This is a genomic window from Psychrobacillus sp. FSL H8-0487 (genome assembly GCF_038008385.1).
Lineage (GTDB): Bacteria > Bacillota > Bacilli > Bacillales_A > Planococcaceae > Psychrobacillus > Psychrobacillus psychrotolerans.
Map to the genome: position 1 here is coordinate 634,386 of NZ_JBBOZA010000001.1, position 115,343 is coordinate 749,728.

102 protein-coding genes and 2 pseudogenes (2 of these 104 cut by a window edge) are annotated in these 115,343 nt (G+C 36.6%); 82 read left to right on the forward strand and 22 right to left on the reverse strand.

The features are described from left to right. The 29 genes from MHI47_RS03135 to MHI47_RS03275 all read left to right on the forward strand — a co-directional run. Positions 1 to 58 carry the end of a low molecular weight protein arginine phosphatase gene (locus MHI47_RS03135; protein ID WP_340829434.1) on the forward strand. It extends 389 nt beyond the left edge of the window, so only the last 58 of its 447 coding nucleotides appear in the window; its start codon lies off the left edge, out of view; the stop codon is at positions 56 to 58. Next, a complete protein-coding gene (locus tag MHI47_RS03140; protein ID WP_340829436.1) occupies positions 55 to 1,359 on the forward strand; it encodes a methyl-accepting chemotaxis protein in 1,305 nt (434 codons plus the stop codon). The genes MHI47_RS03135 and MHI47_RS03140 overlap by 4 nt, the downstream gene beginning before the upstream one ends. 225 nt (positions 1,360 to 1,584) lie before the next feature. Next, positions 1,585 to 2,025, forward strand: coding sequence for a ribose 5-phosphate isomerase B (gene rpiB / locus MHI47_RS03145; protein ID WP_093538720.1), 441 nt, complete (start codon positions 1,585 to 1,587; stop codon positions 2,023 to 2,025). A 15-nt stretch (positions 2,026 to 2,040) separates the two neighbouring features. Continuing rightward, positions 2,041 to 2,586 (forward strand): TIGR01440 family protein, encoded by a 546-nt coding sequence (locus MHI47_RS03150; RefSeq protein WP_340761479.1) that lies wholly within the window; start codon positions 2,041 to 2,043, stop codon positions 2,584 to 2,586. Further along, positions 2,583 to 3,842, forward strand: a complete 1,260-nt coding sequence (gene glyA / locus MHI47_RS03155; RefSeq protein ID WP_281249768.1) for a serine hydroxymethyltransferase — start codon at positions 2,583 to 2,585, stop codon at positions 3,840 to 3,842. The genes MHI47_RS03150 and glyA overlap by 4 nt, the downstream gene beginning before the upstream one ends. Positions 3,843 to 4,294: 452 nt before the next feature. Beyond that, positions 4,295 to 4,924: a uracil phosphoribosyltransferase gene (gene upp, locus MHI47_RS03160; RefSeq protein ID WP_093538717.1), complete on the forward strand. Its 630-nt coding sequence runs from the start codon at positions 4,295 to 4,297 to the stop codon at positions 4,922 to 4,924. 18 nt (positions 4,925 to 4,942) lie between these two features. After that, a complete protein-coding gene (gene wecB, locus MHI47_RS03165; protein WP_340829439.1) occupies positions 4,943 to 6,064 on the forward strand; it encodes a non-hydrolyzing UDP-N-acetylglucosamine 2-epimerase in 1,122 nt (373 codons plus the stop codon). A gap of 407 nt (positions 6,065 to 6,471) precedes the next feature. Next, entirely contained in the window at positions 6,472 to 6,846 is a 375-nt protein-coding gene (locus MHI47_RS03170) for an ATP synthase subunit I (protein ID WP_093538716.1), read from the forward strand. A gap of 26 nt (positions 6,847 to 6,872) precedes the next feature. Continuing rightward, entirely contained in the window at positions 6,873 to 7,586 is a 714-nt protein-coding gene (gene atpB, locus MHI47_RS03175; protein WP_093538715.1) for a F0F1 ATP synthase subunit A, read from the forward strand. A 62-nt stretch (positions 7,587 to 7,648) separates the two neighbouring features. Beyond that, positions 7,649 to 7,873 (forward strand): F0F1 ATP synthase subunit C, encoded by a 225-nt coding sequence (gene atpE, locus MHI47_RS03180; protein ID WP_093538714.1) that lies wholly within the window; start codon positions 7,649 to 7,651, stop codon positions 7,871 to 7,873. A 144-nt stretch (positions 7,874 to 8,017) separates the two neighbouring features. Continuing rightward, entirely contained in the window at positions 8,018 to 8,542 is a 525-nt protein-coding gene (gene atpF, locus MHI47_RS03185; protein WP_093538713.1) for a F0F1 ATP synthase subunit B, read from the forward strand. Next, on the forward strand, positions 8,539 to 9,075 hold the full coding sequence (locus tag MHI47_RS03190; protein ID WP_093538712.1) for a F0F1 ATP synthase subunit delta: 537 nt from the start codon (positions 8,539 to 8,541) through the stop codon (positions 9,073 to 9,075). Before atpF ends, MHI47_RS03190 begins: the two co-directional genes overlap by 4 nt. Positions 9,076 to 9,102: 27 nt before the next feature. Beyond that, a complete protein-coding gene (atpA, locus tag MHI47_RS03195) occupies positions 9,103 to 10,611 on the forward strand; it encodes a F0F1 ATP synthase subunit alpha (protein ID WP_093538711.1) in 1,509 nt (502 codons plus the stop codon). 44 nt (positions 10,612 to 10,655) lie between these two features. After that, a complete protein-coding gene (locus MHI47_RS03200; RefSeq protein WP_093538710.1) occupies positions 10,656 to 11,516 on the forward strand; it encodes a F0F1 ATP synthase subunit gamma in 861 nt (286 codons plus the stop codon). A 34-nt stretch (positions 11,517 to 11,550) separates the two neighbouring features. Further along, complete coding sequence (gene atpD, locus MHI47_RS03205; protein ID WP_093538709.1) at positions 11,551 to 12,966, forward strand: F0F1 ATP synthase subunit beta; 1,416 nt, start codon at positions 11,551 to 11,553, stop codon at positions 12,964 to 12,966. Between the two features lie 24 nt (positions 12,967 to 12,990). After that, positions 12,991 to 13,395: a F0F1 ATP synthase subunit epsilon gene (locus MHI47_RS03210; protein ID WP_093538708.1), complete on the forward strand. Its 405-nt coding sequence runs from the start codon at positions 12,991 to 12,993 to the stop codon at positions 13,393 to 13,395. Positions 13,396 to 13,618: 223 nt separating this feature from the next. Further along, positions 13,619 to 13,855: a DUF1146 family protein gene (locus MHI47_RS03215; RefSeq protein WP_093538707.1), complete on the forward strand. Its 237-nt coding sequence runs from the start codon at positions 13,619 to 13,621 to the stop codon at positions 13,853 to 13,855. Between the two features lie 320 nt (positions 13,856 to 14,175). Continuing rightward, positions 14,176 to 15,471, forward strand: a complete 1,296-nt coding sequence (gene murA, locus MHI47_RS03220) for a UDP-N-acetylglucosamine 1-carboxyvinyltransferase (RefSeq protein WP_340768245.1) — start codon at positions 14,176 to 14,178, stop codon at positions 15,469 to 15,471. Positions 15,472 to 15,817: 346 nt separating this feature from the next. Continuing rightward, positions 15,818 to 16,711: a stage II sporulation protein D gene (spoIID, locus tag MHI47_RS03225; protein WP_340829441.1), complete on the forward strand. Its 894-nt coding sequence runs from the start codon at positions 15,818 to 15,820 to the stop codon at positions 16,709 to 16,711. A 31-nt stretch (positions 16,712 to 16,742) separates the two neighbouring features. Beyond that, entirely contained in the window at positions 16,743 to 17,408 is a 666-nt protein-coding gene (locus MHI47_RS03230; protein ID WP_093538705.1) for a M23 family metallopeptidase, read from the forward strand. A 68-nt stretch (positions 17,409 to 17,476) separates the two neighbouring features. Further along, positions 17,477 to 17,749 (forward strand): sporulation transcriptional regulator SpoIIID, encoded by a 273-nt coding sequence (locus MHI47_RS03235; RefSeq protein ID WP_093538704.1) that lies wholly within the window; start codon positions 17,477 to 17,479, stop codon positions 17,747 to 17,749. 397 nt (positions 17,750 to 18,146) lie between these two features. Then, positions 18,147 to 19,139 (forward strand): rod shape-determining protein, encoded by a 993-nt coding sequence (locus MHI47_RS03240; RefSeq protein ID WP_340829443.1) that lies wholly within the window; start codon positions 18,147 to 18,149, stop codon positions 19,137 to 19,139. A 67-nt stretch (positions 19,140 to 19,206) separates the two neighbouring features. Beyond that, positions 19,207 to 20,046 carry a flagellar hook-basal body protein gene (locus tag MHI47_RS03245; RefSeq protein WP_340829445.1) on the forward strand — a complete coding sequence of 280 codons (840 nt, stop codon included), beginning with the start codon at positions 19,207 to 19,209 and terminating at the stop codon, positions 20,044 to 20,046. A 43-nt stretch (positions 20,047 to 20,089) separates the two neighbouring features. Then, entirely contained in the window at positions 20,090 to 20,929 is an 840-nt protein-coding gene (locus tag MHI47_RS03250; protein WP_340768248.1) for a flagellar hook-basal body protein, read from the forward strand. 24 nt (positions 20,930 to 20,953) lie between these two features. Next, entirely contained in the window at positions 20,954 to 21,229 is a 276-nt protein-coding gene (locus MHI47_RS03255) for a DNA-directed RNA polymerase subunit beta (protein WP_340768250.1), read from the forward strand. A 28-nt stretch (positions 21,230 to 21,257) separates the two neighbouring features. Beyond that, positions 21,258 to 21,698, forward strand: a complete 441-nt coding sequence (fabZ, locus tag MHI47_RS03260) for a 3-hydroxyacyl-ACP dehydratase FabZ (protein ID WP_340768251.1) — start codon at positions 21,258 to 21,260, stop codon at positions 21,696 to 21,698. A gap of 63 nt (positions 21,699 to 21,761) precedes the next feature. Further along, complete coding sequence (locus tag MHI47_RS03265) at positions 21,762 to 22,151, forward strand: hypothetical protein (RefSeq protein ID WP_340768252.1); 390 nt, start codon at positions 21,762 to 21,764, stop codon at positions 22,149 to 22,151. Positions 22,152 to 22,240: 89 nt separating this feature from the next. Next, the gene (locus tag MHI47_RS03270; RefSeq protein WP_340829446.1) at positions 22,241 to 22,489 is read left to right on the forward strand and encodes a hypothetical protein; all 249 of its coding nucleotides are present in this window, start codon (positions 22,241 to 22,243) and stop codon (positions 22,487 to 22,489) included. Next, positions 22,486 to 22,632 (forward strand): hypothetical protein, encoded by a 147-nt coding sequence (locus MHI47_RS03275; protein ID WP_340829448.1) that lies wholly within the window; start codon positions 22,486 to 22,488, stop codon positions 22,630 to 22,632. The genes MHI47_RS03270 and MHI47_RS03275 overlap by 4 nt, the downstream gene beginning before the upstream one ends. A gap of 250 nt (positions 22,633 to 22,882) precedes the next feature. Here the strand turns inward: MHI47_RS03275 and MHI47_RS03280 are convergent, their stop codons facing one another. Next, positions 22,883 to 23,308, reverse strand: coding sequence for a YwpF family protein (locus MHI47_RS03280; protein WP_093538697.1), 426 nt, complete (start codon positions 23,306 to 23,308; stop codon positions 22,883 to 22,885). A gap of 253 nt (positions 23,309 to 23,561) precedes the next feature. On the opposite strand from MHI47_RS03280, the gene MHI47_RS03285 reads away from it, so the two are divergent. Continuing rightward, positions 23,562 to 23,957 carry a single-stranded DNA-binding protein gene (locus tag MHI47_RS03285; protein WP_340768255.1) on the forward strand — a complete coding sequence of 132 codons (396 nt, stop codon included), beginning with the start codon at positions 23,562 to 23,564 and terminating at the stop codon, positions 23,955 to 23,957. Positions 23,958 to 24,049: 92 nt separating this feature from the next. Here MHI47_RS03285 and MHI47_RS03290 read toward each other — a convergent pair whose 3' ends face one another. The 3 genes from MHI47_RS03290 to MHI47_RS03300 form a co-directional block, all read right to left on the reverse strand. Continuing rightward, entirely contained in the window at positions 24,050 to 26,761 is a 2,712-nt protein-coding gene (locus MHI47_RS03290; RefSeq protein ID WP_093538695.1) for a DEAD/DEAH box helicase, read from the reverse strand. Further along, positions 26,758 to 28,338, reverse strand: coding sequence for a hypothetical protein (locus tag MHI47_RS03295; protein WP_340829449.1), 1,581 nt, complete (start codon positions 28,336 to 28,338; stop codon positions 26,758 to 26,760). Before MHI47_RS03295 ends, MHI47_RS03290 begins: the two co-directional genes overlap by 4 nt. Before the next feature lie 141 nt (positions 28,339 to 28,479). Next, on the reverse strand, positions 28,480 to 28,878 hold the full coding sequence (locus tag MHI47_RS03300) for a helix-turn-helix domain-containing protein (protein WP_340829452.1): 399 nt from the start codon (positions 28,876 to 28,878) through the stop codon (positions 28,480 to 28,482). A 312-nt stretch (positions 28,879 to 29,190) separates the two neighbouring features. Between MHI47_RS03300 and MHI47_RS03305 the strand changes: the two genes are divergently transcribed. The 18 genes from MHI47_RS03305 (at position 29,191) to MHI47_RS03390 (ending at position 46,590) form a co-directional block, all read left to right on the forward strand. After that, complete coding sequence (locus MHI47_RS03305; protein WP_340829453.1) at positions 29,191 to 29,418, forward strand: hypothetical protein; 228 nt, start codon at positions 29,191 to 29,193, stop codon at positions 29,416 to 29,418. Positions 29,419 to 29,609: 191 nt separating this feature from the next. Continuing rightward, positions 29,610 to 30,050: a transcriptional regulator gene (locus MHI47_RS03310; protein ID WP_093538691.1), complete on the forward strand. Its 441-nt coding sequence runs from the start codon at positions 29,610 to 29,612 to the stop codon at positions 30,048 to 30,050. A gap of 414 nt (positions 30,051 to 30,464) precedes the next feature. Next, a complete protein-coding gene (locus tag MHI47_RS03315) occupies positions 30,465 to 31,277 on the forward strand; it encodes a flagellin N-terminal helical domain-containing protein (RefSeq protein WP_340829457.1) in 813 nt (270 codons plus the stop codon). A 50-nt stretch (positions 31,278 to 31,327) separates the two neighbouring features. Beyond that, positions 31,328 to 32,701, forward strand: a complete 1,374-nt coding sequence (locus MHI47_RS03320) for a S41 family peptidase (RefSeq protein ID WP_340829459.1) — start codon at positions 31,328 to 31,330, stop codon at positions 32,699 to 32,701. 16 nt (positions 32,702 to 32,717) lie between these two features. Then, on the forward strand, positions 32,718 to 33,398 hold the full coding sequence (locus MHI47_RS03325; protein ID WP_340829461.1) for a hypothetical protein: 681 nt from the start codon (positions 32,718 to 32,720) through the stop codon (positions 33,396 to 33,398). Further along, positions 33,395 to 34,654, forward strand: coding sequence for an efflux RND transporter periplasmic adaptor subunit (locus MHI47_RS03330; RefSeq protein WP_340829463.1), 1,260 nt, complete (start codon positions 33,395 to 33,397; stop codon positions 34,652 to 34,654). The genes MHI47_RS03325 and MHI47_RS03330 overlap by 4 nt, the downstream gene beginning before the upstream one ends. A gap of 378 nt (positions 34,655 to 35,032) precedes the next feature. Next, positions 35,033 to 35,299 (forward strand): YhdT family protein, encoded by a 267-nt coding sequence (locus tag MHI47_RS03335; RefSeq protein ID WP_093538686.1) that lies wholly within the window; start codon positions 35,033 to 35,035, stop codon positions 35,297 to 35,299. Then, entirely contained in the window at positions 35,296 to 36,744 is a 1,449-nt protein-coding gene (gene panF, locus MHI47_RS03340; protein WP_340829465.1) for a sodium/pantothenate symporter, read from the forward strand. The genes MHI47_RS03335 and panF overlap by 4 nt, the downstream gene beginning before the upstream one ends. A 15-nt stretch (positions 36,745 to 36,759) precedes the next feature. Continuing rightward, entirely contained in the window at positions 36,760 to 37,671 is a 912-nt protein-coding gene (locus tag MHI47_RS03345) for a DMT family transporter (protein ID WP_340768266.1), read from the forward strand. A 176-nt stretch (positions 37,672 to 37,847) separates the two neighbouring features. Continuing rightward, the gene (locus MHI47_RS03350) at positions 37,848 to 38,225 is read left to right on the forward strand and encodes a hypothetical protein (protein ID WP_340768268.1); all 378 of its coding nucleotides are present in this window, start codon (positions 37,848 to 37,850) and stop codon (positions 38,223 to 38,225) included. 225 nt (positions 38,226 to 38,450) lie between these two features. Beyond that, complete coding sequence (locus tag MHI47_RS03355; protein WP_340829467.1) at positions 38,451 to 39,155, forward strand: hypothetical protein; 705 nt, start codon at positions 38,451 to 38,453, stop codon at positions 39,153 to 39,155. Positions 39,156 to 39,310: 155 nt separating this feature from the next. Then, positions 39,311 to 40,060 (forward strand): RNA polymerase sigma-I factor, encoded by a 750-nt coding sequence (sigI, locus tag MHI47_RS03360; RefSeq protein ID WP_340829469.1) that lies wholly within the window; start codon positions 39,311 to 39,313, stop codon positions 40,058 to 40,060. Next, complete coding sequence (locus MHI47_RS03365; RefSeq protein ID WP_340829471.1) at positions 40,057 to 40,911, forward strand: anti-sigma factor domain-containing protein; 855 nt, start codon at positions 40,057 to 40,059, stop codon at positions 40,909 to 40,911. Before sigI ends, MHI47_RS03365 begins: the two co-directional genes overlap by 4 nt. A gap of 135 nt (positions 40,912 to 41,046) precedes the next feature. Beyond that, entirely contained in the window at positions 41,047 to 42,081 is a 1,035-nt protein-coding gene (gene argC, locus MHI47_RS03370) for an N-acetyl-gamma-glutamyl-phosphate reductase (RefSeq protein ID WP_340829472.1), read from the forward strand. An 18-nt stretch (positions 42,082 to 42,099) separates the two neighbouring features. Continuing rightward, positions 42,100 to 43,326, forward strand: a complete 1,227-nt coding sequence (argJ, locus tag MHI47_RS03375) for a bifunctional ornithine acetyltransferase/N-acetylglutamate synthase (protein ID WP_340829473.1) — start codon at positions 42,100 to 42,102, stop codon at positions 43,324 to 43,326. Further along, positions 43,289 to 44,068: an acetylglutamate kinase gene (gene argB, locus MHI47_RS03380; protein ID WP_340829475.1), complete on the forward strand. Its 780-nt coding sequence runs from the start codon at positions 43,289 to 43,291 to the stop codon at positions 44,066 to 44,068. The genes argJ and argB overlap by 38 nt, the downstream gene beginning before the upstream one ends. Further along, entirely contained in the window at positions 44,065 to 45,189 is a 1,125-nt protein-coding gene (locus MHI47_RS03385) for an acetylornithine transaminase (protein ID WP_340829476.1), read from the forward strand. Before argB ends, MHI47_RS03385 begins: the two co-directional genes overlap by 4 nt. Before the next feature lie 438 nt (positions 45,190 to 45,627). After that, positions 45,628 to 46,590, forward strand: a complete 963-nt coding sequence (locus MHI47_RS03390) for a nuclease-related domain-containing protein (RefSeq protein ID WP_340829477.1) — start codon at positions 45,628 to 45,630, stop codon at positions 46,588 to 46,590. 264 nt (positions 46,591 to 46,854) lie between these two features. On the opposite strand, the gene MHI47_RS03395 is transcribed toward MHI47_RS03390, so the two are convergent. Both MHI47_RS03395 and MHI47_RS03400 read right to left on the reverse strand, forming a co-directional pair. Beyond that, the gene (locus MHI47_RS03395; protein WP_340831994.1) at positions 46,855 to 47,187 is read right to left on the reverse strand and encodes a cupin domain-containing protein; all 333 of its coding nucleotides are present in this window, start codon (positions 47,185 to 47,187) and stop codon (positions 46,855 to 46,857) included. 45 nt (positions 47,188 to 47,232) lie between these two features. Beyond that, positions 47,233 to 47,418: pseudogene (locus MHI47_RS03400) on the reverse strand (helix-turn-helix domain-containing protein); the annotation flags it as partial. Positions 47,419 to 47,678: 260 nt separating this feature from the next. Between MHI47_RS03400 and MHI47_RS03405 the strand changes: the two are divergent. The 5 genes from MHI47_RS03405 (at position 47,679) to MHI47_RS03425 (ending at position 52,540) form a co-directional block, all read left to right on the forward strand. Beyond that, a complete protein-coding gene (locus MHI47_RS03405; protein ID WP_340829480.1) occupies positions 47,679 to 48,506 on the forward strand; it encodes a transporter substrate-binding domain-containing protein in 828 nt (275 codons plus the stop codon). A gap of 22 nt (positions 48,507 to 48,528) precedes the next feature. Further along, positions 48,529 to 49,188 (forward strand): amino acid ABC transporter permease, encoded by a 660-nt coding sequence (locus MHI47_RS03410; protein WP_340768281.1) that lies wholly within the window; start codon positions 48,529 to 48,531, stop codon positions 49,186 to 49,188. A gap of 21 nt (positions 49,189 to 49,209) precedes the next feature. After that, complete coding sequence (locus MHI47_RS03415) at positions 49,210 to 49,938, forward strand: amino acid ABC transporter ATP-binding protein (RefSeq protein ID WP_340829481.1); 729 nt, start codon at positions 49,210 to 49,212, stop codon at positions 49,936 to 49,938. Between the two features lie 590 nt (positions 49,939 to 50,528). After that, the gene (locus MHI47_RS03420) at positions 50,529 to 51,836 is read left to right on the forward strand and encodes a nucleotide sugar dehydrogenase (protein ID WP_340829484.1); all 1,308 of its coding nucleotides are present in this window, start codon (positions 50,529 to 50,531) and stop codon (positions 51,834 to 51,836) included. After that, positions 51,833 to 52,540, forward strand: a complete 708-nt coding sequence (locus MHI47_RS03425; protein ID WP_340829486.1) for a WecB/TagA/CpsF family glycosyltransferase — start codon at positions 51,833 to 51,835, stop codon at positions 52,538 to 52,540. Before MHI47_RS03420 ends, MHI47_RS03425 begins: the two co-directional genes overlap by 4 nt. Before the next feature lie 179 nt (positions 52,541 to 52,719). Here the strand turns inward: MHI47_RS03425 and MHI47_RS03430 are convergent, their stop codons facing one another. Together MHI47_RS03430 and secA2 are read right to left on the reverse strand one after the other, a co-directional pair. Further along, on the reverse strand, positions 52,720 to 53,607 hold the full coding sequence (locus MHI47_RS03430; protein WP_340829488.1) for an accessory Sec system S-layer assembly protein: 888 nt from the start codon (positions 53,605 to 53,607) through the stop codon (positions 52,720 to 52,722). Continuing rightward, positions 53,604 to 55,982, reverse strand: a complete 2,379-nt coding sequence (gene secA2, locus MHI47_RS03435) for an accessory Sec system translocase SecA2 (RefSeq protein WP_340829490.1) — start codon at positions 55,980 to 55,982, stop codon at positions 53,604 to 53,606. Before secA2 ends, MHI47_RS03430 begins: the two co-directional genes overlap by 4 nt. 342 nt (positions 55,983 to 56,324) lie before the next feature. On the opposite strand from secA2, the gene MHI47_RS03440 reads away from it, so the two are divergent. Next, a complete protein-coding gene (locus MHI47_RS03440; protein ID WP_340829491.1) occupies positions 56,325 to 59,804 on the forward strand; it encodes an S-layer homology domain-containing protein in 3,480 nt (1,159 codons plus the stop codon). An 861-nt stretch (positions 59,805 to 60,665) separates the two neighbouring features. Then, complete coding sequence (locus MHI47_RS03445) at positions 60,666 to 61,019, forward strand: hypothetical protein (RefSeq protein WP_340829493.1); 354 nt, start codon at positions 60,666 to 60,668, stop codon at positions 61,017 to 61,019. 896 nt (positions 61,020 to 61,915) lie between these two features. Here the strand turns inward: MHI47_RS03445 and MHI47_RS03450 are convergent. From MHI47_RS03450 to MHI47_RS03470, 5 genes are all read right to left on the reverse strand, one after another. After that, positions 61,916 to 62,554 carry a CPBP family intramembrane glutamic endopeptidase gene (locus MHI47_RS03450; protein ID WP_340829494.1) on the reverse strand — a complete coding sequence of 213 codons (639 nt, stop codon included), beginning with the start codon at positions 62,552 to 62,554 and terminating at the stop codon, positions 61,916 to 61,918. A gap of 725 nt (positions 62,555 to 63,279) precedes the next feature. Next, the gene (locus tag MHI47_RS03455) at positions 63,280 to 63,963 is read right to left on the reverse strand and encodes a hypothetical protein (RefSeq protein WP_340829496.1); all 684 of its coding nucleotides are present in this window, start codon (positions 63,961 to 63,963) and stop codon (positions 63,280 to 63,282) included. 491 nt (positions 63,964 to 64,454) lie between these two features. After that, positions 64,455 to 64,679: a hypothetical protein gene (locus MHI47_RS03460; protein WP_340768312.1), complete on the reverse strand. Its 225-nt coding sequence runs from the start codon at positions 64,677 to 64,679 to the stop codon at positions 64,455 to 64,457. Between the two features lie 281 nt (positions 64,680 to 64,960). After that, positions 64,961 to 65,116, reverse strand: a complete 156-nt coding sequence (locus tag MHI47_RS03465) for a hypothetical protein (RefSeq protein WP_340829498.1) — start codon at positions 65,114 to 65,116, stop codon at positions 64,961 to 64,963. Positions 65,117 to 65,290: 174 nt separating this feature from the next. Next, on the reverse strand, positions 65,291 to 66,274 hold the full coding sequence (locus MHI47_RS03470; RefSeq protein WP_340829499.1) for a phosphotransferase: 984 nt from the start codon (positions 66,272 to 66,274) through the stop codon (positions 65,291 to 65,293). 222 nt (positions 66,275 to 66,496) lie between these two features. On the opposite strand from MHI47_RS03470, the gene xerA reads away from it, so the two are divergent. Continuing rightward, positions 66,497 to 67,336, forward strand: a complete 840-nt coding sequence (gene xerA, locus MHI47_RS03475) for a site-specific tyrosine recombinase/integron integrase (protein ID WP_340829501.1) — start codon at positions 66,497 to 66,499, stop codon at positions 67,334 to 67,336. A 127-nt stretch (positions 67,337 to 67,463) separates the two neighbouring features. Here the strand turns inward: xerA and MHI47_RS03480 are convergent, their stop codons facing one another. Further along, on the reverse strand, positions 67,464 to 68,150 hold the full coding sequence (locus MHI47_RS03480) for a hypothetical protein (RefSeq protein ID WP_340829503.1): 687 nt from the start codon (positions 68,148 to 68,150) through the stop codon (positions 67,464 to 67,466). A 769-nt stretch (positions 68,151 to 68,919) separates the two neighbouring features. On the opposite strand from MHI47_RS03480, the gene MHI47_RS03485 reads away from it, so the two are divergent. From MHI47_RS03485 to MHI47_RS03495, 3 genes and pseudogenes are all read left to right on the forward strand, one after another. Beyond that, positions 68,920 to 69,810 (forward strand): tyrosine-type recombinase/integrase, encoded by an 891-nt coding sequence (locus tag MHI47_RS03485; protein ID WP_340829506.1) that lies wholly within the window; start codon positions 68,920 to 68,922, stop codon positions 69,808 to 69,810. A gap of 78 nt (positions 69,811 to 69,888) precedes the next feature. After that, positions 69,889 to 70,425 carry a phage integrase N-terminal SAM-like domain-containing protein gene (locus MHI47_RS03490; RefSeq protein WP_340829509.1) on the forward strand — a complete coding sequence of 179 codons (537 nt, stop codon included), beginning with the start codon at positions 69,889 to 69,891 and terminating at the stop codon, positions 70,423 to 70,425. A gap of 204 nt (positions 70,426 to 70,629) precedes the next feature. Then, a pseudogene (locus MHI47_RS03495) lies at positions 70,630 to 70,725 on the forward strand (VOC family protein); the annotation flags it as partial. Between the two features lie 467 nt (positions 70,726 to 71,192). Here the strand turns inward: MHI47_RS03495 and MHI47_RS03500 are convergent. Then, the gene (locus MHI47_RS03500) at positions 71,193 to 71,795 is read right to left on the reverse strand and encodes a hypothetical protein (RefSeq protein ID WP_340829511.1); all 603 of its coding nucleotides are present in this window, start codon (positions 71,793 to 71,795) and stop codon (positions 71,193 to 71,195) included. A gap of 640 nt (positions 71,796 to 72,435) precedes the next feature. Here MHI47_RS03500 and MHI47_RS03505 point away from each other — a divergent pair. The 20 genes from MHI47_RS03505 to MHI47_RS03600 all read left to right on the forward strand — a co-directional run bounded on the left by MHI47_RS03505 (position 72,436) and on the right by MHI47_RS03600 (position 101,268). Continuing rightward, a complete protein-coding gene (locus MHI47_RS03505) occupies positions 72,436 to 73,281 on the forward strand; it encodes a GIY-YIG nuclease family protein (RefSeq protein WP_340829514.1) in 846 nt (281 codons plus the stop codon). Positions 73,282 to 73,888: 607 nt separating this feature from the next. Then, entirely contained in the window at positions 73,889 to 74,878 is a 990-nt protein-coding gene (locus MHI47_RS03510) for a hypothetical protein (protein WP_340829516.1), read from the forward strand. A 100-nt stretch (positions 74,879 to 74,978) separates the two neighbouring features. After that, complete coding sequence (locus MHI47_RS03515) at positions 74,979 to 75,209, forward strand: hypothetical protein (RefSeq protein WP_340829518.1); 231 nt, start codon at positions 74,979 to 74,981, stop codon at positions 75,207 to 75,209. A 498-nt stretch (positions 75,210 to 75,707) separates the two neighbouring features. Next, positions 75,708 to 76,955, forward strand: a complete 1,248-nt coding sequence (locus MHI47_RS03520; protein WP_340829520.1) for an Ig-like domain-containing protein — start codon at positions 75,708 to 75,710, stop codon at positions 76,953 to 76,955. Beyond that, positions 76,931 to 77,425 carry a hypothetical protein gene (locus tag MHI47_RS03525; RefSeq protein WP_340829523.1) on the forward strand — a complete coding sequence of 165 codons (495 nt, stop codon included), beginning with the start codon at positions 76,931 to 76,933 and terminating at the stop codon, positions 77,423 to 77,425. The genes MHI47_RS03520 and MHI47_RS03525 overlap by 25 nt, the downstream gene beginning before the upstream one ends. A 218-nt stretch (positions 77,426 to 77,643) precedes the next feature. After that, a complete protein-coding gene (locus tag MHI47_RS03530; protein ID WP_340829525.1) occupies positions 77,644 to 79,758 on the forward strand; it encodes a ribonuclease YeeF family protein in 2,115 nt (704 codons plus the stop codon). Positions 79,759 to 79,783: 25 nt separating this feature from the next. Then, positions 79,784 to 80,119, forward strand: coding sequence for a hypothetical protein (locus MHI47_RS03535; RefSeq protein ID WP_340829526.1), 336 nt, complete (start codon positions 79,784 to 79,786; stop codon positions 80,117 to 80,119). A gap of 657 nt (positions 80,120 to 80,776) precedes the next feature. Beyond that, on the forward strand, positions 80,777 to 81,538 hold the full coding sequence (locus tag MHI47_RS03540; RefSeq protein WP_340768329.1) for a hypothetical protein: 762 nt from the start codon (positions 80,777 to 80,779) through the stop codon (positions 81,536 to 81,538). Further along, on the forward strand, positions 81,535 to 82,761 hold the full coding sequence (locus MHI47_RS03545) for a glycosyltransferase (RefSeq protein WP_340768331.1): 1,227 nt from the start codon (positions 81,535 to 81,537) through the stop codon (positions 82,759 to 82,761). Before MHI47_RS03540 ends, MHI47_RS03545 begins: the two co-directional genes overlap by 4 nt. Positions 82,762 to 82,817: 56 nt before the next feature. Beyond that, positions 82,818 to 83,711, forward strand: coding sequence for a hypothetical protein (locus tag MHI47_RS03550; protein WP_340829529.1), 894 nt, complete (start codon positions 82,818 to 82,820; stop codon positions 83,709 to 83,711). Between the two features lie 939 nt (positions 83,712 to 84,650). Continuing rightward, positions 84,651 to 87,215, forward strand: a complete 2,565-nt coding sequence (locus MHI47_RS03555) for an S-layer homology domain-containing protein (protein WP_340829531.1) — start codon at positions 84,651 to 84,653, stop codon at positions 87,213 to 87,215. A 409-nt stretch (positions 87,216 to 87,624) separates the two neighbouring features. Further along, complete coding sequence (locus MHI47_RS03560; RefSeq protein ID WP_340829533.1) at positions 87,625 to 89,214, forward strand: S-layer homology domain-containing protein; 1,590 nt, start codon at positions 87,625 to 87,627, stop codon at positions 89,212 to 89,214. Further along, positions 89,214 to 89,474, forward strand: coding sequence for a DUF3006 domain-containing protein (locus tag MHI47_RS03565; RefSeq protein WP_340829535.1), 261 nt, complete (start codon positions 89,214 to 89,216; stop codon positions 89,472 to 89,474). Before MHI47_RS03560 ends, MHI47_RS03565 begins: the two co-directional genes overlap by 1 nt. Before the next feature lie 264 nt (positions 89,475 to 89,738). Continuing rightward, positions 89,739 to 92,648, forward strand: coding sequence for an S-layer homology domain-containing protein (locus MHI47_RS03570; RefSeq protein ID WP_340829538.1), 2,910 nt, complete (start codon positions 89,739 to 89,741; stop codon positions 92,646 to 92,648). Positions 92,649 to 93,460: 812 nt separating this feature from the next. Then, positions 93,461 to 94,060, forward strand: coding sequence for a TasA family protein (locus tag MHI47_RS03575; protein ID WP_340829539.1), 600 nt, complete (start codon positions 93,461 to 93,463; stop codon positions 94,058 to 94,060). Positions 94,061 to 94,219: 159 nt separating this feature from the next. Then, positions 94,220 to 95,005 (forward strand): SipW-dependent-type signal peptide-containing protein, encoded by a 786-nt coding sequence (locus MHI47_RS03580; RefSeq protein WP_340829542.1) that lies wholly within the window; start codon positions 94,220 to 94,222, stop codon positions 95,003 to 95,005. Then, a complete protein-coding gene (gene sipW / locus MHI47_RS03585; RefSeq protein ID WP_340829544.1) occupies positions 94,995 to 95,603 on the forward strand; it encodes a signal peptidase I SipW in 609 nt (202 codons plus the stop codon). The genes MHI47_RS03580 and sipW overlap by 11 nt, the downstream gene beginning before the upstream one ends. A 33-nt stretch (positions 95,604 to 95,636) precedes the next feature. After that, entirely contained in the window at positions 95,637 to 96,296 is a 660-nt protein-coding gene (locus tag MHI47_RS03590; RefSeq protein ID WP_340829546.1) for a hypothetical protein, read from the forward strand. A 169-nt stretch (positions 96,297 to 96,465) separates the two neighbouring features. Continuing rightward, a complete protein-coding gene (locus MHI47_RS03595; RefSeq protein ID WP_340829550.1) occupies positions 96,466 to 98,106 on the forward strand; it encodes an S-layer homology domain-containing protein in 1,641 nt (546 codons plus the stop codon). A gap of 207 nt (positions 98,107 to 98,313) precedes the next feature. Continuing rightward, the gene (locus MHI47_RS03600) at positions 98,314 to 101,268 is read left to right on the forward strand and encodes an S-layer homology domain-containing protein (RefSeq protein ID WP_340829552.1); all 2,955 of its coding nucleotides are present in this window, start codon (positions 98,314 to 98,316) and stop codon (positions 101,266 to 101,268) included. Between the two features lie 199 nt (positions 101,269 to 101,467). Here the strand turns inward: MHI47_RS03600 and MHI47_RS03605 are convergent, their stop codons facing one another. The 6 genes from MHI47_RS03605 to MHI47_RS03630 all read right to left on the reverse strand — a co-directional run bounded on the left by MHI47_RS03605 (position 101,468) and on the right by MHI47_RS03630 (position 106,692). Then, entirely contained in the window at positions 101,468 to 102,733 is a 1,266-nt protein-coding gene (locus tag MHI47_RS03605) for an ArnT family glycosyltransferase (RefSeq protein WP_340829554.1), read from the reverse strand. 19 nt (positions 102,734 to 102,752) lie between these two features. After that, positions 102,753 to 103,094 (reverse strand): EamA family transporter, encoded by a 342-nt coding sequence (locus MHI47_RS03610; protein ID WP_340768349.1) that lies wholly within the window; start codon positions 103,092 to 103,094, stop codon positions 102,753 to 102,755. Positions 103,095 to 103,097: 3 nt separating this feature from the next. Beyond that, positions 103,098 to 103,436, reverse strand: coding sequence for a DUF2304 domain-containing protein (locus tag MHI47_RS03615; RefSeq protein WP_340768350.1), 339 nt, complete (start codon positions 103,434 to 103,436; stop codon positions 103,098 to 103,100). 1 nt (position 103,437) lies between these two features. Continuing rightward, positions 103,438 to 104,166, reverse strand: a complete 729-nt coding sequence (locus MHI47_RS03620) for a glycosyltransferase family 2 protein (RefSeq protein ID WP_340768351.1) — start codon at positions 104,164 to 104,166, stop codon at positions 103,438 to 103,440. 110 nt (positions 104,167 to 104,276) lie between these two features. Then, positions 104,277 to 105,155: a UTP--glucose-1-phosphate uridylyltransferase GalU gene (gene galU / locus MHI47_RS03625; protein ID WP_340829557.1), complete on the reverse strand. Its 879-nt coding sequence runs from the start codon at positions 105,153 to 105,155 to the stop codon at positions 104,277 to 104,279. A 13-nt stretch (positions 105,156 to 105,168) separates the two neighbouring features. After that, positions 105,169 to 106,692 carry a glucosyltransferase domain-containing protein gene (locus MHI47_RS03630; RefSeq protein ID WP_340829559.1) on the reverse strand — a complete coding sequence of 508 codons (1,524 nt, stop codon included), beginning with the start codon at positions 106,690 to 106,692 and terminating at the stop codon, positions 105,169 to 105,171. A 168-nt stretch (positions 106,693 to 106,860) separates the two neighbouring features. Here MHI47_RS03630 and MHI47_RS03635 point away from each other — a divergent pair, with 168 nt between their 5' ends. After that, a complete protein-coding gene (locus MHI47_RS03635; protein WP_340829561.1) occupies positions 106,861 to 108,684 on the forward strand; it encodes an S-layer homology domain-containing protein in 1,824 nt (607 codons plus the stop codon). 221 nt (positions 108,685 to 108,905) lie between these two features. Here MHI47_RS03635 and MHI47_RS03640 read toward each other — a convergent pair whose 3' ends face one another. After that, a complete protein-coding gene (locus tag MHI47_RS03640; protein WP_340829563.1) occupies positions 108,906 to 109,949 on the reverse strand; it encodes a M23 family metallopeptidase in 1,044 nt (347 codons plus the stop codon). A 602-nt stretch (positions 109,950 to 110,551) separates the two neighbouring features. On the opposite strand from MHI47_RS03640, the gene MHI47_RS03645 reads away from it, so the two are divergent. Next, positions 110,552 to 113,617, forward strand: coding sequence for a 5'-nucleotidase C-terminal domain-containing protein (locus MHI47_RS03645; RefSeq protein ID WP_340829567.1), 3,066 nt, complete (start codon positions 110,552 to 110,554; stop codon positions 113,615 to 113,617). Positions 113,618 to 113,715: 98 nt separating this feature from the next. Continuing rightward, positions 113,716 to 115,343 carry the 5' end (the start) of an endonuclease gene (locus tag MHI47_RS03650; protein WP_340829568.1) on the forward strand. It continues 3,088 nt past the right edge of the window, so only the first 1,628 of its 4,716 coding nucleotides appear in the window; the start codon lies at positions 113,716 to 113,718; the stop codon falls past the right edge of the window.

Sequence of the window (115,343 nt, forward strand, 5' to 3'; positions counted from 1 at the left end):
CGAATTACAAGTATTAACAGATGGACTAGTGAACAAACTACAGGGGGAAATGAGATGAAAGAAAAAAAGAAAAAGCACAGTTTTGGACTACAAAAAAAGATTGTGTTATTTGTTACAATTTTAGCGCTAATTACATATACAACAAGTGCTCTGTTTATTCGCTTCGTACAACCAATATTGTTTGATGGAGCAACAAATTCTTGGGGGTTTGAGGTTGCCACCTATGCACTAGGAATATTCTGGTCCGGTGTTTTAGCCTATTTTTTCAGTGGGTTAATTATCAAGCCTTTATTCAACTTGGAAAAGGTAGCAATTTTAGCTTCAGAGGGAAAAATTGGGGTAAATGTAGAAGTGCCGAAATCGAAAGATGAGATCCAGTCGGTAGCGATCGCATTTCAGTCCATGCTAGTAAACTTAAGAGAAATGGTACAAAGTATTGAAGACAACTTTGATAAAACAAATAGAACGGTTCAACAGCTGTCGGTAGAATCATCTGCTGCTTCAGAACAAGCAGAAGCAATCGCTCATACAATAGCACAAATCTCACAAGGTGCTGAGCACTCTGCCATAGCGGTTCAAGAAACAGCGGAATCAGTAGAGGATGTACGAGTGCTAGCATCAGAAGTTAATCTACGTGCAGAAAAATCTTCCGAACAGTCAAATGAAATGATTATAGGTTTATCTCAAACTAGAGAGGTAATTCAATCGTTAGTAAACGGGATCCAAAAAATTGCTACAGGTAGTGAAGCAGCGCTTGGAAATGTTCATCAATTAGAAGAGAATGCAGGGAAAGTGGAAAGCATCATTCAATTGGTAGGAGACATTGCGGCACAAACGAATTTACTTGCGTTAAATGCATCTATTGAAGCAGCACGTGCTGGGGAGCATGGTAAAGGATTTGCTGTTGTAGCAGAAGAAGTTCGGAAACTAGCGGATGAAAGTGCTAAAGCCGTCCAAGGTATTTCTAAACTAATTTTAGCAATACAAACAGATGTGCAAACAGTTGTCCATCAGATGACGAACCAAGTCAGCTTTGCGGTTGGGGAGGCTAAAAGAGTTTCTGAAACAAATGAAGCAATTGAAGGAATGTCTACGAAAATTCATGAGATGGCCGAATCGGTAGTGGAAATTTCATCATTAGTGGAAAAACAGTTAACAAATATAGAAAGTACGGCTCGTCAGTCACAAGAAGTAGCTGCCATTGCTGAAGAAACATCTGCAGGAGCAGAAGAGGTGCGCAGTGCTACGGATGAACAAGCTCGTTCTATAGAACAAATAGAAGCAGTTTCATACGGGCTAAAAGAACAATCAGAAGAGCTATTTAAAGTGATCTCACAATTTGATCGAAAAACTATCTAATTCTGATATCGTCAAGTTTATAAAACGCGAACATTATGACGTTAAAATTAAAAATAGTTCGTTATTTTAGGGAAAATTTAATAAAAAAAGATTGATTAATTAAATGAATTTCAGAAATTAATAAAATTAAGCATAAAAAACACAACTCACTAGGCGTGAGTTGTGTTTTTTTATATAGAAAAATGGTATGATGATATGGAGTAAAAACAGAAAAGAGGGAACGAGTTGAAAATTGCAATTTCTTCCGATCATGGCGGAAATAATCTACGTCAGGAAATAATACAGCTACTTGAAGAATTAGGATTATCTTATGAAGATTTTGGACCGAAAAGTAACGATTCTGTTGACTTTCCGGACTTTGCTATGCCAGTAGCAGAGGGTGTGGCAAGTGGTAATTTCGATCGTGGTATTTTAATCTGTGGTACTGGTATAGGTATGTCAATTGCTGCAAACAAGGTAAAAGGTATTCGCTGTGCATTAGTTCATGATGTTTTTTCTGCGAAGGCTACTAGAAACCACAATGATTCCAACATTATCGCAATGGGGGAACGTGTTATTGGAGCCGGACTTGCAAGAGAAATAGTTTCGACTTGGCTTGCACAAGATTTTGAAGGCGGCCGTCATTTACGTCGTGTAGAAAAAATTACAGAAATAGAAAATGCATAGAAGAAGGGATTCCTGATGGAAGCAAAGAATTTGTGGGTAGAACAAATCGAACAGCTACTTTTAGAAGTGGAGCAGCAAATTGAGTTTCATGAAAATGATTTATTTGTCGTTGGATGTTCGACCTCAGAAATTATTGGTGAGAAAATTGGAACTGCAGGCGGATTAGAAGTAGCTGAGGTTTTATTCACCCCTTTACGAGCATTTGCAAATCGCAATAATATACATTTGGCTTTCCAAGGATGCGAACACATTAATCGTGCCATTACAATGGAAAGAGCAACACAATTACATTATAGATTGCCAGAAGTATCGGTAATTCCAGTAGTACGTGCAGGTGGTTCTATGTCTGCATATGCGTACACACATTTTAGTGACCCTGTTGTAGTCGAGCATGTTCAAGCACATGCAGGCATTGATATAGGACAAACCTTGATTGGTATGCAACTTCAACCTGTTGCAGTACCAATTCGCTTGTCCATTAAGAAAATTGGGGAAGCAATCGTTTTGATTGCGAAAACACGTCCTAAGCTAATAGGTGGAGAACGTGCATTTTACGGATGAATTTGGAGGAGGAACGAATAGTGGAGAAAATTTTATCACAAGATCCAGCAGTATATGAGGCGATGTTAGCAGAGAAAAAGCGTCAACAGTCGAATATTGAGTTAATCGCATCAGAGAACTTTGTATCAGAGGCGGTTATGGAAGCACAAGGCTCTGTCCTAACCAATAAATATGCAGAAGGTTACCCTGGTAAACGTTACTATGGTGGCTGTGAGCATGTAGATGTAGTAGAAAATATTGCACGTGATCGTTTGAAAGAAATTTTTGGTGCAGAACATGCCAATGTACAACCACATTCAGGTTCTCAAGCAAATATGGCAGTGTACATGACTGCATTGCAACCAGGTGACAAGATCTTAGGGATGAATTTATCCCATGGTGGGCATCTAACTCATGGTTCTCCTGTCAATTTTAGTGGTATTCAATATAATTTCATCGAGTACGGTGTTAACAAAGAAACGGAACTAATCGATTATGAAGAAGTTCGTGGAATTGCACTAGAGCACAAGCCGAAAATGATCGTTGCTGGAGCAAGTGCGTATTCACGTACTATTGACTTCGCTAAATTCCGTGAAATTGCAGATGAAGTGGGCGCATACTTATTTGTAGATATGGCACATATTGCAGGTTTAGTTGCTGCTGGCCTTCATCCAAACCCAGTACCCCATGCACATTTCGTAACATCTACAACACATAAAACATTACGTGGACCACGTGGTGGTTTAATCTTAACGACTGAAGAGTTTGCAAAGAAAATTGATAAAACAATTTTCCCAGGGATTCAAGGTGGCCCATTAATGCACGTAATCGCAGCAAAAGCTGTAGCATTTGGCGAAGCGCAAAAACCTGAATTTAAAGAGTATCAAGCACAAGTGATTGCCAATTCAAAAGCTTTGGCAGAAAGTTTAACAGAAGAAGGAATCCGTATTGTTTCTGGTGGTTCCGATAATCACGTCATGTTATTAGATGTATCTGCTCTTGGCCTAACGGGTAAAGTAGCGGAACATGTCCTTGATGAAGTTGGAATTACAGTCAACAAAAACACAATTCCATTTGATACGGCAAGTCCATTCATCACATCCGGTGTTCGCATTGGTACACCAGCTGTGACATCGCGTGGATTTAAAGAAGCAGAGATGAAAGAAATTGCATCTATCATTGCTAAACTATTAAAAAATAATGAGGATGCAGAAGTATTAAAAGAAGCAAAAGAAAGAGTTGCAACTTTAACGAGTAACTTCCCATTATACGAATAACCTAATAAGCATTAAAGCCAGCTACGTAATTATTAGTAGCTGGCTTTACTTTTGAACACAAAAACGCTAGTGTGTACTTCGTTTATCATCACTAATCCTTGTGAAGCAAAAATCCAATTTTATTTACTAATCCACAGTTTTAATCACTCTCTATAAGTTATTTACATAAGTTATCGATAGCTTAATGAAAACGGACAGAAGCTTTATCCAAGAGATTCAACTACTCGCTAAAAACCTAAACTTAATTGTGGTGCCGAAGGAATAGAGACTATAGAATAGGTGGAAATATTGAATGATTCAAATTGTCCGGTTGGCCAAGGATTCTATTTTTTCAAACCTATGCCCTTAAATCAAATAGACGCAATATTAAAAACGTAGGATTACTGTTTGTATCCCTTGTTTTTTGTTATAATTAGTAGAATTTAAATAAAATAAAAGGAGATGCTGCTAGTATGCCGAAAGTATTTGTATTTGACCACCCTCTTATTCAACACAAACTTACATATATTCGCGATGTAAAAACAGGCACAAAAGAGTTTCGTGAATTAGTGGATGAAGTAGCTACACTTATGGCGTTTGAAATTACTCGTGAAATGCCATTGGAGGAAACAGAAGTAGAAACTCCAGTTCAACTAACAAAATCTAAAATTCTTGCAGGAAAAAAATTAGGAATAGTTCCTATTTTACGTGCTGGAATTGGAATGGTTGATGGAATTCTAAAGTTAATACCTGCTGCAAAAGTAGGGCATATCGGACTTTACCGCGACCCACAAACATTGAAGCCGGTTGAATATTACGTAAAATTACCTGCAGATGTTGCAGAACGTGATTTTATATTAGTAGATCCTATGCTAGCTACAGGTGGTTCGGCGATTGAAGCGGTAAACTCACTGAAATCACGTGGAGCGACAAGCATTAAGTTCATGTGTTTAATCGCAGCACCTGAAGGAGTAGAGGCTCTTCAACAGGCACATCCAGACGTAGACATTTATATTGCTGCTTTGGATGAAAAGTTAAATGATCATGGATATATTGTTCCTGGATTAGGTGATGCTGGAGACCGGTTGTTTGGCACAAAATAAAAGGAGTGTTTGTATTTCATGCGTAAATATAAAGTAATGACGATTTTTGGTACGAGACCTGAGGCTATTAAAATGGCTCCACTTGTCTTGGAACTTCAAAAACACCCAGAAGAGATTGAATCACTTGTAACGGTGACCGCTCAACATCGTCAAATGCTTGACCAAGTATTGGATACATTTAACATAAAACCAGACTACGACTTGAATATGATGAAAGACCGTCAAACATTAGTAGATATTACGACTAGAGCGCTTGAAGGTTTAGATAAAGTCATGAAAGAAGCAAAACCTGATATTGTACTTGTTCATGGAGATACTTCCACTACTTTTGTGGCTAGTCTTGCAGCATTTTACAATCAAATCGCAATCGGACATGTAGAAGCAGGATTACGCACATGGAATAAGTTTTCACCTTTCCCAGAAGAAATGAACCGTCAGCTTACTGGAGTAATGGCAGATATCCATTTTGCTCCTACTATCAAATCTGAAAGAAATCTATTAGATGAGAATAAGCGTCAAGATACCATTTTTGTTACTGGTAATACTGCGATCGATGCTTTAAAAACAACAGTAAGAGAAGATTATACACATCCACTTTTGGAACAACTTAAGGGAAGTAGAATTATATTGTTGACTGCTCATCGCCGTGAGAACTTGGGTGAACCAATGCGTAATATGTTCCGTGCTATTAATAGATTGTTAAAGGAACACAAAGACGTACAAGTAATTTATCCAGTTCATATGAATCCCGCTGTAAGAGATATTGCCAACGAAATTTTAGGCGATAATGATCGAATTCATTTAATAGAACCTTTAGAAGTTCTAGATTTCCACAACTTTGCTGCACGTTCTCATATTATACTGACGGACTCAGGTGGTGTTCAAGAAGAGGCGCCTTCACTTGGGAAACCAGTTATAGTACTTCGAGATACTACTGAACGGCCAGAAGGTATTGAAGCGGGCACCTTGAAACTTGCAGGTACAGAAGAAGAAACTATTTACCAATTAACAAATGAGTTGCTAACAGACGAAGTTGCTTATAATGCGATGTCTAAAGCGAGTAACCCATACGGAGATGGTAAGGCTTCACAAAGGATAGTGGAAAATTTAATAAGTTTCCTTCAAAAAGATGAAAATTAAAATTTGTCAATAAAATGTCGGAAAGTATTACAGTCATAAGTTTTTCACTATAAGCAATTGACATCATTTTGCCCCTATTGTATGCTTACAAAGGATAATCATGATAGGGGTTTCATGCTTGAAACACTTGTCAGGTTAACTTTCTACTAGATTCACAGTTTTTACTTAATAAGGAAAAAATGTGAGGATTCTTTTTACGTCGTAACTGACGTCCTTTTAAAGGGGAAGCGTTATATTTCTGCGATTCTCTCACAGCTTAACGGTTCAACTCCTTCATAGGGATATGAATGGACGAAATATTAGAACCACTCCAGTATTATCAGTATTTACCCTTTTGTTAACTCTACATTAGCATGTTTGGGGTAATTACGACCATTCGAAAATATGATTCAGGAGATTAAAGATCAATGCTAGAAATGCAACGTATATTTACGCGGCAAAAAAAGTACATATATTTTTTGCTCGCAGCTTGTGCGCTAGGTTGGGGTTTTACACCTTATTCGACAATTTTTGCAGGCTTGGCACTTGGTTCTTTATTTGGTCTGTATAATTTCTGGATTCTAGTCCGTAGAATGGAGAAATTTGATCGTGTGCTTGAAAGTGGAAAAGGACGAGCAGGTTTAGGTACAACATTCAGATTTGCGTCCGGTGTTGCAGCTGTAGCAATTGCAATTGCTCTTCCAGAGTACTTCCATCTTATCGGTACAGTTATCGGATTAATGATTCCCTATGTTCTGCTAGTAGTAGAACGTATTATGTTTCATGTAAAAAATCAGCAATGAGAATGTGAAAGAGAGGTGAATTAATCGTGGAACATGCAAATCCCACATTTGAACTTTTTGGGATGTACGGTAACTGGTCAAACATTTTAATGCTTGCGGTTACAACACTCATCGTATTTTTAATCGCATTTATTGCGACAAGAAATCTAAAGATGAAGCCAACAGGTATGCAAAACTTCATGGAGTGGATAATGGACTTCGTGAAAGGGATCATTAAAAGTAACTTCGACTGGCAAACAGGCGGACGATTCCATGTTCTTGGAATAACTTTTCTTATGTTTATCGCAGTAGCTAACGTACTAGGTCTTCCATTCTCGATATCATATGATGGAGTTCTTTGGTGGAAATCCCCAACTGCGGATCCGACAATTACCATGACACTTGCAGTTATGGTTATCATTTTAACGCACTATTACGGAATAAAGGCAAAAGGTATGAAGGGTTATGCAGTAGATACATACTTAAAGCCAATGCCGTTCTTATTCCCATTAAAAATTATCGAGGAATTCGCAAATACGTTGACACTTGGTCTACGTCTTTACGGTAATATCTATGCAGGTGAGGTTCTTTTAGGACTAATCGCAGGTTTAGCAACGTCCTCAGTATTTGGCTTTGTTGGAGCAATTATTCCAGCAATGGCATGGCAAGGATTCTCCCTATTTATAGGTGGTATCCAAGCATTCATTTTCGTTATGTTAACAATGGTTTATATGTCACATAAAGTGTCAGCAGACCATTAATATAACTGTTTAGATTCTTAAACAGAAAAAATAAAAACAACATTCCAAGGAGGAAATAAACAATGACAGGTTCAGTAGGATTATTAGCAGCAGCTATAGCAATCGGTTTAGGTGCACTTGGTGCAGGTATTGGTAACGGATTAATCGTTTCAAAAACAGTAGAAGGTATCGCTCGTCAACCAGAAGCACGTGGAGCTTTACAAACAGTTATGTTCATCGGGGTAGCATTAGTTGAGGCGATTCCAATTATCGCAGCAGTTATCGCTTTCATCGTATTAAACCAATAGTATTAACTTAAAAATCTATGATGGCGGGTTTTACATCCGCCATTCTCTTTATGAATAACACAACATATGAACTAGAAAACAATGATTACTATTAAATAATAGAAGCAAGATCTCTTAATAGCGTTTGAAAGGAGTGAAACAATCGTGTCTTTTGATTACCTTGTACTTGGTGCTAGTGGCCATGATGGGTTGAATATTTGGGATATTTTAGCTACATTATTCTTCTTCATCTTACTTATGGCTCTATTGAAGAAAGTAGCTTGGGGTCCACTTATGGGGATTATGACTCAACGTGAAGAGTTAATCGCAAGTGAAATCGCAGCAGCTGAAAATAGCCGCGGGGAATCTCAGCGTTTACTTGAAGAACAACGTGACTTACTTAAAGAAGCACGTACGGAAGCATTAGCGATTGTAGAAAATGCGAAAAAGCAAGGCGATGCATCTCGTGAGGAAATTATCACAACTGCTCGTTCTGAAGCTATCCGTTTGAAAGAATCTGCTATCCGTGAAATTGATACAGAAAAAGAAAGAGCGATTGCAGCGGTACGAGAAGAAGTAGTTTCACTTTCAGTACTTGCAGCGTCGAAAGTTCTTGAAAAAGAAGTTTCGGAAGAAGATAATCGTGCGCTAATCGAGGCAACGATTGCGAAGGCAGGCGAAGTTAAGTGAGTAATTCAACTGTAGCTAAGCGTTATGCAATCTCTTTGTTCGAGCTAGCAACACAAAAAAATGTAGTACAAGCAGTCGAAAATGATTTACGTGAACTTAAAGTTGTTTGGAATGGCAACAAAGATGTGAAAACTTTATTTACGTCTCCAAAGTTATCTCTAGACAAGAAAAAAGAGTTAATTCGTCAAATCTTTACAAATGCGAACCCAATTGTTATTAATACACTTTTAGTGTTAATTGATAAGAAGAGATTAGCAGAAGTATCCGACATTATTTCTGAATTTATGATTCTTTCGAATGAAGCACAAGGTGTTGCGGAAGCGAAAGTATATACTACACGTGCACTTACAGAAGAAGAACGTGCAAACGTATCTACTGCATTTGCTAAAAACGTTGGTAAACAATCTTTAAATATTCAAAACATCGTAGATCCATCTATTATTGGTGGTATACGTGTTCAAATCGGAAACCGCATTTACGATAGCACTCTAAGCACAAAATTAGATCGCTTAAAACGTAACTTGATCGGTTAATATTATGAATTATGAGAGGTGACATACATGAGCATCAAAGCTGAAGAAATCAGTGTCTTGATTAAGCAGCAGATTGAGAATTACGAATCTGAGATGAAAGTTAGCGACGTCGGTACGGTTATCACGATTGGTGACGGTATCGCTCGTGCTCATGGCCTCGACAATGTCATGGCTGGAGAACTTTTAGAGTTCTCAACTGGTGTTTTAGGTATGGCACAAAACTTGGAAGCCAACAATGTTGGTATCGTTATCCTTGGACCATACACTGACATCAAAGAAGGCGATGAAGTACGTCGAACAGGCCGTATTATGGAAGTTCCAGTTGGTAAAGAATTGATTGGTCGCGTTGTAAATCCACTTGGCCAACCAGTTGATGGACTAGGTCCTATCGCAACTACAAAATCTCGTCCAATTGAAAGTCCTGCACAAGGGGTTATGGCACGTAAGTCTGTACATGAGCCACTTCAAACAGGTATCAAAGCGATCGATGCACTTGTACCAATCGGACGTGGACAACGTGAGTTAATCATTGGTGACCGTCAAACAGGTAAAACATCTGTTGCAATCGATGCAATCCTAAACCAAGCAGACCAAGATATGATTTGTATCTATGTGGCTATTGGACAAAAGGAATCGACTGTACGTAACGTAGTAGAAACACTTCGTAAAAACGGTGCTTTAGAATACACTATCGTTGTAACTGCATCTGCATCACAACCTTCACCATTACTATACTTAGCTCCTTATGCTGGTGTAACTATGGCAGAAGAATTTATGTTCGATGGTAAGCACGTATTAATCGTTTATGATGATTTATCTAAACAAGCTGCTGCATACCGTGAACTTTCATTACTTCTTCGTCGTCCTCCAGGCCGTGAAGCGTATCCAGGGGATGTATTCTACTTACACAGCCGTCTTTTAGAGCGTGCTGCGAAGTTAAATGAAACACTTGGTTCAGGTTCAATTACTGCATTACCATTCGTTGAAACACAAGCTGGAGATATCTCTGCTTATATTCCAACAAACGTAATTTCTATTACAGATGGTCAAATCTTCTTACAATCTGATTTATTCTTCTCGGGTGTACGTCCAGCGATTAATGCCGGATTATCTGTATCTCGTGTAGGTGGATCAGCACAAATTAAGGCAATGAAAAAAGTTGCGGGAACTCTACGTCTTGACTTAGCAGCATTCCGTGAGCTAGAAGCATTCTCTCAATTTGGATCAGATCTTGACTCTGCAACTCAAGCAAAACTTAACCGTGGTGTGCGTACAGTAGAAGTATTAAAACAAGACTTGAATAGCCCGATTAAAGTGGAAAAACAAGTTATGATTTTATATGCTCTAACACGTGGCCATTTAGATGATATTCCAGTAAAAGATATTACTCGTTTTGAAGCGGAACTTGGAACTTGGTTAGATTCAAACCACACAAACGTTTTAGATCATATTCGCACGACAAAAGACCTTCCATCAGATGAAGATATGAACAATGCAATTTCTGCATTCAAAAAAACTTTCGCTAAATCTGAATAATTTCTTTGTCTAAGTGAAAAAAACAAAAAGGTGGTGAAATACCAGTGGCATCATTACGCGACATAAAAAGTAAAATTACATCTACAAAGAAAACAAGTCAGATAACAAAAGCTATGCAAATGGTTTCTGCTTCTAAATTGAACCGTGCGGAGGAAAATGCGAAAGCATATGTTCCTTACATGTCGAAAATTCAAGAAGTAGTTGGAGCAATTGCATCAGGTACTAGTGATAGTGGACATCCAATGTTAACTTCCCGTCCTGTTAAAAAGACTGCATATCTTGTCATAACTGCTGATCGTGGATTAGCCGGAGCTTATAACAGTAATGTTATTCGTGCTGTAGCTAATGCCATAGCAGAAAGACATTCTTCGAGTGAAGAGTATGTAATCTTTGCAATTGGTCGTATGGGACGTGACTTCTTCCTAAAACGTGGTTCAAACGTAATTGGGGAAGTAGTCGGCTTACCAGACCAACCTGCTTTTGCTGATATTAAAGAAGTTGCTCGCAAAGCTGTTGGTATGTTCACGGATGGTACATATGATGAACTTTATATGTACTATAACCACTTTGTCAGTGCCATCTCTAGTGAAGTAACAGAGAAAAAGGTACTGCCACTTACGGATATTGCAGTAGAAACAGGCGCAACTGCTTCTTATGAATTTGAGCCTTCACCTGAAGCAATTCTAGAAGTATTACTTCCACAATATGCGGAAAGCCTGATTTTCGGTGCATTACTCGATGGTAAAGCCAGTGAGCATGCTTCTCGTATGTCTGCGATGAAATCCGCGACAGACAATGCAGCTGATATGATCAGCAGTTTAACATTAGTATATAACCGTGCACGTCAAGCAGCGATTACGCAAGAAATTACGGAAATCGTCGGCGGAGCTTCGGCTTTAGAATAGTTTAAGATAGAAAGTAAGACAGGAGGGAACAGTAGTGAACAAAGGACAAGTACTACAAGTAATGGGTCCAGTTGTCGACGTTAAGTTTGACAATGGCCATTTACCAGCTATCTATAATGCACTAACTGTAGCGATTGAACGTCCAAACCAAGCGCCTACAACTTTAACATTAGAAGTAGCGTTACACTTAGGAGATGACTCTGTTCGTACTATTGCAATGTCATCTACGGACGGCCTTAAGCGTGGTACAGAGGTATTCGATGCTGGTGCAGCAATTTCTGTTCCAGTTGGTAATATAACATTAGGACGTGTATTCAACGTGCTTGGTGAGGTTATTGACTTAGGAGAAGAAATTCCAGTGGAAGATCGTCGTGATCCAATCCACCGTCAAGCGCCAACATTTGAAAACCTTTCAACAGAAGTTGAGATTCTTGAAACAGGTATCAAAGTAGTAGATCTACTAGCTCCTTATATTAAAGGTGGTAAAATCGGTCTATTCGGTGGTGCCGGAGTAGGTAAAACTGTTCTTATTCAAGAACTTATTAATAATATTGCTCAAGAGCATGGCGGTATTTCTGTATTCGCTGGTGTTGGAGAGCGTACGCGTGAAGGAAATGACTTATTCCACGAGATGAGCGATTCAGGCGTTATTAAGAAAACAGCAATGGTATTCGGTCAAATGAATGAGCCACCTGGCGCACGTATGCGTGTTGCTTTAACTGGTCTTACAATGGCAGAATACTTCCGTGATGAACAAGGTGCAGACGTACTTCTTTTCATCGATAATATCTTCCGTTTCACTCAAGCAGGTTCTGAGGTTTCAGCACTATTAGGTCGTATGCCTTCTGCTGCTGGTTACCAACCAACACTTGCAACTGAAATGGGTCAATTACAAGAGCGTATCACGTCAACAAATACTGGTTCAGTTACATCTATCCAAGCGATTTATGTACCAGCCGATGACTATACGGATCCAGCTCCTGCAACAACTTTCGCTCACTTAGATGCGACTACAAACTTAGAACGTAAATTATCTGAGATGGGTATTTACCCAGCGGTAGATCCTTTAGCTTCTTCTTCACGTGCGCTTTCTCCGGAAGTCGTAGGTCCAGAGCATTATGAAGTAGCACGTCAAGTGCAATATACTTTACAACGCTATAGAGAGCTTCAAGACATTATCGCAATCTTAGGTATGGATGAATTAGGTGATGAAGACAAGCAAGTAGTTAACCGTGCTCGTCGTATTCAGTTCTACCTATCTCAAAACTTCCATGTTGCAGAACAATTTACAGGTCAAAAAGGTTCATACGTTCCAGTTAAAGAAACTGTTGAAGGATTCAAACAAATTCTTGAAGGAAAATATGATCATTTACCAGAAGATGCATTCCGTTTAGTTGGACGCATTGAAGAAGTTATAGAAAAAGCGAAAAGCATGGGCGTAGAAGTATAATAAATCGGACCAGGAGGTAAAAATATGAAGACACTTACAGTCAATATTGTCACTCCCGACGGCCCGGTATACGATTCTGAAGTAGACATGATTATCGCAAAAACAGCATCTGGTGAAATCGGTATTTTACCTGGCCATATTCCAATGGTTGCACCACTTGTAGTAGGTGCAATAAAATTGAAAAAAGAGGCAAAAACAGAGTACGTAGCAGTAAGCAGTGGATTTGTAGAAGTTCGACCTGAAAAGGTATCGATCTTAGCAACATCTGCTGAGGTTGCTTCAAGTATCGATTTAGCTCGTGCTAAAGAAGCGATGAAACGTGCAGAAGAACGTATTCAAAGTAAACAAGACTCGGTCGATCATAGCCGTGCTGAGCTTGCATTGAAACGTGCGATGAATCGTATCAACGTTCATGAGGGTAATTTTTAAGTTTATTTCTTTATGGAATAACTTTAAAGTCTCTGGCGGTAGCCACAGATTATATTTATCTTGCTAAAGTAGCTCGATGAAAGATTGTTAGCTTACACTTGTAGGCTAACAACTCTATATAATTGTGACCTAATAGCCTAGGCGTATTTGATTTAAAATAAAGCGGGCAGAATTCTTTCTGTCTGCTTTTTTTTTACTATTGCCTAAAATAGGAGGAATATAAATGGGATTATTAAGTAGTGAACAAGCACTAATCGCAATACTTGCTAATGTCTTTTTTATTGGAATATCTTTCTATGCGTTACAGGCATTAATGATGGACAAGATAATAAAGAAAAATCGGGTGTTTCAAGCCCAACTATTTTATATTTTAGCAAGTATTGTGATTGGCTCAATCGTCGCAAATTTTTTCTTGAATCTGACAAATTGGTCAAACCAGCTTCCATTTTTGTTTGACTAAACAGATCCTATATGCTCATGCAAATTATGGAAAAGTTTGTATGAGCATGTAGAATCTGCACGTATTTCCTGGGAAATTTTTTGTTGAGATAGGTTTACTAGCTTACACTATGGGTATTTTAAAATTATCTACACGAAATGGCTGGGTAATACGTATAATAGAACAAGAAAAATAATCGAAAAGCTCAAAAATAGTGTTTTAGATGCTTGTATGTAGTCGAATTACGTTGTATGATGAATATTGTTTTGAATACCTAAAAAATGACATCATACGTATTCTTTTATATAAAGCAAATGGATAATGAACGCGGAGGGAAAGTAGTGGACAAAATTGTTGTTAAAGGCGGCCAAACGTTAAACGGGAAGGTACGTGTAGAAGGTGCAAAGAATGCTGTACTACCAGTACTAGCTGCAGCTCTACTAGCTACTAAAGGCAAAAATGTTATTAAAGATGTACCGACACTTGCAGATGTTTTGACTATTAATGAAGTACTGAAAAGTTTAAATACAGAAGTAATTTATAATCCTGAAAAAAATGAAGTAATAATTGATTCTCAAGAAAAGTTATCTAGTGAAGCCCAATTCGAGTATGTACGTAAAATGCGCGCATCTATACTTGTTATGGGTCCAATTTTAGCGCGAAATGGTTTTGCTCGTGTAGCTCTTCCAGGAGGTTGTGCAATTGGATCACGTCCGATTGATCAGCATTTAAAAGGTTTTGAAGCAATGGGTGCGGTAATTTCCTTTGGACATGGTTTTGTTGAAGCAACTACTAAGGGACGCCTACAAGGTGCTAAAATTTATTTAGATGTTCCAAGCGTAGGTGCTACTGAAAATATTATGACCGCTGCAGCATTAGCAGAAGGTACAACAATTATCGAAAATGCTGCTAAAGAACCGGAAATTGTCGATTTAGCTAACTTCATCAATGAGATGGGCGGTTCGGTAAAAGGTGCAGGAACCGACACTATTCGAATTGAAGGAGTAGAAGAATTACACGGCACAGAGCACCATATTATTCCGGATCGAATTGAAGCTGGAACATTTATGGTAGCTGCAGCTATTACAAAAGGCAATGTCCTTATTGAAAATGCAGTACCTGAACATATGACAGCACTTATATCTAAAATGCAAGAAATGGGCATTGAAATTACCGAAGAGGACCATGGTCTTCGTGTAATTTCTGGAGGAGATCTTAAGTCAGTTGACATCAAAACGATGCCACATCCTGGTTTCCCAACAGATATGCAATCTCAAATGATGGCATTAATGATGACTGCTCACGGAACTGGCATCATTACAGAAACCGTATTCGAAAATCGTTTCATGCATGTGGAAGAGTTCCGCAGAATGAATGGTAACATGAAGATCGAAGGCCGTTCTGTCATAATGGAGTCCCCATCTGACCTACAAGGCGCAGAAGTTGCAGCAACCGACCTTAGAGCGGCAGCAGCACTTATTCTTGCAGGATTAGTGGCTGAAGGAATTACACGCGTTACAGAGCTGTATCACCTCGATAGAGGATATGTCGATTTTGATAAAAAATTAGCGGCATTAGGTGCAGATATCGAACGTATCGGTAGCGAATCGTCAGAGAAAGCCGTACAATTAGTATAATACTATATGAAAAGCACTTTACATCTATACATGTAAAGTGCTTTTTTAGTGAAAAAAACAGCGTGGATGAGTCCCACCAATGTCCGCGAGTAAGATAATAAATCTCCTATCCAAAGGACAGAGAGATTAAAACTAATCTCCGCATTGATAAATCCAGTTTTACTAAATGGAAGAATGATCGTTTCGCAAGTAAATGACCCATCAGAGCAAGTATATATTTATAAAACTGAACCTCCTCTTATATAGATTATCTTTTAATCTAATCATCAGTCTCTTAATATGTGCATATAGTAACTCTATGAAACAAAACATACTTTTTATAATCCTATGCATAGCCCTCCTGTTTTTGCCGTTTTTATTAATAAAAGAAAAACCACAAGAAGAAACGGTACCACCGCCAACATCGGAACTCGAAATTGCTTGTCCAATACTAATCGAAGTGAAAGGGGTTAAGGAGAAGATTCCTTTAGAAACTTATGTTCTTGGAGTAGTGGCAGCTGAAATGCCTGTTACGTTTCATGAAGAGGCATTAAAAGCGCAATCTATAGCAGCAAGGACATATGTATTAAGAGATACGAAATATGGTCAAAAACCAATAGACAAAACTGTATTAAAGCAAGTGTACGTTAGTGAGGAAGATCGGAAGAAAAAGTGGGGGGAGTCCTTCCAACAATATGAGGACAAACTTAAAAAGGTCATCGCTGCCACAGAGGGAGAAATTATTGTCTATAAAGACCAACTAATTACTGCGATGTTCTTCTCTTCTAGCAACGGTCAAACAGAAAGTGCAGAAAATTATAGTGGTAATTCTATTCCTTACTTAGTCTCTGTTCCGAGTGAATCGGAGGAACTATATGCTCTAAATAGAACAAAGCAATTTGAATTTACCCATGGAGAATGGTCAAAAGCTTTTAATATAAAATGGACGGCAAATATACCTAAAACTTTTAAAATAACAAAAACGGATACGGACCGGGTAGAATCTGTTCAGATGAATGGTAAGACATGGACAGGCCGTGAAGTTCGAACACTTTTAGGACTACCCTCTACTGACTTCACCGTAACTTTTCAGTCTGATAAAGTAATAGTTGACACGGTTGGATATGGACACGGCGTGGGGATGAGTCAGTACGGGGCGGAAGTGCTTGCTAACGATTCTGTATTGGCAGCCGACATTTTACTTCATTATTACAAAGGTACAGAAATAAAAAAATTCTCACCATGTTTAAAATCTCCTTGATTTGCAAACAATGCAAATAGAGGTGATGAAAATGAGAGAAGAACAAAAGAACAATACTTCTCAGAAGAAGAACAATAATACCCCGAAAAAGCCATGGTTTTGGCCACTGATTTATGCAGGTTTTTCGGTAGCTTTTGTAGGTATGATTTGGGGCTATAATGTGTACGTCAGCGATGATTCTGTAAAAGACTCAGAATGGACAGATGCAAGTAAGGACCCCAACTCAGTAACGATTGAAACAAATGCCCAAGCAGAATCGATGAAATACCCTTTTAAAGAGACTCTGCTAGATAACGTGGAAATCGTACAGCATTTTTACGATATGGAAGCGGATGAGTCGACTCGAGAAAAGTCGATACTCGTATTCGATCATAGTTATGTAATGAATACAGGCGTATCTCTAACTATGAATAGTGAACCGTTTGAAGTAGTTGCAGCAATGAGTGGAAAAGTAGAAGCAGTCAATTTAGATCCATTTGTTGGGGATGAAATCGTCTTGTCACATGCAAATGGTATGGTAACCAAATATCGCTCAGTCACTGGTATTCTAGTAAAAGTTGGAGACGTGGTAGAACAAGGAGACTCACTTGCAACGGCTACAGAGAATGAATGGAACCCAACAGCTGGAGTTCATTTACAATTTGAAGTACTGCAAGATGGTGTTTTAGTAAATCCAGAGACCTTGCTAGCATTTTAATTCATAATAACTAAAGCGTATGCATAAATTGATGGAAAGTGTTCCTTTACTAACGAAAGGAAGAGTTAGTGCACGAAACGATTCGTCATAGATGCATACGTTTAGGTGAGATGGTCATTGAGACTAAAAAAACTGTCCGTGCAATCGCAAGCACAACCGGTCATTCCAAAAGCACTGTGCACAAGGATTTGACGGAAAGACTCCACTTAGTAGATCCGCAATTGGCAAAAGAAGTAAAAGAAATTTTAGCGTATCATAAATCTGTCAGGCATTTACGAGGTGGAGAAGCGACGAAAAGAAAGTGGAAAACTAGAAAAGAAGATAGAAGATGTCGTGATTAGTAACTGATCACGGCTTTTTCTTATTATTTCTTAATAGATTCAATTAATAAAAGCTTGCTAAAAAACAAAATAAAAAGATTTAATTCCGTTTCAGTTGTGTGCTAACCACAGGCGGAAGTGATGTGCTTACAGGAGCCGCAACCCCTCGTCTACACCTCTCCAAAAAGTTGATTCTTTAAATCAATTCTGTCCAAGTCCTTATAATATTACCTCATCTGGAAATAAATCTATAGTTGCACATCATAGTAGTTATTTAGACACTATTTTCATGCCATTTTTTCACAGATTTTATTGTTAAATAACGTGTATTTCTAATAGAACTATGATAAAATTTAAAGTTAGAAACAGATCGACTAATATACATAATGGTTTTAGCAAGGAAGGAGAAACATCAGTAATGTTTGCAAAGGATATAGGAATAGATTTAGGTACAGCAAATGTTTTAATACATGTAAAAGGAAAAGGGATTGTTTTAAACGAACCCTCAGTCGTTGCTATAGATAGAAACACCAAAAAAGTACTTGCTGTTGGTGAAGAAGCAAGACAAATGGTCGGAAGAACCCCAGGGAATATTATAGCAATTCGACCATTACAAGATGGTGTAATTGCTGATTTTGACGTGACAGAAGCAATGCTTAAGCATTTTATCAATAAATTAAATGTAAAAGGATTCTTATCCAAACCTCGTATTTTAATCTGTTGCCCAACAAACATTACTAGTGTAGAACAAAAGGCGATACGTGAAGCAGCTGAGAAGTCTGGTGGCAAGAAAATCTATTTAGAAGAAGAGCCAAAAGTAGCCGCAATTGGAGCAGGAATGGATATTTTCCAACCGAGTGGTAATATGGTGGTAGATATCGGTGGAGGTACAACAGATGTTGCAGTACTTTCCATGGGTGATATCGTTACAAGTGAATCGATTAAAATTGCAGGAGATGTTTTTGATAATGACATTCTCCAATATATTAAAAAAGAGTATAAGCTTTTAATAGGGGAACGTACTGCAGAAAATATTAAAATTGCAATAGGTACTGTTTTCCCTGACAGTCGCCATGAAGAGATGGATATTCGTGGGCGGGACATGGTCACTGGACTCCCTAGAACGATAACAATTGGTTCGGAAGAAATAGAAAAAGCATTACGAGAATCGGTGTCGGGTATTGTCCAAGCTGCCAAAAATGTATTAGAAAAAACACCACCTGAGCTATCTGCGGATATTATTGATCGTGGAGTGATTATTACAGGAGGGGGAGCTCTTTTACACGGAATGGACCATTTGTTGATGGAAGAGTTAAAAGTACCGGTATTCATAGCTGAAAACCCAATGGATTGTGTCGCAATAGGAACTGGGATTATGTTAGATAATATTGACAAAATATCAAGAAGATAAATGCATAGTATCTGCGGAGCGAAAAAATGTCCGTATGCTTATTGCATTAGATAGAGGAGGCTTTTTTATGTTCCGTGGATTTACTACAGTTGCATCAGGAATGATTGCACAACAGCGTCGAACAGAATTATTAACAAATAATATGGCAAATGCAAATACACCAGGTTTTAAAGCTGATCAATCGACGATACGCTCATTCCCGGAAATGCTTATGTCTAGACTGGGACCAACTCAAATTCCAACTAAGGATCCTATTAGTGGTAAATATGATTCTCAAGTTGGGGCTTTAAGTACAGGTGTATATATGCAAGAAACAATGGCATTGATGTCTCAAGGCCAACTCCTGCAAACAGACTTAAATACAGATATAGCACTAATCAATGGTTCACTGCCAGTGGATGAAGAAACAGGACAAACAGGAGCCGTGTTTTATCGTTTGCAGCATCCTACTGAAGGAGAGGCATACACGCGAAATGCGAATTTCACACTAGATGGTGCAGGATACTTAACGAATCCCCAAGGTCTACATGTATTGGATTCAGAAGGTCAACGGATTCAGCTACAAAATGATGATTTCCAGGTAGATTCAAGTGGTCAGATTTTAGTCGATAATGTGGCAGTAGCCAGAATTGGTGTATCTTTTTCTAGTCAACCAAATACACTTGTAAAGCAAGATAATGGACTATACCGATCAGTTGATGGTACTGATCTCCCATCTGCTTATGACATAGATAATGTTACTTTTACGATGCAACAAGGTTATATTGAAGGTTCAAATGTGGACACTGCTAGAACAATGACTGATATGTTAACTGCGTATCGTGCATTTGAAGCAAACCAAAAAGTACTTCAAGCCTACGATAGAAGTATGGACAAAGCTGTTAATGAAGTAGGCCGTGTGAATTAATAAAGCTATTACAATCTTTAACAATGAAAAGAGGTAGGCTTAAATGCTACGCACGTTAATTACAGCGACGAACACAATGTCGCAACTGCAAAGCCAAATAGATATCATTGGGAATAACCTTTCCAATACCGGTACGCATGGCTACAAAGCAAAAGATGCTAAATTCCAAGAACTATTATATCAACAATACAATAATGATAAATTAGATAAAGTCGAACGAGATTCACCTACAGGAATTCGTTACGGTGTTGGTGCAGCACTTGCGCAGACGCAAATGAACTGGAAGCAAGGTAGTCTCCAATCTACCGACCGTAATTTAGATTTTGCTTTTCAAGAGCCAAAGCAATATTTTAATGTGCTTATGCCGGATGGAGAAAACGGACAACAGACAGCTTATACGCGTCAGGGTGCCTTTTATGTTTCGCCAATGGAAAATGGACAGCTTATGCTAGTGAACGGTGATGGTTACCCAGTCGCTAATGCAGGGGGACAAGCAATAACCATTCCGGATGGTGTTACGGATTTTAGTATAAATGAAACAGGAATTTTAACAGCAACATATCCAGACGGAACTACACAACAACGCGAATTAGCGGTTTCTGTACTACAAAAGCCAAATGCAATGGAGCAACTATCTGGAACGTATATTGCAATGCCAAATAACCTAGAAGAGTTAGGGTTAAACGCAGAGGAAATTATGACAGATTTACAAGGTGCAAACCGCGGAGAAATAGCTATGGCAAATGGTATGTTAGAGTTGTCTAATGTGGATACATCTAAAGAGATGACAGACCTAATGACAGCACAACGTTCTTATCAGTTCAATGCTCGTTCTATTACAATAGCGGATCAGATGATGGGACTTATTAATGGCATTAGATAATTATTCGTGTAAGGAGTTGTGTTTATGACAGAAGAAAGTAAAATTTCTGCTAGACAACAGCGTAGATTAGAAAAAGGGCAAAAAACAATAAAGCAAGCTGAAAAGACTGGGCCAACCAAATGGGTACAAATCCGCATGTTCCCCATATGGTTGCGTATACTATTCGTAATTCTACTCTTAGTTGGAACAGGGATGGCAGGGTTAATGGTAGGATATGGTCTTCTAGGCGAAGGCGAACCGAAAAATGCATTAAAATGGGAAACCTATCAGCATATGATTGATATTAAAGATGGCAAATAATAACGATGATTTATTGGAGGATGATTCTATGTTAACAACAGAGCAAGTTCAAGCAATTTTACCGCATCGCTATCCATTTCTTATGATAGATAAAATTCTAGAATTAGAAGAAGGTAAACGTGCGGTAGGGCTAAAAAATGTAACGATTAACGAAGAATTCTTCAATGGTCATTTTCCAGGATATCCAGTAATGCCTGGAGTACTAATCGTAGAAGCTCTTGCTCAAGTAGGAGCTGTCGCAGTTCTTCAAATCCCAGAAAATAAAGGAAGACTTGCGTTCTTTACTGGAATTGATAATTGTCGATTTAAGCGCCAAGTGAAACCTGGCGACCAGCTGAAATTAGAAGTTGAATTAACAAAACTTCGTGGACCAATGGGAAAAGGTCACGGAATCGCAACAGTAGATGGAGAATTAGTTTGTGAAACAGACATACTTTTTGCACTAGGACCTGTAGTAGAGAAAGAATAATTTGTTTAAATATAATTAGTTGGATTATATAGATTTGTGATAAAGTAGGAGGTTTTATGTTTCATGTATAATGAGTTATCAGCAGGGATTAAAAGTAGTATTACTAGATCAATTACAAAGGCATTTGAAATTTATATGACTAATATCAAATGGGATGAAGAACTTTTTAGTATAGAGGACTTTGTGAAAAGTTGGCAAGTATATATAGTTGAGTCTGCGACTTGGTTTCAGAAAGTTCCACAAGAGATTAAAGAGAGTCCGGAATTCCATGAAGAAATAGCACTAAAAATAAATACTATAATTGAGAAAATTTTGTCAGAGCCTATTAATGAAGAGTTAATTGCTTCGATTGAAATCATGCAAGAAAAATTAGATACTCATTTTAAATATGGCTGTAAAGCAGAAGCTTTATACGTAGAAGCACTTTTGAACGAAATGCAAAAACAGGTATAAATCCCATAGGATAGTTCCTTTTTTCTTGGATAACCTATCGTAAGTCACAAATAAGTGATGACGATATCTAAGAAAGGAGGAATTTTTTTATGTGGAAAAAAGTCATTCCTACTGTAGCGTTATGCTCTTTTCTATTAGTTGGGTGTAACAACAATGATGATGAGGTAATTCCTGACAACAACGAAACTCCAATGGAGGATGTTCGAGACGATATTAATACTCCATCGCCGAACACAAACAACGGAATGGATAACGGTGGGAATGGAACGGTAAACGATGGCAACATCAATGGTGGAACTAATAATGGAACAATGGACAATGGGACAATGGGACAATGAACGGCGAACCAGGTATCAATGATAATGTTGATGGTACTGGAACGGATAACGGAAATGTACCTAACGATGGCAAATGGATTAAAGAACCAAGCACAGACCACGATGATGACGAGTTAATTGATGATAAAGATGCTAATAAATAGTAAATGAATGAACAAAAAAGATGCTGACTCCTAAAAATTGGGATCAGCATCTTTTTTAATGGGAAAGAATCCCGTTTCGCTAGTAAAACGCAATGAAAGCAGCCGCTAAACATAGGAAGTAACCCAAATAAATTAAGCAAGTTAAAATCATTAGGACCGCAAGTAAACAACATACTACAAAAATGCTCAATAAATTTTCAACAAAAAAATCCCGGCAGTGTTTAACAGGGATTTCGCTATCTCAAAATTATTAATCATCCTTTAAGGCAGGTCGTGTTTTCATATCGCTTTCAAACTTAGAAAGTAAATCTTCACCTGTTAAGCCGTCTTCGATTAGTTCTGCTAGCAATGACTCAGCATACTTTCTTCTGACGCGTTTTAGCGTACCTCTAAGCAACACAGATAGATGATCGCCGATTTGTTTCACAGAGTAGGTTACCACTTCAAAATGAGCAGGCTCATTTTCTGGATAGGAGATAATCACTTTCACAACATATACCTTATTAGACATTTTTAATTCATTGAAATATGCTTCGTAATTTTGGTCCGTAAATAGTTCTAAAATCCATGAACGGCTAGAGTTTTCTTGGTTAATAACGATACCATCTTCAATGGCTATTGGAACTTCTTCATGATCTGAAATAATACTCACTGAAATCATCTTGAATGTTTTCATGCACAAATCCCCTTTGGAAAAGCATTAATTAGTTCTCATTATAACATAGGTAATTCAGTGGAAAAAAATAATTGTACAAACTACCAAAATAGCATTATTGAAAGTTCAAAACCATCTATAGGTGGAGTTATAAAAAAAGAATTTTTAAGAATGCTATTTTTAGCCTGAAAACGGGTTGGAAAATGAATTGTTAGCTTTTGCCAACAATTTACACTGACAGTATGATAGTGCTAACAGTAAAGGAGGTGACAGATTGAACACTGTTTCAATAATAGGACGTATGACGAAATCTCCACAATTAAAGCATTTATCTGAGGGGAGAATGCAAACGAATTTCATCGTCGCTGTAAATAAAAGCTATAAAAATGATGAAGCGGACTTTGTATTATGTACAATTTGGGGGAAGCTCGCGGAAACAACAGTTAAGTATTGTGGCAAAGGGTCGCTGGTGGGGATAACAGGCAGACTCAATACAAGGTCGTATGAGAAGGAAGCTGGAGCAAGGGTATTCGTTACAGAAATAGTTGTGGAGGACATCCGATTTTTAGCAACAAAGAAACGAGACGAGGAACAACCAGGACAATCAATAAAGACGAATAGTGAGAGTGATTTTGAATTTCCAGTAACACCAAACCAACTACCAGTTTAATGATTGATAAGACCGCAATCTTAGTCAATGATTATCAAAAGAGGAAAACCCCTGACCAAAATTTTAATGGTCAGGGGTTTTAATAAAAACGATTAAATTGACAATGTTAGTAATTCTTTAATATCATTATCCGACATTTCAGTGATCCACTGACTAGAATGGATTAACTCCTCTGATAAAGCTTGTTTCTCGACGAGTAATTTATCAATTTTCTCTTCAATTGTACCAATCGTGATGAACTTATGGACATGTACAAAGTTTGTCTGTCCAATACGATAAGCACGATCTGTCGCTTGATTTTCTACTGCAGGATTCCACCAACGATCGGCATGGAGTACATGGCTAGCAGCAGTCAGATTTAAGCCAGTTCCACCAGCCTTCAAGGATAATAGGAATACTGGGAACTCTTTAGCCTGGAATGCTTCTACCAAATGATCACGCTGATTTTTAGGCATACTACCAGTCAAAAATGGAGCATCTATTTCATATAGTTCCGTTAAACAATGTTGAAGCAAATGACCCATCCCAATATACTGAGTAAAGATTAGACATTGCTCTCCACGTGCTGCAATCTCACCAGCAAGTGTCACAATTTGAGCTAATTTTTCGGAGCGCTCAAGCATATCCTCCGCATCATCAAATGGCTCTTTTAAGTAAAGGGCAGGGTGATTACAAAGCTGTTTCAACTTACTTAACATTTTCAGAATGAGACCTTTTTTCTCAAATCCAGTCAGTGTGTCAAGCTTGCTGACAGTTTCTTGTATAAGCGATTCATACAATGCAGCTTGCTCGGTAGTGAGCGCACAGTACTCTCGTTGCTCCAACTTTTCAGGTAAGTTAAGCAGAAGCTCAGGATCTTGTTTCGTTCTTCTTAGTAAGAAAGGCTGAATTTTAAGACGCAATTTATGTTTCGTAGCGTCGGAATTATCCCGTTCAATAAGTGCTATATAATTTTCTTGGAACTTACGGAACGAGCCCAAATAACCTTTATGGATAAAGTCAAAGATCGACCATAGTTCGGATAATCTATTTTCCACGGGTGTCCCAGTTAAAGCGATATGATGACCACCTGTTAACTTGCGGATAGCACGAGATTGTTTTGTATGCATATTTTTAATGTTCTGTGCTTCATCTAAAGTAACACTGGTCCATGTGATTTCTGTAAGTGATTCAATATCCTGCATGGCAGTTCCAAATGTAGTAAGAACTACATCACTTGTTAAATCGATTTCTTTTGTTCGTGAAGAACCATAATGTGTCTGCACTTTAAGTGAAGGTGCAAACTTCGCAATTTCTTTTTGCCAGTTTCCTAACACAGAAGTTGGACAAATAATAAGCGAAGGGGTGGGCTGTTCTGTATTCTCATGGACATGCAGAAGGTAAGCTATCAACTGCACTGTTTTTCCAAGACCCATATCATCGGCAAGGCAGGCTCCGAATTTTTCATTTCGCATGAAGACAAGCCACTCTAACCCTTGCTGTTGATAAGGGCGTAAAGTAGTCAATAAGTTAGGAGAGATTTCCACTGCAGGAAATCCTTTTTTCTCTGATAGCTGTGTCATTATCGTTTGCAAGGACTTTTGCATTTCAAATGCAAACAACGGGTCCACATCCGTTTCCTCATCGTCATCAAGTGCAAGAGCAAGTTCTTCAGGAATTTCACGGAACAGCAACTCTTTTACTGTCCAATTCTCATCCTCTGATTTTCTTATAAGCTCTCGAACTTCATGCATCCATGCGGAATCAATACGGAACCATTCATTACCAGCTTGTATAAACGAGCGATTTTCAGTGACCATTTGTTGGAACTCATCAGCTGAAATCTCTTGTCCGTTCAAAGAAAAACTCCAGTTAAATTGCAGTATCTCATTTAAACCAGCAGTGGTTTTATAAGAATTGGCTGTCTTAGCAACTGTTTTTACACGCATTTTTGTATCCTTAACCGCTTTAAGCCAAGCTGGGAGAACTACCTCGAATCCTAATGCTTGTAGTTTTACTAAATCATCGCGAAGAAACATCCGCACTTCTTCATCTGTTAATGTAGAAGAATAGAATGTTTCTGTATTAATTCGATCAATCGAAGAGATAAGAGAAAATATCTTAGACTGTGTTTCCTCTATATAATCACTAAATTCACTCCATTTATCTGGAAGTGCTTCGCTAATAGCTAATGATTTTTTTCGATATGCAGGTGTCCAGTAAACACTGCTTTTTTTCCCACGGACTACTGTTTCTAGAAGCCATGTATCCTCCATTGCCTCTGGTTCTGACAATCTCAGTGCGACAAGTAAGCTTGGATGTGTAGTCTGAGACTTTATCGGCCATCCTCCACGTTGGAAAAATGGTATGAGTGCTTCTACATCCTCCATGGATAAACCAGCTTGGAACAGTTTTTGTTTCACAGCGTTCACAAGGAGTGTTTGCCCTTTGTCAGTAATTGGAGCAGTAACATTAAGTTCGTTTTCTTCTATATTTATGAAATTCCATAAGTCAGGAGTTGCCCAAACCTTTGCAGTTTCTTTAAAGATATCCAGCCAATTATTTGAATCATCATTGACACCATCAAACACTGTGAATGGATGCATTTTTCTAGAAAAAAGCTCGACTAATTCAACTGGTGATGCAATTAGTGCATTATCTTCTATTTGAGCGTTTAGACCGAAAAAACTTTCTCGGTGATTCAAATATAAGGACGGTACCCATTTTTCAGCAGGTACAGTGATCGAGGCTAAGCGAAAGTGTCCGTTTTCTAAAGGATGAACATTTAAAGGGAATTCTTTTGTAATAGATAAAGGCTGAGTCATAGTGGCAGGTTTCCTTTCTCTATTTCTTGTTGCAAAGCACGAAGACGACGATACTTCTCGCGAACATTTTCTACGTAATCATTCCAATAGTCAATGTTATTCGATTTTTTAGCAACTTGTTTCATCTTTTTCCAAATTCGGACAGCTTGTTTGTAGCTATAACGGTTTTTCTCCTGGATGAAACGCATTGCATAGTCATGGTAAAGTGGAAGTAATACATCTGGAGCTTCTTCCTTAATAATCGAAAGTCCACAGGCTTCTGCATACTCCAATGAAGAATTAGCCGATTGATGAAGTGCCATCCAATCATAGTAACGCTTTTCCTTAATGAGTAAATTCGAATAAGACTGCAAACCATACAGTCCAAATGATTGATATAATTTTTCTAACTCTGCAGGGTGCAACTGAACCGTATCAAATAAAAGTTCTAATCGACGGATGAGTACAACTCGGGATGGATTTTGTATAACTTCGTTTAAATAATAAGAGACGTGAGGCAGTAGCTGTCGTGCCAAGTTTGTACCTAACTCTTTTTTACCCGTTTGAAGTGCTTTTTCACATACTTCCACCCACTCAAGTAACTGGTTTCCTTCCATTTTCTCAGCAGCTAATAATAGTTCATCAGTCATGGATAAAGTTAAGTAAAAGTATGGAAGTACCATATTTAAATGAATACCATCTTCTATAGTTTCTAAGGCTTCTAAATATTTTACTTCTTTCAGACGTTTATTTTTGTCTGTTACGAGTGCTTCCCAAAAGGATAGATACACTTGCTTTCGGTAATGTACAAGGTTTTCCATATCAAAGTAAAAATGCTGAACTCTCACCATTATTTCTTCATAAAAAGGATCTGCTGCAAACATTCGCGGCTTCGAAGATAATTGGTTTAAATGATCATTAAGCTCATCTAGATACTCATTTAAAAAGTGAAGAACTCGATTTTGCATATTTGACTGTGCAAGAGGTTCAATATAAGGCCAAGATTTTATGAGGATAGAAAGCTCTACATATACGTCGAAAATAGGCTGCCATTCACGTTCAAATGGGCGTGACTTTCGAATTTGCGATTTTAAATCATGAATAGCAAACTCAAGTAAATAAAAACTAGTTGGTGGGTAATTCGAAATAAATTTACGGAAAAAGTTTTCGACTATAATATCCCAACTTCTAGGACTACGTTCATCTTTTAGCAAAGTCAATTGGACTTGATCAGCTTTAGAACGCCAATCAGAAATCCATGTAGACAAAGAATCATTTTGTTGATAAAGGTAGAAAACCGCTGCCACAATATGTCTACACGGCTTGTGTATAGGACAAGGACAGTGAAAACTATCTTTTGTAATATGATAGTTCACCTCAATATTCGTTACATCGCGTACCGTAAAATCGACTCGATGCTCTTGAGGTAAATAATTCGATATAGAAACCGCACCATTACGAACAAAAAAAGCGGCACGACGAACAAGCTCTTCATCCTCTAACATAGAAGGATGTAACTTGTTCGCAATCGTATCCATAGACTTATGGATTTGCTTATTATAATGGGATGCAAGTTTTTGATAAGTAGTAAGGTTCAAACGGATCTCTCCTAAGAAAAAAGGCTTTCCTTCCATTATACGTTTAAAACCTACTTATTAAAAGCCGAACCTAAAATAATTCGAATAAATGGCTTAGTAAAAACAAAAAAGCCTTTACTTATAGTGATATAAGTAAAAGCTCTAATCTTTTTTCCAACGATTTAAAATGTAGTTTCTTCGATCTTTGTCATTGTCCGCATAATTGACAATATCCATAGTAAGATCACGATACTCTTTTAAGTGAATAACTTTATCTATATACTCATCTTGAAAAGTTTCTATGTATCTTGCTTTACTTTCTCTCGCTTCTAAAATAGGGTTTTCGCTTTTGTAGCGCTTATCTTGAAGCATATATAAAAATTGCTCGTCTGGAATTTTATATTTTTCTTTTATTTTAGTCAGTAACTCTATTGATATACCAAGACTGCCTTTTTCATATTTTGATAATGCGGAATGGTCAATACCTAATACTTTAGCAGCTTCTGTTTGTGTAATATCTAGTTTTTCACGATAAGCCCGCAAATGCTCCCAAAATGCCAAATTCATCCCTCCCATATACAATGCAAGAATAGCGAAATTAAAGAGAAGATGAATAAAAATCGCCAAATTGGAGATAACCATGAAAGGAATGAATATCTATAGTATAAGGAATATACAACGAGTAACATAAATAGAAAATATAGGGATAAGTTCCGTGGAAAGGGGAAGATAGCAGTCGAAAAAATACAATTATACATACCGTCTTTTTTAACATTACTGCGAAATCATGCAAGAAGAAATGAAGGAGAAGTAAAGGTTATTGGTGTGAAGAAAAAGTATATAGAGTATTTTAGTGGATATAGTGAAAACGAGATGACTCAGATTGATCAAATAGTTGCAGAGGATTTCATGGTTTATGATTTAAAATTAGATTATAAAGCCGACTTATTATCTTTTTACTTAGAACATGAAGGAGAACTTAACCAAACAAAAGTTATAGAAAAAGTCTTTAACACGTTTATCGTTGAATATAATCCAAAGTTGTTTGGTTTTTTTACGATAGCAAAAGGAAGAAATAAACCAAAAACTACGGGAAAATAAAGACACACATAAAAAGCGAATGGGTACCACATTCGCTTTTTGGCATATGCTCGAGGGAAAGTAGCCAATGTACAGCGTAAGTAACCTATTTTCAACAGACAAATATTTTAAGCCATTAACTACACGAAAAAAAGAAAATGTGATAAACTAATAGTAATCAGAAAATTCTATTAACGAAAGGAGAGTAGCATATGATACTTGTACAATTAATGAAACCATTTTATACAAAGTATGAAGGCAACAGTATAAAGATGGTGTTTGCCTATCAATACTTTTCCATAAGGAAAGATGATGAGCTTTTTCATTTTATACCGGTAGAGGGCAAGGAGATTATTTTAAATGCGCAGACATTACAGGTAGAAAATTTATCGGAAGTATTTGTTTTTCAAAAAGGGAATAGATTTATTCGACTTCCACTTTATCAATTATTGCTTGTGTCGGATATTCATACACATCTACAAACCATTTTAGAAGAAGCAAATCAAATAGATACACAAGAAGGATCAATTGAAGGAACAGAAGAAGTCATCAAACTACTAGAAGAACAAAATTTAGAGCGCATGTTTGACTTTGCATTGACGATGAGAGATGAGGAGTTATTTAACAAACTACAACAGTATAATGAAAATTAACGGAGGCTGTTACATTGTATAACTTTATTAAATAGAAAACACCTAACGAGTAGAGATATTTCGGTAGGTGTTTTTATGTGTTATCTAAATTAGTAAGAGGTAAAAAAGTGAAGGAACAACACAAAACCACTGGATCCGAGTACTCCAAACAAAATATCCCCCCAATTAAATCCAAACTTGTCGATTTTCATATATATAAGCTCCTTTCCTGTCAATTTCCCGGGAAATAACTCGATTATTTAATTTGTCGTAAAATAAGTTCAAAAGTTTCACTTATCCTGTCCAATAAAGGAAGGAGTTAGTCACTTTTTAACGAATTAAATCTTCATATTCACATACAGTAAGAAAAGCATAGTGTAGAAAGGTGAAGTATAATATAAATATGACGATATAACGATAAAGGGAGTTGATAGGATGCTTGGGAAATGGAATTCTACTGGACTATCTATTTTAAGGAATATGAACTCTCAATATGCAATGATAAATAAGTCCATGGAACGTATTTCTTCTGGATATCGTATCAATCGAGCGGGGGATGATCCAGCTGGTCTAGCTATATCTGAAAAAATGCGTGCCCAAATTCGGGGGCTTGGACAGGCTTCGAGGAATACCCAAGATGGAATTTCCCTTGTCCAAACTGCAGAAGGTGCGCTGAATGAAACTCATTCTATTTTGCAAAGGATGAGAGAACTTAGTGTTCAATCAGCTAATGATACGCTGACCAATTCAGATCGAGATCAAATGGCGATAGAGTTTGAAGAACTAAAAAAAGAAGTCACTAGAATTTCTAAAGATACGGAATTTAATACAAAGCCTTTATTAGATGGCTCCCAAAATTCTATTAAAATCCAAGTAGGTGCTAATGCAGGGCAATTTATTGAATTGTCATTTGGCAATATGGGTGCTACTAATATTGGAATACAGAATCTATCTATTTCTACTAGAGACGGTGCAGATAAAGCAATGGAAGAGCTCGATAAAGCTATTCAAAAGGTATCAAGTGAACGGTCCAAAATGGGAGCATATACAAATCGTATGGAGCATGCATATAATAATGCACTTAATATGGAAGAAAACCTGACTGCGGCCGAATCTAGAATTAGGGATGTAGATATTGCAAAGGAAATGATGGCGCTCACTAAAGCAAGTATATTAATGCAAGCCAACCAATATGTCCTAAGCTTGCATATGCAGCAAGCACAAAGTGTACTACAGCTACTAAAGTAACACTATTTCAGTTAAGATAGGTTTATAGAAAACAAAAAGGGGGAAATGGGATGAAGAGGTTTACTGTCCTTGCAGTAATCTTTATCGGTTTAATCTCAGCACCGTTTTCTTCATCAGCGGCACCGCTGGATGAAGTGAAAAGTTTAGTTAGTGAGTACTACAAAGGAGAAATTCCTTCTAATATAGTAGACATAGATTCTATTGATGAGATAATGAAACAGTTAGATCCCTACTCTACTTATTTTACGAGGGAAGAATTTGAGGCATACACGAATTCCATCAATAATACGACGATTGGCATTGGAGTGACAATTGAAGAACATCCGAAGGGAATTCAAGTTATCGGCACATTTGAAGGAGGAGCAGCTGCTCAAGCTGGTATATCACCTGGTGATATTATCCTTTCTGTTGATGGTATCGCAACTAATGGTATGTCAATACAACAAGCATCTTCGATGATTACAGGTAAAGAAGGAACCGCCGTCCAATTACAGATATTGATCAGTAACAATTCCAAACAAGTATTTAACATAACGCGAAAGAAGTTTACGATTCCTGTAGTAACAAAAGAACTCTTAGCTGGTAGTGTTGGATATATAAGTATGAATTCATTTTCTGATGATGGAGCAGTTCTTGTACAAAAAGCAAAAGTGGATCTAGAAAAGAAGGGTGCAACTTCATTTATACTGGACTTGCGTAATAATGGCGGAGGATATGTACATACAGCAGAAGAACTTATTGGTCTATTTCCAAACAGTCCTGATGCGTTTAAAATTATTACCACAAAAGAGACTACATTAACTAAATCGACGAAGCAACCCTCGTTGTTTCCTGCCAATACGAAAGTGCTGGTGAATGGGTATAGTGCAAGTGCTTCAGAAATGACTGCAGCCGCATTACTAGATCAAAAATCGGCAACTCTCTATGGTCAAACTACATATGGAAAAGGTTCCATGCAATCATTCTTTAGTCTTTCAGATGAATCAATTATAAAATTGACAGTTGCAAACTTTACTGGCCCTAAGGGAACGCTTATCCACAAAAAGGGTGTGAAGCCCAACTACGAAACAGAAGTTGGATACGAATTATTACAAGCGCATCAAGACGCATTAGTAGAATCATATAAAAACTATAAAAAGATGTCCGCATTACTTAATGTACCGACAACGAAACAATTCACTATTACTTTTTCCGGCACTGTAGTAGAAAATACAAAGCAAAAAGTGGAACTAGTGAAATTAGGATCTACCAACAAGGTCCCGGTTACTATTAAAGCAAAATCATCAAAACAGTTCGTTGTCACACCAACAGCACCACTAGAAAAAGGAGCAGCCTATCTACTTCTCATTCATCCGACATTCCAAACAAATGCAGGAACTATGATGAGAAATGGTGCTTATGTGGAAGTAACTGTTCAACCATAAGAGGGGGAACACTGGAATGTTTTTTGAATTTCGTTTTTGGAAATACCTGTTTAACAGAAATGATCTCATTGTCTCTTTAAAGGAAGAAGCCACGATGAGAGACTTTCAAAGTCGCGTATGGTTCGTCGCAATCTTTGGAGTCCTATTATTTGCACTAAGAGATATTTGGGGACTACACACAGAAGAACTAACAGCTCTATTTGTCAACGGCTATGAAGATACATTTACGATTGCTAGAATCATATCTTTAATAGGAACTATTATTTGGTCGTTATTATACATGGCCCTTCATTTCTTTTTAATCTCGTATATTTTACATAAGTTTACTAAAGTAGAATTATCCAAAGTAGCAATTCTACAACTATTCGTTGTTGCAATTCTTTTAATGGAAAAAGCACTTAACTATTTCTTATATGCTGTAGTTGGCTACACAACCGATTACTCAGTCCTTTCATTTGGACCATTAGCAGCTACGTTTCTAGAACATACCTATTTCAATCATTTCTTCAATGAATTATCCTTGATTACTGCATTAATAATTGCTATTCAATATCATTTTTTACGAGCTTTTACTACGCTATCTGCACGTAAATTATTCTTCTTGTTAGTAGCAATTCAAATAGTTTTAGCTTTTATTACAGCTGGCTTTCAAATACTCCCAATTGAGTCATGGGTCGAAGGGGGGCAAACCAAATGAATAAATGGTTAACTATAGGGATTTCCATAGTCGTCGCTACCTTTATAGGAGCTAATGCGGTTCTCATCTATTCAGATAAAAGTCAAATCAGTAGAACATTTTATGTGAGTGATTATGAACGGGCAAATGAAAATACATATGCTACGGAAATCGAAAAAGAATCCATTGTAATTCCTGCTAATGAGATGTCCGTAGCGATTGATGTAGAAGCTGTGAATGATGTCATTGTAGCAGAAGGAGATTCAGTAGAGGAAGGTAGTGATCTTGCTACACTCAAAACAAATTCTGCTGAAGACCAACGCATGCTATGGGAAACAGAGCAGCAGGCCTATATGCAAGAGCAATCAGAGCTTAATGAAATCATAAGCGACCTGGAATCCGATCGTTATGGAGCCGATCCTAGTTCATCGAGTAATGGACAGGCAACTGGGGGCACGGCAGACGAGATTGTCGATGTAAATGTCCAAGTGGACGTTAACGTATCGCAAGATGGTAATTTTGCTCAAGGGATAGCGGAAGCGAAACAAAAACTAGCAGAAGTAGATCGTAAACTTCAAATTGTCGATGCTCAGCTTGCACAGGATTCAGGGGAACTTTCTTTATTAAGCCCAATAAGTGGCACTGTTTCAACTATTGAAGAACGCAATGGAAAATACTTCATTCACTTATTTGCAAATGAAAAATCAGTCATTACTTACGTAAAAGAATCTGAATGGCATGATATTGAAGAAGGTCAAAGCGTGAAAAACTACTCAACTCACCGTGATGGAGTAGTAGAAGGAAGTATTTTAAGCAAAGTACAAGTACCTGCTAATGCATCTAAATGGTTAACAGCATACGAACAATTTGCAAGCAAAATGGACGAACCGTTGTATGAAGTGCAAATTCAGTTAGCAGAACCATTGGAAGTCTTGCCATTTGCCGCAAATCTAAATTCAGTAATCACTACGAACCAGGCAGAGAATGCTGTGCAGGTAAACTCAAAATGGTTACTCAACCGCTCCGAAAATGCAGCAGAAGTTTATACACTTTCAAGTGAGGGCAGAATCGTTCGTACACCTGTAACCGTACCGTTCGACTTGAAACAGCATGCTATTATTTCAGAAGGGATAAGCAATGGCAACATCGTCCTAAATGATGACCAAAAAACAGACAATGCCGAAGTATTTCTACCATTCCCAGTAGACCTTCCAACCTGGAATAGCATCAAATCAGTCAGCTGGAAAGACTACGTGAAATACTTAACTTACAAATAAATATCATTGAAAACAACCGAAAAGCATTGCGCTGTTCGGTTGTTTTTTGGAGAAGTGGCTGTATGAGAGAGGTTTCTAGCTATACGAGAGAATGTCGACTATACAAGGGCAAAAACTAGTATATACGAGAGAGAATTGTCTTCATGCGAGAGGGAATAGCCTCTATATGAGAGCGAGGCAGGCATATACGAGAGAGTGTCGCCAATAAGAGAGCAAAATCAGTATATACGAGAGAGATTTATCTTCATGCGAGAGCGAATAAGCAGTATATGAGAGACATGCTAAACTCCAAAACTTCCAATCTCTTTAAAAACCCCTATTAACAACTGAATTTAACTTCGTTATACTAGAGTGATACATTACGAACGGCAGGAGTGGATGACAATGGATCCTAGATTTAAGATTGCGCATAGAGAAGCACTGATTGGTGTTGCACTGGCAATTGTACATTTTATATGGTGGTTTGGTTTTGCATATGGGCTTGGCTCGAAACCAGTAGAGGAATATTCATATATTCTAGGATTTCCAGATTGGTTTTTTTATAGTTGTATTGTTGGTTTTATACTTGTGGCAATTACAGTTATTATACTGGTGAAATTCGTGTTGAAGGATGTTTCGTTAGAGGAAGAGGGGGATGAACAGTGAATATACAAGTAATCATCCCAATGGTCATTTTTCTTGCCATTATTTTTTTCATTGGCTTTTGGTCTAGTAAGAAATTAGAAGAATCGACAGGTGGATTTTTACAGGAGTACTTTTTAGGTGGTCGTGAGCTAGGCGGATTTGTATTGGCAATGACGATGGTTGCTACATATGGTAGTGCCTCCAGTTTCCTAGGTGGACCAGGAACTGCCTATACGATGGGATTTGGCTGGGTGTTACTTGCGATGACTCAAGTAGTGACGAGTTATTTTGTGCTCCTTATTCTCGGGAAAAAGTTTGCCATTTTAGCTCGAAAATATAACGCAATTACATTAATAGATTTTCTGAAAGTACGCTATAGCGATAGTAAAGCAGTTGTTTTACTGGCTGCTGCTAGTATCATTATCTTTTTGTTTTCCGCTATGACCGCCCAATGGGTTGGTGGCGGTCGTTTAATCGAATCGCTAACTGGTCTGAAGTATACGACGGCATTATTTATTTTTGCTGTATCAGTTTTAGTTTATGTAGTTATTGGTGGTTTCCGAGCAGTGGCAGTGACAGATGCTGTGCAAGGCGGGGTTATGGTAATTGGAACGCTCATCCTACTAATCGCAGTCATTATTGCGGGTGGTGGAGTACCGAATATCATGCAGGACCTTTTGAATGAAAATCCAAATTTAGTGACGCCATACGGTAACGAAGGGAATTTATCTGCCGCCTATGTGTCATCCTTTTGGATCCTTGTAGGAGTAGGGGTCGTAGGTCTCCCACAAATGGCAGTACGAGCAATGTCGTACAAAAATACGCGCTCTATGCACCGTGCATTAGTAATTGGAACGCTTGTCACTGGTTTCATCATGCTGAATATGCATCTCATCGGTATTTTTGCTCGACCGGTAATGCCAGGAATCGAAGTAGCAGATACGGTGATTCCGCTTGTCGCATTGAAAATTCTTCCTGCTTGGCTCGCTGGTATCGTGCTAGCTGCGCCACTTGCTGCAATTATGTCAACAGTAGATTCCTTGCTTATTCTTGTAAGTTCTTCTATTGTGAAAGACGTTTATATTAACTATATTAATCCAAATGTAACTGAGAAGAAGGTTAAAACTTTAAGTTTTGGTGTAACCGCAATTTTAGGCAGCATTGTCTTTTTATTGGCATTGAATCCACCAGAACTATTAATATTCTTAAACTTATTTGCTTTTGGAGGACTTGAGGCAGCCTTTATTTGGCCGATTGTGCTAGGATTATACTGGTCATATGGCAATAAATACGGGGCTATTGCATCGATGATTACTGGAATTGTCTCCTATATTGCGCTCCACTTTTACAATCTGGCATATGGAAACTTATTTGATTTACATACAGTAGTAATCCCGGTTGTCTTATCACTCATTGCTTACGTGACATTCAGTTTATTGATCAATAAAACAAAATATATATATTAATAAGGAGATCCTCAGATGAAACAATGGAAAATATATGCAATGCTCGTATTTGTCATGTTCGCTTGGGGAGCTAACGTTTCACTACTCAAATACATGGTGGAAGCAGTCCCACCCGTAACACTTACTGCATTTCGAATACTAGTAGCAGGGTTAGTCGTTGTCGTGATTTTATGGAAAATGAAATTACTACGTAAACCATCGCGCAGTGAGTGGAAGTACATTTTACTCGGAACGCTTACTAATGTGGTGGCGCATCATTATTTTCTTAATATGGGCTTATCCATCACTAGTGCAACTCATGGAGGCTTAATCTTAGGAACTGGACCTATGCTTACAGCGATATCAGCAGCAATCATTTTAAAGTACTACCCATCAAAATTTCAATGGTTGGGGCTAGTACTTGGTCTAGCTGGGATTGCGGTTTCCATTCTCATTGGTAGTGAAACAATGGGAGCAAACCTAGGAGATTTCTACGTATTTCTAGCAATATTTGTGCAAGTATTAAGCTTCATGGTCGTTAGTAAGGCTGCACGAACATTGGACCCACGATTATTGACAGTCTATATGCTTCTAATCGGTGCGGTATTCCTATTTGTCATTAGTTTTATTCAAGAACCTGGAGCTATTAAACAATTTGCTAACACAACGCCAACCTTTTGGGCAGTTTTCTTTGCTTCAGCAGTTGTCAGTACCGCAATTGGTCACCTTATATACAACTATGCGATAGGTCAAGCGGGTGCAACGAAAGCGGCAATATTCATGAACTTAAATCCTATATTTGCATTAATAATTTCTGCACTATTCTTAGGGGAAGTGCTGCACCTCAACCATTTCCTTGGACTAATCTTAATCGTGGCAGGCGTTATGCTAGGCTCAGGAGCTGCAGAAGATTTATGGAAAAAAAGAAAATTAGCTGCAAAAGAATAGTTCTTTGACACTATTAGAGAAATTCAACATAATTCAAAAGTATCTCAACAGATCCCCGATCTCTGGTGAAAATATTACAAATGGCATTCTTCTAGGTGCATTGTGTCCATATACAGCAAGTATCCTTTAGCCTATACTTATATAAAGGCTATTTCACAAAAGAGATGGGGGATATTATGGACTTTCCAGAACTATTAAAACAACTAAACAAAAGTATTGATAGTCTAGACTTAGTATCAGCCAGAAAGTATATTGAAGAAAACATAGAGTTACTAACAAAAAATAGACAGCTGTTACGTGGCAATACCAGAGCAATGTTTGATATCATCAAACAGAAAAAAGATACAGGTGAAAAACCACTAAGCCGTCATGAGATGACCGTAATCTATTCTATAAATAAATACGCTACGAAATTTGATCTCACAGGCCTCAAACTAATAGTGAATAACAACGCAGAACTCTTCATCAATGAAGACATTAAACAATACCTAAACGAAGATGCCAAAACTCTACTCCAAGGCATGCATGTACTCCACAAAAGCGAACACAATTAATGTGCTCGTTTTTTTGTTGGACTGAAAATGGGGATATACCGCGTAGTTCCGAGAGTAAGAGCAACCACCTCTCGACCACGAGTAACCACTCAGCAAACTCCAGTATTCCGCACTCATCCGTAAGTAAATAAAATTTATCCACCCGACCCCCATAAAAAGGACAACCTCACCGAATAACTAAGTGTCGAAACAAAAAGACAAAATCCAATTCGAGGTGATGTAACTATGCAGATGAAATTTAAAAAAACTGGCGCAGCATTATTAGTAGCTACAATGACGGTAACAGGAGCGAGTTATGCTTGGGCAAACGAAAATTTGTTCGATACGGTAGACTTGAACAAAGTGCTTGATCAAAAAGAAACGGAAACAGTTGAAGTGCCGAAAACTTCGACACCAGACACTGTGACACCGGTTGTGACAACAGGCGATACAGTAGGCATGGATATTGAGATTCCAGAAGGATACAACGCTGGAAACTTAGTAGCCCTTTCTAAAGCCTATGAAAATGCTGGTAATGAAACTGCTAAAGCTGCGATTAAACGCAATGCAGAACGCGCTATTGCAAAATTTGAAGCTAAACAAGCAGAAACTCCAGAGCCAATTAAACAAGAAGAACCAAAACAAACAGAACCTAAAAAAGAAGATCCTATTGTACAACCTCCTGTGATGGAGCAGCCAAAAACAGAAATACCTGTAACGGAAACACCTGTAGTAAAGCATGTTGAAAAAGAACCAGTAGTGAAAGAGACTGTAAAACAACCTAAAAAAGAAATAAAACAAGCAGAAAAAGAAGAAAGAAAAGCTCTACAACAAGAACAAAAAGAAGAACGAAAAGCATTACACGCTGAGCATAAAGAAGATAAGAACGCGTTAAAAGAAGAGCGTAAAGCTGAAAAGCAAGAACACAAAGAGAACAAAAACCAAAAATAAATCCATTTTGACTAAAACACTATTATTAGAGATGAAATAAATCGTGTAGATACTTTTAATTTCGTCTAGTAATCTAAAATTAATACCGATTTTCATTCTCCCTTTAGCTAAAGTATACTTATTGCCTAAGGGAAATGTGGGAACGGAGGGTATGTATGCTCTTGTCAATAATGCAAGGTCTATTCAAAACAAAACCAAAACAGAATATGCAAGAGCTTATTAAAAAAGCGCAAGCAGGGGACAAGGAGGTTCTAAATGACCTCCTTTTTGCCCATACCCAATTTGCGAAAAAAACCGCCAGTTTCATTTGTAAACGACCTATTGAGGAGCAAGATGAAGAATTCAGCATTGCGTTAAATGGATGTCACGAAGCGATCAATGCATACAATCCTTCTGAAAATACTTCCTTCCAAACCTTTGCCCATTTAATTATAAAAAGACGCATTATTGATTTTATCCGGAAAGAAACAATTCGCAATAAAAAAGAATTACTGTTTGATACTGATGACAATGCATCAGCGGATGCCCATTTTTTATTAAAACAGCATGCAGTAACTACATACTCAGAAGAACAATTTACACTATCAAGGCAAGATGAACTGTTGAAATACAGCGATCTATTATCAAGCTTTAAACTATCCTTTGACGAGTTAACAATAGCAGCGCCGAAACATAAAGACGCTAGAAAAACAGCCTTTCAAATTGCTCAAATTATCGCAGATTCAGAGGAACTGTACACACTATTAATGAAAACTAAAAAACTCCCTTTGAAAGAATTGGAAGCACTAGTAGAAGTGTCGAGAAAAACACTTGAACGGCAACGAAAGTACATTATTGCAGTCGTACTTCTATTAAATAGTGACTTCGTTTATATAAAAGACTACGTGAAAGGAGAAATCATATGATGCGAAAATATAGGGGCATTGTTTGTGAAAAAAAGGCAAGCTACACTGTTTTTCTTACAGAAAATGGCGAGTTTCTTCGTGGAGTTCCACTTATTGCAGACGTTCAAATAGGTGAAGAAGCAGCGTTTCATTTAATTGCTTCAACCACATCTAAAAGACGGATGAAACCTATTTTCATAGCGCCGGCCTTAATAGCAGCAATCCTCCTCCTATTTTTAGTAGCATCGTGGTTTCCCAAAGCTACTACTGCATACGCCTATATACAGGTAGAAGGTGATTCGACTATTGAAATTGGCGTAGATGAGGACGGCAAAGTTATTTCCCTTCAATCCTCCAAAGAAACAATGAGTGATTGGGAAGGACAACCAATGGACTTGGTGTTAGCAAAAGCGGTAGAACAAATAAGTACGGATAAGAACGAACTTGCAGTAACAACGGTTTATGAAAAAGAAGATAAACCGAAGCTAAAAAAACAAATTGAAAAAGCAGTACAAGAAGTGAATAAAAAACCTTTTCCACAAGAGAATTCTATCGAACCAGAACCAAAAAACACGAAACCTAAAGAAGAAAACGCAAAGCCTCCAGGTCAAATTAAAAAAGAAGAAAAGTTACCAAACCCAAATATACCAGCAACAAAAACGGAACCAAAGAACTCGCCTATTGAAAAACCAGTTAAGAACAACGAGACAAAAGACAAATCAAATGAAAATAAAGCACAACCTAAAGAAAACAAACCAACAAATAATTCCAACAAAGTCCCAGGTCAAGAAAAGAAAAAGAACGAGGACAAATCAAATAACGGAAACAATGCCAATAAGAATAATGGTAACAATAAAAATGCTAATAACTAACCAAACAAACCCTTTGTACTAAACAAAGGGTTTTTCTATGGACCTGATAAATTCACTAAATATATTAAAAATACAATTGACTTTATAATTATGCAGTATTATACTAATCATTATCTTACGTTTGGAGTGATAAGGATGAAAATAGGAATTATAGGTGCTACGGGTTATGGTGGACTGGAGTTAATAAGACTATTGCATAATCATCCCGAAGCCGAGCGTATTGATTTATTCACTTCTTCAGAAGAAGGAATGCAATTTTCGAATAAATATACACATTTAATGAATATTTACGATCAGAAACTTCTAGCGATCGAACATAATAGACTAACAGAATATGACGTCCTTTTTACGAGTACTCCCTCTGGGGTATCTACTGGGATATTACCTTCTTTAATAGGAAGCGGTCCGAAGCTTATTGACTTGTCTGGTGACTTCCGATTGAAAAATCCTTTAGATTATGAGCAGTGGTACCAAAAAGCACCCGCACCACCAACGGCATTAGAAAAAAGTGTCTATGGTTTAACGGAGTGGAATGAAGCTGCCATTCAACAAGCTGATCTAATCGCGAATCCAGGATGTTATCCGACAGCGGTATTGTTATCTTTATTGCCACTATTAAAGGAAAACTTAATCGACTCAACGAATATAGTTATAGATGCAAAGAGTGGCGTGTCAGGAGCGGGTAACAAGCCATCTCAAATGACGCACTTCAGTGAAACAAATGAAAACACGGCAATTTATAAAATACATCAGCATCAACATATACCGGAAATCGAACAGGCTATTAATATGTTTGCAGGTCAGACATCACCGATCACATTTACAACACATTTAGTACCAATGACGAGAGGAATTCTAGCGACAAGCTATGCTGCACTTCAGTCGAATGTGACCGAGCGTCAATTGACAAACGCGTTGAAAGAACGATATGCATATGATCCCTTCGTCCGAATTATCGAAGAAACGAACAAATTTGGAACCAATCAAGTATACGGCTCTAATTTCTGTGATATTCACGTAAAAGTCGATCCACGTACGAACCGTGCCACTATCGTTTCGGTTATCGACAACCTCGTAAAAGGAGCAGCAGGCCAGGCAATTCAAAATATGAATGTCCAATTTAATATTGACCAATCGACTGGTCTTCAGCAAGTCCCACTATTTATCTAGACAGAGGAGGAATAACCGATGACGACAAAAACCATTGCGATGAAAAGCATCTCTTATAAAAACATTGCCTCGCCAAAAGGTTTCCAAGCAACCGGAATCCATTGCGGTTTAAAGCATAAAAAAAAGGACTTAGCACTTCTTGTTAGCGACGTACCTGCAAGTGTAGCAGGAGTTTTTACAACAAACGCGATCAAAGCGGCACCACTACTCATCACAAAAGATGTCGTATATGAAACAGGTAAAATGCAAGCAATCATTGTAAACGCTGGAAACGCCAATGCCTGCACGGGAAAACAAGGGATGGCAGATGCATATACGATGCAGCAACTTACAGCAGACAAACTAGGAATTGATCCATCACTTATCGGTGTTGCTTCTACTGGAGTAATTGGGGAACTCATGAAAATGGAGCCAGTAACTACAGGTATTCAAAAGCTAGAACCAGTAGATGAACTGGAAGGTGCGATCGACTTTTCATTAGCGATTATGACAACAGATACTGTAACGAAAAACACAACTTACTCAACGACTATTGATGGTAAAGAAGTGATCATCGCAGGGACCGCAAAAGGATCCGGCATGATTGAACCAAATATGGCGACAATGCTTGGTTTTATAACAACTGATGCAAATATCGAATCCAACCATCTTCAAGATGCACTAAAAGCGATCACAGATGTGACTTTTAACGCAATTACAGTGGACGGCGACACATCGACAAATGATATGGTTATTGTGATGGCGAACGGAATGGCGCAAAATAATACGTTAACTCCAGAACATCCAGACTGGGAAAACTTCCTTCAAACCTTACACACCGTGTCACAAGATTTAGCTAAAATGATTGCCAAAGACGGGGAAGGCGCAACGAAGCTCATTGAAGTGGAAGTAAAAGGTGCCATTACGGATATAGAAGCACGCAAAATCGCAAAAACAGTAGTAGGCTCTCCGCTTGTTAAAACAGCTATTTTCGGAAATGATGCAAACTGGGGAAGAATTATTGCGGCAGTCGGCTATAGTGGTGCAACAATCGATCCAAACGCCATTACGATTCTACTTGGTACCACAAAAGTAGTAGAAAACGGCGAGCCAGTTCCTTTCTCAGAAGATGATTTAATCATTTATTTGAAACAGCCAGAAGTCAAAATCTTTGTCGATATTCATCAAGGAAATGGTCAAGGAACTGCATGGGGGTGCGATTTGACATATGACTACGTCCAAATCAACGCAACCTACCGCTCTTAAACGTATCGTCATCAAGCTAGGTGGCAGTATGCTCGAGGGTTTAAATGAAAACTTCTTTGCCAACTTTAAAAAACTGCAAGCGGCTGACCACGAAATCGTCATCGTACACGGTGGAGGACCAGCGATCAATGCAGCCCTTACTGCTAATGGAGTTACGACTACTGCTATTAATGGAATACGTGTGACATCTGCCGAAGCAATAGGCATTGTCCAGTCCACATTAGTAGGTCAAGTAAACCCGGCGCTAGTGCATCAGCTAAATAAAAATGGAATCCAAGCTATCGGTTTGAGTGGCTACGATAGTCAGTTACTAGAGTGCACCATATTAGATGAAGCAACATATGGTTTTGTAGGAGAAATCCAACAAGTGAATACGCCCCTGCTTGAAACATTACTGCAGCATGGAATCACTCCCGTAATTTCAAGTATTGGCTGCACGATAGAAGGAAATCCGCTGAATATCAATGCAGACACTGTAGCTAGCGAAGTCGCTTTAGCAATTAAAGCCGAAAGTCTGCAGCTCGTAACGGATACACCAGGCATTAAAATAGGTGGAGAAGTACAAGAGATAGTTTCCTCTGAAAAAATTAGCGACTGGATCAGTTCAGGAGATATATACGGAGGAATGATTCCAAAAGTTACCGCGGCTCTTGACTGCTTAACAGCAGGTATTCCATCCGTCGAAATCGTCGGCGACCAACTTTCCGGCACAACAATTTTGCAACAGGAGGTATACGTATGAGCTCATTATTCCAAAACTATACGCGCCGTCCCATTCATCTTGTGAAAGGGAAGGGGACCATCGTGACAGATGTTAACGGAAAAGACTACCTCGATTTCACAAGCGGTATTGCCGTGCTAAGTCTGGGACATACACATCCTGCGATAGTTCAAGCGATTCAAGAACAAAGTGAAAAGCTCTGGCATATATCGAACTTGTTCGAAAACCCAGAACAAGAAAAACTAGCAGAAACCCTTGTAAACGATACGCACTTCGCTCACGCCTTTTTCTGCAACAGTGGAGCAGAGGCGAATGAAGCGGCGATTAAACTAGCGCGCAAACATACAGGGAAACACACAATCATCACCTTTGAAAAGTCATTTCACGGACGCACATTCGGCGCCATGTCTGCAACTGGCCAAGACAAAATACGCAACGGCTTCGGACCATTGCTTGAAACATTCAAAACTGTCCCATTTAACGATGTATCTGCTTTAGAAGCAGTAATCGACGATGAAGTATGCGCAATCATGCTCGAAGTTATCCAAGGAGAAGGCGGCGTCAACCAAGTAACGCCCGAATTCGCTCAAGCAATCTCGGACATATGTTTAGCAAACGGAATTCTACTCATTATAGACGAGGTCCAAACAGGCATTAGCCGCACGGGAACCCGCTACGCATACGAGCAAACCGTTCTAAAACCTGACATCATGACGTTGGCAAAAGGTCTTGGCGGAGGCTTCCCAATTGGGGCAATGCTAGGAACAGCAGACCTGCACGATTCATTAGGTCCGGGTACTCACGGCACAACCTTCGGAGGAAACCCTCTAGCAGTAGCTGTCGCACAAACCGTATTAGATAACGTATTTGTACCTGATTTTATAGCAGAAGTGAATAAAAAATCTGCTTACTTTATCGAAAAATTAAGTGAAGCTCTGCCAAGTCATAAAGTTGTCGGCTCTGGCCTTCTTCTCGGAATCGTCTGCGAAGAAGAAGTAGCATCCTACATAACAGCAGCCGACGAAGCAGGTCTTCTATTAGTTTCGGCAGGGCCAAGCGTCATCCGTCTCCTGCCACCACTAACCGTAACAACCGAAGAAATCGACGGAGCCGTTGACATCCTAAAAACAATCCTATCTTAATAAAACTTGAATTAAAGCGCTCAGAGAACCGCTATTCACAACCAAGGACCTGCCGAATCGGCAGGTCCTTTACTGTATTGTCTATCTATGTGATAGAGAAAACGCTCTTTGCGAGAGAGTTTTCGCTCTATATGAGAGAACTCCTCCTATACGAGAGGTAAATCAGCCTATACGCGAGTGATCAACACCTGTACGAGAGCGATCTGCATCTATTCTGAAATAAACTCCACATATCCCAAAAAGATTTTCTACAAACTACTGCAGCTACTCTACAAATTCAACCCTAGCAATATAAAACCGCAAAAGTGGCTCGGTTGTTAATTGTTCAAAATATGCGACTACTTCATTTTAACTGCATAATATCCTACAAAACGTAAAAATGGAAATTTGATAGATTTACCATAAACAGATAATCTATCATGGAGGAGGTGATAAATATTGATAGTAAAACCCTTCCAAAAAACCCTAGATGCAGAAGGACTAAATTCTCTTGCAACAAGACTCCGAGTATCCCATCCAATGCATGGGAAGATGAAGAAAAAAGCAAAGAATAAAGCCGCAGGAGACATTGGTGAAGAGGTAGTCATGCGAGGATTGGAAAAACTAAAACTCCCATACACATTTCACGTCTATCACAACATCAGTCTTTACTCCGAAAAGCTAATACAAATGGACATTCTTATAGTTACACCACACTATGCATTAATCCTAGAAGTGAAAAATTTCAAAGACACCGTCGAAATTACAACCAACCCCAGCCAAATGGTTCAGACACTTGCTAATGGAGTAATAAATGTCTGTCGAAGCCCTGAATCTCAAGTAGAAGAATATATTTATCAACTAACTCAGTTCTTCAAACAATTCAAAATACATCTTCCTGTGCTAGGTGCCGTTGTCTTTGCTTTTGAAACACTGCACATCATCAATTCCTCCAACCGGACAACCGTTCTCTTGCAAAACGAATTAATACCATATCTAAGAGCAATAAAAACCGGAAATCCATTTTTAACGCAACCACAACTCGAAAGAATAAAAAATCTCCTTTTACAGAAAAGTAAACATTATCACCCATTCCCATTAAGTGAATATTATTCTATTGATCCAAAAGATTTAATCACAGGAGTTATTTGCCAAAATTGTGCCTATATCGGAATGAAGAAATATAAACGTCGATGGATCTGTCCAAAATGTAATGCAACGAGTCAGACTGCACACCAATATACGATTAAAGAGTATTTTCTAATAGCTAGAAAAACAATATCAAACAAAGAGTGTAGAGAATTCCTACAGCTAAACAACAACCATGAGGCAACTAGAATAATGAAAAAAGCAAACTTAACTAAAATTGGCAAATCCTCAAGCACTAAATACCAAATGATCTTCCGAGATAAACCCCTTTGACTGAGTCATAGGGGTTTACTTCTATATGGATGGTAAAAAGAATCTCATATCCTTCAGATAGTGATTCCACTCCACACGAGAGAGAACCGCAGCCAAACGAGAGAGAGTCAAGAACGAACGCCACATACGAGAGGGAATCCACTCTATGCAAGAGAGCCCCCATGCTTTACGAGAGTCCCGCGAGTAAACTGCCCGAAAATCCGATACCTCACTCCACCCCCACCATAAACAAAAAGCCCTCCGCCAACGCGAAAGACCTTGCCTTTAAAAACTATGCGTCATCGTCCATACAGCCACTGCATCCACATCTCCATCATTCATAAACCGATGCGGCAGCGAACTATCAAAGTAAATACTATCTCCTTCGTCGATAATATATACCTCGCCTTCAATCTCAAGTCGCAAACTACCAGTGAGCATAAATCCGCACTCCTCGCCTCCGTGGAACATAAGTGGATCTTCGGTACCATCACCAGGAGATACAATCATCTTAAAAAAGCTCATCTGCTTACCTGAACTTGGCGACAATAGTTCATATTCCACGTTAGGGCGCACTCGTTTGATCAGATTGCCTTCGCCTTTACGTGTTAACGTCACTGCGTTACTTTCCTCTGACTCAAAGAACGAAAAGACAGGAACCTTCAAACTGTGGCTTAACTTCCATAACGTCTCTAGAGAAGGAGACACTTGTCCCCGCTCAATTTGCGAGATCATACTCTGGCTCACATTTGTTTTTTTTGCCAGTTCATCGGACGTCAGCCCTTGAAATCTGCGTAAATACCTTATTCGCTTACCAACCTCACTTTTAGGAAATACCAACAAAATCACCCCTTATGAATAAACATGCATTAGACAGAATAATAAAACATATAGACTTAATAATATAATACTACTAAATACATAAAAAACACCATATAATACAAGTATATATAATATATTTTGCACTTATTTTCAAATAGAATCAATAATAATAATATTACAACTAATTATTTATTATGTAGACAGGTGAATAATAATAATTTATACTACTAATAATTCACTAGTTTCATAAGGGGAACTGAATAATAGAGAAAACGGGGGATAAAAACATGAAAAAATGGTTAGTAGCAGTACTTATGATTTCAGTATTAATCATTGCTGGATGTAGCGATGATTCAGGTGGCGGTGTATCAACAGATAACTCCACAATTCAAAAAGCACTAAAAGAAAAGAAACTAGTTATTGGGATGTCTCCAGGGTATTTCCCATTTGATATGAAAGATCCAAATGGCGATTTCGTTGGATATGACGTAGATACTGCAAATGCACTTGCTGAAGCATTAGGAAAAGGTATTAAAGTAGAATTTAAACAATTCACATTTGATGGTTTGGTTCCAGCGCTTAGAACTGGTGAAATAGATATGATTTTTGCTGGAATGACTATTCGTGGTGACCGCGCATTAGCAGTAAGTTTCTCTGATCCGTACTTCCAAACAGGTCAAGCCGTGATGGTACCTGGGACTGATAAATCCACAAAAACTTGGCAGGATCTTGATGTAAAAGGAAACAAAATTGCTGTAGGTATCGGAACGACTGGTGCACTTCTAGCTAAAGATGTTTTCCAAAATGCAGAAATTCTAGACTTTGAAGAATTCCCGTCCGCAGCAGCAGCTATGGCACAAGGGGAAGCAGATGGAGTAGTATACGATGAACCGGCAATTGCCGTTTGGAAATTGAAAAATGGAGACTCGGTGAGAGAAATTGAAGAATTAATTTCGACAGAAAATCTTGGAATTGCTATTCAGAAAAATGATTTCGACACAATTCAATGGGTGAACTCATTCCTAAACAGCTACCTTGGAAGCCCAGCAGAACTTGCATCACGTAACAAGTGGTTTGAAACTTCTGATTGGTTAGATGAAGTAGTAGAAGAATAAAACACTCTAGGAGGAATCAGCTATGTACAACTACGACTGGAGTGTCATTCCAAACAACATGGACGTCTTCATTGAAGGCGCACTTAAAACACTGGAAATCTCAGCAATCGCAATCCTTTTTGCGATTCCAATAGGGATCATCTTTGGACTAGGACGTATATCTAAAAATAAATTTATTTATAGCATCTCATCAGCGTATATAGAAATAATGCGTGGTGTACCACTTTTAGTTCTTTTATTATGGATATTCTTTGTACTCGGACAATTTGTTAGGTTGGGTTCTTATTGGAGCGCTATTGTTGGGCTTGCCTTATTTTCTGCTGCATTTATCGCAGAAATTGTTCGCTCTGGAATCCAAGGCGTACCAAAAGGGCAAATGGAAGCAGCACGCTCACTTGGAATGTCGCATACTAAGGCGATGACGAATATAATTTTACCGCAAGCATTTAGACGAGTATTACCACCGCTCGCATCGCAATTCATTATGCTTATAAAAGATTCGTCACTCGTATCAATTATAGCTGCAACCGACTTAACACTGAACGCTAAAAACCTGGTGGCAACATCGTTTGCTTCTATAGAAGTATACACGTTCGTTGCACTAATTTATTTCATCATGACATTTAGTCTTTCGTTAATCATTCGATACTTCGAAAAACGATTACTGAAAAGTGAAACATAACGTTAAGGAGGGTGTACCCAAATGATTTCTATCAAAAATGTCAATAAAAGCTTCGGCGACCACCATGTCCTAACCGACGTTTCGCTCGAAGTTCCAAAATCGAATGTAATCGCATTGATTGGCCCAAGTGGAGCTGGTAAATCTACCCTGATTCGTACAATCAATGCATTAGAACCAGTAGATACCGGGGAAATAATAGTAGACGGCACTTCCATCCATGACCAAAAAACCGATATCAACGTAGCCCGCACAAACATAGGCTTCGTATTTCAAAGCTTCAATCTTTTTCCTTTCTTAACTGCACTAGAAAATGTAACAATGGCACCAATGAAGGTAAAAGGATTGAGCAAAGAGGCTGCTGAAAATAGAGGGAAAGAGTTACTTTCCTCTTTAGGACTAGACGACAAATTCGATGCTTATCCAAACAGACTTTCCGGTGGGCAGCAACAACGGGTAGCAATCGCGCGTGCATTAGCGATGGATCCCCAAGTTATGCTATTTGACGAACCAACATCAGCACTCGATCCAGAAATGGTAACTGAAGTACTCGATGCCATCCGCAAACTAGCAAAAGACGGCATGACTATGGTAGTCGTAACACACGAAATGGGCTTCGCCAAAGAAATCTGCGACGAAATCGTCTTCATGGCAGAAGGTAAAATAGTCGAACGTGCCGCACCATCCAAATTCTTCACCAATCCAGACACCCAGCGTGCACAAGACTTCCTATCTAAAGTACTCAACCACTAGAGAAATCTAGTGGTTTTTGTTTTACAACAAACACTAATCCCAAAATAACTTAATTACCACAAAATCCATCTTAACCACCAAAAGGGAGTTCTATGTAAAATCTGCATTTCCAGACGCCATAGAAAATCACTCCAAACCTGGCACTGTAAAACCTCTTTAACAACTGAGAAAAATCTCGTGTCATTAATAATTATGAAAACCCATTTTGTTTAAAAAAGACCTTTCAGTGAAAGATTGCATTATTAAGAAATAAATTCAGGAGACGTTATCTCCATTAGTGTTCAAATATGAATATAGAAAAAAGGGGATACATAAAATCTAACCAGTACACATTAAATAGATAAGAAATTGGCTACCTGTTATATTCAAATTATAAGACTACCAAATTAAACGTACACTATCCACCAAAGATTAAGCTATCAACCACGTAATGCTTTCTAACCGCGACATAAAACCAAGCAACCACCCAGAACTCACCCAAAAACACCACACAAAACCCAAAACTCCAACCACAGCACATCAATAATCGCCCATTCCCATAAAATATGCTATAATATTGCAAGGTAAAAAAAGAAAGGAAGTACCCAAACATGCAAAAAAAAATATGTGTGGTCGGACTAGGTTATATCGGACTTCCAACCGCAGTTACATTTGCTAACCACGGTGTCCGCGTACATGGCGTAGACGTAAATGAAAAAGCAGTAAAAATGATTCAAAACAAACAACTTCATATAGAAGAAGATGGCCTACAAGAGCGCTTAGATAAAGCAATAGATGAAAACCTACTAACAGTTTCAACTAAACCGGAAGAAGCGGACGTCTTCATCATTGCCGTGCCATCTCCGATTAATCGTGATAAAACAGCTAACTTGGAATATGTCCGTCAAGCCACGGCATCAGTTGTTCCTTATATAAAAGAAGGAAATCTGGTTGTCTTAGAATCTACAGTACCGCCAAAAACAGTGGAAAATATCATGCTACCGGAACTGATCAAAACTGGTCTAAAAATTGGTGTAGAACTATTTGTTTCTCATTCACCAGAGCGCGTTATTCCTGGACGTATTTTTGAAGAACTTACGAACAATGATCGCATTGTAGGAGGGATTAACGACCAGTCTGCCCAAATGACGAAAGAGCTTTACGAAATATTCGTTAAAGGGACAATCCATATTACAGACGCTACAACAGCAGAACTAGTGAAAGTTATGGAAAACACATATCGTGATGTGAATATTGCATTCGCAAACGAATTAGCTAAAATTGCGGAAACGCTAGACGTGAATATTTGGGAAGCTATCAAATTTGCAAATTTCCACCCGCGCGTAAATATTCACTATCCAGGACCTGGAGTAGGCGGACACTGTATTGCAGTAGATCCTTGGTTCTTAGTAGAACTTAGTTCAGAAGCGAAAATTATTGAGCTGGCACGTAACACGAATGATGGCATGCCTGGATACACAGCGAAAAAGACAAAAGAAATTTTACAAGAAGTAGCGAACAAAACTACTGGTAAAGTTGCAGTACTTGGTTTAGCCTTTAAAGGGAATGTAGATGATATGCGTGAAAGTCCGTCAACAGACGTAATCCAAGAATTGCAAGATCTTGGGTTAGAAGTAGTGTCATACGATCCGCATATTAAAACAAATACGCATCCTACGCAAACACAATCTTTAGAAGAAGCAACCGCAGGAGCAGATGTAGTACTTGTGCTAACTGATCATAACGAATTCAAAGCATTACAACCAGCTACAATCCGTGAAAATCTAGAAACAGCAGTGGTATTTGATACGAAAAACTGCCTGCTTCGTCAAACATGGGAACAAGCCGGTTTTGCTTTCTACACGTTAGGTGATGCAAAAAATAAAAACCAAAGTCAATTGGAGCATCAGAACCAATGAAGGAAATGATATTAGGTGTAAAAGTCGACACCGATAATTACGATGAACTCATAAAAAAACTGTTCACACGTATCGATAACAAAGAAAAATCGCTTGTAGTTGCGATAAACCCTGAAAAGCTTATGAAAGCAAAAGGAGATCAGTCCTTAAAAGACCTCCTAAACCGTGCGGAATTTCAAATTCCAGATGGGATAGGAGTCATCCTTGCTTCCAAGCTAAACAAAGGGAATATCAAATCCCGCGTTACCGGTATAGATATGATGGATCGCATCGTAAGAGAAGCAGCAAGAACTGGGAAGTCCATATTCCTTTATGGAGCAAAACCAGGTGTAGCAGAAAGTGCGGCCGAGGCACTAAAATTTACATATGCTTCGCTAAAAATAGCTGGTACACAAGATGGCTATGAAAAAGACAATGAAAAAGTCATCGAAAAAATAAACGAAACAAAACCAGACATCCTATTCGTTGCAATGGGTTCACCTCGTCAAGAAGAGTGGATAGAAGCAAATCGAGACAAACTACATCCATCTCTTTACCAAGGTGTAGGCGGTTCCTTTGACGTATTAGCTGGAAATGTTAAACGTGCACCAGAGTTTTTCCAGAAAACAGGACTTGAGTGGTTTTATCGTCTTGCGAAAGAACCAAGCCGTTTAAAGAGACAATTAGTTCTACCAAAATTCTTATTAGAAACGTTAAAAAAATAAAAAAATAATTTCTAATATTTACTACTTGATAGCCATTTAACTATTGAAGTATGTAGCAAAAGATGGTAGCATGAAAATGTAAGGATCGTTTCCTCAGAATATATATATTTTAAAAAAGTCGGTTGGTTGCCCACGCAAAAAAGCCTAAGTAGAATTCTACTTAGGCTTTTTTGTGTTACTTAATTTTGCTCGATTACTTTGACAGACCAACTCGTGAAATCGGGCTGTTCTTTTAGAATCATTTCTTTAGGGAAAATGAATGTCCATGGCTTACTAGTGTTAGCTTGAACAGTAAGTGGAGGAAGGCTAAATGCGCCTTTTGCAACAACTTCTTTAGTTGCATCCATTACTTCAAGTGGTAACTGGCTAATAGTAATATCCTTTTCATGCCCACTTCTTATTAATACAGTTACTGTCAAGCTCCCATCTTCACGCAAACTTTGTTGTAAGCCCATAAAATTGACTTCGTTTTTCTTTGGGGGAGTTAAGTCTTCTACAATTTTTCGTAATTGATCTTTATTCGCAGTTGCTAAAGACTTTTCCCAATTTTCGTCTAAGTCTAAACGATGGGGAAGCTTTTGTTCAAATGCTATCGTCCAATTTTCCTTTGAAACTTGCTCAACCGGGACAACTAAATGTTCTTCTTCAAATGTAACAACCCAAGGCATGGCACTTTCTGCAGGAATAGATCCTAACTCACTTAAATCTGCGTCCATACGACCAACTAGTTTTCCGTCCTCGCCAAACAAAACAAGCGGTGTTATACCCATGTTAATTTCTTTTGCCAATGATTGACGGAAGAAAAACTGTGCATGAACAGTTTTTCCCTCAATTTTCAATTCAATCGGCGCAAGTGAAAGCTGATTTCGCTTTAAAGGTTGTAATTCATTCAGCAAAAACTGAAAATAGTATTGATCCTCTACTTGCTTAGGTTTCCCTCCAAAGAAGTATAGTTTTGTTTGAATTTCTTCTTCTGTAGCTTCAGACGTAGTGTCTATTAAGTCTTTCGAAGCGATGGCAGATTCTTTTTGTTGTTTTTTAGAAGTACGTTTGAAAAAAGGGATCATTCTACTTCTCCTCCATTTTGTAAAGTAACACCATGCTCACGTATCAAATTTGAGATCTCTGTTGCGACACCTTTACCAATACCGTGAATCATTCGAGTAAATAATTCTAAGCCTTCTCGCTCATATTGTCTCATGGGATCTTCCTGGGAATAGCTACGCATACCGATTCCTTCTTTAAGCTTGTCCATTGAATCCATATGAGCTAACCAATGCTTATCCACTGTGCCGATTAAGTATAGACGAAGTTGTTCTTTTTCAGTAGCATGGCTCAGTAAATCGATAACTGTGTCTTTATATACACTAACTTGAGCATTCACTTGTTTTTTCGCTGCTTCGATAGTTAAACCTGTACTCCAAATTGGAAGTTCTATACCAGGCATCTTATCTAAGAAAACTTGGCGCAGTGCTTCAAAGTCTTCATCTGTGCGAGAAACTTCTTCATCGTAAAAGAAGTTAAGTTCATGTTCGGGAAACTCCTTGATAAAGGTAACAAAAGTTTCTTCTATATTATCTCCAAAGATTAACTGATCACGAAGCTCATAAATCGTTTTACGCTGCACATTTAATACATTATCCAACTTCAAATTATATTCCCGAACACTATAGCTAGCACCTTCACAAATACGTTGCGTTCTTGAAACAAATTCCATTGCCTTTTTGTTCTCGATAAGTCCGTCCTTACCTGGTTTTACATGGGATACTAGTTTTACCAACTCTTCTCCTGCAAAACGCTTGAACATTTCATCCTCTAGTGAGATAAAAAATTCAGAAGTACCGGGATCTCCTTGACGACCAGAGCGACCTTTCAACTGATTATCGATCCGGCGTGACTCATGTAGCTCTGTTCCGATAACGTAAAGTCCACCTAACTCTGCTACGCCTTCTCCAAGAGAGATGTCTGTCCCGCGACCCGCCATATTTGTTGCAACCGTGACCATACCTTTTTGTCCGGCCAATGAAATAAGCGAAATCTCCTGGTCGATACTTTTCGCATTTAATAATTCATGTGTAATCCCTACTTGTTTCAAGTAGTTCGAAACCTCTTCCGATTGAATGATAGATGTCGTCCCGATTAGTACTGGTTGCCCAGTAGCATGGAGTTCATTTACCTTAGATGCTACAGCATTATATTTATCTTCTATTTTTGCATATAATCGATTTGGTAAGTCTTTTCGTATTATTGGTCGATTAGTTGGTATTTTCATGACGTTCATCGCATACAATTCTTGGAACTCTTTTTCTTCTGTTTTTGCTGTACCGGTCATACCAGAAAGGAATGGGTACATACGGAAATAGTTTTGTATTGTAATAGAAGCTTGTGTTTTATTTTCTTCTGTAATGATTAATCCTTCTTTAGCTTCAATTGCTTGGTGTAGACCATTAGAAAGACTACGCCCTTCCATTGGACGGCCTGTGAACATATCTACGAGTAATACTTTACCTTCTTTAACAATATAATCTACATCACGGGCGAACATCATGCGTGCACGCAATGCTTGAATCATATAGTGGTAGAGCGTTTGATGGTTTAAGTCATATAAATTATCAATAGAGAAGAAGTGTTCAATTTGTTCAATACCTTCTTCTGTATAACTCACAGTCTTCGTTTCTAAGTCAAATAGGAAGTGTTTCTCTTGTATAAATGATTTCACTAGCTTAGCGCATAGTGTGCTGAGCTGATCATGCACGTCCGTTTTTCCGGCAATAATAAGTGGTGTCTTCGCTTCATCTATTAACACACTATCCACTTCATCTACTAAAGCAAAATGATACGGACGCTGTACTCGGGATGCAGCGTTATAAGCCATATTATCTCGAAGGAAATCAAAACCAAATTCAGATCCTATTCCATATGTAATATCAGCAGCGTAAGCAGCAGCCTTTTGAGATGGATCTGCCATAGGTAGTGTAATGCCTACAGTTAAGCCTAGAAACTCATGAATCTGGCCTATTTGTTCCTTGTCTCTGTTAGCCAAATATTCATTCACTGTTATAACATGTACGCCTTTACCTTCTAATGCACGGTAATAGGAGGGAAGAGACGCCACTAATGTCTTACCTTCACCAGTTGGCATTTCAGCAATATTGCCATCTGAAAGGACCATACCACCGATAAGTTGAACGTCAAAGTGACGCATACCTAGAACTCGGTGAGCTGCTTCACGAACTACAGCAAAAGCTTCTGGTCGAATAGTTTGTAGCTTTTCACCTTGTGCAAGTCTTTCTTTAAATTCAGTCGTTTTGTTTGCTAACTCTTTGTCAGAAAGATTATGTAATACTTCGCCCCATGTATCTATTTCTAATAGTTCTTTCTTATATGAAGTTAGTTTTTTATCATCAACTGAGGGGAAAATCTTAGTCCATATGCGTGCCATTTAGTAATCTCCTTTTGTACGTATACTCTTCAATCAATAATTATAGCATAATTCAAACAGAATATTATAAATTGGTTAAACTTAGCTGTATAGCCAGTAAATAATAAGGAGAAGGAATAATAATCCAAAAAACACTTGTATTTATCCTGTATTCCTATAGAATAGAAAAGAGGAATCTAGCAATTAACTCATTAAATGGAAACGTTACTAAAATATTTCCAATTTATAATTGACAGAATTCTATTACCATTCTATACTTTAATGTGTAGTTGATAAACTATTAACATTTTGCCGTGCTAATAGTTTACTAATTTTTATTTACCTATGAGGAGGAAATTATCCATGGCTAACCAACCAACGAAATACAAGAAATTTTTAGCTGGTGCAGCTTCTGCTACATTAGTAGCAACAGCAATCGTACCAACTGCTTTAGCAGCAGAGGTAGAAACAGCAGCGACAGATTTTTCTGACGTAGCAGCAACACACACACACTACGCTGCAATTATGCAAGCTGTAGAACGTGGATTATTTGACGGGTACACTGATGGAACTTTCAAACCTGAAAACTCTATCGACCGTAAAGGTGTAGTAAAATCTCTTGCGAAATACGTTATTGCTCAATCTGAGTACAAAACTTTCGAAGAGTATATTACTGCTCACAAATTAGCAGATAAAGTAACACCATTTAATGATGTTCCTGCTACTCACGGTGATGCTGAATTATTTAACGCTTCTTTAATCGTTAAAGATTCTAAAATCTTTACAGGAAGCAACAACAACTTAATGCCTTCTAACGTAATTACTCGCCAACAAATGGCTAAAGTATTAGTTAACGGATTTGGTCTTAAAGATCTTGCTGGAGTTGAATCAGAAGTTACTGATACAGACAAAGCACAAGCTGAGTATGTAAACTTCATCAACATCCTATCTGAAAACAAAGTAACTGAAGTTACTACTTTCAACCCAACTGGAGCAGTTAAACGCGGACAAATGGCTTCATTCTTAAACCGTGCATTTGATGCAGCTCATAAAGTTGTAGCTCCTGAAACAGCTACTAAAGTTGTATCAGTAAGTGCGACTAACCTTAAAGAGATCACAGTAAATTTCGACGGTAACGTTGATGCAGCTACTGCTGAAAATGCTGAAAACTACTCAACAACAGCTGGAGCTATTGATTCAGCAGTATTGTCTGAAGATGGTAAATCAGTAGTATTAACTCTTGCAACAGGCGTTGTTATGGAAAACCAAAAAGAGTACAAAGTTTCTGTTACTAATGTTAAAGCTGGAGACAAAGTTGTAAATCAAAAAGACTTTGCATTCACACCACTTGACAATGTTTTACCAACAGTTTCTTCTGTTAAATCTTTAGGTAACAAAGCGGTAAAAGTTACTTTCTCTGAACCAGTTAAAAATGTAACATCTTCTAACTTCAAACTAGATGATAAATCATTCTTTGGTTCTGTAACAGTTACTGGTAATGTAGTTGTTCTTAAACCTTACGATGCATCTGCTCTATCTGTTGGTGCTCATAAACTTTCATCTTCATTAGTTGAAGATTTTGCTAACCTTAAATCACTATCTTCTACAACTGATTTCACTGTAGTTGAAGATAAAGAAGGTCCGACTGTAACTGAAGTTAAAGCAACTTTAGAAAAAGCAACAATTACTTTTAACGAAGAAATTGATCCTGAAACAGTAACTGCTTCTGATGTTTACTGGTTATCTGGTACTACTAAGAAGTATGCTAAAACTGTAACAGCTGATGGAAATAAGTTAGTAGCTGACTTCAGCAACAACCCACTTCCTGCATATGAAACAACTTTATATATTGATAGCGTTAGCGATTATTCTTCTAACGTAAATGCAACTAAAGAAGTAAAAGTTACAGCTAACGTTGATCAAACAAGACCTACTGTTACAGACGTGAAGCTTGCTAATAACAAAACTGATATCACAGTTAAATTTGATAAAGCAGTATCTGCTGGAGACAAAAAACACTTCACACTTACTGATAAAGATGGAAAAGTAGTTCCTGTAAAATCATCTGTAGCTACTGATTCTACTAACAAAACTTTCACAGTTAGTACTTACAGTGCATTAACTGCTGCTGGTACTTATAACCTTAAAGTTTCTGGTGTTCAAGATAAAACGGCTCTAATGAACACAATGTTAGATTTCAACACTACATTCACTGTTGGTGATACTGGAAATCCAACGATTCTTGGTCTTTCTGCATCAAATGCTACAAGATCAGTTGTAATTACATTTAGTGAAAAAATGGATCTAGCATCTATTTCAAATCCTGCTAACTACTTAATCAATCTTGATACAGATGGTTTTGCTGGTGTTGGTGCTAATTTAAGAACTCTTCCTTCAGACGTTGAAGTTCGCCCAGTACAAGATGGAAAAGCTGTTCTTTTAGTTTTCCCTAAACAAATCGGAACTACTGATGTTTCATTCCCAACAGCTAGCCCAATTACTTCTGCTACTAACTTTGGTAGTGTTCAAGGTATCACAGTAACTGGTGTTAAAGATGCTGCAGGTAATATTTTAGATGGTTACACTGTTCCTAAAACAGTTACTGAACAAGATGCATCTGTAGTAGCTTATGACTCTGCTGATTACGGTGCAAGTGTTGCAGTACAAACAGATCAAAAAACTATTAAAGTTAGATTTGATCAACCAATTGGTACAGTTTCTGCATCAGATTTCACATTAACTGATGCTAATGGAGCAACAATTACTTCTGCAGTTTCTAACGGTACTGATGTTGTTACTATTACAACTAGTGCTAACACAGGTACAGATGGTGTAACATTAGCTGTAGATGGTGATAATACTATTAAAACTGTTGCTGGTAATGCAGTAGCTCCTGCACCTGCTTTTGCTGTATATGATGAAGTAGCACCTGTTACAAATGTAGCTGAAAATACTTCTCTAGTATTAGCAAATAATACAATTACTGTTCCATTTAGTGAACTTCTAGCTACTACACCTGGTCTTCCAGCATTATATGCAAATGACTTAGTAGTTAAAGATCTTTCTAAATCAAATGGTACATTAACAGCTGGAGTTAACTATACTACAGCAGTATCAGGTTCAAACATTGTTATCACTTTAATTGGTCAAACACTTACTAGTGATTTCTCTGTAGCTGTTAAAGATGATGCAAAATATATTCAAGATGGCAATGGTAATCTTGCATTAGAATCAGCAACATACCAAACTGGAACTAACACTGGAATTGTACCAACTGGATTAACAGTTACAAGTGCTACTACAAACTTAGTAACAAATTCTGTAACTTATGCAATCACTGGTGCATCTACAACAGGAACAACTATTAAAGTTTATAACGATGTTAACAATAATGGTGCAATTGATTCTGGAGACTTAGTTGTTAAAACAACTACTGCTGTAGCTGGTGCATACTCTGCAACTGTAGATTTAACACCTAATGCTGCAAATAACTTCGTTGTGACTGCTACTAGTGGTGCTGCAGAATCAGCTCCAGTAAATGTTGTAGGAACTATTACTCATGATGGAATTGCTCCTACTGTAGCTGTAGTTGCTGGTGCAACTTCAACCTCAACTACTGTAACATTAGCAGCTTCTTCAGTTGAAGCTGGTTCTACAGTTGAAATTTATGCTGACGGAAAATCTGCTGCTAATGGGGATACTGCTATTGCAACTGCGACTGCAACTCCAACAGGTGCTGTTACTTTAACAGGTGCATTTACTGATGCAACTCCATACGATATTTATGTTATCGATGCAGCAAGTAACACTTCTATTGTAGCAAATTTAACTACTGCATTTTAATTAGTTGAATAGAAATTAGTTGAATGAAGAAAAGCTTTGTGGAGAGAAATCTCTGCAGGGCTTTTCTTATTTTGGTAGTGAATTCAGATGTTTTTATGTACTGTGCACTATTCTTATTATTTCCTGTCAGGAGAAAAGTAAACGTATATTACGGGATTGTATTACTATGTAAGGATAATGAATTTTTTGTGATAATTCTGCAATCTAAATGGAGAATTATGTATCTCTACATTTAGTTTTATTGAATTAGATTAGGTTACCAAGTTTTAATACAAATTTTGGATACCAGGTTCTAAAACAATTCAGACAATAGTTTCGTAAGAAACAGGGTTTGAATCTAGTTGAAGACTGATAGGAAAGCTCTGTGGAGAGAAATCCCAGCAGGGCTTTTCTTTTTATTTAGGTAGTTATTTCGGATATTTTTATGTACTGTGTTGTCCCCTTCAAAAAGTAAATTCTCGAAATAATAAATTAAATCAACCAAATTTGTAGTGTGATTTCTTTTTTATAGTGAGTTGTATGTCTATTCTAGACAGGATGAACTGGATACATACGGTGGAATAAAAAAAGTAGAAAAAAAGGCATGACAAAAAAGCCTTTATCTCAAGTGTTTTAAAATTTCATTGTGAGATGTTAAGCTATTTTTTGTATGTATGATAAAGACCGTTTAACACAGGTGTTGCTTCTAATTTAGTTTCAGTAACTTTTGTCGGAAGATACACAGGAGAAGGAATTGGTGTTTTCACTTCTAATCCTTGATGTGTTCGGTTGGTGTTGTAATAAGATGTAATTGCCTATTAAATACTCTGCAGGAGTGTGATATCTTTAAAGTAAGACAAACCCTCATGGAGTAATGATCATATGGCATTATTAAGCCTAGTAATATGTATTTTTGCACCCATTCTCCTTTACGGAACAGGACTATCCATTTTGTATTGGTTATCCATAATCAATTTAATTTTATATATTGTTATAATACTAGCTTTTCCTAATATCATCGCTGTTAGTGCAATGAGGAAATGGAAGGTTAGGGTAGAAGAAATGGAACAACAAGGAGCGACTGAAGAAGAGATTGAGAAAATCTTCAATGAAGATATAGAAATTACGGAGAAAGACTATCAAGCAGCCCCTAGATGGCTTTACTTAATTAACCTAGCGAATATTGTTTTAGGTCTTATTTTACTTATTACTGGGATACTTTACAGAATGGGTTAGAGTTACTAAGCCCTGAAACAGTATATATGAAGAGGATTTAATGGGTGGGTTGCCTTGAAGAACATATGAAAGAAATAGCGGTTACTTAAGATATGGAGTAGCCGCCTAGTAATTTACTTTGATTTGATAATAAATAATAACTATCTATTTTTAAAGTAAGTAGAACTTTTTTGAATTGTAAACTTGTTAGGTGATTGAGATAATAGAGTAATAACTGCCTTGTACAGAATTTTTCTACAGGGCAGTTTTGAGTGAACTTCATGATGGTGGTATAACCACTAAGTTTTTAAGACACGGTTACCATTTAATAGAGATACTGAGAGCAACCTAAGGTTACAGTTGTTTTGATACCTCCAAAATGGAAGAAAAAAGAAAGTGAAAATGAAGGTGTAGGTGGTAGTTATTATATAAAAAGCGTCCCGTTATCTTTCAATTTATTTATTAATCCTCCATTATATTCCAACCACTTTTCTTTTTCTCGCTCCACTGCTCTATTTTGCCATTCAAACCAAACATAAGCACATTCACTGCAATGACTCTCTACACCACTATTATTGTGAAGATCTCTACGTATAAATAAAGTCCTCTTGCGACAGCAGTAGCAATAAATTATTTTATCATCACTTTTTTTTATGATCATCTTAATAATCAACCTCCAATATAGACTATTTATTGTCTATTACTCGGCTATTTATTCTTTTGTTAATAAAAAAAGGCTATGTTAGAGTTAATGATAGATCTTGTTTTGAAAAATGAGGTTGAAGAATCTATTTCCAAGTTCGTTTATAATATGACATCCATTTAAAGCACCCGTTAGTTTAAGTGCATTAGTATCTTGTCATAAAAACTATCGAAGCCTTCTTTTGATTGATGTACGGGAAATGCTTTTCTATCTATTAATGTATTAAATTGATGTATACAAGCATGATACCTAAGTCTGCAAGTACATGGCTAATAATTGGAGCAATAATTGATTTTAATTTATATCTAAAAAAACCCCACATCAACCCTGCTAAAAAGACAGGTAGAACTGCTAAAAGATTAAAAGGAAAACTAAAAATAAAATAAACGGACAGTAAGTGATACAAACTGTAGAAAAATGCAGTAATGGTAATTGAAGTTGTAGCTCCTAATTTACTTTCGAGCTCGCCGTACATAACTTCTCGCCAATATATTTCTTCTAGTATTGGGTTTACGAATATAAGAATGAGAACAAGCCAAAAGACATTAGCACCAGTGAAATTCCACTCAATCAGAAGTTCTCTAAGTTCGGTAAGATTGAAAACAGAACTTTTTAAGAAATAGACTGTTCCATAAACTGCTGATAAACAAATAAGTCCGCTAATGAATCCAACTAAAATGGACTTGGTATTAACTATGAGATTCCGCTGATGCTTTTTTCTAAGATTATATAAAGAAAACAATAATAGCCATCCATAGAAAAGTATAAATGTAATTGGAACACTCTTGATAGTTACTAAGCCCAAAAAAATCATAATTGTTGGACCAATTAATAGTAGTAGCAGTTTAGACATAACTCCTCCGATGTTTGTATTTTCAGAAAATTATATTAATCCATTATAACATTATAGTCATTAACAAATTTGAAAAAGCAGTTTTGAACTTATAATCGATTCAAAACTGCTTTAGATTATCGAATAATAGAGCATTAACTAACCATTAAAAACCATAAGCCTTCATAAACTAAACTGCCGCTTGATTGAGTTTAAGTGTAACATTTCACAATACATATCTGAGAAAAACATAATGTTTTGGACATAAAAATAGACCATTGGAATGATGGCCAGATTTTGCTTACGCACCCGTTAGCCATCCATGCAGCACAAAAAAATGCTGCACCACAGAGGATGAAAATTGTATCAGAGTGGGTATAGATTAGTATGGCTGGCGAAGAAGGTCGATGAACTATGGTGCCTTAGAGCCCTTCCGTTAGTCTGACTCCAACGACCACGGTGCATCAGAGACTGTCGCACTCTATACGAGTAGCACTCATGGGAGATTAATCCTACTCTGGTTACTGCACCAGCCTGCCTTTATTCTAAGACGAATGGAGTTGGTTCCTGATTTACTATTTAACTCCATATAAACATCCTGAAGGCTCAGCCTTTTTTTAAAAAAACATTTTCTGAGTCTCTTTTGTTATGCAATTTTATAGATTTTAAGCATTTTTTAATTTTCATGGGAGTTGAACAAGAAAACAACAATCTTTAATAGATTATTAATTTTGCAGGACATTTATTTACTTTACTTCATCCATATAACGATTATATAATGAACTACTTTCTTTCACACATCTCAAATATAAATCTCTTACAGTTTCATTAGGACTTAATCTTAAATACGACTCACATTCTAAGATAGAAATTAACGGTTTTATTTTGTTATAAATAACATCTTTGGATAAGATATATAAATAATTATTTAAAATATCTATATATAAACCTTCATTAATTCTGAAATTACACTTTTCTAGTAGTTCTTCATAAAAATGTAGAATATCCCTTGCAAAATATTTGCCGTGATTGTCTTTAACACTATCATCACCATAATAATGTCCAAAAGGAGTTATCCAACACATTCCATCTATATTTGACCTTGCTATATCACACTTATACCAATTCTTTATTTCATTATATCTTTCACGTGCCATTACTAAGTATTCTTGTGAAAATATATTAAAACTAATATTTGCAATATAATTGAATATTTTTTCATTATTTTCTTTATCATTTAATTTTGTTATAGAACACCAACATATGTAATTATTATCTACTTTACCAATAATACAAATTGTTCTTTCTTGACTTATATACAATTCAAAATAAACTTCTTTATTAACCAAATCATAATTTGGAATAACTTGATTACTTTCATTGACTAAATTGTAGTTTAGAATTTCAGATTTATTATTAAAAAGTTCCATATTTCACCTACTCATTTTGTATTTCTAATTAAACTAACCTGCCCGTTAGTTTAATAAGCACCTGCCCATTTATTACACATCATGGTCGAACTGTGACTTAGTTATTAATTTAATCTTTGAAACTTGTTGCTTTCAGCAACGTATAATAGATAATTAATATTTAGAAAGTGGGTATACTACCATGTTTAAATCAGAAGTAACTAACGAAATTTTATATATCTTAACCTTGTTTGCATTAATGGCAGTATTATTATCCAACGACTTAAACACCACATTTTCTAGAGTATTTGTTATCCTTGTATTATCAGCAATGATTTTAAAAAGTATATACAGAGTTATTAATATCAAGAAACAGAAAGCTGATTAAATTTCGGCTTTTTACTACGCTTTATGTGTCAAATGCGACATAAAAACTCCCATTTTCTTCTTCAACTAAACTGCTGCGTTAGTTGAATAAAAACAAAGCTATGTTCTCATTGAGGAATCGCCTGCTAATCTTGTGTAAGTATTAAAATAATAATAACAAACGTCATTCCTATAACACTGATTAAGGAAGCAACTTTTATATAACGAATTGCACCATCAGAAATTTCAGGTTCTTCTTGGTACATCCACCGTTTTCCCCATAATAAACTTTCTTTTGGATTGAAATAACTCCAGATTAACACCCCATATAATGGAATAATTATAATAAAGCCTATGATTATATCTCCCATTTTCACATCTCCCTCCAAAAAATCAATAATTAATATACGATTGAATTTTCTGGTGGTTTCAAAACACTTATCTGTACTTGAACTATTCCTACATAGAGCATCCATATATATACTTGCTTATTCAACTAAACTGCCGCTTTACTTCATTAAGAAAAAAGGCTTTACTCCTTCTAGAAGTAAAGCACCCGTTAGTGAAACAAAATTACTTATTTATTTTTCTCCAAATCAATAAAATGAGTTGGAAAATGTATCTCCAAGCTCATTTTATATTGGTATCTTTTTTACTTGCCTGCTGCTGCTAATATTGCAATGCTCCACATAATCAGAGTAAACGATATTGTAAGCCATAAAGTATTGACTGTAGTTTTTTCTTCGTGTTTTACTTTTTTCAATATAGAAACCAAATTTAAACAAAATATAACACACAAGATAGGCATTAAAAACCCTCCTATGAGTAGAGAGGCAGTAATCATATATTTTCACTCCTTTGTACTTGTTTATCATTGTTCAACTAAGCTGTCTATTTAGTTCAATAAGAAAAAAGGCTATACTCCTTCTTGAAGTAAAGCACCCGTTAGTTTAAGTGAAACCATTCACAAGCCAAATTCACATTAACTAATATTGGAAGATATACTTTCTAAATCATCCCAATTATCACCAATCCATATGTTTTCTTCATTAAATCTTATTAAGGGAGAAGAATTTTGTACCTTAACAGCTCGTACCCATTCTGCCTCTTTCCACCAAGTTAATTTTATTGAGCGTACTAATTTTTGATTTGTAAGTTTATGATATTCTCGATAACCTTGAACAAATGCAGAAACTTTATCTATATGTATTTGTCCATTGTCAACACAACACGATAAAATAGGTCTTGATATGTCAAATTCAGGATAAACAAAGTTCATCCTATCAAAATCAAGAATTGCTGAGACACTATTAGTTTTAAATAAAATGTTATCTACAAATAAGTCCCAGTGACCCCAACCCTTTTCACAATCAGAGAAAATATCTGAATCGTTACTTTCTAAAATTCTCCTTTGTATTTCTAAATTAGAAAGTGTATTGGTACATTCAAATCTAGTAGCTTCATTCCATCTATCATGCCAATTTTCCATCATTCTTTCCTTTGACCGAACATCCCAGTGTAATGGTAACTGAACTGTATTATTGGAATTTAAAATTTTATGCATTTCTCCAATTTTCTTACCTAAACTATACATTTGTTCTATGTTTGCTGTTCCAGCCTGAATATTTCTTCCTTCACATAATTCCATCAGAACAAAACGCTCACTATATGAAGACTGTATTACATATTTTTCTTTATGTGAGTAAAGTTCAGGGCAAGGAATACCTTTATTATGTAGCTTACTTTGATGAATTAGTGAAGTTTCTAATCCCCGTATCTTTTGTTCAGGATAGCGAGTTTTATTATATTGCTTAACAAATAAATCGCCTATTTCGGTTTTTATTTTCCATTTCAAATTCATATAACCCAATTCAATTTGAGAAGAATCTAGAATACTAAACCCGAATATACTAGTTATTGCTTCAAAAATATCATCTCTAACATCCTCATTAGTAATACTGGTCATCAGAAGTTCCCCCTTTCCCTCTCCGCGAACTATAATCACATCTTTTTCTACTAAATTGCCTTTGGATATATCAGACTTTCGTTCATATCTATTTATTCTAGAAGTCGAGATAATACTCCTTCTTCAACTAAACTGCTGCGTTAGTTGAAATACACACTATGTCTATAATTCTATTAAATTGGCAATAATCCTTTTAATATTACTATTTTAGGGGGAATAGAGTTGTTACTATCGAATGCGTGGACTTCGTTTGAGGCTGATAAGCGAATAGAGGGATTTTCACCACAAACATTGAAGGCCTACCGGTTACAGTCTTTGCTACTAATTGATTATTTTAAGGATGTAGAGATAGAGGTACTGGATACAAATCAACTGAAAGAATATCTCGCTATATCCGGCAAGCATTTAAAACCAGCAAGTCTTGCACATCGCATTCGTTTTATGAAGTCATTTTTTCGTTGGTCCCACGAAGAAGGCTACCTGAGTAAGAATCCAACGTCCAAAATCAAAGAACCCAAAGTGGGTAAGCGGATACCAAAATATTTAACGGAGCGGGAAATCGAACACCTTCGTGAATCCTGTCATTCTCCAATCGAAAAAGCGATTTTTGAATTCATGTTTTCTACCGGTTGTCGAATTGGAGAAGTAGTTGCATTAGAAAAGAACCATATTAACTGGTCCAATCAATCTGCGATTGTTAGAGGAAAAGGTGACAAGGAAAGGGAGGTTTATTTTAATACACGTTGCGATATATGGCTTAAATGCTATATAGAAAGCCGTAATGATCATAACTCTGCTATTTTTGTAACCGCTAGACAGCCTCACAAAATGAGCGTCGCCCAAATGCGATACATCATCAAGCGAATCTCCAATCGTGCTGAAATTAATAAAGAAATTCATCCGCACCAACTTAGACATAGCTACGCAACTCATTTGTTGAATAATGGAGCTCCTCTTGAAGTCATACAAAGTCTTATGGGCCATGAGAAAAGTGAAACCACCAAGATCTATGCTCAGCTAAGTGGAAGGTTAAGAAAAGAGTATTATCAGAAGTACTTTTAAATGAAGAAGGAGCAACGCCTTAAAGGACGTTGCTCTATTTGACTAAAGCACCCGTTAGTTGAAGAAGAAAGAGCTGTTTATTCCCTCATCCTGCCCGATTGGTGAACAATGACGATGACTTTAATTCTTATTTGAACACATCAAAAACTTTGTTTTCGCCATCTTCATACTGGCAAATAACGATTTGTAGGTTTTTCATATTCCAGTCTTTAGAGCGTAGATAGATAAACGTATTATCCAATTCTACAATTTTGTCAGCCGTAAGATAATGTAAATCGAAATATTTATCGTACTCCTCGTTGTAACCAGGTGTCTCGATAGTTATAGGACTAAATAAGCTTGAAGGCTGTTGTATTGTTTTTTTGATTACTCTCGTACTAATATTGTATTGATAAGTATAAATAAATTCATTGTACATATCATCATTCCCAATAAAGATGGTTGTACCATCTTGTGATACAGATGCCAGCATCATCGGAAGGTCATATGACTTAATTTGTTCGTATGAAATTCGATTTGTAACTATTGAGTCTTGCATATTATATACGACTACCCCAAATGTACCTTGCATAACCGCAATGTTGTTATCGGCATATAAAAGTCTGGGCATTTCGGAACCTATATTCATTTGTTCAATGTCAGACGTGTCTACCGCTAATTCTTCACTCTCGGGTAAGGTGAGATTTTCATTATCAGAACCGTGTATAGGATGTTCGTTGTCTTGACCCACCAGTGTAATTGCATCGGGATCATTTGCTTGGCAAGCCGCTAATAATAAGAACAGTGATATAAAAGTGAAAACTAATTTCTTCAAAAAGTCGCCTCCTTAAATTGTTAGACGTGAAGATAGTGTATATGTTTCAAATCATTCCTTGTTCAACAAGTTAGTTTAAGTGAAATCTTTCACAATATTATATTTATTTTAACATACATTTCCAGTGAGGAATTATAGCAAAAACCACATTAGAAAGTTCATGTGGTCCGAAAGAAACACAGTAGAATAGTTACAGCAAATATTGATCTACAAATTCTAAAATTGTTGAAAATGAAGAAATAAAAATTTGTTGTTTAAATCCTATAAAAGTTGTCAATAATAATTTACAGAGGGGTAATTCCTTTAAACGGTATTGTATTACTTAAACATGTTTTGCATTGTGTACAGTAAATAAATATGCTCTAGATAGGCGGGAAGGTCGACGAGACGCTATTATTGGACCAATACGATTATTTTTTTGATTAATTCTTATAATGGATGTAAATAATAATTTACGAAAAGAATATATCTAATTCAGATACAGTCACAGGAACTCCTATTTTTTTCATTGGATATACTAGTTTTATTAAAGCACTATATATTCCAATCTGATAAGTTCGGGCTGGTACCGGTATATGTTCAACAATAGAAAAAAATTAAAATACGATCCTTTATAGGATAACTCTCACTTAATTCCACTTTTGGAATTAGGTTATTTGTGTTTTACAAAAAAGTTTAAAAATAAATGTTTGGAAAGAGAAAATTTTGTTAACAACTGTTTTTGTATCTTGATGATACAAAATTCATAATGGAAAGGAGGTATTATCAGGTGAATTCTTCCAAAGAGTATTGGATTAGCACGAACGAAGCCATTTCGGTTCCAACAAAAACGATTTTAAATGAATACTTGTTTAGTTTAAAACGGGAGAATAAAACGGAAGCAACCATTTCAAAATACCGTTCGCTATTAGAACGATTTTTTAGAGAATGTACTATACCTATCGATGAATTAATGTCAGATGATGTCCTAAAATGGTTCCGAGTGTTTTCTGACGGGAAAAGAGTAAAAACAGTAGAACTTATGCACTCCACTCTAAGTACCTTTTTTAAGTTTTGCATAGCAAAAGATTATCTAGATATTGTAATAACTAAAAATCCTTGGCGACAGAAGATACCACTGTATTTGCCAAAATATCTTAATGAACAGGAGTATGTCCGTGTCCTATTGGCTTCGGAACAATTACCCCTTCGAGATCGAGTGCTAGTTCACTTCTTGTTTTCTTCTGGATGCAGAAGGTATGAAGTTACTCAATTAACCATTCAAGATGTTGATCTGGATAACCGAACAGCTAGGGTCGAAGGAAAAGGAAAAAAGAGTAGAACCATTCATTTTTCTAGAGAGTGCGGACTCCTATTAAAAGCGTATCTACGTACACGTTTTGATGATCAAACAGAGCCATTATTCCAAACCAAGTTCAATAACTCACTTGGAGAAAGTGGAATCTATAAGATTATCAAAAAACTAGGAGAATTAGCTAACCTTAAACAGACACTCCACCCACAGGTTTGCCGGAATACTTTTACTAACATGTTAGCAAGAGATACAGACTTAGAATTTATTCCAGATGAGACGAGTAATAACTATTTAAATATCAAACATTTTTTTGCACGCATTTCTAAAGAAGAAATGTTAATGACCTATCAAAATGCAATGGGCTAAGATACGTATGAATTTAGAAGCTCGTTAATACTAAAAACAAATAAAGTATTGATTATGAAGAGAAAGGTTGTTGCGATCATGTCGCCACCCAAAAAGTATTGGATTAGCGAGAATGAAGAGATTCCCCATGACACAATGGATATCTTCAAGGAATATCTACTTAGTTTAAAGCTTGAAAATAAAGCAGAGGCAACCGTCTCTAAATATCGTAGTATAATCGAAAAGTTTCTAACAGAATGTTCGGTGCCAATAGAAGATTTAACTGCTACACATGTATTAGCGTGGTTAAATCAGTATTCTATCCATAAAAAACCAAAAACCGTTGACCTTGTTCTTGCCTCTCTCTCTTCTTTTTTTACCTTTTGCTTAGAAGAAGAGTATATGGAGAACATTGTCGTAAAGAATCGATGGAGACCAAAAATTCCACACGCTCTCCCAGCATTACAACGATTATCTGTTGAGGATGAACAAGTAAAAAAATTATATGAATCCACACAAGAAAGTCTAGAAATAGGCGGAATTGTGGTCACCGGAACTGTAGAGGCGTTATTGCCTTTGATGGTCCAAGAATCTGTAAATAATATAAGTCTCGGGGTAATTATTCCTATTAAATGAAAAGAATCAATACATCATTGAACAGAAAAATAGAGTTGCCCTATAAACTAGGTGCAACTCTATTACAACATTGTATAATCTCTATATTGATGGATTATCCACGTTCCTATTTTTAATCATAAATTGTAACTGTAAAATATCACCATAATGACTAAAAAGTCCTAAATCATAGGTTCCGCTACTAATGTCTCTCCAAATGGCACAATTAGTGAGATACAGCAATATGAAGAAAGCTATAAGTTATGCTACGTTCGTGGCCCAGAGGGAATTATTTTAGAGTTAGCGGAGAAAATCAGATAAATATTGATTGGGACTTTAAATGATTTAGTTCTCCAACTTTAAAGATTTCTTCTTAAACTATCGGGTGCTTTAGTTAAATATTTGCTTTCCGAATTATAAAATTACTGCGAATTGTAAACTTAAAACCTAACATTAAGAAAAACATTGGGTTAACAACTATATTGTCACGGGAAAACAAAAAGATAATAAAGATATATACTCAACAATAAAAAAATTAGCCGTATTAAGAGTTTTCTCTTAAATACGGCTTTTTTATATAAAAAACTTCACTTAGTATATAACTTTCTTGTAGTATCCAACCTTATTGTCCAAATGAAATTTCAATAAGCCTAGTAATGCTACTTAGAGTAGCTAATTTTAACAGTGAAAAAAGTGTTAGAATAATAGAATTATTGTACCTTGAGTTGGATAAGATGCAGTATCTAATGTTCATTACATTAATGAAGTCCAAACCTTTCTTTATGTATCTATTTTGGAGCAGAATTAAGAATATCCAAAATTAATTCTGTAGAAAAAATTTCATCGGCTAACATCATTAATTTTTTATTAATTTTAGAATTACTTTCTTGGATATTTTGAGACTGCTCGTTAATGTTGTTTAGAGCTGCAGAAATAGCCGGCACTCCAATTATTCCAAAAAATAAACGAGCAGTTTTAGAAATCGGTTGAATATTGATTCCATCCGAAGGTATTTCCTCTAATAGTAGATTATTGTATAATTTTTTTACGGTTTTTAGTTTAACCAAAGCCTGTTGGTATTTTGCGATGGCATTATGTTTTTCACATTTTAATGTATAACAATATGCTTCTAATCCCAATAAATAAGCGTAAAAATGATTACTGTCTAAGGATTTATTACTATCGTTACGAGCTTCCTCAATACTTCTACAGCGCATAAAAGCTTCTTTAGCAATAATTATATCGCTAATAAATTCATCATAAGTGATTTCGGGTCTAGTTATTTCACGAAGCTTATTCATCCCTAAATAGAACCCCTCTAGTTGAATAGCGCGTACCTCATTATAAATAGCAGCTATTTCTCTTGTTTGCTTTTCGAGTTCACTGGTCAATCTAACAAGTTGTTCACTTTGCAGTTTTTTAAAGTAAATATTTGAACCTACCGATATAATTGGAGTTATTGAAGCTAAAGTAGTAAAAATTCTAATTCACCTCGTTCAAGCATTGTTTGATTTTAATTTAATAATAACATATACACAACATAAAAATTTCCTGTATTAAGAATGTGAATGAGTGTTATAGCGTGAAAGAGAGTAATCAAAAAAGGTTGAGAAGTATATGGTTGGATTGATTTTCTTAATCTTGATGACATCAGTTGCTGTTTAGCAAATTTTCGACTTACCAACTATAATGTCATAGGACAGATTGCCTCTCTGTTAGATAACATTTAAAGGGATGGATTCAAAAATTCCCGGTTGGAAACCATTGTTCCATATGACAAAGCCGTTAAAAGTTAAAATAAATAAAAGACCATTTGGAAAATTTATATAAAGTACTTTTAAAAAAGGTAAATTTCCCCTTTGAGTATGCAAAAATAAAGGGGAATTTGATAAAATTACTTCCGAATGGGAAGGGTACTACGCAAATAGAACCTATCTGTATCTGTTTTACATATACCTTCGAATGCTTACTAGCATAATTTTTACAGTTAAGACAATTGAAACATCCTCAATTTCCAAAAGGAGATAATATATGGTCCATTTCTATTTATCTGATTTATTACAGCGTTGCGGATACAATTTGAATAGAACATTACTTATCCGCCATTCATTGAAACATGAAAGGTTTATTAACGCATATCGTGATGGCTTTTTACGTGAATATACGCAAAAACAATCGCCTTATTTTTTTGTTGGTTATGATAAAGTAATTGTCTTTTCCGCAGATGAAGGAACTACTGCGAAGTATTTAAAATCGTATGAAGTAAGACATGGGGAGACACCGATTATTTCACCAGATTGTTCACTATTTTTGTTAGAGCCTTATAAAGATGAAAAAATGCATCCTTTATTTGAAATTGGTAATGATTCATTAAGTACATACGAAAATAAATTGTATATTGAATGGGGTAAGGCAACTGTGAAATGGACTCAAAAAGGAACGAATGAAAAAATCATTACACAGCTAGTAAATACAGGTCAATTTGTCTTTCCAGGATACGAAAATGTCCTATTAACGCATAACGAGTTAAAACAAATCATGGATAACCGTCAAACATATGGGGATTGGCACATCGCTTTAAGTTCAATCAATGCGATATATGCAATAACAGATCTTTCTAACGGCAAAATTTATATTGGCTCTTCATACAATAAAAACGGTTTGCTTGGTCGTTGGTCAGAATACGCCACTTCAATACATGGAGGCAATGAAGCATTTAAACGGTTAAATGCACAAAACTCTACTGCACATTTATATTTCCAATATTCGATTTTAAAAGTGTTACCAAAAGATATTACAGCCTTAGAAGCGGTTGAGGTTGAAAATGTATTTAAAAGAAAGCTACAAACAATTTCGTTTGGTTATAACCATAATTAATAAAAAGTAAACGTAACGGGAAATGTGTCGAGTCGTTTTGCAATCATAAGTTAGAAGGCTGCCGATGAAATAATATCTTTATTGCGCTAGCAGGTGCTTTATTAGACACGTTTTCCGAAATAATCAATCTTTATTCCAAACCAAAAGAAAACTTAAAAGTGTTTATATTATTACCCTGTTAATAATATAAACAGCTGCCGAGGAGTTAGTTTAATTGGTAAAACGGTTCATATAGGAAACCGAGGTTATTAGCAAACCAAATAAATTCATCATATAATTTGTTGATTTTTAAAAATATGAAGATCTAACGCTGCATTTGTTAGCGTTATTTTTTATATTTTCCGTTTAATTGGATAACTGTCGTTCAAATACGCACCAAAATAGCCGAGATAGTAGACTATTAATACTATGGCAATGGTTCTAAGTAAATTCTTTGACTCTAATGAAAGGAAATTCCTTTTTCAAAACATCCATAAAGGTTTGCTCTTAATTCTATTTCTGCAACTTACAAAGGTTTATATTTATTTTATAGTTCTTTAGTGTTGATAAGTATAATGGTAATATAGATATATTGTTGCTTCATAGATAGATACATAGAGGTGAAATTATGGTAAAAATTATTTTCTTTTCGTTTGTGATTGCATTTATAATACTTCTTTGTAAAACAAAGTTCTTTTCTAGTATGCGTAAATTCAGAAAAACATTATTGCATTATTATAACCAAATCGATATTCCGGCGGAAAAAAGGAAAACAGTGTATAAGGAATATAAAACATCCCTAAAACAATTCGATCAATTATATACTAGGCACTATGATTATTTAACGAAAGACCATAAGATAATTTTTAAATGTAAGTACTTGGTGAAATATGTCATTTCCCCCAGTTTTAAGAACGATTTTGTAAATGCTTGTGCCGAGTACGATGATACAAACATTAGAGAAGAAGCTATCGAAAAGATAAAAGATTGTCTATATAAACAGTTTGTCTTTTTGTCAGCGATTGAATACTTTGAAGACCATATAGATTATGCCTATAAAACAAGTGAGCTTATTTCTAAAAATAAAAGAGGCTCTTATCTTCATTTAACTTACTATAAACCATTAGTATGGCTTCGGATTAAATACTTAGAAAATATCATTATTCAATGTGAAAGGATTATTGATTTTTACGAAAGTAAGATTGCTGATATTGATGCCGTTATTGCTAAACTTGAAAGAATTAAAAAGCCGACTCTTTTAGGTATTGCCTTTAATGTTATTACAGCACCTATCAGACATACTTTTAATCTTGTGGATTCCCTTTTTACAGGGGATAAAGAAAAGCTTGTAAAAAGTACAACCATGATTGGAGTAAGTTTTATAGGTATAGGAATAATAGGCGAGGCTATAGATGCATTTGATTTCTTTGATACGGTTGGTGTTGATCTTTCTTCGATTGATGGTTTGGATTCTGACTTACATCATGTAGACTCTCATTCTGTTGAAAGCTATGTAAGAGGGGATGGTACTTTCGTAAGTGGATATGAAAGAGGAGGAGAAGATGGGTACTTTCGTACGGATCCAGATGACTCTTTGATAAATAATTTTAGATCTTAATTTTTAACTTCTTAGTTTCCTGGCTCACTGTTTAAAAGGAAAAGAAGTAGTTGGCAAAGAATAAATATATGATAAATAATAGTGAGAGTAGGGATATGAAATGGAATTTAGGGATTATTTAAGAAACAATCATCATTTGGCAGACAGTTCTGTAAATGATTATATTAGTCGGTGGAACAGTATTCTTAACAAAGGTTTATATAATGGAGAAACAGAGTTTACACCTTCTTTGATAGCAACTGTTGAAAAGGAGTATCCAGAAGATTCTCACTATCGCCTCACACTTAAACGATATATTGATTTCCAAAACGAACTGAATCAAAAAAGTTAATAAGGGTAAGTAAGTAGGAGAAATGAGTAGAAAAAATAGTAAAAAAAGCCGAAGACGGTCATGAAAGTGTTCGTACAACAAGAATTTACACAAAATTGTATGACCATAGTGAACGCCAAATAATACCCCTCACTCGATGGGTATTATTTGGCGTTCGTCTTTAAAAATAGAGTGCATTTATTAATTTCTATGTTTCCTTGTATATGTGTTAAGATAGAAAAAATGAGGTAGAATGATTGATTTAAACGGTTACAGGTGCTCATGCTAAAAATGTACCCTTGCAATAGCAGGTATATGGATTAAAAAATTCCCGAATGGAAACCATTGTTCCATAAGGCCAAGCCGATGAAAGTGAAAAATAACTAAAAGACCATATGGAAAATTTTATTATAGCACTTTTAAAAAAGAAAAGGTCCCCCTTTGAGTATGCAAAACTAAAGGGGAAAGTGACAATATTACTTCCGAATGGGAAGGGTACTGCGCAAATGACACTCTAACGTGACTAACTGTCCGTTTACAAAACGCCCAAAATCCTTTGATACCAATGGTTTTGGGCGTTTTTTATTTCAGGGCAATGTTACGGGAAGTGCGACTAACCTGAAAGAAGTTGTAGTAACTTTTGATGGTACTGTTACAAAAGAAAATGCTGAAGAAAAATCTAACTACTCATTAAAATCAGGTAAAGCAATTAAATCTGTTGTTTTATCAGAAGATGCAAAACTAGTAACAATCACAGTTGAAGGAACATTAGCTAACAATAAAGCGGATGCAGTATCTGTATCTAATTTCCTTGATGCTAAAAACGTTGAATTCACAACTGTTGATAACACACTTCCAGTAGTAGAATCAATCAAATCTTTAGGAACTAAATCATTGAAAGTAATATTCAGTGAACCAGTTACTGATTTGAAACAAAGTAACTTTACTCTTGATGGTAAAGCTTACTTTGGGAAAGTTGATTTAGGAGCTAATAACCGTTCTGTTATCTTAACTCCATTCAGTTCTTCTTCTCTTGCAGTTGGTGCCCATAAAGTATCTATCTCTGGAGTTAAGGACTTTGCTGGTTTCGTATCATTAGTATCTACTCATGACTTCACAGCAGTTGAAGCTACAGCTACATTAGAAAGTGTTGTATTAACTTTCTCTGAAGACGTTGACCCATCTACAATCTCTGCTTCTAAAGTTTACTGGAAATCTGGTGATTCTAAGAAAACTGCAACTGGAACAGTTGAAGCTTTAGCAGATAACAAATTTAAATATACATTCTCAACAGCTAACTCACTTCCAACTGGAACTGTAGATATTCATGTTGAAGGTGTAAAAGATTATTCAGGTAATGAAATTGCTAAAGATACTAAGGTATCTGTAAAACCTGAAATCGATCAAACTCGTCCAGAAGTTAACAAAGTATCTGGTGTTGATGCAACAACAATTAAAGTTACTTTCTCAAAAGCTATCAATGCTGCTAGTGCAGAAGATGTTAAAAATTACACTGTATTAAATAAAGACGGTAAAGTAATATCTGTTCAAAGTGCAGGAATTGACCCTACAGATAATAAATCAGTTATTGTTAATCTTTATTCCGCATTATCAACAGGTGAAAACACTCTTACTATCAAAAACTTAAAAGACAATACTAAACTTCAAAATACTATGTTGATTATAGTGGAAAAGTTGTTAGAGCTGAAAAAGCAGCACCATCATTTGAAGAGATTGTTAGTATGTCAGATCGTCGTGTTGTTCTAAAATTCGACAAAAAAATGAATGTTGATACATTAGTTGATTACTCAAATTACCTAGTGAAAATCAATGGTCAATTACAAGCTTTATCTTCTGACGTTGCAGATATTTCAGTAATACAAGATGGTACAGCTGTAGTTATTACATTTGCTGAAACTCTAAATGGCAAAAATGTTGTATTCGCAGGTGGTTCATCAACATCAAACGCTAATGTTTCTGAATTACAGGTTCTAGGTGTTAAAGATGCTGCTGGTAACTTACTAAGCGAATTTACTTCTGCAAATGGTTCTAATGTTGTTAACATAACTGCTAACAAAGTTCTAGAGCTAGCAAATATTAGTACTGAAGATGCTTATGATGGTTATGAAGCAGAACTTGTTGATACAAAAACAGTTAAAGTTAAATATATCAAAAGTGATAGGAGGCTTTATATTTTATTCATTACTATCTTTTTGACTAATTTTTTCTTGTTATAGTAGTGAAAGAGTCATATTATCTATTCTTTTGTTTCATACATAATGCTTAAATTCGAGAATATTATAACATAATACTTTACCTATTGATGATAAAAGTGGAATATTATAACTATTGAGGCTTAATAGAGGGGGAGAAGAATGTTAGCTTGTGAGGTATTTTTGCAAACTAAAGAATATTGTAATGTGGTTATTTCTGGGCAGTTGATGAGGGCAAGCTTATGAAAGTATTAGATGTAGATTTATTTCAAGAAGGGTTACATCGAAACATCAGCATGTTAACTAGGTTAAGTACTGAAACGAAAGCAATCCTACTCGCAGTGGAAGGTTTAGTTCAGATGGAGGAACAATTAAAAGGAGAAGGGGGAAATGCCATTCGTTCCTTTTATGAGGAATGTCATTTACCATTTCTTCAATTTTTCCAGTTGTTTTCGGAACATTATCAACAAATTCTTCACCAGATGCAAGCAGCACTTCACACACTAGAACCTGATTCTTCTGGTTACATACTTGAAACATTTCTAGAGGGAGAATTAGAGCAGGGGCTGACACAAATCGGTCAACTGACCGCCAATTTGACGGATGAGACAAATAGAATCATGGATCAGGTGAGCGATATTGTCAGCCTGCCGCACTTAGATGATAGCGGAGTTCAAGAGGGAGTCATTAGTTCTAAGAGAAAACGCGATTATACCATCTCTCAACTGTATGAGTTTGATGCAACACAAACGAATGCACTGCAAGCTATAGAGCAGGAAATACAGACAATGGAAACTTGGCTTACTGATTTAGAAGGAATGTTTGAAACTGGACTAACTGATATTCATTTCCAAACAGAAAATTGGGGAGTTTTGACTTCTAAAAATAATTTAAAGACCGATCTAGCCTATCGTACAAAATTGGTTGACGAACTTCCCACCATATTAGATGTAGATAGTCAGATCACAACTATGCTCCAAACATTTTTAGCTGGGGCTGGTCCATTCAAATATGGCTATGGTGGCTTTATTAACATACAAAATCCTTTTGTGGGTACTGATATGATTGCCTTATCCTGTACGAGAATAGAGGGAAATGGGACCAAACAAGAAAAAATAAATACCAAGAAAAATAGTAATATTCTACAGGACTTAGCTGACTTGGGCATAGGTGCTGTAAGGTCTATACCTTCATTCTTTACAGGGGACTTTGGTACAAAAATGGTCAAAGAAGCGGAGAAAATAGCTCCTAGACAATCTTATAGTTTTGAAAATGTCCAACGCTTTTCAAATAGAACAGCTAATTCGGCTCTTTTAGGTATACCGGCACAACTGGAGAAGAATGTTACAGGTGAAATTTCACCTTTCCAATCTCAAAGAAAGTTTGGTGAGGGTGGTGGAACGGACGCTTTAGCTAATATGTTAGGATATTTAGTTCCAGGGGTTGGAATCGTAAAAGGTATTCGTGGCACTGCTTTAGGGGCAAAAGGCCTTAAAACTGGGGCATCTACTCACAATATAAGACAATTAGCTAAAGAAGGTGCTACTGTTGGAGGCTCAATGTCTGGTGTTGAAATTGGAGGTCGTGAGCTACTAAATCCAGAGGACACTAATTGGAAACAAAATGCTTTGGAGTTAGGTTTGAATGTTGGGGCAGGAGCAGCACTTGATCCTTTAGTTTCATTGTCAGTACCTATTGCCAAGTCTTTGCAAAAATCGCTAAATGATAAATCTATTATGAAGGCAGTGAATAGTTCAGCAAAGACTGGTGAAGAAATACCTAAGGTTTCAGGTGTTCCAGATAAGAAAGTAGTCGGGGGAGGTAAAATATCAGTAGATGAATTTTTGAAAGAGATGGCTGAGCTTCCTCATGCAAAAATCACTAAAAAAATAGAGGATGGAATAGTAAGTATACCTAAAGGGAAAAGACCAAATACTGAACTATATTTGACAAAATCAGAAATAGAAGCACATTTGTCATTGTTTGATGATGGTGTAGTAAAGATTCAAAGCAAAGAATCGTTTGATAATGCTGTTAAACTTTATGGAAGTAATATAGGAGATCCAAAAACCGGTACCTATGTCCTTCCTCAAAATATTGTAGGTAAAGCTATAAGCGCTTCAGAAGGAAATCCAAGGGTTTTGGAGAAATTATTAGGCTTAGAACCTGGTTATTTAGGTGATACTCCTGTGTTATTAGAAATAACAAATGCAAAGAATATTAGAGTACCATCAGGAAATGAAGCAGGTGCCTGGCAAGGATACTGGGTACCAGGAGGGTATACAGATGGCGGGATTCCAGAAGCTGTTACTGATCAAATAAAGGCAAGTGATTATATTATTTCTAGTGTATACTAACATATATAAATAAGGAGGTAGAATTATGGAGAAAATTCATCGGGGTGATGGCTTTGCTATTATTGAAAACGAAGGGACTTATCAAATTTCCTGGCCACAAGGACCATACAATGAACCCGTCTTTTATCCAATTACAAAAGAAGTGATGGAAAAAGCATTTAAATCCGATCAGGATGCATATGAAGTAAAGGTTTATGCGGAAACGGGGCAGTGGCCATCCAATGAAAATGAGGAATTAGAGAGTAAGAGAGCTTTTGTTCGAAATTTTCCAGAATTACTCCTTCAAATTCCAGATAATCAAAAATTATTTACTGAAGAAGAGCTAAAAGTGTTACTTCCTATAGCTAAGAAGACTTTATAATAATTTCTTGTTGGCTCTAATTTCATTAAGAATGGCTATAGTTCTGTACTCAGATAATTATTTTTTTGAGACAATAAAATAAATCTTCCTAAACAGCCAGTTGACATTATTCTACCGTTAACTGGCTGTTTATTTTTGTTTGCATAAATTAGTAATCATTATATTCTTTGGGAGATTATAAACGACGTATATAGTGTGAAACATGTTTTTGTTACAGGTAACGTTAGATGGAAAACAACTATCAGTTAGATACTAGATAGATAGTCAGATAGATTAATTAATATATGTAATTATTTTCTTCTAGTTTATTACTTTAATTATACTGTATCATACAAAATGTTCCTCTCTATGTATGGTTTGAACCTTCAAGATTTGGGTTATAGACCCTAATAGAGTTAATAGTCTGAGCGGATAAAAGAGTTACGAAAAAAGAGGGAAACACGAGCAATGAATTTTAAAACGGTACGATTGGTAAAAAGTATGATTACTTATCTCGATGAACGAAAACATACAGAAGATAACTTAGTCATTTCTACAATATACTTTATTTTCTCAAAGACAGAACTCCGCTAATTCAATAGATAGTAAAGTCTATTACGTACTTGTGATTTACACAGGTATAAAAATTAATAATACTGTTTTTGGAAAGGAATTATCATGAAAAATAATTTAATTATTTCGATGTTGTTGTTAGGACTGTTGACTAATGGATGGGCAGTATTCTATTTTACTTTACCATTTTACAAAGAGCTAATAGTAATTGGAGCTTTCTCTCTTCTTATTATGGCTGTGATTAATGAACGATTTGTCTTTTTATATGCGATTACGATATCTCTAGTATATGGAGCTTTTCTTACAGCTATTTCTTTTGCACAGCAGTTGTCTGGAGAAATACAAATACAGTACATATATAGCCATTTATTATTTACTAGCTTTCATTTAATATATTGGATAATGATGAATCTATTAAAGAATATTGGTTATCAAAACAGTGAATTGAAGCAGCAAGTAAAACTGCTTCAAAAGTATAGAAAAGTTACAAAAGTTTTAACGCTCACAGAATTTAAAGACCAGGCAGAATGGCTTTTAAAATCGAGTACAAGAAACCAAGAAGAAGTTTATTTTTTAAAATATATAGTGGATTATCCGAAGAAAAAAGTTAAACAAAATTTACAAGAGACACTTGAAAAAGTAGCTCTTCAAAGTATACGTCAAAAATATGATCTCGTATCAAGTGAGACAGGATCTATTTATCTCTTGTTGAAGAACACAAGTCTGGCAGGAACTGAAGTTGTTAAAGAACGCTTTTGGGAAAAGAGTCACGCAGAGCTGAATTTCGTCGATCCTCCTTTTAAAGTAGAAAAAGAGCAGGTTAGGGATATAGAACATCTTAATCAGTTATTGGGTCAAAACTTATGAACAATATCATTTTGTTAATTATGACTTTTTTTTGGTTATTATTAATATTTTATTCCGTACTGACACTTTCTGGTGTATGGTATCGAATTACTTTCAGAAAACCTAAAAAACTGGAAGTTTATCCGAGTGTCGCTCTGTTAATACCTGCTCATAACGAAGGAATTGTTTTAGAAGATACATTAAGAGCCATGGCAAGGTTAGAATACAAAGGGAAACTAGATATTTACGTTTTGGATGATAACTCACAAGATAATACAGCAGAAATTGCCCAAGAATTTTCTGAAGTGTTTTCTAGAATCCATTATATCCCTGTTCCAGTTAGTTATCCTTCAGGGAAATCGAGGGTATTAAATTATGGATTAAGCATTTCAAGTTCGGATTATTTCATTGTTTATGATGCAGACAATGAACCGGAGGCAGATGCTCTACAATTACTAGTAGAAGTAGCGGAGCAAACAAAAAAAGCGGCTGGGGCAGTTGGTTATGTGAAAACGAAAAATGCACATGTTAACACTCTAACTCGTATGATTGGTTTGGAATTTCAAGTGTTCCAATTATTAATGCAATGTGGTCGTTGGAAATTTTTAGGGTTAGGTTCCTTAGCGGGTACCAACATGCTACTCCGAAGAAGTGTCTTAGAAGAACTTGGTGGATATGACGTTCATGCTTTAGCTGAAGATGCGGAATTGACGGTTCGCCTGAGTGCTAAAGGATATGTTTTACCGGTAGTTCCTACCTCTAGAACATGGGAGCAGGAGCCGGAACTATTGAAAACGTTTATAAAACAACGTACACGCTGGTTAACAGGGAATATTTATTTGTTGGAGAAATCCTTTAAAGATATTACCCACTGGAAAGGAAAGACGTTCTTTCTCAGTCTGCAACATGTCTTGACTTATCTTTTATTTGTTATAGTTTTATTATTTTCAGATGTATTCTTCATCATGAGCGTTTTCGGAATGGAACTGCCAAATATGAATGCACCTTTACTTATGCTTTGGTTCATGAGTTACATCGTTTACACAGCTCAGCTATTAAGTGCTTTAGTAGTGGACAAAAACGTGTCCCTTAAGAATGTCCTGTTTATCTTCATCATGTACTTTACATATGCTCAGTTGTTCATCATTCTCCTAATTCGTAGTTTTTCCGTATATTTATGGAGTCGAATTCGTGGGGAAACGATAGCTTGGGATAAAACGAAAAGATTCAAAGGAGGGAGCTGATGCCTCTAAAAATTAGAGTCTTGGTTTTAGGTGCCCTTATCTTGGGAGGTTGTTCAATGGGATCTGTTCAAGAAACCGTTAACGAAACTTACATGAACGATCAGAAACTCATTCATGCTTATCCAAATGAAAAAACATCGGACTATTTATCCGAGAGTATTGGACTTTATATGGAATACTTAGTTTTGATAGGTGACAAAAAATCCTTTCAGGAGCAATATGAAATTCTAACGCAGCAGTTTATAGATAGACAAGCAGAGAATACTTTTATTCATTGGCGGTTAGATGAAGAAAGCAGAACAAATGCATTGATTGATGATTTACGAATCATTAGTTCATTAGAAAAGGCAGCAGATCAATTCGATAAAAAAGTGTATCGCAAGTTAGCGGAAGAACTAAGTCAATCCATCACCAATTTGCAAAAAAGTAATGGTTTTTCAGTAGATTTCTATGATTGGAAGTATCAGCAACCTGCAGAACGAGTTACGCTTAGTTATCTTGAAGATACTGATTTACTTTTAGAGAAAACGGTAAATTTGTTAATTGAAGTAAGTGATATAGAGGTATTCTTTCCTGAGTATTATGATTTCAACGAACAGATTTATATGAAGAGTGAAGAGATTCATATGATTGACCAGCTATTGATTGCTATAAACCGATTGAAAGTAGGCATAAAATCTGAAGTATTTCAAGAATGGATAGTTGAGGCGTGGATAGAAGGTGGTCATATTTATGGAAGATATGACAGGCAATCTCAAGATGAAACGGTAGAATATGAATCAATAGCGGTTTATTATTACCTCCATGAGTACTTTTTATTAATTGGAGAAGAAGTATTAGCCAAGGAAGTTAAAATGCACGTAAACACTTTGGTTGAATCAGATATTTTGAAAAATGCTCATTTTTTTGATTATATTCATTACCAACTACTACTTATGAAAACCAGTTAGTTACTTATTTAACTAAGTAAGTGGAGTTAGAATTCTGGAGAAAATTCATCGGGGTGATGGCTTTGCAATTATTGAAAATGAGGCGAACCCGTCTTTTGTCTTGAAATGATGGGAAAAGTTTTAAGTCGGCTAGATGCATATGAAGTAAAAGTTTTTATGAAGAAACAGGCCAGTGTCTTTTTAGACAATAATATAAATCTTCCTATACAGCCAGTCTGCATTATTCTACCATTGACTGGTTGTTTAGTTTCATTTGAATATATCTATTATACTAAGCAATATATTTGTAGAATGTTTCTAACTTTACCGAGGAATATTGGTTTTAATTTGAGAATTATCAAGGGGTGCCTTTACGGGACATGCTCATGGTAATTCTCTTTTTTACATTCTTAGGTGTTTACACAGAACCTTACTTGATGATCTAAATATACCTATAAAGGATTAAAATGGAAAAGGTTATTATTAATTTATTTTAAAATGCCTTCAAAATTAACCTGTCAACGTGCAGAAAAATATAGCAATATAACTTAATATAGTTATTTCGGACCAACTTTTTCCATTTTAAATTAGATTATATTTTTGTCTAAAAAGTGATTATACAGCTGATTTAGATATACATGAAGTCCCGTTCCTAGGCTAAAAAAGCGCGTATGTATGGACTAAACAAGGGTTAATAAACGGTATGAAATAATATCAAGATACTTAATAGACATGTCAGATGCGATTAGCAATTAGTCATCAGGTTCTTCTTTTATGTGGTTCACTTACCAAACATTGCTATTAGACAATAGAAAATTCCAGTCTTATACTAATTTAGTAATCTCAAAAAGATTATAGGGTGAAGTTAGTATTCCAGGAAAATACTTCATTTTCGTTATTTCTACATCTGTAGGAGCAACTTCACACAAAACAATATTTACCTATGAGGAGAAACTATTCATGACAAACCAATCGTCGAAATACCGTAAGTTTTTAGCTGGTGCAGCTACTGCAACATTAGTAGCAACAGCAATCGTACCAACTGCTTTGGCAGCAGAGGTAGAAACAGCAGCAACAGACTTTTCTGATGTAGCTGCAACACATACGCACTACGCTGCAATTATGCAAGCTGTAGATCGTGGATTATTTGACGGATACACTGATGGAACTTTCAAACCTGAAAATTCTATTGACCGTAAAGGTGTAGTAAAATCACTTGCGAAATATGTAATCTCTCAATCTGAGTTCAAAACTTTCGAAGAGTATATTACTGCTAACAAATTAGTTGAAACTGTAACACCATTTAATGATGTTCCTGCAACTCACGGCGATGCAGAACTATTTAACGCTTCTTTAATCGTTAAAGATTCTGGAATCTTCAGAGGAAGCAATAACAACCTTATGCCTGCTAACAACATTACTCGTCAACAAATGGCGCAAGTACTTGTTAAAGGATTTGATCTAAAGGATCTTGCTGGAGTTGAGTCAAAAGTTACTGACACAAAAAATGCACAAGATCAATACGTTGAGTATATCAACATTTTATCTGAAAACGGTGTAACTGCAGTTACTACATTCAACCCAACTACAGATGTAAAACGTGGACAAATGGCTTCATTCTTGAACCGTTCATTCGATGTGGCACACCCAGAAGTTGATAACTCAACTCCAGAAGTTGTTTCAGTAAGTGCGGTTAATGCAAAAGAAATAGCTGTTACATTCAACAGCGCTGTTGATGCAACAGATGCTGCAATTACATCGAAATATGCTGTTGAAGGTGAAGTTATCTCTAACGCAGTAGTTTCAGAAGATGGAAAGACTGTAACTTTAACAACAGCTGATGAGTTAAAAGTATCAAATGCTAAAGTTACTGTTTCACCTATCAAAACAAAAGAAGATGCTACAGTACTAACTTCAGAGTTCAACAAATTGCTAACATTTGCAGATACAACTCCTGTTGATGTTAAATCGGTTGAAGCAAAAGGAACTACAGCGGTTATCACTTTTAATGAGCCAGTACAAAGCGAAGGAACTGTAAGCTTGGATGGTGTTCAACTTGCATCTCCTGCTCAATATACTTTTTCTGGTAAAACTTTAACAATTACAGGTTTAACTGCTGACAAGTCTTATAAAGTAGATGTTGTTGGAGCAACTGACTTCGCTAACAATATTTCTAACCCTATAGCTGTTAACTTCACAGTAGCTCAACCAGTAGTAGATAATTCAAACCCAACTGTATCTACTACAGTTAACGGTACTGAAATCACTTTCGATTTCTCAGAAGAATTGTCTAAACAGAATCTTGATACAATTGCTGGATTAAATGAGTATGCAAAAGTAACTGTAGGAACTACTGAATTCTTCTTAACTGATGCTGATATTAAAGATGCTACTGATAAAACTAAATTCACTGTAGATGCAGTATCAGTATTGGGTGCAGCGAAATTTATGAATACAAAAGTTAAAGTAGAAGGCCAAAAAGACCTAGCTGGTAATGCTGGTGATGCATTTGAATTTGATGCTACTCTAGCTAAAGATACAACTCCTGCTACTCTTTCATCTGCTTCATCGAAATTGTTAGTAGCGGATGATACAACTGTTACTACAGACGAAGATGCTTTATACCTTACTTTCAATGAGCCAGTAAAAGTTACAGGTGACTTAACGCTTAATACTAAGAATGGTATTGTTTATACAACTAGTAATGTATTAGCGGTAGATGAAGTTGCTGGAACTGATATTGATGGAAACGGTAAAGTTGAAGGTTCTGAGTTAAATACTGTTAAAATCTCTCTAGATTTAGATAGTAATTCAACTTACTCTTTCGAACTAGCTGCGGGAGCAGTAAAAGACTTAGCTGGAAACGCGAATGCAGATACAATTACATTTAATGTTGCATCTGGTACTTTCCAAGCTACACCTGGAACAGTTACTGCTTCATTAGTATTTGGCACTACACCAGTTGTAGTAGATGCTACTAACAATAGAGTATTTACTGTAGAATATGCTTCGGATGTTACTTCTTCTGCAACAACACTAGCTAACTACACGCTTGGAGGAAAAGTACTACCTGTAGGAACTCAACTTCAGTTTGTAGATGGAACTAAAAAGGTAAGAATTACATTACCAGAAGCTTCTATTACTGCTAATGGTAGCTACGTTCTTGAAGCTAAGAATGTTGTAGATACTAAAGGTAACACGCTTAAAGAAGGTAAAGCTACAACTCAAGTTAGCCTAAAAGAAAGTGTTACTCCAGTAGCTTCTAAAGTAACTGTAGTAGATAGCAAAACATTTACTGTAGATTTCTCAGAAGCAATTGCTAACCAAGCTACTGTTACTGGTTTATCTGTTAAGATTGCTGATGCAACTGTAGTACCTGCTTCAGCTGTAGCAGCTAACGGCAAGTTAACTGTAAAGACAACTAATGACTTTGCTTTAACAGATAACATTGCGGTTGAGTTTAAATCTGCTAACTTATTTGATGCTAATAACAATAAAGTTAAAGACGGTTCTATTTCTAAATAATTAGCTCTACCCCATAAAGTAAATCGGGTTCTAAAAGAATGAGTGTATGCCTTGTGGAGAGAAATCTCTGCAGGGCTTTTTCTTTTGCCTTTCATATCCATAGTGATTGTCTTTTTACCTATTTATAGGAAAGAAATTATCACTTCAAAGGTGGAGTTAGGTTTATTCGGAGAAGTCGATTTAGTGTTTTTCAATTTCCATATAAGAATGACGGTCTTTTTGTGATTTGTGCAATATATATAAATCTCTGCAACTATCTCTAATACTCCCTTTTAGATAGTTGTTTTTTAGTTGCATAACATGACATATATTGTCCTTTTATTATTGCTAATTCCTTCCAATTCAATAGACGTAGCCTATTCTCCTGTTTATTATTATTAAGTTAGAATATTTGAGAGGTGGAAATAAGATGAAGAAAGTATTAGTTTTAATAGCTTTATTCCTGCTATTAATTGGAATATTTCCTAAACAATCAGTTGATGCTGCTGGATCTTTCACTGATGTAAAGCAATATGAGAATGAGATAAGTTTCTTGGTAAACAAGGAAATTATAACAGGTTATAAAGATGGTACATTTAAACCGGAGAATGACTTAAACCGTCTCAATGCAATAATGATGATTCTACGAGAAAAAGGTATTACAGACTTTAGCGCTCCTAATCCTGGATTTACGGATATGACAACAGATACATACGGATACGATATCGTAGCTAAAGCTGTCGATATGGGGTTTATTTCTGGTAAGACTGCTGCAAATGGATCTAAGTTATTTGATCCAAAAGGAACTCTAACTCGAGGACAAATGGCGAAGATTTTAGTGCTTGCCTATGACTTACCTATAAATAATTCTTATACTTTCAGTGATATGCCAAAGGATGCTACTACAAGTGGTTATATAAGTACCCTGGCGTCAGAAAATATTACAACAGGCTATCAAGATGGCACATTCAAACCAAACGGTAAAATCAGCCGACAACATTTCGCTGTCTTTATGGCTAGACAATTGGATGAATCATTTAAACCGAAGCCTGATTTAAAAGTTAGCTTCATTGATGTGGGTCAAGGAGATTCTATTTTAATACAAGCTCCTAATGGTAAAACGATGTTGATTGATGGAGGTACTAGAGCTGCTGGCGTAGACGTAGTGGCATACCTAAGATCAAGAGGGGTAACAAAATTAGATTATGTTGTAGCGACTCACCCGGATGCTGATCATATTGGAGGTTTGATATCTGTTCTTAACAGTTTTACTGTAGGTACATTTATTGACTCAGGTAAAGTACATACGACTGAAACTTACCTGGATATATTAAATCTAATTGACTCTAAAAATATCTCTCTTACTATTCCAAACATTGGGGAGAAGTTTACTTTAGATCCTACTATGGATATCCAAGTAATTCACGTAAATGGAGAAGCAACAGACAACAACGATGCATCTATTGTGTTGAAAATCACTTATAACAAGGTGTCATTCCTTTTAATGGGCGATGCAGATACTAAACTAGAAGCTGAAATTATGTCTAAATTTAATGTGCAATCTACCATATTAAAAGCAGGACATCATGGTTCTAATACCAGTAGTTCGGCTACTTTTATAAACAAAGTAAAACCAGCTATTACAATACTTTCATATGGGGAAGATAATTCCTATGGTCATCCACATACTGAAGTAATTAACAGGTTAAAATCTGTGGGGTCAAAAATATACTCAACCGCAGAAGCAGGGAATATAACCGTGACAACAAATGGATTAACACATTCAGTATCAGCAAAACCCTGGACAGGCTACGTGAGTTCTACCCCGAACCCAGAAACTAAACCTACTCCAACAATGCCGGATTTAAGTACAGGAACTTACGTTATACCAGGAGCGCCAACTTCTTTCAAAAATTGTACTTCTATGCGTGAATACTATCCCTATGGTGTTAAAATTGGTCACCCTGCATACTCTTTAACTCACGACAGAGACAAAGATAACATGGCATGTGAGCAATAATGGGCGACAAATATACACTCGATCGCGTAGATGATTTTTTTGCGGTATTCCTATCAAAAGCAGATGAAACGAAGCGATTATTAGTTTCTAAAAACCTGATTAAAGTTCCTTTAAGAGAAGGAGATCTAGTCGAGATAGATAAATCAGAAATAGGATATGAGATCAAAGTGTTGAAGGAAGAAACTGAAGCAACCAGAGAAAAAGTTAGTTCCCTTCTTGAAAAACTAAAAACAAATAAACATTTGCGACCCTATTTATAAAAGGGTCGCTTCTTTTATATCTCTTAATAATTTCATACATAAGTTAGAGTTGCACAGATTCTTTAGGACCTTTTAATCTAGATTACAAAAATTTCAATAGCCTTGCATAAATCACAATATGATTAAAGACGTTTACTTCTTCTAACAAAGGAAATAGAAGTAGTGTAGTACCTGTAAAGTCCAAAGGGTATTATCTCATTCAAGCATTCCTATCAATAGAATAGGATTGTGTAGTTATTCTCTAATACGAGGAGGAAATTATTCATGGCTAACAAAAAAACAAATTACCGTAAACTTTCTGTTGGTGCTGCTTCAGCTGCCCTAGTTGCCACAGCAGTCGTACCTACTGCTCTAGCAACAGACGTGAAAACAGCTGCAACAGACTTTTCTGATGTAACTGCAGCACACACTCACTACGCTGCTATAATGCAAGCTGTTGAACGTGGTCTATTTGATGGTTACAAAGATGGGACTTTCAAACCTGAAAATTCAATTGACCGTAAAGGGGTAGTAAAATCTCTGGCTAAATATGTAGTTGCCCAATCTGACTACAAAAATTTCGAAGAATATATAACTGCCAACAAATTAGTAGACAAAGTAAAACCATTTAATGACGTACCTGCAACACATGGCGATGCAGAATTATATAATGCATCTTTAATCGTGAAAGATTCAGGAATATTCCGAGGCAGCAATAACAATTTAATGCCAGCTAACAATATTACTCGTCAGCAAATGGCCCAAGTACTAGTGAACGGGTTTGATTTAAAAGATCTTGCCGGAGTGGAGTCAAAAGTAACGGACAATTCTAAAGCACAAGCACAATATATAAAATACATCAATATTTTGTCGGAAAATGGTGTTACAGAAGTTACCGCGTTCAATCCAACTGGTGATGTAAAACGTGGGCAAATGGCTTCGTTCTTAAATCGTTCATTTGATGTAGCTCATCCAGACGTTGTGGATCCGACTCCTGAAGTTGTTTCCGTAAGTACGGATAACTTAAAACAGTTTTCTATTGCTTTTAACTCCAAAGTAGATAAAGCGACTGCTGAAGATATTGCAAATTATTCTCTAATGGATGTAACAACTGGTGCTACTGCAGATCTAACGAACGGTTCTGTAGAATTACAATCTGATGGAAAAACTGTAGTCGTAACATTAGGTACGGAGGCTCGCCAACAAGACGAAGTGAAAGTAATCGTTGAAAATATAGTCAATGAAAAAAATGTTGCTATTAAAAAATTCGAAGAAAATGTTACATTCTTTGATAGAGTCGCACCGACAGTTGAGACACTTCGTACAGTTGGTCCCCGTTCAGTAGAGGTTAACTTCTCTGAACCGTTAAAAGTTGCACCAACTGTTAAATTAGATAATGGGTCTATCTCTACAGCTGCTACAATTGATCCTTCTAATCGATCTAGAGCAGTAGTAGAATTTGGAATCGCACCTTCAGAAGGTGCACATTCACTTGAAATAGAGGGTGGCCAAGATTATGCAGCATATAAAGTAGCTAGAATTAGTAAAGAGTTTAACTATGCTGTGGATACAACAGTACCAACAGTTGCAATTGATAAAGCTACACCAGAACGAGTTACTTTTAAATTCTCTAAACCAGTTAAAGTGACAAACTCTGGTAACATTTCGCTCTATCATACTGTTAATAACAGTACTAATTACGTAGGATCTGGTCTTACTGCTGTAAATCCAGTCAATGGATTTGCGGATACATTTACAGTAAACTTTGCAACACCTCTTCCAGAAGGCACATCGAAGCTATTCTTAAATTCAAAAGAAAATGCTTTAGAGGATGCTTGGGGTAACGATGTTGCATCTAGCGAATTATCAGCAATGGTAGTTTTAGATAAAACATCTCCTACAGTGACAAATGTAGATGCTTCAACTGATAAGAAATTTGCAATTACTTTCTCTGAAGAAGTAAATGAAGCAACTGCCAAATTAGCAGCAAACTATGCTTTAACAGATTCAGCAGGTAAAGCTGTCTCCCTTACCGGAGCTAATTTCGTTTACGACAATGCGAAAAAGACAGTAACTGTTACTTTACCGACAAGCTTAAAACCTGGGTCTTATAAATTAGTAGTGAAGAATATAGAAGATATATCTTATGCTAAAAATAAGTTAACATCTCAAACACTTGATGTTGTTATACCGGACTCAACAGCGTGGGATGTCCAAAGTGCAGTTAAAAGTGGAAATAATATTCGCGTAACATTTAACGAACCCATGAGCTCAGAAGGGTTGACCAATCTTTCTAATTATAGTTTACGTAATAATGGGGCACTTGTTAATACCCCAGCCGGAACATCAATAGTTGTCATCAATAATTCAACAATTGAGATTCGCTTACCTGCTGGAAATACAGTTATCGATAGTATTGACGGGGTACGTGTTAGTGGGGCACTTAAAGATGCTGCAGGTAATGTATACAGTAATACGGATTACATCTTAGAGCCGGTAACGACAGATTCTTTAGGTGACATATCACTAGTAAAAGATTCTGCTATAGTACCTACAGCTAATACGGTTCAGTTCCAATTAAACCAGGAGCTACAAGGTTCATTGAATCCAACAATGTTTACTGTAGCAAATCCATCACCTACTGGAACATTTACATTTGGTGGAGCCTCTTATGTAAATAACAATGGAAAAGCAACTGTAACATTAACACTTGCAGCAAACAGTACAACATCGTCATTTGCACCAAACCAAGTATTAGATGTTGTAGCTACAGCTGGTGCATTGACTAATACATTTGGAACACCAAACTCCGCATTTACTATTTCCGTTAAAGATGGTATTGCTCCAAGTGTGGAAAAAGGTAATGATGGAAAATTATTAATTGCTAATAATACAGCAACCGGTAATGTTTCTGATTTTACCATTGACTTCAATGAAAACCTATCCGCATCCACTGCTCTTTGGGCAAGTGATTTAGTAATCACGGATGTAAATGGTGAGAGGTTAAAAGCTGGAGATGACTATACGGTAACTACATCTGCAAACGATGATATCGCTACGGTTGCTTTAGTAAATAGATACGCGACATACACTGGAGTCCTATCTGTTGCTTCTGTAACGAATCCGGCATATATCCGAGACGTAGCAGGCAATACTGCAAACGCATTTGCAACTACAACCCTAACGATCGAATAGTTTGAATACGAATATATTGTAAAAGATAGATAGGAAAGCCCTGTGGAGATAACTCTACAGGGCTTTTCTTGTTTGACTTTAATAATGCTCTTACTTATTCCTTGCAACATCTGGTTAGTTATTTTGTGGAATCAGAAAGAAGTACCTCTTGATTGTTCCAACCTTCCTGAATATCTCTATTTACAAATTAAGTGTTCGAACATTCTCCAAAACAATTACCCATAATTGAGCGCATCTCAATAATAAATACATTCCAACCAAAGAAATCCAAAAAGTTAAGGAAAGGGATGCCTTCCCTTAGTTCAAAGCCCTTTCTTATTCTTCCACCATTGCGTGTATGGTACGAAAGTATACCAAGAGATTATACGAAAGTGGAATACTGAAAATTCAAAAACTATACATTTGAGGGAGGCTCAACTGTCCTAGGCTGTATATACTGAAGTTAGTTCCAAAGCAAGTTGATCAAGTTGAACTTTAAAGGAGGCAGTGAATGACGTAGATAGACGTACTAAAATCCAAAATTGAATACCAAGAAAAAAGTGGCATTATAATCATTTTATCTATTACCATTACAACAGGCTGGGGAACCGAAAATGCAATGAGAGACTTAGCCAAAGAATTCACTTAGGTGGTAAAACCACTTTAAACAAAATTAAAACACTCGAAGTAAAATTACTTTCAGACTACGAAATGGTACATGGAACCAAGTCTACCTTCTCAAAAGTAATATAAACTTCGGAACAAGCATAAAAATGGAAAGTTCAAGAACAAGTAATAACAAAAAAACTAAAACTAATTGGAGGAAATATAAAATGAGTCTTAAAAAGAAACTAGCAATGGGTATTTTAACTGGAGGATTAGCAGTAAGTATGATCGGTGGAGGAACTTATGCTTATTTCAATGATGTTGAAGTAAACAACAGCAGTTTCGCTGCGGGTACGTTGGATATTAACGTTAAAGGTAATGACAAAGATAATGCCATTATTAATGTAACCAATATAAAACCAGGCGATTGGATGCTTCGTACATTTAAATTAAATAACACAGGCAGCCTAGATGTATCCAAAGTATTACTAACTTCAAAATATACCGTTGCTGATGCAAAAGGGAATAATGCTGGCGCAGATTTTGGTGATCATATTAAGGTTAAATTCCTTGCAAATAACGACAAACTGTCTCCAGTTATTTGGGAAACTACTTTAAGTGAATTATCTAAAACAGACGTTGTTAACAATAAAAATTTATTTGATTTGATTGGAGAAAAAGACGGATTAAAAGCAGGTAACTCCGATACGCTTACAGTTCTGTTTGAGTTCGTTGACAATGGTCAAGATCAAAACGTTTTCCAAGGGGATTCTCTACAACTTGAATGGACGTTCGATGCAAAACAAACAGCAGGAACATTAAGATAATTCGAACCTTGGGAGGAGAGCCCTTCTCCTCCCTTATTTAATTTTACGAATCCATAGCTTCTAATTCTTATATATATTTCTCAACATATAACCTAATTTTGTGTTTTGAGGAATATATTTAAGGAAATCCAGCAAAAAGGTTAGAAAGGTGGAATCGGATTGAAAAGTAAACGTAGGCGCAGATACAAGAGAAAGAAATATGATTTTATCTTAATTTCAAAAATTGCACTCATTTGTTACTTGGCTATCTTTGGCCTCGGTTATTTAACGTCTGACACTTCCGCATACCTCAGCAGCCAGTCGGAGGTATCCCAGACTATCACTGCCGGTATATGGGAAGTTCCTGAAATTCTGGTTAATGCATGCGGCGAAGAATACACAATTGATGAAGTAACGGGAGACGAAATCTTGGTAAACCCAAAAGACAGTGATGAAAATCCTACTGAAGCAAACGAAGATGATCTTGACTGTGAGGCTAAAGATGAAATACCTGAAGAAATAATTGATTTGGATCCTGCAGAAGAGTTATTATGCGAGAGTAAAGATGGCACTATTATAGGTGATGAAAACGACGGGGATTCTGCTTCAAGTGAGAAAGTCAAAGCTGACTGCGAGAATAAAGATGATAAGTCTAATGAAGAAATTGATAAGGATAAAGTAGTAGAAGATGTAGAAACAATTGAACCGATTAATGAGAAACAAAATGAATTAGAAAATGGAAACAATGAAGAGAATAAAGAAAACACTAACAAAGTAGATTCGGTTAATAGCAAAGAGGGTGAAAGTACAAAACAGCCGAGTGATATTACCCCGACAGATAAAGACACTACAACAGATAACGCAACGGATAGTAATAGCACCAAAAACAAAAATACTGAGATAAACGATGCTGTAAAACCAGAAACAAACATAGAGAAAGTAGAGGGGGATACAAATGAGATATAAAAAGGTAACAAAAAAAGAAAAAACAATGAAGTGGATTAATAACATAGTCTCCGGAATATTAATGATCTTGTTAATAAGTGTAGCTACCGTAGTTGTTATATCGAAAGCCTCCGGTGGAGAACCACAACTTTTCGGTTATCAGATTAAGACAGTTCTGTCTGGGTCGATGGAGCCAGATATTCAAACTGGTTCAATCATCGGTGTAAAGTTGGCTGAAGAAAAAAATAACTTCAAAAAAGGCGACGTAATTACATTTCAAGAAGAAAAGATTTTAATTACTCACCGTATTACAGAGGTAGTTGAAAGTGGAGACTCTATACTTTACCGGACAAAAGGGGATAATAACAACGCGGAGGATATGAATCCAGTTATTTCCGATAATGTAGTAGCACAATACACTGGTTTCACAGTGCCTTACGTCGGATACTTCGTTAATTTTTCTCAGTCTAAAAATGGAGCATTACTACTATTAATACCAGGGTTCCTGTTACTTATCTATTCTGCATATACAATTTGGACAGTGTTATCTGTCATTGAATTACGCCCGAAAAAGCCAGTAGAAGTAGTAGGAGAAGATGGAGGGAATACCCCATCTTGACCTAATGGAAAGAGAATGTAAGGAGGCATTGCCATGATTAAATTCTTTCGGTTATCCGCGTTTTTTCTTATCATTAGCGTGATCTGTTTCTATCCCGTAACGAGTGTATTTGCAGATGATGAAGATGACAAGGCTGAGAATGATGTAGCTATTAGCCTTTCGCCAAACGAAAAATTATTTGATATTACGAATATGAAGCCTGGTGATTGGGCACCGCGGACTCTTACAGTGCGAAACTCTGGAGACGCAGATTTTGTCTATCAGATGCAGTTGCAAAACAGTGGAGAAAAAAAACTCTTCAATGAGCTAATGGTGGAAATTAAATCTGGCGATATAGAATTGTATCAAGGGAAATTGGCAGAACTTAAATCGTTACCAGAGAGAAAACTAATAAGTGGATCAGAAGAAAATTTAGATATCACTATCCGCTTTCCAGAGCATCTTGGAAATGAGTTTCAAGGACTAAGCTCGGCTTTTGTTTTCACCTTTACGGCGGAAGGAAAAGATAATACAATTGTCCAAGCAATGACAAAAGGACAAGTTGCCAGCGTTAGTACAACACCATCTGGGTTAAGTCAACCTTCCATATCGACAAATATATTCAATTTCATTTTAGTTGGTACTTTACTTGTGGTAGGTGGTATTGTGTTTGTGGTCATCAGATATTACAGACGGATTAGATTAGCTCAATAGACACTGTGGGGTCATAAAAGTCCAAACCTAGTTTAGGGACTTAAGAAAGCTACTAAGACATGGACTAACATGTCTTGGCAGCTTTTTTGATTTCTTTATTAGAGGGTTATTAGCTCTTAAACTAGAATATAGTTATCAGTAAGATAATTTTTATTAGGGAGGAAGAGAATTGAAAAGAGTAATGAAGAAACTCAGTTTATTTTTTGTACTGGCGCTTTTAGTGCAGCTTGTAGCATTTCCAGGCCTATCATTTGCGGCTGAAAAAGATACAGAAGCGCCAACTTGGGCAAATCCAGTGAATTATTTAGCACTGGGAGATTCGTTAGCTACTGGTGTTACACCGGAAAACAAACTAGGAAATGGCTATCCGGATTATATTGCAGAGGCTTTGAAATCTACCAATGCATTAACTACATTTAACAAAGGGTTTACTTTACCAGGTTATACAACTTCGGATGTTTTAAAGGATATCCAAGCAAATGTGACCAAACCTGTTGTTGGTACTGGCAATAAAGGAGATAGCGCTGAGTTGCATAAGTCTATAGCAGCAGCAAATATAATTACTATTAGTGCAGGAGCGAATGATATACTCCCTTATTTCAAAGTAGATGCGACTAATAGTGCGACAGAGGCTCCAAGTGTAGATTTGGCTAAAATTACCGCTGCTCTCAAACAGGTTAACGTTAATTACAGCCAAATATTAAAAGCCATTTACTCGATAAACCCAAATGTTCAGGTATATGTAATGGGATACTATAATCCATTTCCACACCTGGATAAAAAATACCAAGTACAAATCGCTCAGTTAATGGGTGGACTAAATGGAGCGATTCAATCAAGCCTAGCAGGCACAACTGGACATTTTGTTCCTACTGCTGAAAAAATCGCAGAAAATTACCCTGCAAATCTACCAAACAACCAAAATATCCATCTAAGTGAAGCGGGTTATAAAGTAGTTGCAGATTTGTTCCATCAAAAACTAGTAGAAACTTTTCCATGGATTTCGAAGGATGTATTAAATGTAGCAGTTTCAAACAAAACAACTGCCACACTGACTTGGAAAACTGCTTCGGACAATACAGGCATAACTGGTTATGCTATTTATATTGGCAAAGAAAAAGTAGGTCAAGTAACAGGAGACACACACACGTATAAAATGGAAGGTCTAGAAGAAAATAAGGCTTACACATTTACAGTAATAGCATTAGATGCTGCGGGCAATACAAGTACTGTGAATCCTTCTAGCACGATTACTACAGGGGTAACACCCAAAGCTTTCCCAGATATCCAACAACATTGGGCTAAAGATTATATTACACAGGCAGTGGCTGCTGGAATAGTAAAGGGCTATCCAGACGGTACATTTAAGCCAGAAAATAAGATTACTCGTGCACAAGCAGCTTCTATTATAGTAAACGCATTAAAACTAAAAACAGACAAAGCAGCGCCATTCAAAGACATTGATATTTTCGCTGCAGAAACACAAGCGGAGATTGCAGCTGCTTATCAATATGGAATTATAAAAGGAAGCAACGGGAAGTTCCGCCCAACCGAATATGTCACTCGAGCGCAGTTGGCACTTATGCTGAAAAGAACGGTAGAATCGGTTACAGGTAACCCATATACGGCAGCAATCCCAGCACCATTTACAGATATTACCCACTACGATGATGAAACAAAAGCAGCCATATCCATGCTGGCTACATTTAAAATCGTAAATGGTTCTGAAGGTAAATTTATGCCAGAAGATACTGCAAAACGAGGGCAAGCTGCTAAAATTCTGATGAATTCATTAACATACTTAAAATAGTATATTATACTCAAGCGGCTCTATATTGAGCCGCTTATTTAATTTTTCTTATCCCCCCCACATAATCTCCCGAAGTATGCTAACAATTCTAAAAATAGAATCCCTACTCCTATTTAATTGTTATATACTAGGAGTGGGGGAAACTATTAACAATTAATTTCGTCTAATTTTTGACTTGATGTTCATAAAAAAGGGGGATGTTTATAGATGAAAAAACAAAATAAGTTTCTAACGAGTTCAATAGCTATATCTTTAGTAGCAACAGCAGTTGCACCTACAGCTCTAGCAGCAAGTTTCTCAGATACTACTGGTAATACACATGAAAAAGCGATTTTTGCATTAGTAGAAGCTGGTGTTATTAGTGGCTATCCAGATGGTTCGTTCAAGCCGACGAAAACATTGACACGCTCTGATGTTGTGAAGTTGATTGGAAAATACTTAGTAGCTGAGGGGTTTGTTGTACCTGAAGACTATAAGTCTAAATCTCGTTTTACAGATATAGCGAAAACTAACGTAAATGATGAATTATTACAATATGCAGCATTGATCAAGGATAATGGAGTGTACTGGGGAACAGAAGATAAACTCCTTGCTCATCAAAATATGACTCGTGAAGATATGGCAATCGCTTTAGTTAGACTGATGAACCTCGGAGAAAATGAGAATTTTGAAGATTATGTAGCGAAGCAAGTATTTAAAGGGGATGTAAAGGACTTGGCAAACGCTAAAGTAGCTGCTCGTCCTTATATTACTGTACTTGACTACTTTGATATTACAAATCCTACATTGGACAAGTTTAACCCTAAAAGCACAACAACGAGAGGACAATTTGCAACTTTCCTTCAACGAGTAATTGAGTTAAATGGCGTATCGATTAAAACTTTTGAAGCGACGGGTGCCCAAGCATTAACAGTAACTTTCAATAAAGTTATAGATTCATCGGCAAAAATTACTGTCAAAAAAGGAACCTCAGTCGTAGGAATCACAAATGTAGAATTTGCAAAAGATAATAAGTCTGCAAAGCTTATCCTATCTGATAGATTAACTGCAGGTACATATGATGTATCAGTTACTGGAATATCAGATACAAGCTTATCTATGTCAACTTCCGTGAAAGAGGAGAAAGTAACTTCTATTGAGTTTCCCAAAAATGCAGCTGTTCCAAATACTGCAGGAAACAAGGTGCGAATACCGTATAAAGTAGTAAACCAATACGGGGAAGATATGACAGCATATACTCAAGGATTAGTGGTAAATACAGATGTGACTGGAGCAGGTAGCAATGTTGCTGTAAAGCCAGCTGAAGGTTTTATAGAAATTTCAAAAGCGACAGAATCTTCTACTTTTAAACTGGGAGATAATATTTCCATTACTTTATTAGATACAAAGACTTCTACATCTTCTTCTAAAGTGGTAAAAGTATCTGAACTATCTAAGGTAGCTGAAGTGAGCATTAAAAATGTGTATAACGATTTAGATCCAAGCCTTACACTAAATCCTGATGCTACATACGAAGATTTTCATCTAGTCCTTAAAGCAATAGATCAATATGGCTTAGAAGTACCATTTCAAGATATCGCGAAAGACGTTAGCGTAAGTATATCGGATACATCAATTGTGGACGTAAACAAAAGTGCAACCACACCTACTTTTTCACAATTAATAATAGAAGGTCAAAAACAAACAGTGTTGGAGCTTAAACAGCCAAAAACGAAGAAAGCTGGTAAAGCAACTATTTCCATCAACTCAAAATCTACCGGAAAAACGGCAAAATATGAAGTGGTCGTTGCGGAAGGCGAGAAGGCAGATACAATTTTGCTACGCAACCCAAAATTAGTTGTTGCAGATGAAAAGACAGAAGTACCTTTCGAAGTTCGAGGTATAGATGGAAAAGAAATTACAAATGCGGTAACTTTGAATAATGCTAATGGATTGAAAATAACGACTAGTGATCCTAAATTGAAAGCAACGATAGAAGCTGATCCATCAACAGGTAAAGCAAAACTAATGCTTACTGATTCATCTACAGCAAATACAGATCGCCAAGTTTTAATATCTGCAACAACAGCAACATTGAAATCTGCAACACTTTTAGTAACTGTTAAAGCAAAAGCAGAAGCAAGTAAAGTTGTCGCAACAAAAGACGTTGAAACAAATCTATTAGTTGGTGGGTCACTTTCGTTGAACAAAGATTCCATTATTGTACTAGATCAGTATGATCGTGAGATTGTACTGGATGATTCCAAACTTGCAATGGCTGAAACAACAGCAAACGCTGGTAAATACTTTGTTTTAGTATCTGCAATGGATGACAAAGTAACAGTCTCAGCAAATAAAACTATCACCGCTAAAAACGACGTGACAATTACCGGTAATAAAAAAGGAGCAGATACGTTAAAGCTTTCTTTACTAAAAGTTGATACAAAAGGGAAAGCCCAAACGATTGAGTCAAGTGCCTATGAAATGAACCTCAAAGTAATAGATAAAGCGAATATCATTGCTTATGAGATGAAAAGAATTGAGCAAATATATGATAACCCAGCAAGGTTAAACGTAGAAAACTATGCAACTGAGTTGATAATTTATGGGATTACACCAGATGGCAACAAACTGATTGTGCCTAAAGCGGAGTATACTGTTATCACGGGGCATAATGACCTTATCTATAATGAAACAAATGGGAAAATTTCCGTTCGTGGAATGAAAGATATTATAGACAAAGATGATCAAACAGTTCTAGTGAAAGTAATAGTAAACGCTAATCTTAAGCCAGTTACACTAGACCAAGAAATCCTAATAACAAAAACCGAGCCACTTGCAAACAGTATCAAGCTTCAATCATCTAATGGTCTGACAGTTGGAGACCAAGTCTTAAAGGTCCCGGCAACAACAGCAACGGTAAATATTGCATCAGCAGATTTACGAGCAGTACTGAAAATCACTGACCAATATGGAGAAGATATTTCTAAAACAGCAGCAAGCCGCATCAAACTAACGGTAACAAATCTAGTAAACGCTGATGCGGACAACGTAGTACCAAGCGTAATAGGTAATGGAACCAACAATCTATCATTTAAAGACGTAGAAACAGGAGACTCATTCTACTTAACTTATGTCGTAGATGGCAACATACTAACAACTCAAGTACTAGTAGGTCAATAAAACAAAAAATCCTCTCATCTATTGAGAGGATTTTCTTATTCACTTTAAATATATCTAATAAGCCGCCATATAAAAACAAGTAACTAACACATGGCACCATCCAATCACCACTAAACCTCATCCAACCCTCATATAACCTTCAAGCAACTAACACAAAAAAAGCGCCCACCAGTTTTTCAAGGGCGCTCACAGAAAAAGTCTAAACTTTAATATTTCTAATTTTACTTGTTATATACGTCCAAAATGTAACGAGTCCATATGCGGTAATAATCGACACAATTGGAAAGACAAGCAGTCCATATCTTGGAATGGTTAAGAAAATATTTGAAAAGAATATATATATTAAAAGTAAAGTGCTCAGGTAAACAAGAGGTTTATGTTTTCTCAATAAAATAGCAGATAAGAAACCAATCGCTACGACGAACATATTTTGAAACTTGAAAAAGCCGAGCCAAAATGCGGAAAACACGCCATTATAAGGTCCTAGTCCATCAGGGTTTCCTAAACTATCGAAAAATAACCATAAAGTTTTACCAACCGTAAACCAGCTCAACCAGAGTGGGAGATCTGTTTCGAACCCTTCAATAATTCGTTGTTTCCCAAATTCAGAATCAGATAATCCCGCCTCTATGGATTGTTGAACAAGCACGTCCTGAGGGATTAAGTAAAATGGGTTAGCTCCACCTAGAAGGGGACCACCTGAATGCGAAGAAAACAGATAATGTTCCCCGAACACGATTAAATTTCTGACGACCCAAGGCATCATGACGACAACGGGTCCGATCACCCAAATAAAACCTATTTTCACACCTTCTTTAAATCCTTTATGACCAACAACGATGAACCAAGCGAACAACAACATGGGAGCTGGCGTTGCACGGAACATTAATAGAAGTGATGCAACGATTCCAAATAAGATATGATAGCGGTATTTATCTTTCGCTAATGCAAATAAGAACAACCAAATCGTCAGAAGGAATAAAAAGATTGCGGGAATTTCAGTAAGGGCGGTTCTGAAATAATGTAGCGGACCGATATGTGTCATATAGAAAATACTAGCAAGGATTGCTACCCATTTATGTTTGAATAATCGCATCGAAATCGAATAGATTAGGATGACAATACCCAAATTCAACAGCATATTTGACATTCGATAAACCATAATATGATTCGTATTAAGTAAGTCTGCTATTTTGAATAATACGGTTAAATAAAGTGGATGGCCGTATGTTACATAGGCATTAGAGCCTTCAATATTATAGCCGTAAACTCCATCATTAATGAGTTGCCAAGCCATTTTCGCATAAAGTGACCCGTCTCTTGACCCGTACATCGAAATCGCTTCTCCAAATCGCTCCGGTTCGTTAAACAATGTTCCGGGGTGCATGATTAAGAAAAAGAGATTTACGATCAAATATATAAATAATATACCAATAAATACAATGTGATTCTTAATGAATTTCACGTGAATTGTTCACCTCTAACTATTTAGCTACAAGATATACTCCAAAAATAATAATAGCCATTCCACCCCATTGAGTTAGGGAAATTGTTTCCTTGAAAATGAAAAGTGCAAAGATTGCACCGAAAATATAACCAATACTTTGACTTGGATACGCAACGCTAAGTGGCAACTTACTTAAAATAACGAGCCAAATACCTGTCGCAATAACATACAGCGTAGCTCCACCGATGAATAGAGGGGATAAGATGACTCCGATGAGGGTTGAAACGTTCCATTGTTCAATTCCTGTTACAGCCAGTTTCCATAAGATTTGCCCCGTTACGAGGAGAGAAATATTTATTAATAACAATAGATAAACCATGTCTTATTCCTTCTCTTCTAATTTTTTTTTCAATATCGCTTGTTCCTGCGTTAACGTCGTTAACTCTTTGTTTAGTTTAGATACTCTTCTAGTTAAATCGAAAATAAGTAGAAGGGAAAACAATAAACCAAATAGAAATAATAGAGAAGGTGCGTAAAAGATGCCAATATAGTCGCTTAACTTATTGATGAAATTCACATTAAGTGTAAGAAACCCCATTGCAACACACGTAACAATCCATAAGAGAGAATACTTCGTCTCCAGAATTCCTCTTCGAACCGACTCGATGATGATAAAAAATAAGAAGAGAACGATTAAAAATGAAAGTAAGCTAATATTCATATTAGTTCTCCTTAATTAATTTTTGCATAATAATGGAAAGTGTCACTTTGAACATATAATAGAGTGACTTAATGGGTGTAATAGATGACACGCCGCCTTGACGGGCATGCATATTAACCGTTTTTTCAATAATCACCATTTTTTTTCGTCGTAAATAAATAATGACTTCTGGCTCTGGATAATCACGTGGATAATCATAAGCAAATAAGGCAATAACCTTCTTATTCATGGCACGGTATCCAGAAGTTGCGTCTGTAAATTTTTGACCCGTTAACAAAAAGATGAGGTATTGAAAGTAATAGATACCAAATCTTCGTGCTAAACTTCCTTCGTATGCGGTCTTTTCCACAAAACGGGATCCGATACACATGTCGCAATCACCTGCAAGAACTGGTCTTACAATCGATGCCAAATCCTCTTCGTTATGTTGTCCATCTGCGTCGAATTGAACAGCGACATCATAACCAAACTCATGCGCATATCTAAAACCAGTTTGAACTGCACCACCGATACCTAGATTATTTATAAGATCTAACAAAATAATGTCCGGATGCGATCTCACAATTTCGGCAGTTCGATCTCTAGAACCGTCATTGATCACACATATATCCACAGAACTATGGGTCGTTCTTAATTTCTGTAGTTTATTAATTGTATTTTCAATCGCTTCCTCTTCATTAAAAGCAGGAACGATGATTAAAACAGTCGAATCTCCACTATGAGTATTCAACGGAAAGCCCCTTTCATTACAAATACTAGTATTCAAATCAATACTCCTGATAATAACATAGTTTATACAACTCAATCAAATCCATCATCCACACTTTAAATGCGAACTAATTAATGAGACACAAGTAATTTCACATATTTCTTCAATATTTCCTCGACGCCTTGACGTAAGTCAGGTCGTTCTAAAGCAAAGGCAATAGTCGTATCGATAAAACCTAGCTGTTCACCTATATCGTAGCGCTTACCTTCAAAGTTATAGGCGTAGACAGGTTCATTTCTATTCAATCGCTCAATTGCGTCCGTTAACTGGATCTCGCCACCAGCACCAATTTTTTGATCCTCTAGTAGAGAGAAAATAGCTGGTGTTAAAATATATCTTCCGACAATCCCAAATTGAGAAGGAGCATCTACTTGTTTTGGCTTTTCGACAAATTGACGAACCATCATTAAACGCTCGTCCGTACTAATCGGGTCTATAATACCGTATCGATGAACGTCCTCCAAAGGCACTTTTTGTACACCAATCACACTACTTTGTACCTTATCAAAATGATTGATAAGTTGTGCTAGACAAGGAACTTCACTGGAAACAATGTCATCTCCAAGTAAAACAGCGAATGGCTCATCTCCTATAAATTTACGTGCACACCATATAGCATGTCCAAGCCCAAGTGGTTCTTTTTGGCGAATATAATGGATATCGACATTGGAAGGCGCTTGTACTTTATTTAACAGATCATATTTTTCATGCTCTAATAGGTTTGCCTCTAGTTCAAATGCATTATCAAAGTGGTCTTCAATCGCACGTTTATGCTTTCCTGTGACGATAATGATATCTTCAATACCAGATGCAATAGCTTCCTCTACTATATATTGAATAGTTGGCTTATCTACAATTGGTAGCATTTCTTTTGGCATAGCCTTTGTAGCAGGAAGGAATCGTGTACCAAGACCTGCCGCTGGAATAATAGCTTTTCTTATAGAACCCATTGTATACACTCCTCTATTTATTTAACTTTATAACAATGATGTCACCCTTGACTCGAATCGAATCTGGATGAGGCCATGTTGGCATCTCTTCAAACCATTCACTATCTTGAATTGTGTTTTTTTCTAGTTCGCTTGCTAAGTGGAATGATTCACCAAACTCGTTGGCGAACAAATACTGGTAATGGTATGGCTGTGCTAAAATTGTTTCCCCAATAACGCCCGTCATAGATGGTAATTTGTCAGGAATTGTTGAGGAACCCAACTCGGACTTCAAATAATATGTACCAAATATCGCAAGCTTCGTGACATTTTCATAACCATCCGTTTGTTCCATACGGTCCAATACTCGGTTCGCATAGGAAATGGACTTTTCATACTTTAAAGTGGTATTAAAATAGGAAATGTTGGCGATTAGTCCAAAGTTAAAAACGGTTAATCCGAGTACAATAACTGTAGACCAAGCTATCCCTTGTCCAAATCTTTTTTCACTAATCATTTGGTCATAAAACAAAATTGGGAGTATATAAAAACTAACAAGTCCCATTACCATTAGCATATGGTATTCCACACCAGGCGACACGAAATACATACAATAGGAAAGTACTGGCATCATTACGAAAACGCCAACTACAAGTACAATATGTCCAATTGATAGTTTACGTAAAGCCCCTATTAAACCTGCAATAGTTATAAATACCAACACGATATTCAAAACATCCATGAAAGTCATTGGTATATCTGCCTGGAAGCCTCCAAAGAAAAAGTTCAGCATGGAATCCTTAATAGCGACAAAAGCCGATAACAAGTTCAAGGAACCAGCCCCGATTTCACTCAATCCTTGATAATCAGTAATCTCCCCAGCAAAATAGGTTTGATAGGTTTTAAATGTAATAGCATAAAGAATCATGCCGATACCAATTGTCCATACATAGCTAGTCCACTTATAAACCATTACTTTTATCTTTCTATTCCCAAATAATAGATCTTGCAACCATACTAAAGCGATTAATGTTAGTGCAAATGGTAAATTTGCCTGATAAATGCCGACAGATAAATAAAAGATTAAAGCTCCCGCTATAAAGCCATATTTAAATTTCTGTGTCACTAAAACAGCTAATGCAGCGAGCAAGAATCCCATCATGTATCCATCGGCCGTGAACATATAAGAAAAGGTGGAAGCGACCGTTGGGAAACTTACGACCAAGCCGGCTGTTAACCAAATGGACAAGGTTTTCCGAAGCTTTAAAATCTCTACAATCAGCACGACTGTAATTGCTAAATAGAAAATAGACATTACTCCGATGACAAACGGTAGATCAAAGAATGAACTAATCCCACTAAAAGGACCGAGGAAAAAGCGTCCTAATTTAAATTTCAATTGTGTATTATGAATATTAATAAGTCCATCATGGTTAGGTAAATAATTGACAAATGCGTATAAATGAATCAAAAAGCCAATAACAACACTGGCCATAAATGCAGACTTCCACTCTGGGCGAAGCCACGTCTTGAATTTTTCTAAAATTTGTTCTGGCATACAAGTACTCCTTTTATTTATATTAATCCCTTCAAATTATAGCATAGCTCCATAGTTGAAATGTAGTCGAGTAGCAAGAGGGTTTATTGGTATAATAGATGAGACGCAATAACGTGTAGCATAAGCACTTTTAGAAAATACTAATTTATAGGAGAGAGAGATTTAATAATGAAACATATCATTACGTTCGTACTTGTCTTATCTTTCTTTTGGGCAATAGATCAACAAGAAGTAGTAGCTGAAACTGATCAGCCCAAGATAGGAGTTCTGTTTCATGGCCCAAGTAATACATATACAAAGACTAAAAAATGGAGTCTCTCCAATGACAAGGCTGAGAAACTCTATCAGCTCTATCAATCTCAAGATTTTCAAGTTTCCAAAATTACTGAAAATGAATTAAAAAGTTTAAGTGAGTTGCGCAAATATGACGCGATAGTATTCCCATATACGGTCATGATGAATGTAACAGAGCGTGAAAATGTGAAATTATACGTGCAAGATGGGGGAGGGGCTATCTTTGCTTTTGGAACTGCCCGCAATGAGTCTGCTCATATGGATACAGTTCTCATAAATGATAAAACTCCACTTATCTATGATACATTAACGTGGATATGGGAGTGGGACAACCTTACGGAAGTATTTGCATCGCGTTTTATAGATGATGTTCAGTTAACCAACTTCACAGTGAACAATACATCGAACAAACATCCTATTTTAACGAACTCATATAAAGAACTTGGCAAAACAAATTTCTCCTTTACCAATACGAGACTTGCTGGGGATTGGGTGGAAGTGATAGAACCTTGGAATAATGCCATTTCACCACTACTAACTTATACAAATTATTCCGCAACTGACAAACCAGGTACTGTAAAAAAAGGCACAACAGGTGCTGCTTATGCAGTAGAACATGGCAAAGGTAGAATGGTGTATATAGGATTTAAAATGTATGACCACATAACAGCTGGGAAATTGCAGAGCTGGGACAAGACAACCGGCGACAAGGAAGGGCAAGTATTCTTAAAGCATTCCCTAAACTGGGTTGCCGAGCCACACACAACGGAAGTAAAACGAAAATATAATGTCTCACTAACGCAAAGTAATGTATCAGCTTATCAAAGAGCAAGTGACTTTGTTGTGTATAGTACAGTTTCAGTAGAAAACAAAGGCAATGTTCCAGCGCGGGGCACTCTTCACGTAGACGTGTTAGATTCCAATGACAAGCTTATTGCAACGACCTCAAAAATGTATTTACCTGGATTATCTCCGGACAAATCTAGTTATCGGTTACGCAATGAAAAGTTTCAACTTTCTTTACCTAAAAAACTAACAAATGGAACGTATACGATTAAAGCTATATTTACCGAAGGAAGAAAGGATAGAACTGGAATTGCTCAGCAAATTCCGGTAGTAGCTTCAACAAAAATATTTAAAAAAGTATCCTCTTCCAACTATGCGGTTATCGGCGAGGTACCATTCTTTCCAGATGTCAGTAAGTCAAATGCAGCATATCAAGATATGCTATCTCTTTATCAACTTGGAGTGATCAAAGGCTCCAAAGGTAAATTCTATCCAACTGGGACACTTTCACGTGTGCAAGCAACAGAAATGATTTTACGATCTCTTGGCATTAATGCATCTGGATCTGCGACAATGAGCGTCACAGATATGAAAAAAGGAGATTATGGTTATTCAGTACTTGCAACTGGCGTTCGATACGGCATTATTGAACCGCAAAATGGAAAGATCAATGCCTTCCAACCGATGAAACGGGACGTTATGGCAAAAGCAATCGTAAAAGGATTTAAGCTACAAGGCATAAACGACTATAACTTTAAAGACATAAGTCCAACTCATCCATACTATAAAGAGATTACTACATTATATACAAGAGGAATTACCACCGGTTTCACAGTAGATAATACGTACCGACCAAATGACACGGTAACCCGACAGCAATTCGCATCCTTTATCAACCGAGCATTGCACTAATAATTACGGAAAAGAATCGATCTAATCGGTTCTTTTTTTCTTGGGAAAATAAGATAGTACGAAAACAAATTTCCATCAAGATATACTTTTAATCGTACTGCAAAATAATGGTTAAATCTCAAATTTTTCTTTTATAAGACTTGAATTTTCACAAAAAGTTTAACAACTTTCTTTTTGATAAACAGAAAAGCCGAACATATGGATGTTCGGCTTTTCAACAATTAATATATTCTTTTCTGAGCTCTGTCTAAGAAATCTTTGGATGGAGTTGAATAAGTAATATACCCACTCATATTTGTAACCCAGTAACCTCCACCAACATCGTACTGTCCACCGTTATCACTACTATATCCATAGACTCTATAAAACTCGCCCGGATTTAGTATACGTTCATAAGTAAGTTTACCATTTGCATCCTTTTTCCAGAGATTTATCGGTTTCAGAATATCGAGTCCACCTACTTGGTTTCTATTAAACTCAATGCCTCTCCATTCCATATAACCATTTCTATACTCAATGTGTGTATCCATCTTAGTAATATAGTGGTTATCACCTACATTATATTGTCCACCATATAAATTGTCGTAACCATAAACTCTATATAACTCATTTTCTTTTAATACTCTAACGTATTCTAATTCGTCTCCCACACGTTTCCATAGATTAATTGGTTGGTCAATTTTAATCCAACCTACTTGTCCGACATTAAGTGTGCCTTTATGCCAATCTATTGGCAATGTTGGAAGTTGAGAATCCATTGTACCATTTAAAAAAGGCATAGGATCAACAGCAGAATTACTAGCTCTACCTCCAGGATGTACCTCAAAATGAAGATGCTGTCCTGTCGAATTTCCTGTAGTTCCCATTAAACCAAGTTGTTGACCTTTACTAACACTTTGACCAACTGCAACATTTAGACCAGGACGCATATGTCCATATAAAGTATCAATAATTTTACCATTGAAATTATGACGAATTATAACATAATTCCCCAATGTACTACTGCATTCATTTGAAACATTAGCACATCCATCAAAAACTTTTGTCACTGTTCCCGCAGTAGAAGCATATATAGGAACAATTCCATTTGCAGCGATATCAACACCAGCATGCAGCCTACCCCATCGAGGACCGTAGAAACTTGAGTATCCACCTTCAGCTGGCTTCATAAATATTGTGGATGCTGCCTCTGCTTTCATTGATGTGTTGAAGTTGAAAACGGAAGTTAAAATTACTAAACATACGAAATACTTGATTTTCTTCAAGATTATTCCTCCTAATTTGAAATCTCTCAAAGATTATCATAATACAAAAATAAATAAAATAGAGTAACTGGAAAAGGGTGCCAAAGAATTAAATGTCGAATAATGAAAAAGAACTAATATTGTTTACTATTGATTCTTTATGATTACTTATTAATAACCAAAAGACTTACTAAGGTTTCAATCTTAGATTATCCACGATAGATATGTATTAACTAGGATAGAAACAATTCATAATCAATAAACAGTCCCATTTCGAACAATAGTTGTTCAAAAGTAGGACTGTTATTTTCAACTTTGTTTCTCAAATATTTTCGTTAAATAGATTTCTGTTATCTGTATATGATTATGTCCCAAAGAACGAGAGTCTCACCGCCCAATATGAGAACCACATTCAAAATCCCCAGACCAACCAATTCAGAGATGAAAACCTGTTTATAAATTAACCAAAATGCCTGCAAACTCTCAAAAAATCTAGCAGCTTAAAAGATTATCTATATCCCAAGGAATTGGAATCTTTCCCTAATACCTAACATATGGTGAAAGGTATAGGAAATTTAGCAGTCCCTCGATGCGACGACTATAGATTAATAGGAGGCTAGTTTATGAAAGAAAACAGGAAGTTAAAACAACAAACGTTTAAAGTAGCGTTGGCAATGGCTGTAGCAACTGGATCACTTGTTACATTATCACCACTGAGTGCTTCTGCAGATGTGAAGGAAAAAGCTTTTTCAGATGTACAAGCATCTCACCATTTCCATGAAGCCGTAAAGAATTTAACAGCGAGAGGAATAATTACTGGTTATGAAGATGGCACGTTTAGACCCTTCGAAAATATTAGCAGAGCACATGCGGCTAAAATAATGGCACTTGCTTTAGAATTAGATACAAAAAATGTGAAAAATCCGGGCTTCAAAGATTTGGGTACAAGCCATCCAAACTATGGGGCGATTGCTGCGCTTGTAGAGGTTGGCGTTTTAAAGGGTTATGAAAATGATACATTTAAACCAGATGGTCATTTAACGCGAGCTCAAATGGCTAAGATGCTAGTAGAAGGTTTTAAGATTAAAGAAGAGAAGTATAGTAACTTACCGTTTGATGATGTGAAAAACAATGAATGGCATGCGAATTATATTCAAACTTTATTTTCTCATGAAATTACAACTGGTAAGACGGTAAACAAGTATGATCCAAATGCATATGTCTCACGTGGACAAGTTGCTTCCTTTATCTACCGAACAGAACTTACGAAAAAATCAGAAGCTATTATAATACAAAATATCTCCAATAATGAGCTAACAGCTTCAGGTGGAAAGTACGTTATTCCGAGAAGCTTTGCGAACATCTTAAGTGAATCCAATTTAGCCTTATTAAAAGGTTCACATATAAAATATACAGTGAAAGGCAAAGAAATAGAAAATGTTAGCCACATTGAAACGCAAGCAAGTGGAACAGCTAAAAACTACCTCGTGCTTGATGGGAAAGGCGATAAATTTAGTGGAGAACTATCAACTAACAGCAGTTTCATCACGATTAAAAATATTACATTAGCATCACTTTATATAAAGCAGGGAACGACAGCAGTGACGGTAGATGCTACGGTCGAAAAACTAAAAGTCCATTCCATAAATACACAAGTCACCCTCGGCACAAATGCTAAAATCGGTGACCTCCTAATACCAACTGGAACACAAGCAAAAGATATCATTGTAAACTTTGACAAGGTAAAAGGAAATATAGAAAAGATTAATGGAGTAGCTAATCCGGATGCTAAACCAGTGACACCACCATCGTCTGGTGGAGGTGGAAATGGAGGAGGTAACACCAATCCGTTCCCACCAAAACCAGAGGATAAAAACTTTGAATTATCCATAATGCACTTCAATGACACGCATGCCCACCTGGAAAATGCAGCAAAACGAGTGACTGCGGTGAATGAAGTGCGTACTGCTAAACCGAATTCATTGCTATTGGATGCCGGAGATGTTTTTTCAGGAACTCTCTATTTTAACGAATTTAAAGGGCTAGCAGACTTAGAGTTTATGAATTTAATGAAAGTGGATGCTATGACCTTTGGGAATCATGAGTTTGACCTTGGTTCATCTCCAGAAGGTCACAAAGCATTAGTAGATTTCATAAAAGCGGCAAACTTCCCTTTTGTATCTGCAAACATTGACTTCTCAAAAGACAATCTATTTACAGGTTTGTTTAATACGAAAATTGCTGAAAAACCTGAGAAATCCAACATTTATTCAGGAATTGTAAAAGTAGTGAACGGTGAAAAAGTAGGGATTTTTGGTTTAACGACCGCTGATACTAAAGACATTTCAAGTCCAGGGGATATCACATTCTCTAACTATATTAACGATGCAAAAAAGATGGTTTCAGAGTTTGAAAAAATAGGCGTAAACAAAATTGTTGCCATCACACATATTGGCTATGACGACAATCCAGCAGTGGATAATGATCTGGAACTAGCTAAAGCAGTCAAGGGTATTGATGTAATCGTAGGAGGACATAGCCATACAACATTGGCAGCTCCTGTTCTGATAAATGTGAATGATGAGCCAACAGTTATAGTTCAGTCTGGCCAATACGCGGAAAACTTAGGAACACTCGATGTAACGTTTGATAAAAAAGGAATTATTGTAGGTCATGCAGGTAAATTAATAAAAATTGCTGATAAAGTAGATAATCCAGAAGCTGCCGCGTTACTTAAGAAATACTCAGATAGAATTGCAGAAATATCAGACGAAGAAACTGGTGCAATCGCTGTAAATGCGTTAGAAAATCTACGAACAGATAGTAATAGCGTTCGTCGTAATGAAACACCATTAGGAAACCTAATCACGGACGGCATGCTTAATAAAGCAAAGGTGTACAACAAAAATGTAGTGATGGCATTCCAAAATGGTGGGGGAATTAGATCAGCGATTGATCAGGGACCTATTACAGTAGGTGAAGTAATTACTGTGCTTCCATTCGGAAATACATTAGCAACGATGGATCTAACTGGGAAAGAAATAAAAGAAACGTTTGAAATTAGCTTCAAAGAACTACCTCGGGAAAATGGAGGATTCCTTCATGTATCCGGTGCAAAAGTAGAGTATGACTCCTCTAAACCAATTGGCCAACGAGTAGTATCCATCGCTTATAAAAATGCAGATGGAACTTATACGGAAATACAAGATGGCCAACAATACACCATTGCAACTAACGCATTCACTGCGAAAGGTGGAGACGGCTATACGGTGTTAGCAAAAGCCTACGCAGAAGGTAGAGTAACAGATCTAGGCCTATCTGATTGGGAAAATTTACGAGACCATCTTGTAAGTTTAGGAAACGTTGATCCAAAAGTTGAAGGACGCATTGTCGACGTGAAGGATGAAGAGCCAGATAATGAATTCCCTGGAGGCGCTATCCCTGCTAGAGAATTCTCTGGTACACCTGAATCACCGAAAGTTTATAATGGCGACGTAACAGTTTCAGTTGCAGATGTTACATTCCTAGGAAATGTAATTATTAAAGGGAATTTAATAATTACAGGAACTCCTACTAATAAGCTGACCCTCTCTAATATTGCGGTTAAAGGCAATTTGGACCTTTCAGGGCTAAACGGAGAGTATTTTGACTTCAACGGTATCATTGTGGATGGAGACACTATTCTTTAATACGAATCACAAAGTTTTCTATTAGTTATTGAAGGCTTTGTGACTCATCAGCATATTAACTTCACTAAAAATCCCTATCTAAAAGGAGAATTGTATAGATGAGTAAAAGGAATTGGAAGAGGCCCATAAATGCTTTCTTATCAGCAAGTTTAATAGCCGGTCTAGTAATTCCAGCGTTGCCATCGAAAGCTGTAGCAGCTACGAATGCATCTGATTTGATCATTTCGGAGTATATTGAAGGCGCCAGCTTTAATAAGGCCATTGAACTTTACAATGGAACTGGAGCAGCTGTTGATTTAAGTGCTTATTCACTTGAACTTCATACAAATGGAGCAGCTACTGCGGCTAATAAAGTCTCATTAACAGGTACGTTAGCTAATAATGATACGTATGTTTTATATCACAAAGATGCAAATGGAGATATAAAAAGTAAGGGCGACCTAGAAAACAATACTGTCATTAACTTCAATGGGAATGATCCTGTAGTTTTGAAAAACTCAGGTACAATCATTGATTCTATTGGACAAATCGGGTCATCTGCAGACTTTGCTAAAGATGTAACACTTGTCCGAAACAGTAATATTGTTGCTGGAGATACAATTATAGATGACGCTTTCAATGCAGCAGAATGGAGCAAGCTACCGACTAATGATTCGTCTAATCTAGGCTCCCACACAATGGATATTGGTGACACTGATCCTGGAGAAACGCAGGTAGAAGCTGTAACTGTTTCGATACCATCATCGACTGTTCCAGAGGGTACGGAAATTACTTTATCTTCAAAAACAGAAGAAGCTTCTATTTACTTTACGACAGATGGAACGGATCCAACTAGTTCAAGTACTAAATTTGAGGCTCCAATTGTTATCGACAAAGATATGACGATTAAAGCAATTGCGGTGAAAGTGGGTCTTGAAAATAGCCCGATTTCTTCATTCACTTACACAGTTATCAGTGAAACTGGGGCGTTGTCCATTGCAGAAGCACGCAATACAGCACTTGGTCAAACTGTGACAGTGAAAGCTATAGTAGCTGCAAGCTTGAAAAATAGTGTTTCAGTACAAGATGCAACAGGCGGTATTGCCATACGTCCTTCAAGTTTAGCTGCTAAGGTGGGTGATGAAGTAACACTTACAGGGAAACTGGCAGATTTCCGTGGGCTTCTTCAATTAGACAATGCAACAATAGTTAGCAAAACAGAAAATGTGGGAGCTCCAACCCCTAAGGTTGTCAAAGGAGCAGAAGTGAGTGAAAACAATGAATCACTTCTTGTCCAAGCAAAAAAAATTACTATAACTGCAGTAAATGCATTAAACTACACTGCAACAGACGGAGAGACTGAGTTCATTGTTCGTGATGAAAACAGTTCACTAGGCTTAGTTGTAGGGAAAACGTATGAATCTATCACTGGTATTGTTCAACAGTTTGATGCAGATTATCAAATTATCCCTCGCTCAATTCAAGATATTGTAGAGGACAGTTCGACTCTACAACCTGTTACAGCAAATCCTAGTAGCGGAACATTTGTTGGATCTACGCTTGTAACCTTGTCTACAACGACGGCAAGTGCTGAAATCTATTACACTTTAGACGGCACAGAGCCAACTAAGGAAAGTACAAAATACTCCACACCAATCGAGATTAATGCCGATACTACGCTTAAGGCGGTAGCAATTACTACAGAAGGTACTTCAGAAGTTAAGACATTTGAATATAAAATTACGGA

What these genes read in the sequence shown, in the direction of transcription:
- MHI47_RS03290 (WP_093538695.1), bottom strand. Translation starts at nt 26,761, where the DNA reads ATGACTCAGCCTTTATCTATTACAAAAGAATTCCCTTTAAATGTTCAT.
- MHI47_RS03540 (WP_340768329.1), top strand. Translation starts at nt 80,777, where the DNA reads ATGAAAAATAATTTAATTATTTCGATGTTGTTGTTAGGACTGTTGACT.
- MHI47_RS03210 (WP_093538708.1), top strand. Translation starts at nt 12,991, where the DNA reads ATGAAGACACTTACAGTCAATATTGTCACTCCCGACGGCCCGGTATAC.
- MHI47_RS03275 (WP_340829448.1), top strand. Translation starts at nt 22,486, where the DNA reads ATGAACGGCGAACCAGGTATCAATGATAATGTTGATGGTACTGGAACG.
- argB (WP_340829475.1), top strand. Translation starts at nt 43,289, where the DNA reads ATGACTACGTCCAAATCAACGCAACCTACCGCTCTTAAACGTATCGTC.
- MHI47_RS03350 (WP_340768268.1), top strand. Translation starts at nt 37,848, where the DNA reads ATGGACTTTCCAGAACTATTAAAACAACTAAACAAAAGTATTGATAGT.
- MHI47_RS03550 (WP_340829529.1), top strand. Translation starts at nt 82,818, where the DNA reads ATGGGATCTGTTCAAGAAACCGTTAACGAAACTTACATGAACGATCAG.
- MHI47_RS03315 (WP_340829457.1), top strand. Translation starts at nt 30,465, where the DNA reads ATGCTTGGGAAATGGAATTCTACTGGACTATCTATTTTAAGGAATATG.
- MHI47_RS03335 (WP_093538686.1), top strand. Translation starts at nt 35,033, where the DNA reads ATGACAATGGATCCTAGATTTAAGATTGCGCATAGAGAAGCACTGATT.
- MHI47_RS03465 (WP_340829498.1), bottom strand. Translation starts at nt 65,116, where the DNA reads ATGCCTATCTTGTGTGTTATATTTTGTTTAAATTTGGTTTCTATATTG.
- MHI47_RS03415 (WP_340829481.1), top strand. Translation starts at nt 49,210, where the DNA reads ATGATTTCTATCAAAAATGTCAATAAAAGCTTCGGCGACCACCATGTC.
- MHI47_RS03365 (WP_340829471.1), top strand. Translation starts at nt 40,057, where the DNA reads ATGATGCGAAAATATAGGGGCATTGTTTGTGAAAAAAAGGCAAGCTAC.
- MHI47_RS03385 (WP_340829476.1), top strand. Translation starts at nt 44,065, where the DNA reads ATGAGCTCATTATTCCAAAACTATACGCGCCGTCCCATTCATCTTGTG.
- MHI47_RS03555 (WP_340829531.1), top strand. Translation starts at nt 84,651, where the DNA reads ATGACAAACCAATCGTCGAAATACCGTAAGTTTTTAGCTGGTGCAGCT.
- MHI47_RS03320 (WP_340829459.1), top strand. Translation starts at nt 31,328, where the DNA reads ATGAAGAGGTTTACTGTCCTTGCAGTAATCTTTATCGGTTTAATCTCA.
- MHI47_RS03325 (WP_340829461.1), top strand. Translation starts at nt 32,718, where the DNA reads ATGTTTTTTGAATTTCGTTTTTGGAAATACCTGTTTAACAGAAATGAT.
- argC (WP_340829472.1), top strand. Translation starts at nt 41,047, where the DNA reads ATGAAAATAGGAATTATAGGTGCTACGGGTTATGGTGGACTGGAGTTA.
- MHI47_RS03525 (WP_340829523.1), top strand. Translation starts at nt 76,931, where the DNA reads ATGTCAGATCGTCGTGTTGTTCTAAAATTCGACAAAAAAATGAATGTT.
- MHI47_RS03590 (WP_340829546.1), top strand. Translation starts at nt 95,637, where the DNA reads ATGATTAAATTCTTTCGGTTATCCGCGTTTTTTCTTATCATTAGCGTG.
- MHI47_RS03150 (WP_340761479.1), top strand. Translation starts at nt 2,041, where the DNA reads ATGGAAGCAAAGAATTTGTGGGTAGAACAAATCGAACAGCTACTTTTA.
- MHI47_RS03140 (WP_340829436.1), top strand. Translation starts at nt 55, where the DNA reads ATGAAAGAAAAAAAGAAAAAGCACAGTTTTGGACTACAAAAAAAGATT.
- MHI47_RS03515 (WP_340829518.1), top strand. Translation starts at nt 74,979, where the DNA reads ATGGAATTTAGGGATTATTTAAGAAACAATCATCATTTGGCAGACAGT.
- glyA (WP_281249768.1), top strand. Translation starts at nt 2,583, where the DNA reads ATGAATTTGGAGGAGGAACGAATAGTGGAGAAAATTTTATCACAAGAT.
- wecB (WP_340829439.1), top strand. Translation starts at nt 4,943, where the DNA reads ATGCGTAAATATAAAGTAATGACGATTTTTGGTACGAGACCTGAGGCT.
- fabZ (WP_340768251.1), top strand. Translation starts at nt 21,258, where the DNA reads ATGTTAACAACAGAGCAAGTTCAAGCAATTTTACCGCATCGCTATCCA.
- MHI47_RS03280 (WP_093538697.1), bottom strand. Translation starts at nt 23,308, where the DNA reads ATGAAAACATTCAAGATGATTTCAGTGAGTATTATTTCAGATCATGAA.
- MHI47_RS03170 (WP_093538716.1), top strand. Translation starts at nt 6,472, where the DNA reads ATGCTAGAAATGCAACGTATATTTACGCGGCAAAAAAAGTACATATAT.
- MHI47_RS03230 (WP_093538705.1), top strand. Translation starts at nt 16,743, where the DNA reads ATGAGAGAAGAACAAAAGAACAATACTTCTCAGAAGAAGAACAATAAT.
- MHI47_RS03215 (WP_093538707.1), top strand. Translation starts at nt 13,619, where the DNA reads ATGGGATTATTAAGTAGTGAACAAGCACTAATCGCAATACTTGCTAAT.
- upp (WP_093538717.1), top strand. Translation starts at nt 4,295, where the DNA reads ATGCCGAAAGTATTTGTATTTGACCACCCTCTTATTCAACACAAACTT.
- MHI47_RS03255 (WP_340768250.1), top strand. Translation starts at nt 20,954, where the DNA reads ATGACAGAAGAAAGTAAAATTTCTGCTAGACAACAGCGTAGATTAGAA.
- MHI47_RS03430 (WP_340829488.1), bottom strand. Translation starts at nt 53,607, where the DNA reads ATGATCCCTTTTTTCAAACGTACTTCTAAAAAACAACAAAAAGAATCT.
- MHI47_RS03600 (WP_340829552.1), top strand. Translation starts at nt 98,314, where the DNA reads ATGAAAAAACAAAATAAGTTTCTAACGAGTTCAATAGCTATATCTTTA.
- MHI47_RS03455 (WP_340829496.1), bottom strand. Translation starts at nt 63,963, where the DNA reads ATGGAACTTTTTAATAATAAATCTGAAATTCTAAACTACAATTTAGTC.
- MHI47_RS03450 (WP_340829494.1), bottom strand. Translation starts at nt 62,554, where the DNA reads ATGTCTAAACTGCTACTACTATTAATTGGTCCAACAATTATGATTTTT.
- MHI47_RS03250 (WP_340768248.1), top strand. Translation starts at nt 20,090, where the DNA reads ATGCTACGCACGTTAATTACAGCGACGAACACAATGTCGCAACTGCAA.
- sipW (WP_340829544.1), top strand. Translation starts at nt 94,995, where the DNA reads ATGAGATATAAAAAGGTAACAAAAAAAGAAAAAACAATGAAGTGGATT.
- MHI47_RS03645 (WP_340829567.1), top strand. Translation starts at nt 110,552, where the DNA reads ATGAAAGAAAACAGGAAGTTAAAACAACAAACGTTTAAAGTAGCGTTG.
- MHI47_RS03490 (WP_340829509.1), top strand. Translation starts at nt 69,889, where the DNA reads ATGTCGCCACCCAAAAAGTATTGGATTAGCGAGAATGAAGAGATTCCC.
- MHI47_RS03445 (WP_340829493.1), top strand. Translation starts at nt 60,666, where the DNA reads ATGGCATTATTAAGCCTAGTAATATGTATTTTTGCACCCATTCTCCTT.
- MHI47_RS03425 (WP_340829486.1), top strand. Translation starts at nt 51,833, where the DNA reads ATGAAGGAAATGATATTAGGTGTAAAAGTCGACACCGATAATTACGAT.
- MHI47_RS03410 (WP_340768281.1), top strand. Translation starts at nt 48,529, where the DNA reads ATGTACAACTACGACTGGAGTGTCATTCCAAACAACATGGACGTCTTC.
- MHI47_RS03470 (WP_340829499.1), bottom strand. Translation starts at nt 66,274, where the DNA reads ATGACCAGTATTACTAATGAGGATGTTAGAGATGATATTTTTGAAGCA.
- sigI (WP_340829469.1), top strand. Translation starts at nt 39,311, where the DNA reads ATGCTCTTGTCAATAATGCAAGGTCTATTCAAAACAAAACCAAAACAG.
- MHI47_RS03405 (WP_340829480.1), top strand. Translation starts at nt 47,679, where the DNA reads ATGAAAAAATGGTTAGTAGCAGTACTTATGATTTCAGTATTAATCATT.
- MHI47_RS03545 (WP_340768331.1), top strand. Translation starts at nt 81,535, where the DNA reads ATGAACAATATCATTTTGTTAATTATGACTTTTTTTTGGTTATTATTA.
- MHI47_RS03245 (WP_340829445.1), top strand. Translation starts at nt 19,207, where the DNA reads ATGTTCCGTGGATTTACTACAGTTGCATCAGGAATGATTGCACAACAG.
- galU (WP_340829557.1), bottom strand. Translation starts at nt 105,155, where the DNA reads ATGGGTTCTATAAGAAAAGCTATTATTCCAGCGGCAGGTCTTGGTACA.
- MHI47_RS03510 (WP_340829516.1), top strand. Translation starts at nt 73,889, where the DNA reads ATGGTAAAAATTATTTTCTTTTCGTTTGTGATTGCATTTATAATACTT.
- MHI47_RS03240 (WP_340829443.1), top strand. Translation starts at nt 18,147, where the DNA reads ATGTTTGCAAAGGATATAGGAATAGATTTAGGTACAGCAAATGTTTTA.
- argJ (WP_340829473.1), top strand. Translation starts at nt 42,100, where the DNA reads ATGACGACAAAAACCATTGCGATGAAAAGCATCTCTTATAAAAACATT.
- MHI47_RS03560 (WP_340829533.1), top strand. Translation starts at nt 87,625, where the DNA reads ATGAAGAAAGTATTAGTTTTAATAGCTTTATTCCTGCTATTAATTGGA.
- MHI47_RS03610 (WP_340768349.1), bottom strand. Translation starts at nt 103,094, where the DNA reads ATGGTTTATCTATTGTTATTAATAAATATTTCTCTCCTCGTAACGGGG.
- MHI47_RS03355 (WP_340829467.1), top strand. Translation starts at nt 38,451, where the DNA reads ATGCAGATGAAATTTAAAAAAACTGGCGCAGCATTATTAGTAGCTACA.
- MHI47_RS03345 (WP_340768266.1), top strand. Translation starts at nt 36,760, where the DNA reads ATGAAACAATGGAAAATATATGCAATGCTCGTATTTGTCATGTTCGCT.
- MHI47_RS03330 (WP_340829463.1), top strand. Translation starts at nt 33,395, where the DNA reads ATGAATAAATGGTTAACTATAGGGATTTCCATAGTCGTCGCTACCTTT.
- MHI47_RS03535 (WP_340829526.1), top strand. Translation starts at nt 79,784, where the DNA reads ATGGAGAAAATTCATCGGGGTGATGGCTTTGCTATTATTGAAAACGAA.
- MHI47_RS03440 (WP_340829491.1), top strand. Translation starts at nt 56,325, where the DNA reads ATGGCTAACCAACCAACGAAATACAAGAAATTTTTAGCTGGTGCAGCT.
- MHI47_RS03420 (WP_340829484.1), top strand. Translation starts at nt 50,529, where the DNA reads ATGCAAAAAAAAATATGTGTGGTCGGACTAGGTTATATCGGACTTCCA.
- MHI47_RS03635 (WP_340829561.1), top strand. Translation starts at nt 106,861, where the DNA reads ATGAAACATATCATTACGTTCGTACTTGTCTTATCTTTCTTTTGGGCA.
- MHI47_RS03615 (WP_340768350.1), bottom strand. Translation starts at nt 103,436, where the DNA reads ATGAATATTAGCTTACTTTCATTTTTAATCGTTCTCTTCTTATTTTTT.
- MHI47_RS03630 (WP_340829559.1), bottom strand. Translation starts at nt 106,692, where the DNA reads ATGCCAGAACAAATTTTAGAAAAATTCAAGACGTGGCTTCGCCCAGAG.
- MHI47_RS03505 (WP_340829514.1), top strand. Translation starts at nt 72,436, where the DNA reads ATGGTCCATTTCTATTTATCTGATTTATTACAGCGTTGCGGATACAAT.
- MHI47_RS03460 (WP_340768312.1), bottom strand. Translation starts at nt 64,679, where the DNA reads ATGGGAGATATAATCATAGGCTTTATTATAATTATTCCATTATATGGG.
- MHI47_RS03305 (WP_340829453.1), top strand. Translation starts at nt 29,191, where the DNA reads ATGACTCAGATTGATCAAATAGTTGCAGAGGATTTCATGGTTTATGAT.
- MHI47_RS03265 (WP_340768252.1), top strand. Translation starts at nt 21,762, where the DNA reads ATGTATAATGAGTTATCAGCAGGGATTAAAAGTAGTATTACTAGATCA.
- atpA (WP_093538711.1), top strand. Translation starts at nt 9,103, where the DNA reads ATGAGCATCAAAGCTGAAGAAATCAGTGTCTTGATTAAGCAGCAGATT.
- MHI47_RS03575 (WP_340829539.1), top strand. Translation starts at nt 93,461, where the DNA reads ATGAGTCTTAAAAAGAAACTAGCAATGGGTATTTTAACTGGAGGATTA.
- MHI47_RS03310 (WP_093538691.1), top strand. Translation starts at nt 29,610, where the DNA reads ATGATACTTGTACAATTAATGAAACCATTTTATACAAAGTATGAAGGC.
- MHI47_RS03270 (WP_340829446.1), top strand. Translation starts at nt 22,241, where the DNA reads ATGTGGAAAAAAGTCATTCCTACTGTAGCGTTATGCTCTTTTCTATTA.
- secA2 (WP_340829490.1), bottom strand. Translation starts at nt 55,982, where the DNA reads ATGGCACGCATATGGACTAAGATTTTCCCCTCAGTTGATGATAAAAAA.
- atpE (WP_093538714.1), top strand. Translation starts at nt 7,649, where the DNA reads ATGACAGGTTCAGTAGGATTATTAGCAGCAGCTATAGCAATCGGTTTA.
- MHI47_RS03570 (WP_340829538.1), top strand. Translation starts at nt 89,739, where the DNA reads ATGGCTAACAAAAAAACAAATTACCGTAAACTTTCTGTTGGTGCTGCT.
- MHI47_RS03565 (WP_340829535.1), top strand. Translation starts at nt 89,214, where the DNA reads ATGGGCGACAAATATACACTCGATCGCGTAGATGATTTTTTTGCGGTA.
- MHI47_RS03530 (WP_340829525.1), top strand. Translation starts at nt 77,644, where the DNA reads ATGAAAGTATTAGATGTAGATTTATTTCAAGAAGGGTTACATCGAAAC.